The sequence below is a fragment of the Paenibacillus wenxiniae genome (assembly GCF_039822605.1).
Taxonomy (GTDB): Bacteria; Bacillota; Bacilli; order Paenibacillales; family Paenibacillaceae; genus Saccharibacillus; species Saccharibacillus wenxiniae.
In genome coordinates, this window is record NZ_JBCGUH010000005.1 from 57,672 (window position 1) to 173,014 (window position 115,343).

The following is a 115,343-nucleotide window of genomic DNA, read 5'->3' on the forward strand; positions in this document are numbered from 1 at the left end:
GTGCAGGCATATCGTTGTATAACGTTTCCTTCACACGTTCCAGAATTTCGATCTCTTGCGCGTACTGCTTGTTGCCGCCCTTCATGTTCTTCTTCGCACGATCAATACGCTTTTCTACACTGTCCAGATCGGCAAGTACGAGTTCCAGATTAATCGTCTGGATATCGCTGATCGGATCGATTTTACCATCAACGTGGGTGATGTTTTCATCTTCAAAACAACGAACAACGTGTACGATCGCATCCACTTCACGAATGTGCGCAAGGAACTTGTTACCCAGACCTTCGCCTTTACTTGCGCCACGTACCAGACCAGCAATATCAACAAATTCGAATGCGGTTGGAACGGTTTTTTTCGGTTCAACGAGTTCAGTTAATTTGTCCAGACGCTCGTCCGGTACTTCAACGATACCGACGTTTGGATCAATCGTACAAAACGGATAGTTAGCGGATTCGGCACCCGCCTGCGTGATTGCATTAAAAAGTGTGGATTTACCGACGTTTGGCAATCCAACAATACCAGCTTTCAAAGCCATTTATGCTGACAACTCCTATATTTGAATTGGTGACAGACTCTTCTGAATTTCCACACTATTATATATGACAACCTCAGGCGTGGCAAACGATTAAACGATAAATTGTTCCGCCTGTTTTTTCAGATCCACCGCAAGACGGTTTAGATCGCCCGAAATATCCGACAATTCAGCTACCGATTGCTGCTGTTCCGTTGCGCTTGCGGACACTTCTTCCGTCATCGCGGATGTCTCTTCAGTCGTTGCAGCGATATGGGTCAGATGCTCCTCCACCTCATGACGGATATGCTGCATCCGCTCGGTGTTGTTGGACAGATCACGTGCCAGACGCTCTACATCTTCCGATACACGGCTAACCTGTTCAAATGACTCCATACAATCCGTAATGCGATGTTCCTGCTGCTCCGCAGCGCTCAAGCTTTGCTCAAACTCGGTATGAATGAGACGAATCTGCTCTACAAAATGTCCTAAAATCCGATCAATCTCGCGAATCGATTCCCCGGATTGCTGTGCAAGCTGCCCCATCTCATGGGCAACGACGGCAAAACCTTTGCCCGCATCACCTGCACGCGAAGCTTCAATCGAAGCGTTCAACGCCAGAATCTGTGTTTGTTTTACGATCCCCTGCACCTGTCCACTAATACCAGCCGCTTCACGCGATTTCTCCGCCAGTGTGCTGGACAATTGTTGTAGTTGTTGTACGCTAGCTACACTTTCTTTGCCCTGTGCTAACAACAATTCATGCTCATGTAAAACGGTATTACGAACATTGGTCAATTGCTCTGCTGTCGCGCTAAACTGATGCACATAGGTGCCGATCTCGTCCATAATGTCACCAAGACGTGCCGATTGATCGACCGAATGCTCCGTTTGCTCTGCCTGTTGTCCGGCTCCACTGGCAATTTCTTGAATCGCTCGTGACAATTCTTCGGTCTGACGTAATGTGCCACCTGCCACTTCTTCAATATAGCCGGATGATTGCTGAAGCGTCTTGGAGCTGTGCTGAATGCTCGCGATCATACCGGTAATATGCTGAATCATCGCATTGTTCAGATCACTAATTTCGCCCAGCTGGTCACCTGTTAGACGCTCGGAAGGAACGGTTAGATCGCCTGCTGTTACTTTTTCCATACTATGCTTGATTTCTCTCACCTGTCGTAACATCCGGCGAATGAACAGCATCGCCGCTACAACGGCAAGAATGAATACACCGGCAAAAATCGGAATGACCAGCTTGTACGCTTCCTTGATCGTTACCGCGTAAACCGAATTGACCGTGTTCGCTGAAATATCGATCCCGAGATAACCGATTACTTTACCGGCATCATCACGAATCGGCATAAAGGTGGAAAATAACTCGCCCCACTCCGGATCGTTGGACACATCCGTGGTGATCGCCTTTCCTGCCAGCAATGCGGATGTACGATCGGCGCCGAGCTGGAGTTCGGTATCGTATGGGCTGTAATTTTTATCATCCCATGCAGCACCATCGACGGTGTAAAGCCAGTGGTCATCCACCCGTTTGAACATATACACGTATAGCGTCCCGGTTTCCATACGCACATTGTTTAGCCGCTCACGCAGCTCTTTGTATGGCGCGCTCTGCTCAGGATTCGCACTGGTGTACATTTGCTCAATCGCATTTTTATCAAGTTGCGCGATCGTATTGGTCGCCAGCATTTGATTGTTTTGCTGCAATGTGGATAAAGCTGATTTCTGGATCAGTAGCTGTGTCGTCCACATCGTTAGTCCACAAATTAACAGTAGCGGCACTAAAATAATTAAGTATAGTTTAGGGCGCAGTCCCAATTTTATAAATGAATGCTTCTTCACTTGTTGTCCTCCTTATGATGTATATACCTGTGATATAGGCTAATAGTTCAAAGTACCCATTTATTATCGACGATAAGCAGTTTATTTTGTATAGCAATCTATTCATTTTGTTGATTTTTGTCGTAAAATTTCAGAAAATTCGGGTAATAATCATTTGATGCAGCAGAATATAGTCAAAATGTACTGCAATATCGATTTAACTTGATGTGTCCGTTTAGTGAAAATAGTTTGAGACTATCGTAAAAGCTACGATGACCTGTTGATGCATCAATGGAATAAGAGTGGAGCTGCGACAACGCAAAAAAAGAGACCTTGCTTATGGCGAGGTCTTTTTGCATGATTTATTAGAAATGAATGAGTATTAAACGAACATACGCTATGATTCAATAACGCTCGTTTTGTTTTGTTTTTTTGTTTCTCTTAGTCACCGTAATTGTTGGCTCCATCACAATTAGAAAACCAGCTTCGCTACACGCTATTCTTATCCATCAATTCGATATAGCCGCTGTGTCTGTTGAAGCTGTTCGATCGAAGCCGCGCCAACGCCAAACATCGCTGCGGACAGTTCAAATTCTACACGTTCCAACACTTGATCCAGCGCATCCTCCGATTCGACCGCTGCACCTAGCAAAGAACGTCCAAAACCGACTAGATCTGCGCCAAGCGCAATCGCTTTGGCTGCATCTACACCTGTGTATAGACCGCCACTGCCGATTAACGGCATATTGGGCACATGGCTTCGTACATCACGAATGCAATCTGCGGTTGGATAACCCCAGCCTGCAAACGCTTCGGCGGCTGCACGCCGTACCGGATCATGGCTACGGAACTTCTCTACCTGACTCCACGATGTGCCGCCTGCACCTGCTACATCGATAAATGCCATGCCTGCATTGGCAAGACGCTGCGCGGTTTCACCATCAATGCCCCAGCCTACTTCTTTGACACCGACAGGTACATCAAGCATCGTGGCCACCTGCTCCATACGTTTCAATAGACTAGCAAAATTCACATTGCCTTCAGGTTGAAACACTTCCTGTAAACTGTTCAAATGCAGAACGAGTGCACTCGCTTCCGCCAGCTCAACCGCACGCCGACATTCGTCTACGCCAAATCCGTAATTGAGCTGCACCGCGCCCAGGTTCGCAATGATCGGAATATCGGGCGCATCGCTACGTACATTAAATGTGGCAGCTAACTCGTCATGCTCAATTGCAGCACGTACCGAGCCAAGCCCCATCGCCCAGCCGCGACGCTGGGCTACGCGTGCAAGCCTGCGATTAATCTCTCCTGTCGCTTCACTGCCCCCTGTCATGGAGCTGATCAGCAACGGCGCTTTTAGATTAATACCAAACATCGAAGTCGTCAGATCGATACGGGCAAAATCAAGTTCCGGTAACGCCTGATGGCGAAACCGATATCGTTCAAAGCCGGACGTAATGCCTTCACCAGCTACATTTTCTTCAAGGCACAATCGGACATGTGCGCTTTTGCGATCTGAAATATGTCCTTCTTGAGATGGATGAGTCATATCCGCTTCCTTTCTTTATGTGGCGTACCGCCTGCAATTGTGTATGGCATCCATTCACCTCGAACGCCAGGCAGCGAAACCGAAGCGATAAGGTAGGTCGGGAAGGGTGATTAAACGATGTACTCCTATGTGGAACAGTGTGCTGAGAGTTGCACCATTTCTAGTAAAGAACAAGGGAACACCCCTTTATGCACATTCATTTATTCATACATATTACAGATAACCGTTCAGGGCAAATGTACCCTGTTGTTATGTTTACTCTTTTCCATTACATGTTCCAGCTTGCCCTATGCTTATCCTATAATCGATCACCAAACGACTCGAATCTAGCATAACCAGTCCATTTTAACCCTAATTCTTCCCCGTTCCTACCTGTTACCTTGATCCACTTAAATTTAGCTTCTGCTTTATTTTATCTTATGAAGACCCGATCTGTATCACAACTTAAACTCCGCTCTGTGGTGACCTATTATACTTTACTTTTAACACGGTCAAAGCGCTAACTCTGACTGGCAATATGCTTCGCTACCAGTTGACCGGATAAGGTAACAATTGGGGTGCCGCCGCCGGGGTGAGTAGTACCGCCGACGTACCATAGGCCCTGAATATCAGGGCTGCGGTTGCCCGGGCGGAAGAAGGTTTGCTTGGAGCCGTTGGACGAGATGCCGTAAATCGCTCCGCGGTGGGCGTAGGTGTCGCGCTGGATGTCGGCTGGTGTGTAATGTTGCCAGACAGGGCCGCTGCGGATGCCCGTTAAGCCGTAGCTTTCCAACATGGAAGCGATGCGTTCGCCATAGGCGGCTTGTTGTTCTTGCCAGTTCCATTGCTGGGATGTGTACGGTGCGTTGGCAAGGATAAACAGGTTGCTGGCGCCCTCTGGTGCCATGCCAGGCTCGGAATAACCGGAATGACAGATGTACAACGTTGGGTCGGCTGGCGCTGTTTTTTGGGTGAAGATCGATTGGAATTCCGGTTCATAATACTCCGGAAAAAATACAGTATGGTGCAATAGCCCATCATAGCGCTTCGGTACACCAGCGAGTGTGACAAAGCCGGATAAGGACGGCTCATACGCATCAATGCGGCGATCCGACAGTGAAGGGCGCTCCTGCTCCGATAGCAGCATGCGACTGGCACTGAGCACATCGCCGTTTACGATCACCAGTGGCGCTTCGTAATCGCCTTGATTTGTTTCTACACCGCTCACTCGTCCGGAATGGACGTTAATGCGGGTGACTTCAGTATTCGTTTGGATCGTGACGCCCAGCTCTCCTGCAAGGCGAGCCATACCATGAACGATTTGACTAGTACCGCCGCGCACGCCATATACGCCATCGACTGCTTCTACATGTGCCAGCATGGCAAAGATTGCAGGTGCTTGATACGGGGATGCGCCAACGTATGTCGCATAGCGACCGAGCAGCATTAGCGTATGCGGATGGCGAAAATATCGTTTGAGCAAACTTTGCAGTGTCGTGAGTGGACGTACACGCAGTAGACTGCGTCCCATCGACGGCTTTATTTTATCGCGCCAGGATAGCAGAAGTGTATTTAGAAACTGCCCGTCAGCTTCGCGATACATCGCGCTTGCTTCCTGCAAAAAGCGTCCATAATTTCGCGCATCCTCCGGGCTATAGACCGCAATCTGTTCAGCGGTATATTCTGCACTACGACTCAAATCTACCACATGTCCATCCGCAAATACATTACGTGTACGCGGCTCTAGCTCATACAGCTGTACGTAATCTTCCATCTGACGCCCGGCACGTTCAAACACATTGCGAAATACATGCGGCATCGTAATCGTACTCGGTCCGCGGTCAAAATGGTACCCTTCCAATTCCAGTGCTTGCAGTTTGCCACCGATCGTCGGCTGCTTTTCCAATATCGTTACGTCATAGCCTTCTGTAGCAAGCCCAATAGCGCAAGATAAGCCGCCAAATCCGGCACCGATAATAATGGCCCGACGTGATCCGAGTTGTCCGTTACTATTCATCCATACGTCCTGCCTTTCCACCGGTATCCTTTTCCGTTCAGACTGGCGATCCATGAATCAAGCAAAATCAGGATCAAACAGGCTGCACTGATCGGCATAAGCAACCCCAGCCAGAATGATTTGCCGCTAAATCGATCAATGATGCCTTTCGTGATCATCCCAATCAACACAGCCGCCCCTGCCCATGCAGCAAGTACAGGCTGCGCTGTGACCAGGCTCCAGATCAGCATCACCAGCGGTAACAGAAACAATAACGCATAAAAGATACTCACACCGAACACAAGCAACGGATTACGACCTGTGCCGGCGAAAATATTTTTCTTATACCCTTCCCATACCTCGGCTGCATTACGGTACATGCGTGCTGACGTATGGCGATGCACATCCGCCAGTGTCACCGGGTCACCTGCCTGCTTCACAGCACGTGCCAGCTCCATATCTTCCACGATATGATTGTAGATATGGGCATGCCCTCCGCTACGCTTGTAGCTATCCCGATGGATCATCAACAATGCCCCGGTCACTGCCAGAAAGACCGGACGCGGACTGCGCCGAATCATCATAATCGGCAAATGATATCCAATAATAAACGCCATCATCGGCACGACGATATGCTCCAACCATGTGCCTGTCTCCATCCGTGGAAAGCCGCTGATCAATCCGGTACGCTGAGAACGCGCCGTTACCATCGCCGCTTCCAGCGCTTCCGGCTCTAATCTCACATCCGCATCGACAAATAACCACCATTCGCCACGTGCATGCAGGGACAATTGATGACACGCATACGATTTGCCCATCCAGCCCTGGGGCAACGTCGTACCGTGAAAAAGACGAATCCGATCATCATTCGCCATCGTCTGACGAATCTCAGCCTCGGTATCGTCCTCAGAGTGATCATTCATTACGAGAATTTCTAGCTTCATCGTATCAGTGCGACAGGCACTAATCGATTCCAGACATTCGCGAATATTCCGTTCTTCATTACGCGCCGGAATAAGCACAGATAGAAGCGGTTTATCGCCATCTGTACAAGCGGTAACTTGATCTGGAAAATCATACTCCTGCTCCCACGCCTGACGCTGTACCGGCTTGCCCAACTTCGGCATCCGGCTCAAATTCCAAATTGTAAACGCAAGCTGAAGCAGTAGCCAGCAGGTAATGACCATTAACAGCAGTTCCATTGGCTCACCTTTTTCTCCATTTGCGGTATTGGTCATACTTTTCATCTGTCGAGCGGCGATGCGGAATCAGATCACGTCCCTGCGGCAGTTGTCCTTTCGCCTCGATCATGTTAGCGCGCTGCTCATCCAATTGAACGGTCAACCGCTGCTCCAGCAATTGACTGCAAGCGTCAGCCGATAATGCACGCCAATCCTCAGTAATCGGCTGACCAATCATCAGTCCGGCTTGTAGACGGGAATGTTGAAACAGCCCATAATAGAGCGTCACCGGAATAACCGGAATATGTAGCGAAGATTGACGCAGCAACAAGCTAATACCTGAGCGAAAGGCAAGCGGACGCGTCTCCACATGGCGAATTTCCCCCTGCGGAAAAATCCATACCCGCTGCCCTTGCTCTAACAATTGTCCGGCATAACGCATCGACTGCCGAATATCAGCCGGACTATTTTTATTAATCGAAAAAGCACCCATTTTGCTAAAAAAACGATATCGTTCCAGCTGTCGCTCTTCCATCATCATATAGTGGCTGGCAGACGAGGTGCGCTTAAACGCATGATACACTAGCAGCCCATCCCACCAGGAGCTATGATTCATCATATAGACCGCCGGTTGTCCAGCAGGCACTGTATCCAGCTCACCGCTCATCATAAACGAATGAAACTGCCGTCGCAGCAAATACCAATCATTATACAATACAAAGATACGCTCAAATGCGGCTGACTTGTTGGCGGCGATCATACCGATAGCTCCCTTCTGCCAGTACAATACCGATCACACCCGCAATAACCGAACCGATCAACCCCTGTTGCCAGGCAAGCAATCCAAACATCAGCAAAATCCCCTGATACAAAAATACCGCCTGCCGCGCAACGGATGGACTAAGCCGAATGATCGGAATCGTTAACGATAGCATACCACCTACGATAAACCAGGCGATAAAGTTACTCCACGGCACCCCGTAAAATCCGCTATCGCTTCCCCAGCTCCAGAAGCCCCGTGCATCCGCAACCGGATCAAGCACCAGATCGAGAATAATAATCCATACCCCAACCTGTAGCGCACGTAACAGACGCGCACGCATCGAATCGGCACGCTGACTTCCACTCGCCAGTAAAATACCGCTTGATACGACCGCGATCCACGCAAAACCGAGCGTCCACGGTACACCAAAAACGAGACTGCCCAGAATAGAACTGTATTCGTATTCACCAAACGGCCAGCCTGTATGTACACCGATCCATTCCAGCGCCATGCCGCCAAGCCACATTAGCGCCGCCGCAGTCAGTAAACGGGGTAATGTAATGCTGTCCCGGTTACTGACTGACCAGTCGGACATTGAATACTGGGGTTGACTGCGCCGTACAAGAGACATAGCATACAGCGCATAGAAGACAAGAAACAGCCCATTCGAGAAATCCAATACTTGCGGCACGCCAATCGTTAACAGGAGCACGGCTCCAATTCCATACCATATCCAAAAGATCCAGCCCATCCTAAGATACCGCCGGACGACTTAACATGTCCTTACTCACACCATGCCGCTGTGCAATCTCCATTAGCATATACAGCTTGCGCTCATCGCTAACAATCGCACGCTGTGTGAATACATCATATTCATTTTCGCGAATAACATCCATAATGCCTGCATAAAATGTTGCTGCCAGTTCTACGGTAAAAGCGCTGCGCTCTGGATACGCGTCCAGATCACCGAGACCAGTCGCAAACCATTGCTCAGCCAGTAAACGCAGTTCTTCCATCATCGCTGTAAAGCGCTCGTTCACGACACCCTCTTCCAATTCCTGTTCGGTATAGCCATGACGTGCCATCAGCTCCAGCGGTACATAACGACGACCACGACGATGGTCTTCGCCAATATCGCGCATAATATTGACAATTTGCATCCCTTTGCCGAGTGCGATACCGGAATGACGAATATGCTCGCTATGCTGACCTTTTAGCACAGGCAGCAACATCTCGCCAACCGTACCTGCGACCAGATAACAATAATGCTCCAGCTCGCGCATCGTAGAATAGCGTGTAAACGTCAAATCATACGTCTGCCCATCCATCTGACGCTTGAACGGTTCTTTGGATAAGCCCGGAAATTCATGAAACAACCAGCGCAGCGCCGGCCAGATAAAATGACCTTCAGCACGCTCCAAATTCGTAAACAAAGCTTGCAGCTGTTGAATCGTATAGGGCGAGCGTTCCGGCTCATCCACACTGTCATCAATCATACGACAAAAGGCATAAATGACATGCACGGCTTCCTTTTGCGGACTGGATAACCAGCTAAATGCGTAATAAAAGGACGATGAACCATGTCGGATCATCTCTTCACAGCTTTTCAGGTCCATTTCGGTCGCGTATTTCAAAGTCCCAACTCCTTTAACATTTGCTGTGCGGCCATTCGCGCTCCCTGCATGACGATCGGTACACCGCCACCGGGATGAACAGAGGCTCCTGCCGCATATAAACGGCGAATCGACGGAAACGGACGAGGCTGTGGACGATAAGCACCGGATTGACGAATGATCGGAGCGATGCCGAAGCTGCCTCCGCCGTACAATCCGCTACGTTTGGCATCTGCCGGTGTACGCACTTTTTTCCATGTGATCGACGAACGCAAGCCTTCCCAGCCTCGCTCCTCTACCATAGACAGAGCACGTTCAACCAGCTCGTCAGTCTGTTGTTCCCAGGCAATCCCTTGCTCATCGGTCACCGGAATTAGAAAATATAATGCACTTTGTCCATCTGGTGCAGCTTCGGGATCAAGGGCTACCGGATTAAAGACATATACCGACGGATGCAGAGGCAATTTTCGTTCGCCAAATGTTTGACGCAGACTGGCATTCAGATCGTCTGGCAAAAAGAACTGATGCACAAGTCGATCAGACCAGCGACGGTTTGTGCCGGCATAGATCAATACACAGCCACTGGACGGCTGATACGGACGGCGCTGTAGCTTCAGTGGTGGCTGCGAATCGGTTAACAGCTCGCGAATCAATGGAAAATCGCCATTGTACAATACCGCATCAAACGGCATTTTCTCGCCATCCGCCTGAATACCAAGACATACACCATTGCGCACCTCGATATGGTTCACCTTACAGTTCAGACGGATGTTCACTCCGCGATTGTGCAGCTCCTCACCGATTATACGCGGCAATGCCGCATAGCCACCCTTGAGCATCCAGACGCCAAACGCATGCTCTGCATACGGTAACATCGTGTATAGACCCGGTGTTTTCTCCGGAATCCCACCGATATACAAACTTTGCAGCGAATACGCTTCGCGCAGTTGCTGATGGCGGAAATAGATGCCTGCGGCATTGCTCAGATTGCGATAGGCACGCAGACTGCGCATAAGTGCCAGATTACTACGCGAGAAAAACGCACTGGCATTCGGGAAATCACGCTCTAAAAAGGAAGCCTGTCCCCGTGTAAACAACGGATTCATGTCCTGCATAAAACGGCGAAAATCTGCACCTGAGCCGGGAAATAAACGTTCAATCTCCTCTGCCTGCTGCTCTGTACCGCGATGTTTGGTCATTACACGACCATCCGCGTAATGAATCCGATACAACGGATCGCATTCGATCAATGGCAGACGATCACGAGAAATACCGCCTTCCTCCATAATGCTATGCAGCATTTCGGGCAGCAGTACAATCGTTGGGCCTTGATCGATCATCATCCCGTCCTGCTCTTCAAAGGCGATACGTCCACCAACACGATCACTCTTTTCAAAAATAGTCACTTCCACGTTGCGCTGGCTCAATAGCAACGCGGCAGTTAAGCCGCCGATTCCGCCGCCGACGATGGCGATTCGTTTACGTCTCATGGTTGCTCCGCCCCTGCCAGTACGGTACCCGCATCTGCGGAATGCGTATGTGATACACCATCCTGCTTGAAGATCAGCGCCGTGCTAATGCGTGCCGATTCAAAGATCGTTGGCAAACCGCTGCCTGGATGTGTACCGCCGCCAACAAGCCATACATTGTCCACTTCTTCAAACTGATTATGCGGACGGAAGGCCATCATTTGTCCCAGATTATGCGTCAGATTGAACACGGCACCTTGATACACATCGAGCTGACGTTCCCAATCCAGCGGTGTGAAAAATTGCATTTCCTCGATCCGATCACGCAGCCCACGCAGCTGCGGAATTTGCTCGGCGCGATCCAGCATCTGCTGTTTGACTTCTTCGCGCTTCGCTTCCCAATCCGTCTCGCCGGTCAGATTGGGTGTCGGCATCAACAGATACAGCGCTGACTTGCCTGCTGGCGCCATCGTTTTATCGAGTCGTGATGGGTTGTGTACGTAGAGGGACGGATCATTCGACAACGTTTTGAAGCGTGTCACCTCATCGACATAACGATGATAATCTTCGGAAAAATGGACCGAATGGTGATCCAGATCAATTTCGCCATCCACACCGAGATACAGCATGGCAGCCGAGCAGGAATACGTTTTGGCTGCAACACGTTCCGGTGCATATTTGCGCAATACGCCCGGTTCAAACAACCGGTTCATCGCGGTAGCAAAATCAGCATTAATGACCACTCGGTCAGCCATAAGGTGCTCGCCATCCTCGAGCAACACGCCTGTAGCCTTTCCGTTCTCTGTCAGTATCCGTTGTACGCCTCTGGAAGTATGTACGCGTCCACCGTGTTCAGAGATCACTTTTGCCATCGCTTCAAATACGGCATGAATGCCACCTGTTGGATGAAACAAACCATAGCGGTGCTCAAGGTAAGATAAAATCGTAAATGTGCCCGGACAATCCCAAGCGGACATGCCCAGATATTTAGATTGAAACGTAAATGCCTGCTTCAATCGTTCATCATCAAAATATTTAGATAAACGTCCATAGACGGTATCATTCAGATGCAGTTTAGGCAGTGCACGAATCACATCACTGCGTACATAATCAAGCAGATTGGAAAATGGACGACGCAGCAGTGGCATCACTTTATCCAGCTTCACGTCTTCTTCTTCCAGATAACGATAGTAGCCAGCTTCATTGCCTGGAAACAGTCGTGCGATCTGTGCCGCCGTATCTTCGCGATTACGCGATGGCTTGAAGACGGTGTCGCCAAAATGCAAACTGTACAGCGGAGTCAGTTCCTTCATCTCCACATAATCGTGCAGCGAACGCCCGGCTAGCGTGAACAGCTCCTCGATCAGATGGGGCATCATCAAAAATGTCGCTCCCCGATCAAAGCGGTAATTTCCAACTTCTAAGCGACCGGATCGGCCGCCAACAACCGGCTGCTTCTCGAACACATCCACCTCGTACCCGTGGCTCGCCAGCAGCATTGCCGCCGCCAGTCCACCCGGTCCTGCTCCAACGATAACTGCTTTGCGGGCAGATTGAGTCGCTTTCATAACATTCCCCTTTTTTTGAACTGAAATGAGTGCTGGGATAGCATCACCTGGGAAAACTGACGACTGCGCAATAACGATCCCCTATGCTGCGTAATAACGATTCCCCTATATTGAAACGATCAACTTTGCTGGTGCAGCGGTTGTATCGATATTCAGCATATAGAGTTTCCGTATATTGCATAGAAACAGCATATTGCACAGAAAAAGTTATTTTTTCCCTAAATGAAGCGCTCCCGCACGTATTACACATGTAACCAATACCCGTAAACTATATATAAACAAATAACACCCGATTTGCACCTCACCCGAACCCATTTTATAAAATTAAATTGGGTTATTTTTGAACAAAATTTGAACGATTGAAAGCAAACGATTGCTATACATTGCGTCAAAAATAAAGCTTTGTTGGTATATGGTTAGAGAGGTCCAGCGTGCAAGCTAGCAGATCATGCTTGCTGTCCGTCTAAAGCCGCGTCTGGATCGAATGGAAAGGAGCTACCGCTCATGAAAGCATTCCCTGAAAATTCCTCACCTATTCACACTTCCCGCTCCAGCAAACATAAGCGTCAAAAGGGCTGGCGGCTACCTCTTATTCGGATTGCGCTCAGTCTGTTAGTCGTATGGCTGATCGCTGTGATGATCTATCAAACACACAAACCGCTTCCAGCTGGCGTATCGTATGAGAGTCCGCTCTATACGGTCGATCATGTGAATTTTTATTATGATCTCACGTATCCAGCACCGGGTTCAGGCGATCGCTTTACCCAAAAACGGCATATTTATGATCGAATCTTGCAAATGGTCGATGAAGCCGATCGTTTTATCGTGATCGATATGTTTTTGTTCAATAACTATGTACATAAAGGTCAGGAGTATCCGAAGCTCAGCGAAGGGCTGGCTGACCGCCTGATTCAGCGCAAACAAAAGCAGCCGGACTTACAAATTGTGTTCATTACCGATGAGGTGAATACGAATTACAATTCCAGTCCAAATCCACTATTGGAAAAAATGAGACAGGCAGGCATTAGCATCATTATGACCGATGTCGATCCGCTACGTGACTCCACCCCTGTTTATTCGGCGGTGTGGCGCACCTTTTTCCAGTGGTTTGGTCAGGCAGGGAACGGTACGATTCCAAATGCAATGGCAACCGGTGGGCCGGATGTGACGTTACGCTCCTACTTAAAGCTAATCAATGTCAAAGCGAATCATCGTAAAGCGGTCATTACTGATCATAGCGCGCTGGTGTCTACAGGTAATGTGCACGACGCGAGCGCATATCATTCCAATGTGGCATTTGAAGTGCAAGGCCCGATTATCGGTGATCTGCTCAAAGCAGAGCAGGCGGTGGTGGATCTGTCCGGCTATTCGGTAAAGCTGCCTGCTTATACAGCGACTGCATCCGGCACAGACCAGACGAACGCAGCAGCGTCCAAATCGGCTGCCTCTTCTACACCGGCACCCGTTACAACGGGGGATGATACAGCGCCGACCCATGATATGAACGTAGCGCAAACGTCAGCTGGAACTGCTAATGACAATGCTGCTAATTATGGAGCTGACAGCACCGCATCAACTTCAGAATCTGCTCCATCCCAGGCTGGCGCACAATCTACGAACAATAACGATACGAACAGTGTAACAAATAACAGTACGACAAATAATGGAACCGATCGTAAGAACGATGCCACTACCAACGGTGCGGATAGCAACACCGGCACGACCGTCTCCGATCCGATCCAGCTTCGTTATATGACCGAGGGCAAAGTATATAACCGTGTATTGGAAGCGATCAACGATACGAAAAAGGGCGACACATTATGGATGGGGATGTTCTATCTGGCAGACCCGGAAGTGATCAAAGCGCTACTTGCTGCCGATCAGCGTGGCGCGACGATGCGCCTAATTATGGACCCGAACCAGAATGCGTTTGGACAGGATAAGATCGGGATTCCTAACCGTCCAGTCGCTGCCGAGCTGAATGAGAATTCCGGTGGGCGAATCGGGATTCGCTGGTACAACACGACCGATGAGCAGTATCATACGAAGCTAATGTACATTCACAAAGCGAGCGGCAACGACCTGATTATCGGCGGTTCATCCAATTTTACCCCACGTAATCTGGATGACTATAATCTGGAAAATGATCTGTGGATAAGCGCATCGAATCAAAATCCGTTAATGCTTGAATTGAACAGCTACTTCAATATGCTGTGGAACAATGATGGCGAGCAGTACACATTGCCGCTGAGCATGTATCAGGAGCAAACGACATGGCTTAAAGATATCGCTTATCGCTTACAGCTCATTCTCGGGTTTACGACATTTTAAGGTGATAGTTTTAAAATAGTCGGGTGCTGGATGAACGGGTGATCTAAAAATCATGATGCAAATGAAAGGCTCATTATTCCACCATAAAGTCATAACAAGGATCACTATTCCTATTAGCTAGACAGCTAGACAGCTAGACAGCTAGACAGCTAGACAGCTAGACAGCTAGACAGCTAGACAGCTAGACAGCTAGACAGCTAGACAGCTAGACAGCTAGACAGCTAGACAAACAATTATAGCTGGATCGCTAGGACTACAACTATAATTTATTAAAATTCACCATCATTCATTACAAATTCCTATCCCAAAAGAGAGGCCGAGATCCGCAGACCTCTCTTTTGTCATGTTAAACGAAATGCTGCTTACCTTCATCCACCTCTGTATGGAGATTACACGCAAATCGATTTCGAGCATATTCAACCAGACATAAACGAAGACAACATCAATCAAGCAAACATAATACATTAAGAAAGTATACATATAAGAAAGCAGCAATCAAGAACATGCATGATGAACATCATCCCTATCTATTTCTATGTCTATTTCTATGTTTATGTTTATGTTTATGTTTATGTTTATGTTTATGTTTATATCAACATCCATATCCGTATCCACATCCGCCACCCATACAAGGGGTTGACTTTAAAATTTAATTATCTTATGATTTACCTAACGACCGTTAGGTAGGTGATTTTATTGAGCATTAAACAGCAATTGCTAGTGATCGGACGCTCCCATTTTGCTCGTGATGGCTATGAAGGGGCTTCACTTGCGAAAATTGCGACGGAAGCAGGCATCAAAAAGCCTTCGATCTATGCGCATTTTAACAGTAAGGCAGATCTGTTCTTGCAAGTACTTCATCGCGCTGCACGTGTACAACAGCATTCGCTCAGGCGCTATATGCTGAAGCACCATCATCAGACGCTGGAAGATAAATTGCATGGACTGCTGGAACATATGCAAGAGCTATATCGTTCGGACGATACGATTAAATTCGTTATGCGCATGTCCTTCTTCCCGCCCCAAGAGCTGGAAGATGAAGTGATGCCGCTCATCTATGGCATGCTGGATACGATGGAAAATCAACTGGTACGGCTATTTGAGCATAATTTGCACAAGGAGAATTTGAACTGTTCTGTGTCTGCTACGCAGGCGGCACGAGCCTATATGACATGTGCGGATGGAATTTTGCTGGAGGTATTGTACGGTCAGGAACATCGCTCTATTCAGCGACTGGATGCGACCTGGCCGATCTATTGGAATGGCATTATTGGAAAGGAGCAACACCTATCATGAATCGCAACTGGCTTTATGTATTGATTGGCGGATTGATTGAAGTCGTCTGGGTATCCGGCTTAAAACATGCCGCTACACCCGGACAATGGACATTGACTGCGATTGGAATTGCGCTTAGCTTTTATCTTATTATTCAGGCGGCACGGCGTCTGCCTGTTGGTACCGTATATGCTGTGTTTACTGGACTCGGTACAGGAGGTACCGTAGCGGCAGAGATGTTTATTTTTGGCGAGCCTGTACAATGGACGAAGATTGCACTTATTTTATTACTGCTCGCAGGCGTGATTGGTTTGAAGCTTGTTACAGATAAAGAGCAGGGGACGGAAGCAAAGGCAGGTGAAGCATCATGTACTGGTTGAGTCTTGTAATTGCTGGCGCTTTTGAAGTGTTCGGTGTGATCTCGATGAATCGAATTATTCGGCAGCGTTCGTTGATAAATGTGCTGATGATGATCATTGCGTTTGTAGGTAGCTTTTCATTTTTGACGATAGCTATGAATGGAATTTCGATGGGAACTGCTTATGCGGTATGGACAGGAATCGGGACAGTCGGTGGCGCACTTGTCGGCATGCTCATGTATAATGAAGCAAGAAGCGGATTGCGCATCCTGTTCATCGCGATGATTATTACGTCCGCAGTTGGCTTAAAGCTGATTGCCTGACGATCAGTCTGCTCGTTTCCATACGAACAGTAGCATCGCTGACGTGACGCCAATCCGGCAATGACTTTCGAATGTTGAAGGAGTAGTTGGCATGATTACGACAGTTACACTCAATACGGCACTTGATGTTATTTATCAGGTGCCTTCCCTACGTCCTAATACCGTTCATCGGATTGAGGATGCGATCACGCTGCCGGGTGGCAAAGGTGTTAATGCAGCGCGCATCATCCAACAGCTAGGCGAGCCGGTAACGGCTGCCGGGCTAATCGCCGGACATAATGGGCGCAAACTCGTCTCGCTATTGCGACAGGAGCAAGTAGGTTGCCGATTTACCGAAGCGGATGGGGAGACACGGCTGGCAATTACGATCCTTGAGGAAAGTCGCCGTACCCAGACCGAACTGATTGAGCAAGGAGCCGCTGTTACCGCTGCCCAGCTCGATATGCTGGAACAAACGGTAGCTGAGTTAGCTGCATGTTCAAGCTGGGTACTGTTCTCCGGCAGTCTGCCGCAGCATTGTCCACCAGATGTGTATGTACGTCTGATCGAGATCGCTCGTCGCAATGGAGCAGGCACCGCACTCGATAGTAGTGGTGAAGCGCTGATGCACGGGATGAAGGCAGCGCCGTATATGGTAAAGCCGAATGAACAGGAAGCATGTGAATGGGCAGGCATCGCGCCGGACAGTAGTGATCGGCAGGAACGATTGCATCAGGCGTTAACCGCTATGATGGATCATGGGATCGAGTTGCCGGTGATTTCGCTTGGAGCGGAAGGCGCGATTGCGGCTGAACGTTCAACCGGTTCCTTTTATCGGATACGAGTGCCGCGTGTGTCTGTTCGCAGTGCACTCGGTAGTGGGGATGCGATGATGGCGGGTATGATCGTTTCAGCCAGTCGCGGTGGTTCTACACGCGCAATGTTGCGGCTTGGCGCGGCATGTGGCAGTGCCTGTGCATTACAACCTGCCGCTGGATGGATCGACGCGGATGATGTGATGCACATCGGTAACGAGATCCAGATTGAACAATCCCCTGTAGCTTAAGGCTCAGGGGATTGTTGTCGTTGTTCGTGCTGCAAAGCGTACATCCATAAATATCTCACCGGTTTGCTGATCGCTAACGACAAAATTAATTTCCTGCGGGACCAGTTCCTTTAGCGCATACTGTCTTGCCCAATCGAGCGAGGGAAATTCCCTCATCCGATCACATGATCTGACGATGATCTTTGGCAGTAGTTCCCTGTAGTGGCTCAAGGTACAAACCTCCTTTATTACTCCATTAGACTATTTTTATCATTTTGAATCCGCTTACAAATAATTTTGTATATATTTGTATGTTTATTTATATCATTATACTGAATTCGATGCTTGGCTTACTTTTGATGTGGCTTGAGTGCCTTTTTGATGTTGCTCTGTTGCCTTTTTTGCTTACATAGGTTCACGTATTATAGTGTAGTTGGCGCGGTATCTACTCAGGCAACGACTGAATAAACATAGAAAAGCGCTCAATGCACATATTGTCACAAGCGAGCGCTTTTTAATCACACCGATAACTTTTGTCTATGCAAAACGACTCTTAAAGCAGGTCATACTATACGATTCGATTACGCATGCTGATGAAGCTGACCAGCATACTGCCGCAGATCGTTCACATCGTGGCGCAAGTAATCATGCAGCATATTGCCCCATTGCTCATAAAGCGAACCCGGCGCAGTCTTAGCGAGCCACGCGCTCATTTTATCGGTCCAGACAAGCAGATAATGCTCAATAAAATCAAGCTGTGCCTGAATAACCGCCATCTGTTCTAGCGGACGCTCCTCACTCTCAGCGAGACGTTCCGCAAGCAAAGACATGAATTCCAGCTCAATCCCGATATGATCGTCCGACTCATGTTCCATCTTTTTAAAAGCAATCCCGGCACGCGCATAGACCGAGTTCAGTATCGCCTCATATCCGCATCGTTCCTGCGTGCTGCACACATAATGAGCAGCACGCAGATGATTCTCGCTGTGATCCTCATCCAGGAGGCGCTCATACGCTTCAGCGTGCCCGGCAGCAGACTGAATAATTGTGGCGAGCGGAGTCTGCTCCAGTTCAGACAGCAGGGAATACGAACGAGCATGCAGCTGCCCAATACGTCCAGCGTCGCGTCGCCATTCAATCAATTTGGACAGGGTGGGCTTGCGCTGTAACATTTCACTTAATAAACGATATGTGATTACCCGACTGTACAACCAATCGATGCTCATTTTCACTTCCGTATTCACTGCCATCTGAAATACACTCCTTGTGATTTTATTCACTACTATAATGCTGGTCGTGCGTTATGATTATAATTAGCTCGATAAATTATACTTATCATACTGCTCCATCCAACTTTATTTCGTAGTTATGTTTTTGCTTAACTATATTGTAACCGATATCACAAGCGATAGGGGCGTTTTGCTCATACGTTCATAAAATGGTCATAATACCCGGCAGATGGCTTAATTGCCGGGCATTTCTTTTAAAATATACATACGTCTTGCTTGTTCATACGCTTCTGGATCGTTCATATTGTACAGACACCAGGGTGTGATATCGTAGGATTCGGGGAACTCACCTTCACGGCGTGGAAGTTGTCCTTCCAGCGGTACATCTACCAGATTATGCTCATCCACCCACTCCATCACTTTGAGCTGTTTATGTTCTAATGCCTCTCGAAGTGACGGCAACACTGTACGATGATAGACTGCATACAGTGGATGCATACGTTCCCCATACGAAGGTATGATCGCCTGCCCGAGCGGAATCCCGACTCCATCTCCCGCAGCTTCAATAGCCATTTTCAGTAAATTCCGCATTAAATCTACACTGGTAAAGGGCATATCACATGCTGCAACGAGATACCAATCTGCTTCGATCTGCTTCATTCCGGCATATATGCCTGCCAGCGGTCCGTATCCCGGGTACTCATCAGCCGCTACTGGCAAATGTAGAAACCGATAGTCATCTTCATTCGCTGCCGCCAGACAGACGTCAGGTGTGCATTGCAGTAATGTATCGGCTACACGCTGAATGACCGGTTTGCCACCGATATCCAGCATCGCTTTATCCCTCCCCATCCGGCTAGACTGTCCGCCAGCTAGCAAAATACCTGCCACCTTGTGATTCATATTCGTTCCTCCTATTGGGATATGCTGCTCATACCCTATCGGTCATGTTGTATGTACACTTCTCTACCTACACTCTGTATCCATTTCTATCACTCGATTGCATTTATCTGTTGATATTTTTATACATCAAAGGGGGATGGCTTATTGAGTTGACGGCATTACGATACTTGCCTACTATCATATAGGCTTATTTTTATAGCTTCAAGTGTACCTCTTTGTAGAAGGTGCAATCATCGTGCAATTATACATGTATGTGTATATACATATATAGGTGGGGAGTGGGATTCATCGTGCACGTATACAACATCATTTGTTCTGAATGAGTTATTGACCTAAATTACGTATTAGTCTGAATCGCTTAATGATCAGAAATTTAATATTGACATGCCCACGATCACAGTACCACGCTATTTCACCATTACTCTAATCCATAGTTAGGTGCATTTGGTTCAAAATGGTTTGTATCCCCTTTCAACAAATGATAAAGTGAACTAAATGTTGCCTTGAAAGGATTGTCGTATCTTGAATTCCCAACCTTCTAAATCTCCTTTTCTTACCCTTCGCTGGTATACGTTCTTTATTTATGGAACGATGGTCATCTTCACCAGCTTCTTTCAGCTGTATTTGCAAGATATCGGCATGAGCCAGAGCGAGATTGGCGCACTGATGGCGATTGGACCATTTGTGTCTTTGTTTGCGAATCCATTCTGGGGTTATCTCGGCGATCGGATGCAAAATATACGTTTTGTGCTGCTTGCGATGATGATCGGCACACTTGTACTTGTGCAAATTGTCTTTAATGTAGAAAATTATACGTTGATTTATATCGTCATGACGTGCTTTTTCTTTTTTCAAACACCGATGTTTGCGCAGTCCAGTACGTTAATTCTGAACTATATTGACGGAACACCGTACAAATTTGGCGGTTTCCGGTTATATGGGTCACTGGGATGGGCGTTGACCGCCGTCGTTGCTGGTCCTGTCATTGATCAGCTAGGTGTACCACGGATCGGAATTGTATTTACTGCACTACTGATGGTCGCTATTTTGCTGATGATCGTATTACCACCTCAGGAACGTATCGCAGGCGGTGCGGCTCCGATCAATTGGAAAACATTAAAGCAGATCGGCAGCAATTTGTATTTTATCGGATTTATTATACTCGGTGTGCTGGTCGCGATTCCAAATATGATGAACAGTACCTTTCTGTCCTTATATGTGATTGAACTCGGTGGATCGAAAAGTATGGTAGGATGGGCGGTATTTGCTTCGTCGATTTTTGAAGCGGTATTGTTCCTGTTATTCGATCGCTTTCTCCGTAAAAAGGTCTCGTTTATGATCGGGTGGCTGGCGCTGGTAAGCTTATTGTTCACTTTCCGCTGGTTGCTGATGGCCGAAGCGGTGAGTCCGATGCAAGTTATTTTCATTCAATTGCTGCATGCGGTGACGTTTGGCGGTTACTTTTATGTCGGTACGCAGCTGACGATGATGTTTGTACCCAATGCGTTTCGTAGCACGGGGCAGGCACTTTATACGATGACATGGAGCGGCGTATCTGGCGTGATCGCTGGATTTCTCGGTGGATGGCTGTTTCAAAATTTCGGATCAGAGCAGATGTATCTAGCTGGCGTGGCGTTGTCGCTGGCTGGATCGATTGGGTTTGGATTGATGTGGCTGAATGTTAGGAGAACGGGGTATCAGTTGCCTGATGAAGAAGGGTAGCTTGCTGGTTAGCTGGTGAGAGTGGTGGGGCTTATGTTTTTGGGAGGTTAGATGTGAAGCAGACATCACTTCCGGTAAGAAATAAGGGGACGGGTTGGGATGTTGTCAACATAATTGTGGCTATTGTGAAATACAGATGGCGTTAGCATGGGATCGGTTCAGGCATTTGTTGGTGGGAATGTCGTGGATTTTTTTATTACGTCTGTAGGGTATGGCAGTGGTAGGGCACTTTGTTGTTAGTTGGGGGTTTTGGCGGTTAGGAGTTGGAAGGTTATACGATATCGCTACAGTGATGTCGATCATGAAAGATCATGTTGTTAGATGAAGTTCCTTTGTAAAAGATAAAAGGCGCTATCCCTTGTCTGGGATAACGCCTTTTTATTTGTGATGAGCGGTCGAATACTTTGCTCGTTACTCATGACATGATGCGTAAATACTGACTCTCTATATCTTAAGCCATTAAGCCCTTCAGTTCCTCAGCTCTTAGGTTCTTAAGCCCTTAAGCCCTTAAGCCCTTAAGCCCTTAAGCCCTTAAGCCTTTGGCAATTTAAACGAGCTTTTCATCGATACGACCAGGTTGAACACAGGGTCGCCTGGCATGGTGTATTTAGGATCGGCGCTGAAATAGCCGTGGCGGAAAAATTGGTAGCGATCGAAAGCGGCGGTGTCTTTCAAGCCCGGCTCTACGAAACCGTGCACGATTTCGAGCGAGTTTGGATTGATGGAATCCAGAAATGTTTTTTCTGGAATTTCGTCGTTACCGCCAGCAGTTTCTTCTACCAGTTCTTCGTCTTCTGCTTTGATCAAAGGCTCATACAGGCGGAATTCGGCTGGAACGGCTTGAGAAGCTTCGACCCAGTGAATCGTACCTTTAACTTTACGCGCGTTAAAGTCGCTGCCGCTCTTCGTTTCGATATCGTATGTGCAATGAATTTCGACGATGTTGCCGTCTTCATCCTTGATAAAGTCATTGCATTTGATAAAGTACGCATGTTTCAAACGAACTTCATTGCCTGGATACAAACGATGGTATTTCGGTGGTGGCACTTCCATGAAGTCGTCTTGCTCGATATAGATTTCACGCGAAAATGGAATTTGGCGAATGCCCATCTCTTCGTTTTCTGGATTGTTTTCTGCATCCAGCATCTCCACCTGTCCTTCTGGATAGTTGGTGATCACAACTTTGAGCGGACGCAGTACCCCCATTGTGCGCGGTACTTTCAGCTTCAAGTCTTCGCGGACAAAGTGATCTAGCATTTGCAGATCGATAATACCCTGACTTTTGGAAATCCCTGTCTCATATACAAACGAGCGCAGTGCTTCCGGTGTATACCCGCGACGTCTCAAACCAGAGATTGTCGGCATACGTGGATCATCCCAGCCATCGACGATGTTCTCATCGACGAGCAGCTTCAGCTTACGTTTACTTGTCAGCGTCTGTGCTACGTTCAGGCGACCGTATTCGTATTGATGCGGCTCGGCATCCACTTCACACTCACGGATCACCCAGTCATAAAATGGACGCTGATCTTCAAACTCCACCGTACAGAGCGAATGCGTAATGTTCTCATACGCATCTTCAAGTGGATGCGCATACGTGTACATCGGATAGATGCACCATTTGTCGCCTGTATTATGATGCTCCAGATGAGCAATACGATAAATAACCGGATCACGCATGTTGATGTTCGGGGAACCCATATCTACTTTGGCGCGCAGCACCTTTTCCCCGTTACCGAATTTGCCGTCACGCATCTGGCGGAACAGCTCCAGGTTTTCCTCTACACTGCGATCACGATACGGGCTATTTGTACCCGGCTCGGTCAGCGTACCGCGAGTTTCACGGATTTGCTCAGCGGTCTGATCGTCTACATACGCCAGACCTTTGTTGATCAGCAGCTCTGCTTTTTCATACATAAAGTCAAAATAGTCGGATGCAAAATATTTGCCTTCCCACTCATAGCCGAGCCATTTCACATCTTCTTCAATGGCGCGTACATATTCGTCGTCTTCTTTTGCCGGGTTCGTATCGTCAAAACGCAGATGCGTCTTACCGCCAAACTCGTCTGCCAATGCAAAGTTCACCCAGATCGCTTTCGCATGACCGATATGAAGATAACCATTCGGTTCCGGCGGGAAACGAGTTACCACTTTATTGACCTTACCGGACTTTAGGTCGTCGGTAATGATTGTTTTAATAAAATTAGAAGGAGTCAAATTCGAGTTCTCCACACCTATCAACCTTTCATCGTTCAGTTTCTGTTGCGAATATATCTATTATAACGGTTATACAGGCATAGGCAAGGCAGTTCGCCTCTTCATCTCCATATGATACCGTATACAAGTCGATCATGACGGGACTTGCGACTTTTGACGACTAATCCCGAATACGATAGCATAGACAATAATATACAGGAAGGAGCGTGCCACATGAAGCCGATGAAGCTACCGCGTGAGACGCGCGAAGCGATGATTGCCCATATTCAGCAATTTTTTGAAATGGAGCGTGGTGAACCGATTGGAGAACTGGCCGCCGATCAGGTACTGGATTTTATGATGACTACAATTGGGCCGCATATGTACAATCAGGCACTGGCAGATTGCCGTACGCTGGTGAATGAACGGATGGCTGGCATTGAGGAAGATATTTATGCACTGGAACAGCGTCCTCCACTGCGACCACGTTAATGATCGCATATACATTCGGATACTGAACGACCTTCATTCTCAGCATTGCTGCACAAGCCCATACCATGACGGAAAGAGAGGACATGTTGCATGTTCACCTACATATTGGATGAAGAAACCGAACTGCGTCCGCTGGAGCCAGCGCATGCCAGGCATATTTATCAATTGATCGATCAATCACGTGCCCATCTGCGGCAGTGGTTACCGTGGGTTGACGCCACGACTTCGCTTCACGCAAGCGAAGACTTTGTACGCGCCAGTCTCACCCAGGCGATGGAAAATGGCGGCTGGAATGCAGGCATCTGGTACAAAGGTCAGTTCGCCGGCATTATCGGTTTTCATGAAATTAACTGGAACCATCGTTCCGTCGGCATTGGCTACTGGCTTGGCGAGCGATTTGAGGGCAATGGGCTGATCACATCTGCACTGCGAGCGATGCTCGATTATGCGTTAATTGAGCTGAATTTGCATCGGGTGGAAATCCGCTGTGCAACTAGCAATAAGCGCAGTCGGGCAGTGCCGGAGCGACTTGGTTTTATTTTGGAAGGAATTATTCGTGAAGCAGAGCTACTGCCACCCGGTTATGCGGATCATGCGGTGTATGGCATGTTACAGCAAGAGTGGAAGCTGAAACGGTAGTTTACGCTACGGTATGATGATAGAAAATGATGATAGAAAACACCACGTTCAGGCTATTACTCGCTGGAACGTGGTGTTTTTGTAATGTTTTTTAGTGTTCGATTTTACAAAAAAGTCAGCTTTTAGAACATCTTATTTTAAAAAAGAGAGACCACTCGTTCACAGTAGACACATGATGATGAATGGGTTTCTGTTTATATCATTTACAGTCATGATAATACGTATGCTGTTCAAGTTGATTACTTTTTAAACATCCAATGCAATGCCCTATTACTCGTCTGGAAAGTCTAAACTTTTGGCAACTTTCAGCAGCAGTTTTTCATTTTGATCGAAAAATGGTTGTGGTACTTTGGCGTAGAAATGATACTCTACATCGTTTGTGGATACATACACCATATCGTACAAAATTTGATCGTCCTCTTTACCAATCACGAGTGTACCCTCTTTCCCACTATCCAAAGCAACCCGCTGTCGCTGAACACTCTGATCGTCATGATGATACGGATCGGACACATCCTCCATATCATTGGCAGCATACACGCGAATATCGATATCCGGATTACCAACATATAGCATCTTGCCATCGCCATTGTCTGACTCCTCCCCAGCTGTCCATGTAGCAGGATAAGCGATCGAATAGCCATACCGACTATTTACATAATGATACAATGCCGTCTTCTGATCGTCTGTTGCTGGGCTTGCTTTTGCATCAGATGGAGTAGAATGGGTAGATTTAGCTGTTGATGTTGGTGTTGAGGTCGCTTCCTCACTTGTCGACGTTTCTAGTCTATCTGAACCCTCTTCTGACAGATCGGAAGTCGGTTCTTTGCCAATTGCTGCACTCTCGTTCTCTGTATTCGTGCTTTCTGTAGTAACAGATTGAGCTGACGATGCGCTTGTGTTCGACTCGTCTACATTTGCGGTATTGGAGCAGGCAGCACAGAGTGCTATAGTAGCGATTGCTGTACAGGTTAATACGATTTTCTTCATAAATGCTTCCCCTTTCTACTATGTATGTTAGACTGTTCATTTATTGCCTGTTGCAGTCTAGCTTCGAGTGATCATAGATTGTTTAGCTCAACTAGTTAATACTTCTATAGTATAGGTAATAAAAGACATTTTTGCATGTTTAGCATGTTTAGCTTGAATCGAAATTAACTTGAAGTTGTTGCGTTGTGCATATACTTTGTTCAAACCTTTATCCAAACAGGAACGTTTTCAATGTCGCAACACAAAGGGCTAGATTAATCATTCGTGTATAGCTTCGGCCCAGATGTCGTATCCATTTTCAATGCGGCAGATTCGCTTCATCCGTTCGAAACAATTTATGTGACGAGAGGATCGACTTCGTACAGTCTCCTATTGCGAAAATAATTTCTGAACATTGGGCAGTGTCTCGTTTGGTGTTGTCATGATCGTGATACCTAGCTGCTCTTATATACGTGCAAAAGCTCGACATCAAATGCCGAGCTTGGAATGATTTCTGTTTATTTCTATTGTGGCTTGTGGCAAGCCTAATCTTCATCCAGCTTGATCACATCCCATTTCGCAAACAGCGAGAATCCCGAAGCTTCCGCTAAGCGAGCGGACGATATATTATCCGGTTGGCATCGGTATTGTGACTCCAAGCCCTGCTTTAACGCTTGAGCAACAATCGCTCGCACGGTCTGACGTCCGAAGCCTCGGCCACGGAACTGTGGCAGCGTGATTATGCCTAGATCGGCAAACGAAGTACCGTTCCACACATACATGCTCGCTACCGATACTAACCGCTCATCGACAAAGTAACCAAATACCAACCAGTGATCCAGCTCGACGAAAGCTTCGTCCAAATCGACTTCTGGCGCAGTCAGGACGAATGCTTCGAAAACGGCAGCATCTTTCGGTGTTAATTGCCGAACTGTTGCCGGAAAATTTTCAACAAGCAGAAGTTTTTGTTCGGCGAGCGGCACATAAAATAAATAATCCGCGCCGTTCAGCTCTACTCCAGCAAGCCGTAGCTTTTCGAACAACGTACTGGCAGCTATCTCACTGTCCGCTTCCAATCCAGCTCGCTGAGCGATAGCTGGCACTAAGGAGAGAAATCCGCCACAGCCTAACGGATCAAGCAGCATAACACTTCGCGTCACAGGTAGCTTAGCATCAATAATTACACGATATGTGCCGGACGATGGGCAATCGCTGCTCGGTTGCCAGTAGTCATAAACCTGATCTGTAAAAATCGAACGAGAAGAAGGGGGTTCGGTCATAAGAATCGCTCCTTTCGGTGTAAAGAGGCGTATGTATAACGGTCATAATTTTACGCTATCGAATTTCTTACGCATCTTCAGACGATATCGTTGGAAGTCAAAAATTTTTCAGCTTAGACGTATCGGCAGCTAAGGCACACTTGAAAACTAAATTCTCGAAAAAATGCCCGCATACTGTGACTGTGCTCTTTCACCATGTATCGTCCAGGTGCTCATAGCTTTTTCCTTACGTAATGCCGATGAACGCCGTCTTCCAGCTTTGTGTCGCCAAGAGATTCGAAGCCACATTTTTGCAGCACAAGATTGGAAGCGATATTGTCAGGCCTGGCGAGGCCGTGAACGATTTGCGTATCGGTATGGGCAAACAGCCACTCGCTCAAAGTTTGGACGGCTTGCGTCATATATCCTTTTCCGCGCTGGAAAGCAGAAATACCATAAACGATCTCCCGATTAGGCTGGGGAAGCTCATCTTTAGTACCTGTACAGCACCAGCCTATGAAATGTCCAGTCGAGCGTTCAATCACAGCGAGCCGCAATATCCTGTCTTCAATCTGTCCGTTGCGTGCTGCCGCTGCGAGAAATTCACGATTATCGGGAATCTCATAGTGGCTTAGCCATAGCCGCCTTGTCTCCTTGTCGACATACCAGTCGGGCAGAAACTCACGGATATGCAACTGCGCCGTAATATCGCAAAATTCATCCAGATCTTCCAGAACGAATTCACGTAATACAATATCTCGGCTTTTCAGTAGAAATGGCGCAGATTCGCCATAAATCGAAACATTATTCATCTTAAATTGTCCTTTCGCACAGACTCGAATCCATATTATAGTTCTGCTCCATAACGATGTTCCTCCGTCACAATCTCAAAGCCAGCTGCGCGGTACACTTTTAAAGCGTCTTCGTTGCGGACTTCAACGTCCAGTTCCGCATCGATGCAGCCCCGGCTATGAATCTCGTAGAGCGCACGAGTTAGTAGCGCTGAAGCCAGACCACATCGGCGATGAACTTTGCGAGTCAGCACTTCTTCAATCTCGCCTGCCTTGCCATCGGATATCCAGTACATTAAACTGGCGGCTGGTTCGCCATCCGCGTAAATCTGAAGCATCCGCCAGCCGTCACGCGATACGATGTCAGCCAGACGTTCCGCTCCGATCGGCGTTTCCGGCCAGATCTCCATATCCAGTGCCAGATACTGATCTGCTAGTTCCCTGCTCATCGCGTCGAATTCTCGCCAGGCGTAACCTTCAGGCAGAGCGAAAGCATCAGTGGGCACGTTCACCTCGGTTGTTTGAGCGGAGTCTAGCGCCGACCGGTCTGTGAATGTATGGCACATTCGATACTGCTGCTTCTGCCGCAAGAACTCAGGGCGTGCGGTAAAATAGCTGGTGTTGACTGCTTCCTCCACGTAATTACCAAAACAGAGCAGCGTACCATGCGTATTAGGAAGTGCCGTCTGGATTTCCAGCGCACGAGTTCGTAACGTCTCGTACATCGCACCTAGCAGCTCCGTATCATTTTCACGTTCAGGTAGTGTTTTCAGATTGAAGAAAATACGGTGTTTGTTTGATGGAGCGGCTGTCGGCGGCATAATGCTGAACACATCGACCTGACCTTTGGCGATCATCCTGTCACCTTCAAATGCACAGTAGACGTTCGACCAGTTTTCCGGTTCGCCTACCCACCAGAAGATCATACGTCGTCCTTCTACCGCTTGATTGTGAAAGGCACTAAGTGCCGGAAAGTCGCTTTCGCGAAAATGTCGGATACAATAAATAGAAGTTGTAAGTTGCATCAAAATCGAGTCCTCCTTATGAACATCGGAATTCGTAGAATGGTATTCCAGCAAATGGAATCTTGCTTTCCAGCAGGTAACCGCTTGCTTCCAGTATGCTCTAAAAAAAAGGGGAGAAATGAACCGTTCTTGCGCAGATTGAAATAAATGTAGTTATTTTATCGGTGACTTGTCTCGAATCAAAACTGATTTGCGCCAGCCTGCATTTTACCCGATTAAAAAGCTCATTGAATGGCTGAAATGGACAGGAGATCGCTCAAACTACCGCAGCTGACGCTTCTGACGTTTTTTGGTAGGATAATAGGAAAGATTGGACAGGAGAAAGGAACGTCAGCAAGTCGGACGCAGGGAATGAGCATGAATGAAAAAAAACAGCATCATCTGCAATCAAACAAAGAAACGAACAGGCGAAGTGACACGGATTCGTCTAAGAAATACGGGACAGTCGAGACGATCGATCAAGTGCTTCAAGAGGTGGAACGACGACTCGCAGAGAAAATTGTGCTCGACGAATTAGCAGAACATGTACATCTGTCAAAATTCCATCTCCACCGCCTAATACGTGCTGCCACAGGATTGCCGCTTATGGAATATATACGTGCGCGCCGATTGTCAGCCAGCGTAAAGGACCTGCTCGCCTCCAGCGGAGAACAAACGATATTGAATCTAGCATTATCCTACGGATTTGATCACGAGCAATCGTATATCCGCTCGTTCAAACGGCAGTTTGGCGTGACACCGGCTCAGTTTCGTCGCGGACGTCGGGAGATTACACTGGTCGAACGGTACGATACGTCAGCGCTAAAAGAAATCCGGCGCGGCGTAGTATTTGAACCGACATTTGTGATGAAGCCACAAAGTCTGTATGCCGGACGAAAGGCGACCATCAATGAGCAAGACAATTGGGAAAATCTAACGGCGAATATACAGGGAGCTTCGTTCTTTTACAACGAATACCCGAATATTCCCCATAAACTCAATCCCGGTGTGTATATCGGGCTGACACTTTATACGCCCGAACATCTGCCGGATGCGACGGATTATCTGACTTCAGCAGAAGTTTCTTCTTTAGATGGGATGGAAGGAAAATGGGATACAGCGGTCATGCCCGGTTGTAAATACGCCGTATTCAAATACATCGGGGATTTTCATGCGGAAAATCTAAATATTCATGATCTTAACGATATTTGGAACTATATAGACGATTGGCTGGTACGATCCCCTTACATACAATCTCATCCTCATCATTTCGAATATATCGATATTGCGAATACGCGCGAAGATTATTGCGAAGCGGATTTGTATTTGCCTATCGGGGATCGGAATGTTTAATGAACATGGAAGATGAACTTTTTCATCGATTTCTTATACGTGAGTCCGTAATCTCAATGCTTCCGACCGAGCGAGTAGGTAACGTCAACTTGCTAATTGAAATGTTATGCACACCCATTTGTCGCTATTCTGCCTTTCTTACTGCTTACAACGTCAAAACTTTTATCTTCCCTTTACGTCAATTTAAGTTTGATTTAAGCCACTACGGTTACAATAGCTATGCAACAACTAATTACGAAAGCATAGCAAAGTGAGGTATCCGTATGAAACGCACGACCATCAATCACCGTGCTCGCAAGGGCAAAGGGATGATCAGTACACTGCTGCTTGGCATCGCGATCAGCAGTTTGTTGCTCGGAGATCAAGCCAATGCACAGGCAGCCGTTAAAACGTCCACTGGCTCCGCCGTTGTCCGTCAACAGCAAGACCCGTTCTTGAGTACACTCGGCGCTGATTCAGATGAGGATGTCTATGATGAACTGTACGAAGGCAGCAGCCTGGCAGACACGGCGCGCCGCAACAACAAAAGCCCACAGGCCATTATTGACCTGCAGGTAGCACAAATGAACGATCTGCTTACACAGCGATTGATTGACGGAAGTATCACGCCTGATACATACCGGGCGCAAAAGGAAGAGCTGACCGAACTCATTACCAAAAGCGTATACGGACAGCACCCTTATAACCTGTAGACTACAGCCAATACGTCATTAAAATGTCATCCACATATCGTCCATGAATATAAAATTGTTCCTGAAGCCGTCCATTTTCGACGAATCCGTATTTGTCGTAAAATTGGACGGCTTCTGTATTGGTTGACAGCACCCGCAAGGTCAGCTTGCGAATATGCCGTGCGCGCGCATACTCGCATAACGCATCCAGCAGCCGCATAGCGATACCGTGACGACGATAATCCGGATGAACCGCGATATGAATATCGTACACATGCTGACTTACGGCAAATGATTGCGGATAGCCAAAGCCGACATAGCCGCACACTTGATCGCCATGCAGAGCCAGCAACTGACTTCCCGGCGGACAAGCTTGCAAATATTGACGACGAGACGAGCAATAAAAAACGGACGGTGTATTTAAATGATTCCAGACAAGCTGATCAAGCTGCATTAGCTGCCGGGCATCCTTCATCGTAGAGGGGCGAATCACGGTTTCAGAAGTCAACGAAAACGACATTACAGGACTCCTTTCGGAAAACGCATAGGTACGATATTTTGCTGCGCTAAAAATCACTTTTTATTGCACTCCGTGTTAGAAGATCGCTAACACTGCATCGATAAGATATTTTGCTGCACAAAAATCACTTTTTATTGCACCCCGTGTTAGAAGATCGCTAACACTGTATCAAGCTGGATTGTATCCAGCAGAATAGGCATTTGGAGAACATACAGACTCAGTGTATAGCAAACGTCGGATCAGCACACTAACCTGTGTGACTTATTATAGCATTGCTCTATCGATACGTAACATGATCCAGTCGAAGTTTTACATACACCTGCTCCTATTTTACGAAATCCCCCGTTAACTGCTCTCCTTCTACTCCCTATCATCCGTATACTTAGCTGCTATCGTTCAATCCATGATCGCTCAGTCGGTGGGCTGCCTGTACTGATCAACTTCCTTTATTGCCGTGGTTGAAGCTGTGCTGGATGCCGCTGCGCCGCACTATGCACCATATAAAACAGCAACGACATCACCGCAGCCACAACCGCCACCCATGTCACCGGCAGCAGTCCACCCTGATCATAAAACACACCCATCACATACGGCCCGATCACACGTCCAACTGCACCAATCCCTCCAGCTACGCCCAGATAAAAGGGCGCATACGCCCCTGTACGCTCCGATACAAATGACGGAATCGCCGGAGAAATTAGCATCTCTCCAAATGTAGTCAGTACCATTGCAATTACAAATGCAGCATACCCCGGATACACCAGAATAACGATATACCCGAGCAGGTAAAATACCGCACTCGCTGTCATCTGTGCCTGTGCCGTGCGCGCGAATAGACGCCGCACCAGATTAACAAACGGCTGTCCGGCAAAAATAAGCACTCCATTCAGCGTCCAGAGCAGACTATAATAACTAATCAGCAGACCGGAGCTTACGATATGCGGCGATACACCGGTATTCCAGATCGAATTTCCTAGCCACAGAAACATCGTCGCAATGCCCATAAACAGATACACACGCACCTGCCGCAGCAGCAAGCCTGTCCGTTCAACCGGCGCCGATTTCGGTCGCCCTGGATTATGGTCATCGATATGCGCTGGATCAGCCGTACCAATTTTGCCAAGATAAACGAAGAAAAAGATCGCAAAGCCAACGCAACTGATTCCGTTAATAACAAACGACAAATAATACGAAATATCCGCCAGCACGCCGCATAATGCCGTTCCCAGCGCCACACCGATATTGTTCGCCACATAGACGATATTAAATAACTCTCCGCGCCGATCGGCAAAACGAAACCCGATAAACGCCTGAATTGCCGGCATCGACATCGAGTTAAACAGACCGATAAATACCATTGCACCCATGAATAATGGAAAATGACTACTAACCGCTGGTAACGTGAACAGAAACAATCCGTTAAGCAGCAGCGAGCCTACGATCAAGCGGCGTACACCCAATCGATGATAGAGCGCACCACCTAGCAGTTGCCCGATAATACCGCCAAGCGATTGCAACAGCACAACCAGCCCGGCATCCTGCATCGGACGCCCCAGCTCCTGATAAACAAACAATGTGACCAGTGGCCACATTAAAGATCCCCCTGCTGCATTAAGCAGACTGGCGAGCAGAAATACTTGAATTTCCCGTGGATAGGTTTTGAGCCAGCGCATGATGAATTCCTTTCTATAGGCCTGCTAATCGCAAGAAAATGCTTTTATGCTGTACAGACGCATATAGCGATAATCGCTTATATGATGTCATGATCATTATGTATTAAACACATAATCTTTAGTATGCTTGATTGCAGCTATAACAGGCAAGCATATCCATTGCCGCTTTACACGGATAAGGAGCTGAACTTCTATGTACTCATTACCATCCCGAGATCTGGAACAGTTATATACGCAGTATTATGCGCTGTTAAAGGCGATTGCCTACCAGATGATAGGATCACATAGCGATGCGGAAGATATTGTACACGATGTATTTGAGCAACTTGCAAACAAGCCGCTGGCAGAGATCGAGCATGTAAAAGCATACTTGATTCGTGCCGTCACCAATCGAAGCTTGAACATCCTGCAATCCGCACGCAAACAGCGTGAGCTGTATCCTGGTCCGTGGTTACCAGAACCCGTAGTAAGTCAGATCGCTCGCCCTACTCGCAAAGCTTCCAGTCATACTGAGGATACTGGCGGAAACGAACATGGCACCGAGCGCGCTGGCACTTCCTCATCTTCCTTACTACCACTGGCTGGAACACGCGCGACCGATTTACACTTTACCTCCATCTATGAATATGATGCAGAGCAATCGCTATTGCAGCAGGAACAGATTGGTTATGCCGTTATGGTCATGTTGGAGCAATTGAACCCTGTAGAACGTGCTGTGTTTGTATTGCGCGAATCATTTCAGCTTGATTATGCAGAGATTGCAGACTATGTGAATAAAACCGAAGTCGCCTGCCGGAAAATGCTCAGTCGCATCCATGCACGTCTGCAACCGATCCATAAACTACAGCCTGTCGACAATAGTTCGACGCTCGCCTTTACCGAAGCCTTTCTGGAAGCTGCACGCAGCGGCAATTTTGCTCCGTTATTACATCAGCTACGCGAGGATATACAGCTGTACACAGATGGCGGCGGCAAAGTGCGCGCAGCATTGCATCCGATTAGAAGTCGCTATCGGGTGACGACATTTTTGCAGGGCATTGCGGGAAAAGGTGCATTTGCAGGAGAATGGTCGCTTATTTCGGTCAATGGCACACCAGGTCTACAATTGCAGCGTGATAGAGCCATCGTTTATGTATTGACCTTTGCATGGGATACAGATGGACAAGTGCAACATGTGTATATGATCTCGAATCCTGATAAGCTGGCGCATATTGATGCTACAACGTCTGTTTAGAGCAGTGCTATGCTGACATTTATGGTTACAACGTCTAGTTAGACCGATGCTGTATCGCTAGTTACTGCTACACGATCTGTTTGATCTGATAATTTATGGATTTTTGCTGCTATTGTGTCTGTGTAGAGCGATGTACTATCATTTTTTGCTGCTACCGTGTCTGTGTAGAGTGATGTACTATCATTCTTTGCTGCTAACGTGTCTGTGTAGAGTGATGTACTATCGTTCTTTGCTGCTACCGTGTCTGTGTAGAGTGATGCTGTATAGATCTTTGCTGCTGTAGCGTCTTTTAAAAGCTGCATCTTAAAGCGATGCTGTACACGTCATTGCTAACTGAACGCGATCACAACTGAATGAACCTAATTTATTTTTTCAAAAAGTTTAAAATAGGCGGATTATTGGTCACAGAACATAGCATGAAGTTGTCTAAGAGGATGAAGGCTGGTTGTAAATGAACTGCAAGCAAGCCTATCTACCATCGATCAGGTATTGCTACCAGATCCATCGGCATAATCTAAAGGAGATGACCATCATGCAATTACGTCTTGACCATTACAAAGCCAATCCCGGTGTATACCGACTCATGCTCACGATGGAAACGTTTATTAAAGAGCAGCAACTGGATCCCGTGCTGTACGAGCTGATCAAAATCCGTGCCTCTCAGCTGAATCGTTGTGCATATTGCATCGATATGCATATTCGTGATTTGCGCAAAATGGGCGAAACCGAAGAACGTATTGCCCTACTCAGCGTGTGGCGCGAAGTTCCGTATTACACGGCTGCGGAGCGTGCAGTATTGCATCTGACCGAAGTGGTGACCGAACTATCTCAGCAAGGGGTTCCTCAGGCTGTATATGACGAGATGCTGGAGCATTATAGCGAGCAACAATTTATGACGATCCTGACAGCGATCAATACGATTAATTGCTGGAATCGAATCGGAGTCGCGACCGGAATGTTTCCCGGTTGCCGCGATAAATAAGTCGCGGTTCGTCAGACTTATGTCTGTTTGAGTGCATGTTTGAAATGCTGACCGAACCTGCTGGAATCCAAGACCGGTTGGTCTGCTGAAATTTTTTTGTCATTTTAAATTCAGTTATGTTTCAATCTGTGAGCGTCCGTTTAACAATAAGTAACGGCATTTGGCGAGAGTGATGTCCCCTTCATTCTCACCCTCTGTCATATCATGGACCACTCCCGGAATCCGCCATATCACGGTTTCGTTCCCCCGAACCGCGACATGGCGGATTTCATTTTGTCTTTTGCACATAAATATTTTATTTTTCACATAAATATGTAAATTTAATACATATTTATACATTACGTTGTCATACAAACAATCATTTAGGACGCAGATCATTTTTAACTTTATTACATAAATTTCTTAACTTTTACCATCACTATCTATGCAGTTTATACTGTAGACACATCGATATCTCATCCAAAGAAAAATGACCCGCCGTCAGGCAGGTCATTTTTGATGTCGTCGTGTGCTTCGTTTGGTATTTAGTTAGGACGGATATGCAAACTCATATTCCTTGCCACAGTAGTTGATCCCTAACCAAACAGGTTGCGTACACACCTGGTTCGATACTTCATTTGTTCAGTATTTCGTTTGGTATTTAATTAGGACATATATGCAGGCTCATATTCCTTGCCGCAGTAGTTGATCCCTAACCAAACAGGTTGCGTACACGACCCTGATTCGATACTTTATTCGTTCAATATTTCGTTTGGCACTTCGTGCGGTGCTTCGCTTGATGCTCATTGCTGCTATTTACAAGATATTCATATCCGCTATCGATGTCCTTGCTGCAAAGCCAAAATACTGTTCAGCAGATGGATTTTACGAATCGGTTTCGTGATCACCGTCTCGAATGTATCGCGGAATTCGCCCTCTACCTTTTCACCGAGCGGTGCAAGCAGGAATAGCTGCTGCTTCTGAATCTTCGTTCGCTCACGTATCCAGCGCTCGCGATCAAGCATGTTCAGATCGACCAGTACTAGATCATAATCATGATGATACAGCTCGTCAAAGAAGCGCTCATCCATATCGTCCACAATCGTCACCTGTGCTCCCCATTCACTCAGCATATCATGAATAAGACCACGACAGATCGCATTACGCTCTAACAGCATAATCCGCAAATCATGCAGTACATTGTCTTTAAACGGAATCGACGGCAGATCTGTATACCGTTCAAAATGCAGCGCAATACTTACAGATGTGCCTACACCATGCAGGCTTTCGGCTTGAATCGTGCCACCCATAAGCTCAGTAAGTTGCTTGCAAATAGCCAATCCAAGTCCAGTTCCCTGGTGCATATGCTGGCTTTGCTCATGCATTTGCTCATACATGCTAAATATATCATTCAGTCGCTCGGACGGAATACCGATGCCTGTATCCTCAACTGATACCTTTACCGTCAGCCGCTCTGGATCTTCATTGGGTAGCATAAACAGCGATACGCTAATATCGCCTTTTTCCGTAAACTTAATCGCATTTTGCAGCAGATTCATGATGATCTGACGCACTTTAAGTGCATCGCCAATGACGAATAGTGGAATGTCTGAATGCACATTCAAATGAACCTGCACGCCCTTTTCAAACGCGCGCGGTGCCAGTGCATACGTTAAATCTTCCATCGTATTGATCAGATCAAACGGATCGCGTGCCAGCTTCATTTTACCAGCTTCAATCTTGCCCATATCAAGCAAATTGTTCACAAGCGCCATTAGTGCTTCGCTGCTCGTATGTAACACATGAAGATAGCCTTGCTGCTCTTCATCCAGACTTGTCGTGCGCAGCAGGTCGCTCATGGATAAAATTCCATTCATCGGTGTACGAATCTCATGGCTTAGCATAGCGATGAAGCGCGTTTTACTTTCGGCAATCTGTTCAGCCTGTGTACGAGCCTGCTGTTCGGCAGCAAGCTGTTGCCCCAGCTGCTGTAGCTCCTGCTCCATCTGTTTTTGCTTTTCGATCATTTCATTCCATTTATGTTCACTCTGCTTTTCCATACTGCACCTCTTGATTCGTTCTGCAACATATCAATCTATTTATTACCCGGTCATTATTTTTTGAAACGAAAGGGGGATGTCGTGTTAACGTTCAGGGATAGAGGAAGTCATCAGTACGTTGACCGATATTAATTTGGATATTGAAAATGGCTTACGTCTTGAAATATAGACATTTCAATATACAATCAAAACTAAAATGTAACTTGGTCAACGGATTAGGACATGTATACAAACTATTTTACTAGGACATACTCCAATCTTATATAGGAATGTACGGAGTGGGAGATTACTAACACTACAGATCGTCCTTTGTCCTTATTTCCTTTCCGCAGTGAAGTGCTACTTATACGTATCCCGGTTTACTTACACGCCCTATTTACTTACACGTCCTAGTATCAATGGCTATTACAGTTAGATCAGTTACAGTTGCTCTTGCTCTTGCTCTTGCTCTTGCTCTTGCTCTTGCTCTTGCTCTTGCTCTTGCTCTTGCTCTTGCTCTTGCTCTTGCTCTTGCTCTTGCTCTTGCTCTCAAGCATTATGATGTGGATGAGCACCAAAATGCTACCCTTTAATCAATATACTTCCGGTCTCAAGATATAAAAAGCACCTTCTTCTGCACCTTAGTTGACTGAGTAGCCTAATGTGCAGTGAAAAAGGTGCTATTTTGCTGCTTATATGAATTGATCATCCTCATAGCTACAGGCAGGTTATACACAAATTCAAGTGATAACATATCCAGCGCTTTGAGAAAATCATTGTCTAAAATTCAGTCTCATCCAACAATCTACAGCGTAAGATTGGATTGCTGTGCTGGGAAGTAGTCAAGAGCTAAGTTTGCGTCAAACGGTCTCTCCTTGCACCGGGTGCTGCAAGATCGCTATTACGATACATTATCAGATCATTACTGCGATATATCATCAGATCATTGTTACCATATATCGTCCTTTTCCCTTATTTCACTTTCACAGCGAAGTATGGCTCAACTACATACAACTGGCATCCCCCTGAACTCTATCCCTTTATTATCCACGATCGCTAATGATCCCCTACCTGGCTCAACCATGCGCCTGCTCGCTATGCTGTAACGGTAGCGCCACAGCGACACCTGCCCCGTTTCCAGTCGTCGCGTCCGGTTTTGCCATCTGGCTTGTACTGTCCACCGGTGAGGCAGGAACCGCGCCCACTCCAGTTGGACGAATATAAGCTACAAAATAAGCGCAGGCAACAAATAGCGCACCACCTGTCAAATTACCAAGCCATACCGGTACAAAATTCATTGCATACTGTCCCCATGAATAATAGCCAGCAAAGATCGCAGCCGGAATCAAAAACATATTGGCTACAACGTGCTGGAATCCGATCGCAACAAACGCCATCGTCGGAAACCAGATGCCTAACACTTTACCGCTAATATTATCCGCACTATACGATAACCATACCGCCAACGCCACGAGCCAGTTACAACCAATACCAGATACAAACATTTGCAGGAAGTTCCCCTCCAGCTTATGTCCTGCCATCTCTACCGTCTTGGCAAGATAAGGCCCAGTCTCCGTCATACCGACCACATGTCCAAAAAAATAAGCAACGAATAACGCACCGAGCAGGTTTGCCAGCGTAATTGCGAACAAATTACGTATCACTTCAAGCGTGCGAATGCGTCCAGCCATACGTGCTAGCGGCACCGCCATCATATTACCGGTTAACAGCTCGCCACCTGCAACGAGCACCAGAATTAGCCCCACCGGGAACAACGAAGCGCCTACAAAATTCGCAAAGCTGCCCCATTCCTCCGGCATGCTCGCAATCACCCGAATATCCAATAAAAAACCAAGTGCGATAAAAGCACCTGCCAAAAAGCCCAGTACTAGCATCTGCGTCCAGCTGGAACGCGCCTTCGTCACACCGGTCTCGATGGTGTTGAGCGCGATCTGCTGTGGTTTGTAATAAGCCATAGTAAGGTTCTCTCCTTTGAGGAATTCATTGCCGGATGGATGAGATCAGGATAGGAGAATATCTATATGCCACATACCACGTCTGTCCATACAGTAAGAATTCACTTTATTGTCGCCTGCAATCAGCGTTTATTTTCATATTTCAATTTTAATAGATTGACTTTGTGAAAAAAGTAACAAATATCACGTTAATGAGTTTATGGAGCGAATTATTTTAAATATTTGAATTTAAAATGGGTGACAGTCTATACTTTGCCCATCCTCTAATGAATATCTCTAATTTAAACCTTCACAATTATTTTTGGCTTACGGATGATAACTAAATGTACAATTGAGACGATATAAAACATTTAAAACCGCTTCCGTACAGTCCCGAATGGTGCTATAACAATCCTGAAATTGCATATTATTTGTACAATAAAAAGCCTACTTGCGTCCAAACCGCAAGCAGGCTTTCATTTATATTAAACACGCTGAACACATATATCGCTCTCCATCCAGCATGTGTAACACAGATTCAAATACAGCAACGTCATACACTCCAAGCATTTTATTTCTTGTATACTCATCCACTGCCAAACAACTGCAACCTTCATTTTCTACGTCATCTACATCATTACGATCCGTACAGCTATTATCCTTACATCTACTATCCATACACGTGCTATCTTTATACGTTCACCGGTTCCTTCACAGCTACCGCAGGCAATGCTTGCAAACCTACACTATTCAGGTAGTTCCACGGTTTGTTGTAATGTGGCTGGAAGAAAAAGTCGACAAAGGCCAGTTGATCGACGGTCATGCCAGCTTGAATGAACACCGAGATTGTATTAATCGATTGGGTTAGATCGGCATGCGACATGATCTGTGCGCCCAGAATACGGCGGCTATTTTTCTCATACACGACTTTCAGTGTAACTTTCTCATGCGTCGGCATAAATTCCGGACGATAGTTATCTTCGATCGTCGATGTTTCCACATCCAGTCCTGCCAGACGTGCAGCGGTTTCGGTCATACCGGTTGCGGCGATGTTGTCTTCATAAATTTTGATACCGGATGTGCCCTGTGTGCCCATATATTCGGTTGTCGGTTGCACCAGATTGCGTGCGACCAGTGTACCCATCCGTACTGCGTTGGTTGCGAGTGGGATGTACGCATGCTGTCCGGTTGGGTTGTAGTAGATCGCACAGCTATCGCCGGCAGCGTAGACGTCCCGTTTGCTTGTTTGCATATAGTTATCGACGATAATTGCGCCGTTAGGTAGCATATCGACCTGTCCGGCAAGCAGCTCGGTTTGTGGACGGAAGCCGATGCACAGAATGACCATATCGGCGGTATGCTCACCACGGTCAGTTACAACCGTACTCACCTTACCATGCTCACCTTCAAAACGTAAGACTTTCTCATTCAATGCCAGCTTGATTCCCTGCTCGGTCAACGTTTGTTCGGTACGTGCGGTAAATTCAGGGTCCAGATATTTGCTCAAAATGCGATCTTCCGCATCGATCAGCGTCACCTGTTTGCCGTTCATCTGGAACGCTTCAACCAGCTCGACACCGATATAGCCTGCGCCGACAACGACGATATTGCGCGCGGTTTTCGCTTTTTCGATGATCGTGTTAGAGTGGTTAAAGTTTTTCGATAAAACGATATTGTTCAGCTCAATGCCTTCGAATTTCGGAATGATCGGCCACGAACCCGTCGTTACGATTAATTTATCAAATGTATCGGTTAGCACTTCACCTGTGTTCAGGTTGCGTGCAGTTAATGTTTTGGCATCGGTATCGACGGAGGTCACTTCATGCAGCATTTTGGTCGTTACACCTAGCTCGGCCAGTTGCTGCGGCGAGGAATAGAACAGTCCCTGTGCATCCTCAACGACTCCACCTACATACAAGGCAATACCGCACGACAGAAACGAAATATTATCGTTACGCTCATACACGGTAATCTCAGCATCCGGGTACAGCTTTGCGGTGTTGACGATGGCGGCGGTTCCTGCGTGTGTACATCCAATAACAGCTACTTTCATGATTTCTTCCTCCTGTGTAATTCTGTATTTGTGCAAAGCTTGTCATCCATTCCGACAGGTGCAATAGGTCAGTTGCTCCATCGCGTATCTGAAAGAAATAAGGAAATAACTTAGTGAATACATTCACATTATAAGACGAGTAAAATGATTACTTTTAAAATAATAACCTTTGATGATCGCAGATCTTGCTACTCCATAGTGCAAGCTGCTGTTGTATAGCTAATGATGCAGCTAGTCGGTATTATTCTTTTTCACACTCTGCTTTCTGTGTTCTGTGTTCTGTGTTCTGTGTTCTGTGTTCTGTGTTCTGTACTCGTCATGCATGTGAGCTAGTCGATCTTTTATTTATGATCGCCCGGCTTGTTTGTTAACCGACTCGATTCGCTAGTCGTTTCGCAATGGCTACGTCATGGGAAGAGAATGATGAAATGATCCTCTCCCCTAACTACAGCCTTTGCTGATTGGGGTATGGTGGAAACGATTGGCTTGTGAATGTTTTCACCTTATGATGTAATTATATTGTGATTTTTGTCACAATGCAATAGGTTTGGAGGATGTTCATACTTTGTTCATACTTTCACAAATATAGTATGAGGAAACGCATAGTTTGGATTTTTGCTTCGTATATAGCGAATATTTGAGCGCCATTCCTCCTATTTATATAGGTATGACAAAAGGAGATAGCCAGAAGCATAACAAAAAAGGATAACAAAAAGCCACAGTCCGATTGACCGTGGCTTGGATGTAAAATGAGATCATGTCACTCAGCAAAATGTACTGTAGCAGACACCATTGTGTTTTACTATTTTATTTTTACTGTTTTACATAGAATTAGTTCCGAACAGCTTGCAACATCGGTGCTTGCTGACGCACTTGTTGTACTTGCTGCTCCGCCTGTACCGCTTCATGTGTATGACCTTCCAGTGCATACGGCAGACACAGTGGCACACCGCTGCGTGGATCAACGATAATATCCGCTTCGATGCCGAATACATCACGCAGTACATCACACGTCATCACTTCAGTTGGTGCGCCTTCAGCGATTGCTTTGCCTTTCTTGATCGCGATCATATGATGAGCATAACGGGAAGCATGGTTCAGATCGTGTACAACCATAATGATCGTACGACCGGATGTAGCATTCAGCTTCTCCAACAATTGCAATACTTCCAACTGATGCGCCATATCCAGATACGTCGTCGGCTCATCCAGAAATAGAATATCTGTATCCTGTGCCAGCGACATCGCAATCCATGCGCGCTGACGCTGACCACCTGACAGTTGATCGATTGGACGATCGTGGAAATCGAGCATACCGGTTGCTTCCATCGCCCACGCGATCTTTTCCTTATCTTCTGCCTTCATCGAGCCAAACCCTTTTTGATACGGGAAACGACCATACGATACCAATTCAGTAACGGTCAAGCCTTCTGGCGCGGTTGGCGTTTGCGGTAAAATGGCGAGCTGCTTGGCAACCTCGCGTGTCGATTGCTTATGAATCGATTTGCCGTCAAGCAGCACTGAACCATTTTTCGGCTGCATAATACGTGCCATCGTTTTTAAAATCGTTGACTTACCGGAGCCATTGGCACCAACCAGCGCCGTAATACGTCCCTGTGGAATCTGAATGTTCAGATCCTCTACAATCAAACGATCCTCATAAGCAATATCCAGTTTGGATGTCATCAAACGCACCATTTTTACCCATCCCTTTCAGGCAGCCGATCCGTATCGGTAACTGCCTCTCATAATTAGCGGCGTGATTCGCCAGACTTATCAACGTTGTTAGTGTGTACTGCTCGCGATTGTTGCTTTCCGCTTACGAATTGTTGTTATTGTTGTAGCTTGATTACGGTGTACTGTTCATGTATTATTCAGTCCCTATCGTGACTAGCAATAGCTAGTGACACGGACAACGATATACTTTTTTACTCATTGCGCTGCTATTCGGATGAGTGCTCCTTTGAGCTTACGCCCATTTGCCAGCCCAGCTCCTGAAAGTAACTCAAGCACGGGAACGAGCGAGCAGATACAGGAAGTACGGCCCGCCGATGATGGCAACCATCACCCCTGCTGGAATTTCTGAATTATCCATTAATGTACGCCCAATCAGATCGGATACAAGTAGCAATACCGCGCCAATCAAAGCACTGACCGGAATAACATGCTCATACCGCGGCCCGACAAGCCGTCTTGCGATATGGGGTCCAAGTAGTCCGACAAAACCGATACCTCCGCTGACCGCAACACAGGCTGCACTCAGCGCTACCGCAATGACGAGCAACAATAGCCGCTGGCGATTCAGATAAGCGCCCAGTCCAGCCGCTGTTTCATCGCCGAGGGAGAACACGTTCATTTGCCGTGCCTTCCATAATGCGGCTGGCAACAATACGATCATCCAGGGGAGCAAGGCCAGAACGAATTTCCAGTTGCTTCCCCAGATGCTTCCTGCCTGCCAGGTAGCGATAAAGTTAAACTCGTTCGGATCCAGTTGCAGCGTCAATACGATCATCAATGCATTGATGCCGGTTGCCATCGCAATACCGGAAAGCACCAGACGTGAGGACGAGATGCCTTTGTTCTTTTTATAAGCCATCAGGTAAATGCCTGTCGCTGCGGCAAATGCCCCGATCAGCGCCAGTACAGGCAGCAGCATGGGAGACGCTGATTCGCGCATCGGATTCGTTACGACGAACAGGACAACGGCAAGGCCAGCTCCTGAGTTAATACCGAGAATACCGGGATCAGCCAGCGCATTACGTGATACACCCTGTAAAATAGCCCCGGCTACCGCTAGTCCCATACCGACCAGTAACGCGATCACGATACGCGGCAACCGGAACTGGAACAAGACCAGCTCATCGCGTGGTGTGCCGCCACCAAACAGTGTACGTAGCACTTCCAGCGGTGACATTTTCGTAAAGCCGGTGTTCATACTAATGAGCAGCACCGCAAAGGCGATGATCACCAGTATGATGAGCGTAATCATCGTACGCAGTGTGCGTTTACGGTGAAAGATCGCTTCGTTCACAGATTATCCCCCACTTTCTTCCGAATGACATAGAAGAAGTAAGGAACCCCGATCAGTGCAATGAGTGCACTTACAGGCTGCTCATGCGGCGGATTCAGCAAGCGGCCAAACGTATCTGCAAACACGAGCAGCAGCGCACCGAGAATCGCAGAGGTGGGAATAATCCATTTGTAGTCGACACCGACCAGCGCACGCGCTGCATGTGGCACCATTAATCCGACAAAGCCAATCGCACCGACAGTAGATACCGAAGCACCTGCCAGCACCATTACGGCGAGTACAGCGCCAAGTCGGATAAGCGCCGTCCGTTGTCCCAATCCGGCAGCCACATCATCACCGAGACTGAGAATCGTTATCGATCGAGACAATAACAATGCCCCAATAAGCGCCGCGACAATCCACGGCCACAAAATATCCACCTGACTCCAGGTTACTCCTGCCACACCACCTGCATACCAGAATGCGAGATCCTGTGAAATGCGGAAGTACAGCGCAATACCTTCCGATAGCGCGACCAGCATCGCTGCTACAGCTGCTCCGGCGAGCGCCAATCTGACCGGTGTCAGACCACCACGCGCGAGTGAGCCGATACCATATACCAGCACTACACTAAGCGCCGCGCCGATAAAGGAAAATAATATTAGCTTGTTAAATGCCAGCCCCGGAAAGAAAGCAAAGCATACGGCAAGCACAAAGCCTGCTCCGGCGTTGATCCCAAGTAGCCCTGGATCAGCTAGCGGATTACGTGTCATTCCTTGCATGAGTGCCCCGGCGACAGCGAATGAAGCACCAACCAGTGCGCCTGCAATCGCACGCGGCAAGCGCAGCTCCCATATAATCTGATGCAGCTGATTGCTCGCATCAAAATGTACAAGCGCCTGCCAGACCACATGTAGTGGAATTTCACGACTTCCTTTAGCTACGGAAAAAGCAAGCCCGAATGCAAGGAGCACCAATCCGCCAACAATAATGAGAAGCGCTGCGTAAGGCCGCGACCAGATTTCTTCTTTAGGTGAGGTCTGTTGACCTTTCACAACCGTCTTGCGAGTCATAACCAAGCCTCTTTCCACATAGCTTGACCTGTCATCCTTACACAAGCATCGTCGCGAAGTACATTTGCACTTCGGCTGATCGATGGGATGATGATCTATACTGCTGTATCCGAAATAAATAACGTATGTGCTATATTCATCATAACTTCATCTTTTGTTGCATATCATTTAAGATACTGATAATCATTATCACTTGTCAACCGTAATTACAAAAAAGCCATCAGAATGTACATTATTTGTACAGATTCCGATGGCTTTGGATATTTATTTCACCTATTCAGTAAGATCAACTGCTTATTAGTCTGCATGATTGCTCCACGCAAGCCTTGTATGTTATCCATTTTCAATCCAAATGATACGCTTTAGCATTAAGCTTTATGCACGATACAGCTTTACGTCTGGATTCACGCAATTAGGCTGCTCCCCTTAAAACAAACTCCAATCAAACTCCTTTGACAACCGTTCCAGCAAATGCACACCAGCGATGCTATTGCCCTTGTTATTAAGCGATGGCCCAACAACACCGATACCATACTGACCAGGCACGAGTGCCATAATGCCGCCAGACACGCCACTTTTTGCTGGTAAACCGACATCGATCGCAAATTCGCCGGATGCATTATACATGCCACAGGTGACCATAAACGTCTTGGCAATCTGGATATAGCGACGTGGAATAAGCATCTCTCCACTATGCGGATCAACACCGTCAAACGCCAGCACAAGCGCCATACGCGACAGATCAGAGCAATCCACCTCAATCGAACAGTGGCGGAAATAGACGGACAGCACATCTTCGACTGGATCTTTGAGCACGCCATTTTGCTTCAGAAAATACGCCAGCGAGCGATTCAAATCGCCTGTTTCCAGCTCGGAATGGTACACATCCATATTGTAGTCCAGTCGCTCATTGCTAGCGAGCTTGCGGAAAAAATGTAAAATCCGCGCAGACTTCTCCTCTGGACTATCGCCAGCAATTAGCGACGATACCGTGATCGCGCCTGCATTAATAAGCGGATTAAACGGAATCCCCGGCTCGACTAGCTCCAGCTTGATCATCGAATTAAAATCATCGCCTGTCGGTTCTTTGCCTACATTGTAAAAGACCGCTTCCTCGCCATGATCCATCAGCGCTAAAATTAGCGTGAACACCTTCGAAATACTTTGCATCGTAAACGGTACTCCACAATCACCGGCCGACACCGTCTGTCCTTGCGAATCGGCAATATGGATGCCAAGCGTATCCCGTGATGCTTTTGCCAGTTCAGGAATATAGGCTGCCACATCACCCTGACCGGTGCGCAGGCGGCTCGTTTCCAGCCACTCGGGTAGTTTGGTTTTTAATTTTTCCATTTGTTCGAAACTCATCTATGCATCACTCCTACGCGATTGGTTTTGATTGGTTTTTTTATTTATAGTACAGGGCAGCTTGCTCCAATAATGTTATTCGTGCTATCTGTACGTATGGTCAAAGCTCCTTTATCGTAGCTCCTAGTATTGAAGCTGATACATCACAAAGCTCATGCAAAATGAAAAAAATACACGAACGCAGCTATGAACAAGGTATCGCTGACAATTTTATCACTGCAAACAAACAGGTTTTACTGTATCCAATATACCTCTAGCCCGCTCAATAACCTCTACATGCCATTTTCGTACACGTACAACTGCAATTGAAGCTTATAGCATAATGGAGAAAACTACATGTAATTAGCTATTAGCAAGATATAGCTAGTCATTCTATCCCTGCCAGCAAACCGGTTTGAACGTATCCACTACAACCTCTAATTCGTATATTAGCCCTTATATCCCATTTTCGTACACGTACAACTATGTTCTACTATAGCAGAGAAGGCAATTCGGTTGGTATGTCGAATGTATAACTCAAGCGCAAAATGAGCTTTTTGCGTAAAAAACGGTATAATGTTCCTAACGGCGTACATGCCTCAGGCATTGGCTCTGTACCCGTACTCCATTTAACAGAAAGTGGTGATCCGATGAACGGTAAATTCAGAGCAGCAATCGCGACAGTTCCGATTGAACAGTATGCATTTCAGGGACAACTCCCCCTCTGTCTGGCTCATAGCGCACTTCCTGCGCTCGAAGCACTCAAGCCGCAGGCGGATGAAGTATGGAGCGACGGGCAACATGAGGTGTTAACCTTTCATTATGCTGGGCATGCGGTCAATGTGACATTTCGCTGCTCCGGTACGTATCTGTTTGATAGTATCGATGTATGGGCAGATTGTTCCGACTGCGGTGAGATCGCCATTCGCACACCCGAAGGATTATTTTTACACGCTACAGGCGCTGGCGCCAAGCTGGAACCGTTCGAGCTAACCGATGAACTGGTGTATCTTTTGCCTAATGCTGTGACCGTACATTATCATAAACACGAGCAGCAATGGATGCTGACCAAAATTGCAGGATCGTTCCGTAATTATGAGGATACACGCGCTAGCTTGCAAATGATTATGAGTGCAGGTTAAAGCTGAGATTAAGCGCTTTTGAGCTTTTGAGCTTTTGAGCTTTTGAGCTTTTGAGCTTTTAAGCTTTTGCGCAAACAGGTAAGTTTAACTGTTACCCTATAACGCCAGCTAATCCGTGTACAATTTCTATGATGATTCTCTATTCTTTTCATATCGATTCGTTTAAATAGAACCGAGATGCTCGAGCATCGATCGGTAGGATCTCAGATGGATCATCCGCACGATCTCGTGTATACATTTGATCTAATACAAACAGGCAGACGGTAGATACCTCCCGTCTGCCTTTATTTTTACAATGATACGTTGATCATGATGCGTTGATGCTATTACCTTTACAAGTTTACGCCTATAATATTGCTCTTATGTTACGATGTTGCTCGAATGCTACTGGACTGGCTCCAACGCCTATCATTGCCCTAATGTATGCGATGTGGCAGGCTTTTTGTTACGCGATGCTTTACCCACCCAGCGATCGCCGAATTTGTATACGATAATGCCTACAACAATAACGAGCACACCGATCAATTTTCCGGGGGTGAGGGCGATTTTCTGCGCGACCAGCCAGCCTGTCGTATCGAACACTAACGCGGTACTCAGCTGCGCGATCAGCACGATCGATGTGGCAAAAGTCGGACCCAGACGTTTAATCCCCTGCACCAGACAAAATACAACCCCAACGCCGATCGCGCCACTAATCCAATACCACGGCTTCATATGCTGTAGCGAAAATGTCCCGCTGCCTTCAAAGATCAGGCTCGCGATAAACGAAGCGATAAAACCCATCCCGAGCACGAGTGTCGTTGTCGCCCATGAACCGGCTCTTGCATTCACCTGATTGTTAAAAATCGTCTGCAAGCTGACCAATGCGCCTGCCACCATAGCGAGCAATATGCCCATAATCATATGTTGTTCCTCCTATAGCTTTAATATAAGCACGCCTGCAATCATCAATCCTACGCCGATACATTGTGGCACGGTAATCTTCCGGCGCAATACGCCAAACCAGCCTCTGCTATCAATCACAAACGTCATACATAGCTGCGCAATGAGCAGCATCGCAATCGTGAACGTCACGCCAATATATTGAATCGCTGTCACTTCACTGAAAATAATGACCGAGGCAAATGCCCCACCAAACCAGTATAGCGCAGGCACCTGACGCATATCTTTCCAGCTACCATCCCTTACAAATGCCAGTACAATTGCCGCCAAAATAAAGCCGGTCAGCTGCGTAATCGTCGCTGCCTGCCATGTACCGATATCATAGCTGATGCGATTGTTCGCTACGCCTTGCAGTGTAATACAGGCACCGCCTAGCAAGGCGAACAGAATTCCTTTCAGCACATTGTGTTCCTCCCTTTTCCGATCTGCTTGTCTATATGAATAGTCTATCTGTTTGCTTATAAATTCGACTCTGTTGCTTTGATTTGTATAGATTGAATCCGATATGCTGGAGATGGATGTGATGCACATGAAGATCGTGCTTCACGTTGTATGTGTAGGTCATACTTGTATGTGTAGGTCATACTTGTATGTGCATTCGTATCTTTATATCGTATCGTTATGCCGTATGTTGCTGTTGACTGTTTTGCTGCCAAACGTTTGATCGTTTTATACCGTTGGAGCATTTTGCATAGTTGACCCTTTCCATTAAAAAGCATACGAGCATCGCCGAAAAGGACATATGTCCCATCGATAGTAAATTTGATACATGGAGACGATGATATCACCCAGGGCATGTACGCAATCGGTTTTTGCTGGGGCAGAACCCATTCCGGCAAGGAATAAGAGGGCAAACCCCGGTCTCGCACAGGAATGTATGGAATAGAAGTTCATGGTAGATTCCTGTACTTACAGGTCATCCTTATCCCTGATTTCCTTTCCACAGTGAAATGCTTCTTAATACGTATACGAGTTATGTACACACCCTAGTTTTTATTGATGCGTTTGAAGGAAAACGATACAAAAAGGATGCTCCACCGGAGCACCCTTAATATCTAAATCCTAAGCTCGACTCGCCTTAGCTTGAGCGGCACTGTTGATACACCTTCATTAGATCTAGCAACATTTTGATTAGCTCCAGCAACATCGTCCACCTGCTGGATCATTCCAGCATATAGCGACCTTGTGCCTTGAACTATAAGCTACCTACACCATCCAAACGTCATTACTAACACAAGCACAAAGAACTCTGCCTTGACCTACAGGCTACCTACACGGTTCGATTAACGACGGCCGCGTCTGTTGCCACCATCGGAACTACCGCGTGTGGAACGGTTGCTGCTCTGACGGCTGCTTGGTCCATATTCACGGCTGCGTCCGCCACCGGATTTGCTTCCGTTTCCTTTGGAGGAATCACGACGGAAGTTGCCCTGCTCATCTGTACGACGGGACATCGCTGTGCCATTACCGCCGTAGCTTGCTGGCTTGTCGCTACGTTGACCGGAGCCAGAGCGTGGCTGACTGGAGCCTGTACGCTGCTGGCTGGAACCCGTGCGCTGTTGACCGGAACCTGCACGCTGCTGGCTGGAACCCGTGCGCTGCTGGCTGGAGCCTGTACGTGGTTGACCGGAACCTGTACGCTTCGGTGCATCTGCATCGTAGCTGGATACTACACTTTGCTCACTCACGCTTGCACGAGCAGATTTCGCTGGACGTTTATTTTTACCTGTACGTTTTGGTGCATCTGAGCTATACGGAGATGCACCTCCGCGCTCGCTGCCAGCACGCGCACCACGTCTGCCACCAGCGCCGCCGGAGCGACCGCCGCCACTGCTCTGTGCGCGTTCGGAACGACCGGACTCGCCACGTTTGCCTCGACTGCTACCACTGCCGCTGCTCGTTTTGGAACCTGTGCGTGGCTTTGGCGAACGTACATTGGATAACAATTCGCCCGAATCCTCGGATTGTGCGGACGTATTGGAAATTTCACGCGGTAGATTTTGACTGGTTTCGCGTTCGATCTGCTCCAGTTCACGACGATCATGTGGAGTCACAAATGTAATCGCGCGACCTTTGCCGCCTGCACGACCGGTACGGCCGATACGGTGGATATAATATTCGACATCCTGCGGAATATCATAGTTAAATACATGGGTTACACCTTCAACGTCAATACCGCGTGCTGCCACATCGGTAGCGACGAGCAATTGCAATTTCGCATCACGAAACGCCTTCATGACCTGCTCGCGTTTGTTCTGAGACAGATCGCCATGCAGCTCATCTGACGCATAGCCCATTTCCTGCAACTCTTCATTCAATTTGGCTGCACGACGTTTTGTACGGCAGAAAATTACAGCCAGATACGGACGTTCACGTTCGATATATTCGTTCAACGCAGCCAGTTTGCCGCGTGGTGTGCACTCTACTACAAGCTGACGGATCAAGTTCAGCGGAACCGTTTCTTCTGTACCGACACGAATATCGTGCGGCTTGCGCATATATTGAGCGGACAGACGACGAATGCCATCCGGAATCGTCGCGGAGAACAGCATCGTCTGACGGGAAGGCGAAGTTGCCAGAATGATCTGCTCTACTTCTTTTAAAAAGCCCATATGCAGCATTTGATCCGCTTCATCCAATACAAGTGTACGGATCTTCGTCATATCGAGCGTGCCACGACCCATATGGTCAAGCAAACGCCCCGGTGTACCTACAACGAGGTGACAGCCGCCTTCCAGTTTGCGCAGCTGACGTTCTACATCCTGACCGCCATAAGCTGCCAGAATGCGTACACCTTCATAGGCATCTGCGAGCTTACGTGCTTCGGTCGCAATTTGCAGAGCCAGTTCGCGCGTTGGTGCAACGATCAGCGCTTGCGGCGCACCAGTCACGTTTAGGTTTAACTTTTCAAAAATCGGGAGCAAAAACGCCAGCGTCTTACCGGTACCGGTCTTCGCCTGTACGATTGCATCTTCACCATTTAGCAATAAAGGGATCGATGCTTGCTGCACTTCAGTCGGCTGGGCGATGCCGTTCGCTGCCAGCAATTCAACGGCGGCAGACGAAATGTCAAAGGAATTAAAGTTGGTTGTCAATGATTTCACCTATTCTCATAAAATTTGGGCAGCCCGTCCGCACATTGCTGTGCAGCCGTACAGAGGTACGACTCAGGCCAGTTGGAGCGCAATCGCTGCTCGTAAAAAGAAGCATCGGTTCATCCCGATGCTTCAGCGTCTATATCGTCAGATACACTATGCTCATTCGAAAATAAAACATGCTATTGCGGTTCCATTTTGCTCATCCTAGCGTCATGCCAGAACAAGCGAAGACTGTGCAAAAGACATAATCTCCTAGCGTCAATATAACGTGTATTCGGCTTCCCGTCAATGCCCGGATGAAATTGTACCATGATTTAGACGATCATATAGCTCACGGCTTTCTTCATTCAGACCGCGAATATGAATAATTTTGCCTGCCGCTGTATATTTATCACGCAGCTTGCTAATGCCAATGACCGCTGAATGATCCCAAATATGCGAGCGTGCAAAATCAATCGTCACCTCATCCGAATCATCCTGTGGCTTGAAATGATCGATAAATTGGCTCATCGTTCCGAAAAACATTTGTCCCCGCACCTGATACACCCGATGTGTAGTGGATGAATCGTTCGCTTCCGTAATATGAAGCTGTGACATTTTCCAGCCAAAGCGCAGCGCGCTCATCACGACACCGACCCCAACACCAATCGATAGATTATCTGTCAGCACGACGATCACAACAACGGTAACCATAATAATCGCTTCCGCCAGCGGCACTTTATGAATCGTGCGGAGCGAGTTCCAGCTAAACGTACCGATCGAGACCATAATCATTACGCCGACGAGCGCTGCCATCGGCACCTCGCGTACAATCGTGCCCAGCACGACGAGCAACACAAGCAAAAATGCACCTGCGATAAAAGTAGACAATCGCCCGCGTCCGCCGGACTTTACGTTAATGACCGACTGCCCGATCATCGCGCAACCTGCCATACCGCCAAACAGACCACTCACAATGTTGGCAATCCCTTGCCCTTTCGCTTCACGGTTTTTATCGCTCTTCGTATCGGTCATCTCATCGACAATCGTCGCGGTAAGCAGCGATTCCAGCAAACCGACAAAGGCGATCGAGATCGAATACGGCAAAACCGTCACGAACAAATCCCAGCCAAGCGGTACAACCGGTAAATGGAAAAAGGGTAACTCATTGCTCAGATTACCCATATCGCCCACCGTCTTCACATCCAGATGCAGAAAAAACGCCAGCAACGATACGATAATAATCGCTACCAGTGGGGCAGGTACAGCTTTTGTGAATAGTGGCAATACATAAATAATGACGAGCGTCAGCCCAACAAGCGCATACATCATCCAGTTCGCACCGACAAACTGCGGCAGCTGCGCTGAAAAAATGACGATCGCGAGCGCATTAACAAAGCCCGTCAAGACCGACTGCGGAATAAACGTAATAAAGCGTCCAATCCGCAGCCAGCCCAGTATAATCTGGAACACACCTGCCAGAATCGTAGCCGCAAACAGATATTCAACGCCATGCTGCGCGACCAGTGTACCGACGAGCACGGCAATTGCGCCTGTTGCGGCTGAAATCATACCCGGGCGTCCACCAGCGAGCGAAATGACAATTGCAATACAGATGGAAGCGTACAGACCAACCATCGGGTCCACGCCTGCAATAATCGAAAACCCAATCGCTTCCGGAATGAGCGCCAGCGCTACCGTTATTCCTGCCAGTACGTCAGCACGAATATTACCAAACCATTGTTGTTTGTAAGTCATAATCCTCCTCTTGGAGGCATAACGCAGCAATCCGATTGCATAGATGTATGTGCCGGACAGGACTGATCGAATGAAGCATTATGCCATGCTTGTTTGTAACATAAATTGGTTTCCTCTCGCAGGACAACCGGGACCGTAGATGTACATAGAAGTTTATTATACCCAATTCAATTAGGTACGGCTAGATGTTTTGTAGATGTAAGCGTTATAACGTGAAATTATACAGTTTGGGTAGACGCTACTCTGGTAAAGAATCAGGGAATGAATGACAGGGAAGCTGCAAGCATCTTTTAGATTAGAAGTAAAGGTAAGTCCCCTCTCCAAAGTCGTCCTTTTCCCTTATTTCCCTGTCTCCGTTCTAGTATGTAGCGCAACATTCACCATTTTGTACTATTTATAAACAATATGTAGTTACAATTTTTCATTTCCGTTTCAAAAACAGATCTTGAAGTTGTCGTTTTTAGATAACTCACTAGCTGTTGTTCATTTCTTCTTTAATTGTATCCACATGTATAGATGGATCTTTACTAGTTCGCTTTTTGATGTCTTGTTGATTATATGCAATCCACACTCGTATCGATAAATGAGCAATGATAGAATATACCATTACCCCAATGCTAACAAAAGATGTATTCATTACGTTCTACTCTCAAGCCATTCAAAACGTATACATGTTAATAACAATACAAAAAAGAACGAGTAGAATACCCGTTCTTCCATAAATCACATTTCTAAAATCACATTCCTATTTTGTATACCCTATATTTCATGCACGGATCGCCATCCATCATCGCTTACATACGAGCGTCTTGCCATCTAGCTGTGTGATCTATCCATATATCCCGACTCAACACCCCAGCTCAAAACCGTCCCGACTTGAAGATCGCGAACAACAACCACAGTACCATCAACGTGGCGATGCTGAAGCCGATTTCGACGACAGGCAGGCCCCATAGGATCGGGCTTTGATCGCGTAGGGATGAGCCGATGATCAAGCCGACCATAATAATGCAGAAAGCTAATAGTACGATACTAAAAGCAAGTCGGTTGACGATCTGATCCATTTTGTGGAGCAGTTCGCCAAGCTCTGGTACATTGACTTCGACCTTGAGTTTGCCGGAGCGAATCACGCGTGACAGTTCGGATGTCTGACGCGGGAGGTCGGTAAGTACCTCAATCGCCTGTAGTGCGCCATCGGTAATGCGCTCGCGCAGACGCTTAGGACTGTAGCGTTCACCGAGCAGGCGGCGACCGAAAGGTTCTGCCATTTTGACGATGCTCAGGTTCGGGTCAAGTCGTCCGATTACCCCTTCGAGTGTGATCAGCGCTTTGCCAAGCAGGGCGAGATCGGATGGGATATCGATGCGAAAGGTGCGGATGATCGCGAACATTTCATTTAGTGCCTGCCCCAGATTGATCTGTGAGAAAGGAACTTCATAATATTGATCACGTAATCGTTCCAGTTCACCGCGCAGGGAGGCAATATCGATATCATCTGGCACAAAGCCGAGCCTGAGAATGGCACGAACCATACTATCTGTATTTTTACGCAGCATAGCGATCACGAAGCTCGCCAGCCCATTTTTCGTATCGCTATTCAGGCGGCCCATCATGCCAAAATCGAGATAGGCTACACGTCCATCGCGCAATGCCAGCAGATTGCCTGGATGTGGATCAGCATGGAAAAAGCCATCGATAAAAATCTGCTGTAGCATCGAATCGACCAGACGCTGTGCCACATCCGGTAGTTGCAGCCCCTGCTCGACAATCTCTTCTGGCTTGCCCATATGAATGCCATCGACAAACTCCATCGTTAGTACACGTGCGGACGTATAATTCCAGAACGTTTTCGGAATATGGATACGTCGGTTATCGGCAAAGTTCTGCCCCAACCGTTCCATATTGCGTCCTTCCACATTATAATCCAGCTCAGCACGCATCGATTTGGAAAATTCTTCGATAATCTCGCTAATATTGTACTGCGATACCCAATCCATATGACGCTTGGCAATACCGATCAGATCTTGCAAAATTTCCAGATCACGCTGCACCATTCGGGCTACACCAGGACGCTGTACTTTGATCGCTACAAGTTCACCAGAATGAAGTTTGCCCAGATGCACCTGACCGATCGACGCGGCAGCAACCGGCGTCTCCTGAAAACTTTCCAGCATCTGTTCAATCGGCAAACCTAGCTCCAGCTCAATAATCTGGCGCGCTTCTTCTCCAGGAAAGGGCGGCACCTGATCCTGCAACTTCACAAGCTCATCAATTACATTTTCCGGCAACAAATCGGAGCGGGTACTCGCCAGTTGACCGAGCTTAATAAAAGTAGGCCCTAGCTCTTCCAGCACCAGTCGGATTCGTTCGCCTACTGTACGAATCCCGTGTACGTCGCGGCGTGCCAGTTTAAGCGGAATCGACAGCATCCGATTTAAACCCATTTCTTCGACCATAAAACCAAAGCCATGACGCATCAGCGCCATGGCGATTTCTCTATACCTCCCGGCATGCCGGATATGAAGAGACATCTCAGGCTAGTGGCGGCTGCGGCTGATCTTGTTCCTTTTCAGCCAGTCGCTGTTCCAGAACTGTAATGCGTTGCTGCAATTGGTCGATCGTCGCTTTAGTCGGCACATCCAGCTCGGTCAGGGCTTTTTGCACTTGTTGACGAACCCAATCTTTGATCTGGTTTTGCTCGTCTGCACCACGATCCATTAGACGATCCACCAGTGCACGGGATTCCGATGGAGCCAGTTCACCGCGTTTTACCATATCATTCACTGCTTTTTCCACTTTTTCTTTACTTACTACCGTCATGCCAAGTCCAAGAGACAATGCTTTTTTGAACAAATCGCTCATTTCCGTTCCTCCTGACATCAATTAAGTACAGTCTTACGTTTCGTCTACTTCCATTTTGCATATTGGCATATGCCGGTACGATCACAGACAGCAACATCCGCCACCTCTGACTCCGACCGACTCATGCCAATATGACCATGCGTCATTGATCTGTTCTTAGTATAACGGTTCTCGGTCCATATGCCTAATCCTGCCTATACATATGAAATTGTAGTGTAATAATCGGTACATTTTACGCTTACTCACCCGCTGCCCATATCATGCTTTGAGCAATCAAGCGCAGCAGTTCAGGTTTTTGAAAAGAAGGCGCATGATGACCCGGCATCACATAAACGGTACGTCCCAGCGCATATTCAGAGCACCACGCAGCCGGCCACATTTCACCATCCATCACATATTCCATTAAGATCGTTCGCTCTGCTCCTGGCAATAGCGTGAACTCATACGGCTCTTCCTCCATCACAAAGCTAGAAATGCCTTTCATAATCGGATGGGCGTGCGAGGATACATGCATTTCTAATTCCTGGTAATCGGTATGTCCGCGGTACTGTGCTCCCATTAGTTGCTTTAACTCGTAGCGCGTTTCCTGAAGCGAGACACCGCAGTGCAAGATCAATAAGCCCCCTCCATTCGCCACATATGTAATAATACCTGCGGCATGCCGTGGATTGATTTTCTTGTTAAATGCGTCAGTATAGACAATACATAGGTCGTATGCTTCCAGACGCTCCATTTCAAACAGATCGTAATCATCACTAACATGCAGTTCCCAGCCCTCAGGCATGAGCTGATCGATGTGAGACTGAATCTGATCCAGCGGGTGATACGGTGCATCGTCTCCGTAATCCCCAATCAACAATGCCTGTCTAATATGTTGCTTGGAATTGGAGGTTGTACTCATATAATCGATTCCCCTTTCGCATTAGAAAAATAAGATAGTATAGCAAAGGGAGGCGAGCAGCGAGCAGAAGCCGGGCTTAGCACACCTCACCGTCAATGACACGTATACAGCAAATCAGAGCAGAAATGCCTTACACCATCCCCTACTCTACAAGCCTCAATATGTCCTTACCCGTATTTCAGTTTTATTTGACATATAATTCAAATTTTATGCATTATAGTATAGATCATCGTAGCTAGCTGCTGAAGTTATATAGTGAGCATTGCGTGCATGGATTGGATGCTTATTATTTATTTGTCGTCTAGTTTGATTCGTTCATCGGTAGGATGTTCATGAATCCGTCCGGGTTTGGGGTTACTCTAACACGACCTCAAAGATAGCAATCCTACTTCGCCCGCTCGAGATAAGCTAATCATGATCCCATTTCCTACACATTGGATTACATCCTCTGTCTTTGTTACGATCCAACCTTCTTTTTTAGCCAGTTGCATCCAATCATCGATCCCCCAACTATCGATCTCTCCGATCGCTACCATTTCCGTTCTGTTACTATGAAAGTCTATATTTATAGCGATGACATATCCATTTTCAGATAATACATTCACATTACCATATAGATGATGGAGCACTTTTGATTTTTTACTGAGTTTCGTTGCTGGTAATTGTGCCGCGCCCATTATTTCCAGTACAACAGATTCTGGCGAACCAACTTGTACTCCTTTAATACTATGTGTATTGATAACATCTATTAGATCTAAATTGGTGGATGGAATCCATTTGTCATTCATTATTAACCACTCATTTTAGTATTATAATTTCGACATTTCCACTTGTATCCTGAAACTCTCCAGACCACCCATTGGCTAAATTATGTAAAGTGCCAGTTTCAGTTTTAGCATGACCTAAAACTGAATGAACACCTTTATTGGCTTTATTCAAATTATCGTTTTCAACGCTAACATCACTCTCAAATGGAGTCTAAACTGGATGTATAGTTCGTGCTCCTTTTTGTGAGCCAGGTAAAACCCTCTATCTGACGACATCCACCGGAGCTGCTATACTCGTAGCTCCGGTGGATGTCGTCTCGCTCATCGGTCACGTTTAGCGGCACACCGTTGAAATCGGTATTCAGCCACAACGTCTTGCCCCGTCGCTTTGCGTCATCTGATCCATGCGCGCCGCCAGCGGATTCTAAGTTGCGTTCGGTTCGTTGCCTATCGATTATGCAATCGATGGTACAGCTTACTGTATTCACACCATACGTTTATATAGGGAGAGTTTAGCTACTTTTCTTGACCGCTTTTTTGCGACTGCTTTTCTTCGCTTGCGCTTGCTCTTCTGCCACACGAACGGCTTCTTCTTCAGCTTCACGCTTCTCAATCACTTGTTGCTCGGCGTGCTGTTTGACCTTCGCCTCATATGCCTGCTGCAAAGCAGCTTGAAGATCCGCTTTGTCTATTTTGAGATGACTGCTGAACACATCAGGGAAAACGAAGCTTTTGCGTCCTACACTTTGATCAAACATGACTGTAATACGATCGTTATCATGTTCTACTACTTGCCCTGTACCAAATGTTTCGTGAATGACCTGTTCGTTGGTTAAGTTCATCATTTGACCTCCTGTGGCTGTTGTATGGCTAGGTGAAGAAATATACAGTAGCAAAAAATGCAGGGTGCCTGTTAAAAATCGAAGTGATGTTAACAAGTACACTGCATTTTCTCAAAATCTGTCTTTTAAGTATAACATATAATGAGGCACATACGTAGATGACATGATGGTGGATATGATTAAGGGTATGAAAAGCAATAAGTTAAAGTGAGCGTTGTATCATTTTCTAGCCAATGACATCTGCTGATCCCCTGCCTTCAACATGCAATACAAATACCTCCAACATGTAATACGAATACCCCAACATGTAATACACGGATCAGACGATGTTATTCTCCCGCTTCGTTCGATGCTACCTTACGTTGCTTGATCCCTTCGCTTAAAGCAAGTTCTCCCAGATCGGTAGCTTCTTTTTCCAAATGGACATCATCGTTTACAGCAACGTTCTCTGCCAATTGCATCGTCGGCTGCACACGGCCTTGTTTTTGCTGAACGACATGCCATGCTTCATGTGGCAAGTGTTTATCCTGCCCTGGAGCAAGATGAATATCGCTTCCTTGAGCATAGGCATGAGCATTTACTTTCTGAGGCTGGGCCGAATTATAATGGACACGAACATCCGACATATCCATTCCTGACAGGCTCTCAACTCCACTTTTTAATGCGTCTGGCATTCCGGTCTGATTGCTGCTCGTTCCGCCACTGCTAGAGTCGGTTACAGCAGATGAAGCGTTTGTGGATCGCTGAACAGGCGCGTGTGTAGATGACAACGCTCCATACTTGCTGATCGGCACCTGCTGTCCAGCACGAACCTGCTGCATCGTATGTTGATTACCAAGTGTCTGCTGTAAGGTCATGAATGGGGCGGTTCCCTGTCTATGCGGTACTCCAGCAATGAACGGGGCATGTTCTGCCAGTGGCATCGCTTCTTTACGTTGCATCGGCGTAGTACGCAATGGAGCATTTTCCTTCCGGGATGGTTCGGATTGGTACATGCTGCTTCCTCCTGTTCCTATCACTGGGCTGGATCAACATCCTGCTTCATGATGATATACGTTAACTCTATCCACGTTTACCTGGGACTACATACGGCAAATCTATCTTATATTCTATAGTAGAGCATTATTTATACAGAACACGACTGTTTTTTTCGTCGTATGCCCATTTTTATGCAAAACCGGTCTTACGGCTACATCCACTTCGAGAGCGGTATTCCTCTTTTCCACACATCGATTATGAAATTTTCAACTGCCCTTTCCAATCGTCGTCTGCGCCACGACTGTAATACTCATCGCTAAGGTAAAAATACATCCGTGCCGCCTGATCGCTGCCATTTTGCCGAACGATTTGCAAAAATAGCCCGCGTGCCTCCAAAAAGCGTCCATCCCGAAACAACTGAATCCCCTGCTCAAATGAAGCGGCTGTCCGCTGCTTCAATAGACGCTGATGTTCGGGATCGCCATCGTATAGCTCGTATAAATGCATCACATGATCATCGTCCGGACCAGACTGAATATGTCCCAGATCGCGAATGCCATGCTCATGTGGATGTTCCAGCGCGCGGTACACTTCATCTGTCAGCAAAATGTTAATGCCCAGCTGCTCGCTAATATGTTCCAGCTCGAACACCACATTCACATCTTCTGAAATGACCGCATTGGACATGCGCTCCTCCTCCCCAACGACACCGAGCAATAGACTGCCGCGATGAATGACTACACCTACATCCAGCAGGCGCTCACCGCGCTCGGCATAGTCGATATTGACCTCGTTCACACGCTGCCGAATCGATAATGCCGCTGCCAGTGCGTCCTCTGTCCAGCGTGGAAACAAGCTGAACAGGCTCGCATCGGCATAATCGTTTACGATACCGCCAGCATGACGAATACGCGGCCCGGCGCTACCGAGAAATAGATTGATCAGGTTGAATATTTGCGAAGGGTCCATGCCTTTTGTATAGCGGTAAAAGGAACGAATGCTGCAAATCATCATGCTCATTTCCTTTTGCACCTGATTGCCCAGCTGCACCTCGGTCAGATCTTTTTTATCGAGAAAATCCAGAAAGGAGCGCGGGACAAAACGATAGTACGACTGGCTGAGCAGCTTCATACTGCTAATCTGCTGTTCGATCTGCGCAGCCATCGTATTAAATTGATCGCCCAGCTCGCTCACCTCATCACGGATACCCCCAATATGAACGCGGGTTCCCCAATTGCCGGATGCCATTTCGATCGCTCCGGCTCGTAGTTTGCGAATCGATGACAAAATGAGTGCGGTAAGTATAGAGAACAGCAGTGCCGTCAGCGGAGCGCTAATCGTAATGAGCCAAAACATTTTGTTGTATAGTGCATCCTTTTCTTTGTTCAAGTATTCTTCGGACATGCCCACCTCATGCAGCCCAATGATCTTACCTTTACCGTCATAAACGGGACCGACTACAGATAGCCATGATCCCTGTGAATCGGTATCGTCATTGCGAACGGTGTTGCCCTGCAATGCTTCACGAAATTCCTCATCCAGCGGCTCTGGAAAATATGGACCAACCGGATCGCCATAATCGGTCATCACATACAATCTGCCTTCCCAATACATGTACAGCTCACTGTATAATGCCGTCTCACTTGCGGGCAACAGCTTCCGATTCATCTGCGCCAATCTGTTAAATACGGGAGCACCGTAATCTTCAGGTGAATTGATTTCCAGCAGCATATCTCCATCGATATTGCCACGACTGATCTCGACAGCACTTTTTAGTTGTTGCTCGATCTGGTATTTAAGCTGCATCACCGACCGTTCCATAATCGTATGCGAAAAAATGGCGAGCAGGCATGTTAACACTAGTAAAAAGGCGGCCATCTGTTTGATCATAATCGATACATGGCGCTTCATCACATGGATATAAATATGATGCAGCAATAGCGCAAACACAATCGGGATTAGCAATGTGCAGATCCAGATCATGCTAATTTGGAACACAAGCCAGCCGGACATCTCTGGACGATTAATCATTTTGAACGATTTCAGATCAGGATCAGCCTGAATCATCGTATCGTCGACACCGATCGTAATTCGATTCGCCTGACCGATGGCCATCGCACTAATATGATCCAGATGCAGCGGATAACCCCGTTGTGCCAGCATTTTGTCATCCAGCCAGATGGTTGGCTTCAGCTGATCTACAGGTTCGCTTGTAGCTCCATCATAACGAACGATGCGCTCCGTGCCGATATCAGTCACATACAGTTTGTCATCCGGCGACAAAAACAGTCGATAATTATAATTGAACTCTGCCGATTTACCGGACGACTGGGGCACAGTAAGCAAAGGTAGCTGTTGTAACAGCGATGTTTCGGTGGCCGTATCGCCGAGTGTGCCTGCACGGTATACAAGTCCATTTTTACCGGTAAAAAAGACTTTGCCATTTTCCCAACCAGTGACATTTTGTACGCCGATGTTAGGTGGGATCACAACCTGGAGCAGATCACGATTAGTATGGGTGGACAGATTGATTTCATGCAGCGTCAATCCGCTATCCGTCATAATGGCAAAACGCAATACGCCATTTTTAATCAGCATCGAGGTAAGTTTGCTGTAGGCATGAAGCAGCGGTGGATTGTACGTATTGGTGTAGAGCGTATCCGCAGGCGTGCCATTTGGTGTATAACGCACAATTTCTTCTTTACGAAGCTCGGTACGATCACGCGAGTAATAATTACGTGCAATGTACATATTGCCCTCGTTATCGACTTTGATCATGCTGAGCTGCACAAATTCATCGCTTGTGTTGGGCAATAAACTCCGTTTAAGCCAGTTTTCGTGCGCATCCACAATCAGCGTGACGTTCCCCTCACTGTTCAGCTTGATCACGCGTTGCTGCTTGTCCAGTACATAGGTATTGCCTTGATCATCAGTTGCCGCATTGTTCACGTCCGCCAGCGCTACCGTTCTGGTCGGTAACGATTCTCCGAGCAGATGGATATTATGGTAGCTGAAAGTAATACACACGCACAGAACGACAAACAGCAGCACCATGATTCCCCATCTACGCCATACCTTCATAGGTTCTCATTCCTCCACGTATCCAAAATCGAGCATTTCGGCGATTCAGCAAGCAACTTATCGTTGCCGTGTACAAGCGCCGTATAGTACCATAGAAAAAGGTAAAATTTACACATTCCATACACTTCACCACGTATCCATCATCTTCGTCCTACGATGCTCCCTGCCGTCCGGCACAGGAGTCGACTATCCACTAAGGAGGATGTGACATTGGGCTTTCAAGTATGCCAGGGAGCCGGATTGCAGTGCAGCTTCGGCGCCGCTCCCTCTGTTTTGAATGTACTTCCTCTCAACCGCGTACTGGTTGGAGGCGTTCCTGCCGCCAATATTATGGATCATCAGCCTTTCGTTAATATCGCTCCATTCGGAACCTGTATGTCACTAGCGAATCCGCTCGTTGCTGCTGCTACGGCGGCGGCACTCGGTGTACTTACTCCTCAGCCCTGCATACCAGTCACAACGGCTCCCTGGATGCCTGGTGCGCCTACCGTACTCATCGCCAACATGCCTGCTTTAAACAACGACTCTAAATGCTTATGCACCTGGGGCGGTGTTATTTCCATCATTCAACCCGGACAAATGAATACGATGATTCCATGAACAGGAGGAAACCCGTTGGAAAGCGCATGGAAACCGCTTAAAAAGCTATCCAAGCAAGCAGCTGGCAAAACGAGTGAATGGCTTAAAAGTTCCCTTTCCACTCAGCCGCGTAGCCTGAAGCAATACGTGCGGATCGGCAATTATTTTATTAGCAAAAAGTGGTTATGGATCATTTCGATCGTGCTTCTGTTGCTGATCGTGCTCGCTATCTTTTTCCCGTATCACTGGTTTGGTCGCTGGACTACTTTGTATGAGGGCACTCCTAAAGCCCAAACGTATAGCGGGCAAGCGATGCTGTATGATTCTCCGCAGAGCAAGCAGCTCGTCTACAAAGGCACTTTCAAAGATGGCCAGTATGACGGCAGCGGCCAGCTCTACAGAGAAGGTGGTCTGCGCTATGAAGGCGGCTTCGCCGCAGGACGCATGCAGGGCGATGGCACCGCATATAATGCTGCTGGACAACGTGTGTACAGCGGTCAGTTTGCAGATGGTATGTACAATGGCGCAGGGACGCAATATCAGTCAGATGGTACGATCCAATATCAAGGCAGCTTTGCCAGTCAGCTTCGCAGTGGAACAGGCAAGCTGTACAATGCTCGCTCTCAACTAGTGTATGAAGGCGGATTCGCGCTGGATAAGTATGATGGCGCAGGAACGTTATATCGTGATGATGGTACGCTTCGCTACAAAGGTAATTTTCAAAATGGCTTGTTTAGTGGACAGGGTACAACATTTGATGCCAAAGGACAGCCACTATACGTCGGCAACTTTGTCGCCGGCCAGCGTCAGGGGCAAGGTGTGCTCAGCAATGCCAGCGGCATCAAGCTGTATGAAGGTGATTTTCTAGCTGGTAAATATGACGGTCAGGGCAAAGTGTACGACACGAGCGGCAATGCGCTGTATGAAGGACAGCTTCGCGCTGGAGCATATGATGGTATCGGGACGCTTTACGGTGCAGATAAGCTGATCCGGTACAAAGGCTTTTTTAGCAAAGGCACGATTGATCCGGCTCGTTTCCTCGGTTTATCCCGTAAAGAAGTGCAAAATATTTTGGGCGATCCGGCAACGGTGCGACCGATGTCTGTATCGGCTGGTGCAGCGACAGGTACAGCGGCTACCGCAAATACGGCTGCTGGCGTATCATCCGTTTCGGCAACAGGCGGTACAACAAGTAGCCCGGCTGCGACAGGATCGAACGTTTCAACCAGCCCAGCGAGTGCAGGTAAAAATTCATCTGCTGGAACTAATTCTGTCAGCGCTGCTTCTGATGCTGCTTCAAGCAGTACAGCTTCGGCTGGAGTCGCTTCCGGTAGTACTTCAGCTACAACAGGCTCGGGCAAAGCCGCGACAGATGCAGGTGCAGGAACAGCCACGCCTTTACCTGCTGCTCCGACACAGCCGACTGTGCCGGAAGGCTTGCAACCCGCTTATCTGGACTATCCCGACCTGCATCTCATTTTCGAGATTACGATCAAAGGCACCAATGCACTCGTCTCGCGTGTGACCGTGACCGATGCCGGGCTGGCTGGAGAGCTATACGACGCTCAGGTCAGCGATGAGAATCAGAAGAAAACCGATGAAGAACGTACCGCCAATCCCGGCAAAAGCAAATATTTCTTTATCGATGATGATGTGATCTACGGCTTTGAATTTGGACGTAAGGAAAAGGAGCAAAGTGGCCTGCAATCAGTTGATGTGATCGATGTGGCTGATCAGATGAAGCAACCGTAGACCGATCATCGACGACGCGTTATAACGATCCGAGCTGTATTCTAGCTGCCGACAGCCGGAAGTGGGCATGATTATTGCTCCCTTCCGGCTTTTTTATGTGGATTCGTTCATATCTTCATTTGCCGCCCGTGTTGCCCACCAGCGCACATGTAGTGTGGACGGCCCTGAGGATGAGAATACTCTGGCACCGATACGGAACGTACCTTTGTCTGGATATTGAACCGTGCCCAGCTTCACCTGTGGCAAATTCGATTCATACGGCGTATGGTCAAACACATCCTGATTCCCGCCGAAAATGCGTGAATCTTCCTGCTCGCATAGCCCCAGCGTAAGATGTACACTGCCTGTCCCGAATCCATGCTGGATTTCCTCAGAAACGATATTTTCCCCTTTCGCAAACAGGCCATTATGACCGCGTCCGCCAGACAGTGACAGCGCGATCGTACCCGTGCGTACACCGCTGACCGGCAGTGGTGCAGGCGCAGTCTCCTCTGCATGCTCTTCCTGTTCCAATAAGCCCAGCATCCAGTCGGATTCGAGTGGAGCCGCCTGCGCTTCGACTGTGCGCATTTGCTGCTGTCCGGTCATTGTGCCATTGAAAAGTCCAAGCCGCTGTAGCTCTGATAGGTTACGCACATAATCTCCAAATGGCACACGCTGTACATCTTCGATCGCATAGGTGGAGCGAATGCGAGTCAGACTGATTCGTGCCAGACAGACGGAAGAAGGGCGTTCAGACAGCGCCTCATCCAGTGGACGTTCCACATAATCCTGCCAGATGCGCTCCTGAGGATCAGCAGTCACTTCAAGCGGGAATACAATTTCCTCCCGTACCGGAATGGTGCGCCCGTCCACACGAACCGTAGCGGTCACGATACGTATGACGGCTTTGCCATCCTTTTCCCCTGCTACAAATTGGCTATCGATTCGGTATTCGGAAACCGCCTCTTCACCGGAATCATTGTAGGTCACACGATGCTCGCCCCCACTCAGCTCCACGCCTTCACTTTCCAGCGTGCAGTCCAGAATGACCTGTGCCTCGCGTCTGGCTTTGACCACATGCATATGCAGCGCGAATGGTTCACCTGGTGCGACATAACGTGGCCCTTTGATCAGAATGCGCACCGAATCATCTTTGTAAAAGGAAACCGTGCGCTCCTTCAAACTCGTAATACCATACTGATCCAGATCGTCTGCATATTCGCGTAAAACTAGCTTATACGTCTCCTGCACCCGATTATGCTCACTCAGATCATCTGTCGATGCCTGCTCCTGCCCGCGCTCCAGCGCATGCACCGGCTCACGTCCGCGCTCGCTGTATACGATACATAGGTACAGGTCGCGAATATATTCATTACTGCCAAAGCCTTCGATTAACGATAACTTGGTCGTGATCGGGGACGGCACGATAATTTCACGCCCCAGACTGTCCAGTGCTGCACCAGATTGGATCGATAACGTTTTATCATCGACCATTACGACCGTCAGACCGGTAATAATACCTGGCCCATACAACAGTCGGTTTAATAGCCGCCTTTTATTCACCGTATACTGCTGCTCAGCTTCAAAATCTCTGACCGTTAGCAGCTTGCCGTAAAAGTAACGGTTACGCTCAAACGGATAATAGCGAGAATTGCTCATACCGTGGACTCCTTTTATATGGTCATATCAGTGCCTGCCTTTTATTCTGATTCATGTACTTCTGTACTTTAATGTTCTAACTTGATCGCCTCATCCAGACGAAATGGGAACGTCATTGCTGCCGTATCGCCGCCATCAGTCAGCACCGTATCGTACGAGACGACCGACTGCTCATCAATAGACATACGCGATGGACGGGACAGTACCGAATTGATCTCCAGATACGTATGCCCACCAAGACGCATACGCGGTTCCAATACAATCAGCTCTGCCTCGGTCATGACGGGCTTCTCCTCATGCAGCATGCGCTGAAGCATTTCCTTCTGTCGTTCGGAATGAACGGTATCCGGCGGTATAATGACGAGAAAGCTATACGGCATATCGTTGTATAGCGGCTTTAGCGCCTCGCTCCATTCCGGATCATATAGCAAATGCTTGTATTGGAAATGCTCCAGCACATACGGCCTTTTGCCTGTCATCAGCTCCATCGTGAGCACCATCGCTTCACGTGTGCCGCGCATCCGATACAATCGTGGCATCATCTGTAAATAGCGCCGTAGCAGCGCATCGTCCCAGCTTTCATCTGCGGCAATGCCGACCCAGCCTGCCAGCCAGCGTAGAAACTCTCCTTCATTCAGCTTCGGATCAAGCCGGTAGGGCATCTCATCAATCTGCTGATGTAGCTCACGGAAAAAGTGACCAAACAACGCCAGAAATCGTCCTAGAAAAGATTGCTCCCCCTGCTCCTGATACAGCTCTGGCAAATAATGCAGCAGCGATGAACGTGGATAAAACAGTTCCAGTTCACGCACGATTGGCGCCTGTGTCCAGCTTCCTGACAGCTCCAATGCAATCCATAAATAACGTCCACGCGCTTCGGGGAAAAGAGCATTCAGTGGATTGAGCGGCAATGATTGCCAGTGTTCATGAATATAATGAAGCCGCTGTCTGTCGCCAATCTGCGGTGCATGCAGCCATTCATCCAGCGTATACACCCGATTGCGCCACTGGATCTGCGTATGATCAGCCGCATAATAATGCACAATCAGTCGCGTCTCTGGCGGCACTTCCGCATCAATTCGCAAATTATGCCACATATTGTCTTCTGCACCGCTGTCTGCGGATGGCAGTAGCAGATGACCACGCGGCAAGCTGTCCGTTTCCAGCGGTGAACGAATCATACGATTGCGTCTAAAAACAGTCATCGCCGCCGCAGACGTATCATACACAAGCAACTGTTCACCACTGCGCAACAGTTCATCCACCCGCCCGGTATAACCCGGAACTCGCTCCCATTCTCCATACGAGCGAATGGCAATCAGATAGGCAGCTGATTCGCTATCATTGCGCAGATCATACACCCCTGCATAGAGCACACCGTCTGGCCCTTCGATCAGATTGCCTTCCAGCCGACATCCCGGCAAGGAAAAACCGCTCAATTCCCCTGTCTCGCTCCAGCTCCAAATGGTACTGCTATGAGGAGCAGCGATATAAAAATGGTCGCCGTGCAGGGCTATTTTCCAGCGATCATGATTATGAACAGAATGCGCGATATTTTCACGATCATCTGCCAGTTGTTCCGGTAATGAGCGACTTCGGAGCAAGCGTCCATTCCAGTCATAGCTATGCAGCTCATAGCTCCATACCGCCTGTTGGATCTGCTCTGTCTCGCTCTCTTCTAGTATCGAAAGTGTCTGTTTACGCTGTAATATGTGCAGCCCATTCGCATCATGTTCGGCGGCGAGTGTCTCGATCTTTTCGCCAGCTACGATGGCTGGGCTAGCTTGCCAGAGGCATTGTCCGTTAACTGCTGCATACACGCTAATCATCGTTTCTGTCGGTTCCAAAGGAAGGATCGCCCATCGTCCCGTTGTTCCAAGCAATAGCGATGGGGACATAGGCTGCCCGGGGGATGCAGACAGCAGCAACTCCGGTGCCGGATACGCGGGATCAAGCAAATATACCGCTCCATTCCAATCAAGCATGTACAGTTTCCCTGTGTGATCGGTAGCTACAGCGCTAATGGATGCTCCTGCCGTAACCACAGAAAAGCGTCCAGAAGCGCTGTATTTTAGCTCACGGCGTAATGTGATGCCTTGCTCGCTAATGTCCAGATTGATCGCGCGACCGGTTGACCAATCCGAAGGTTTGTTGAAGGCGATGCCGGGGATTCTCATTGTGCTGTCCTCCTTTCTTGTGAGCGATGATTGTATCGTTCGGCTATAGGCGTTGACGCTGTGCAGCTTGTGTACAACGAGCTTGTTTACAATGTTCTGGATGCGTGGATGAGCCTGATCGTTGTGAACTGAAGGTTACCTACGGTTGCGTCCCTATTCAGTTTGTTAGATGCCGCGAGTTCATCTTACTGGCTGTTCCTGTATTTGTTAAATCTGTTACAGATATGGAAGCCCTGCTATCAACGTACTTCGGATACGGTAAACAACTGAACTTCATGATTACCAGCATACGTTAACGCATGCGGTGGGATACGGATGTTACCGCTCTCGTCCCGTATCGCACCGCTGCCCTCGGTTGTGATCCATAGATCGGCGACATAAAGTACACCTGGAATGCGTGCCAGCCAGTTATGCAGGCTACCACTGCGGATCGTTTTGCCAAATTCGCGTTCACGACCGAGCGGATCGAAGTATTCGTCTAGCGCGTTCAGAAATAGCGACTCTCTCCCTTTGAGATGCGGCTCAACAACGATATGTGCCTGCACATCTGCCTGTACATATTGGGGACCGATCACATGCAGCTCAGTACCGAGCATACGATAACGATCCATATATCGCCGTACCGCCTGCAAGAAGAGCGGAGATGGCTCTGGCTTGCGATGCTCGGTGTAGGGTACAACAACCAGTGTCATTTGCCCGGGCGCTTTGCGTTGCGGGTATCCAGCCAATCCACTCACATATAGCGGCAACGCTTTGACCCGACCTACACGCAGTCCAGGGGTACGCATCGCAATCGTTTCATAATCGTCCGCGGTAATGGCGCGTTCAACATCATGCAAGCTATCCGCCAGTCTGCGTTTCGCTGATATGAGCGTCTCTGCCCCTTGACCGCCATGACCATGTGTGTAGTTCGTTGCGCGTAGCGCGTGATCATAGGATGGCGCATCATCCAATCTCAGCACGCCGCTGCGTACATTGCCACGTTCTCCACCACCTGACGTTCGTGCGATCATAACGATATTCGGACGACTGGCGCGCTCCGGTGCTCTACCATGACGATTATCACCGAACACGATTTCGCCCGTTCGTTCATCATAATGAAAGTGCCGATCGTCCGGTCCTGAGCTATCGAAATTAGCAACCTGTGTCCATTCATGCCAGTTGACGAATGAATCTTTGGTATCCAGGCTGGCCGTCTGAATGCGCAACAGACAGAGCGATTCCTCCGGTGTAGCGATCAGATAGCGCTGATCCGGCATACCGGTTCCCGTGCCTGCATAACGGCGATGTTGCCAACCATCTTCCCATGCTACTAACAAAATATGATGTTCACCCTCAGGAAGCCGATAACCATGCTGTCCATCTCCAAAATAAATATACAGTTGTGCCAGCTCCGGGTCCTCCGTCAGTACGCAGCAGCGATCGTGCGGCCCACACAATTGAAGATCGTCGACCGCCTTCCATACGTGCCAGCCATCATGCTCATGCACACGTACTTCCACATTGTCGGGATGCGCAAGTTGATGCGACCATACAAGTACCGGACGACCCCTGCCATCCCAGCCCGTCTGCTTGCATACGATGTTACCGATCCCTTCACGCGCATGCACGGTATTGATCAGTAAATGTCGTAACACAGGCGGCGTTTCATAGCCGGATTCGATCAGCGTACAGCGCAGCCAATAGCGTGGTCGATCTGTTGCCGGATATAATGCATATGGAGTCATCAGACCTGAAACGGTAATATGTAAATCCCCATCAAATGTCAATTCAAATGTGGTGTCTCCCCGCAGTTCAAGCGGCTGCCATTGCCCATCGCCATAAAATTCCCACCGCAGTACAGCAAGCGGAGAATGCTTGCTCTCTGCATCGATCGGATTACGCGGAACACGACGATTGCCTGCCAGATCAAACGTCAGATGGAGCGGCTGATTGACTGGAAGTGCCCCATCCAATCCGATGCAAAAGCTGTTGCCTGGTTTGCCGTCTGTACCAAATAGGGCAAATTCCGGTGAACGCAGTCCCTCCCACGCATGCATCACCGCCGTGTTGTCATACTGTACTACAACGCGCTCAATCTGATGCGGCAGTAGCCAGAGTGGAGATTCGGTTTCAAACACAATCGTATCTGCGCGCAGCCGCGTGCCAGCAGGCAGTAAGCGCTCCTCTTTTACGCCGGTAAACTGTACTTCCGTTTCAGCTGAAATCGCTGCCTGCGGCTCCATACCGAGCAACTGAAGAAACTTCAGCTCATTGCGCGCGGTGACACGGTTAATGTAATATTGCTGTGCCTCTGTAAGCCAGGAGAACATTTCCAGCAACGTCATACCGGGATCATGTGCATTTTCATCCGTCCATTCTGGACTATGACGGTGAATCGCCTGTCTGGCGCGCTCCATAATTTGCGCATACGTGCGATCATCCAGATTTAGATTGGGCAGCATGGTTGTTGTCTCCTTTCACGGGGATCAGATGCGCTGTATTCATCGGCTTAATCCCAATCTGTACGTATCTGTAATGATTGTTTGCCACCGCTAACTATACAATGACGAAGACCTGCTGCCTGTTCAGGAGTCAGCTCTCGTCGTCCATTCTGTTCCTTTTGAAAAATCTCCATTGTGAGCTTCTGGATATAACGCACACCGGGAACCGATTGTAGGAGCGGGTAGAACATCTCTGCTAGCGGCTGCTCTCCGATCTGCCAGCCTTTTCCGTCTGCCTTACCATATACTGGATCAAGAAAACGGCTCAGCCGTTCCTGACACTGCTCTTCGACGGGTACCAAATCCTCCAACGCCCGCACGATAATCGTTGCCGCCATATCTACCTCTAGCCGCACCGGTTCAATCACATATAGCTGTTCCGGGAAAATCATGCCTGACATACGTGGATGCAAATAGTGCCGAATACGTAGCGACAGCTCCGGGAAATACCGTTTGCCTGCTCCCTCATCCCGTGCCATGACGACCAGTGTTACACTGCCTGCTTCACGCTCCATCTGACCGTTATAGCCGGAGAAGCAGCGCACACGAGCAACATGCGCATCCGCTGCACGTGCTAGATATTCATAATCTTCTGCGGTTACCGCGCGCTCACGGTGGCGAAGCTGCCTCGGTCCACGTACAGCGGCTTCCGCCTCTGTCTCACGATCATGTCCACCTAAAGCAGGCACTGGATTGAATACGTCCTGAATAAAGGCGCGCGCATAACGCGGCTGTGTGATCTTGTATTCGTCTACATTGCCTTGCTCCCCATCGGATAAACGATAATTGACTCGTACACGCCCGATCCCCGTTGCGGAAGGAATACGCCCATTGCGTCCATCTCCGAAGCGAACGATTCCTTGTTGCCGATCGATCTGGTAATGATAATCATCGGGATCAGCGTTATCCAGATTGGCAATCGGCTCCCATTTTCTCCATAATCGCTCTATACCTGTCGGTAATGTCTCACGTCGTAATCGCTCCGGGTATTGTTGTTGCTCCTGCAACCATTTGACCGGATCAGCCTGCTCTGTTTCATCCACCCAGACCGCCTCATTTTGTATCGGTGCACGCAATAGTCGAAAATATAACCCCTGTCGATCACGTAGCACATCAGGCTTTTCCTCCTGTACGCTTTGCTGCTGCACGGCAGGGACCGTATTCCAATGCAGCTTGCGCACGAGCGGATAGGGCAAGCCGTCCCTGCCAAAGCGCCGATGGCGATCCACCAGCCGAATCCAGTACGCTTCCCGGCCCAACCGGCGTACACGTCCAAAGTCCGGCGGTCCAGCCCACTGCACATGACCGCTCACCGTCATATTTTCGGTAAAATCGTACACTTCCAGAGCTGCCCAGCCGCCACCATGATGATCATCACGCCAGTATTCCCAATCGATGCGTGCAGGATCGGCAAGACCACTCAGGGGCTGGTATTCTAATTCGGCATACATACATAACGGCCCACCTGTCGGCGGCTGATCAAATGCCAGATAACAGACGCTTCCGCCACTTTCAAGTGCAATAAATGGAGGCTGTGCCTGGCGTGCGTAGTGGGAGCCGTAGCCTGTATATTCCCCGTTATTGAGCGCCATCCAGCCACTAGCAGCAATCGGTTGCCGATATTCATACGACAGCATCACATCTTCTAACCACGGTGAACGGTAGATTACATAAGGTGCATAAGCATTGTCCAGCTCAATAATGCGCGCCCGAATCCAGTGTCCCTCCATTCCGTTGACTGGATAAGCACTCAGATCATCCGGACAGTAAAAGCTCCATGTGTGCCGCTGACCATCCGTTTCAGTTAACTCTACTTTGGTCGCTGTATCCGCTACCGCTGTAGCCGCACGGTTCATCACCGTCCGTTCTGCCGCAGATGGCGCAAACTGCATCGTGTGGGAATCGGCGGACACCAGTCTAACCCATGCCTGCCCATTCCAGTATTCCCAGCTCACCTGCCGGATATAAGCATAATCCTGCCGCTTCGGATCAAACTCAGACGCACGCATTACCGGACGCCAGCGCGGTTCATGGTCTGGCCCTGCCATTAGCTGATGCTCGCTATATCCAATGCGGCAACTAAGCGTAATCACACTGCCTTTACGACTGAATATTTCGGACGAATGGAGGTAAAAACAACCATACGGATAAAACACCGTGCCAAACGGATACTGCCGTCCCGATTCCAGCTCCAGATCATCCTGCAACAACCGCTCCGGTACAATGCCTATATCCGTTTCTTTTTGTTTCGATGTAGCCGTTGATACGACTTGCCCTGGCTGATCAGCGTGAGGTGTCGCCGATATGGCAGGCAAAATCGAGACATGGCTCATGCGCACCGTCGACAACAGCTCGATCAGCTGCTCTTTTTCACGATCCGGCTCCTCTACCGTAAGTGGAAATACCAGCACACAGCGAAGCCATACTCCTTCTCGTTCATTAATAATGGATGATTGCGGTACATATCCTGCCGCCTTAAACAAATACAGTCGCCGTGTGCCCGCACGAACATAATCGAATTCGCGCCATTGCCCATTTGCCCGATATGACCAGCGTGCATACTGCGGATTGCTCAGCAAGCGAATCCATGACTGAGCAAGATGCGCTGGCTCCAGCTCCGGTATCCACTCCAGCCTTGTCTCTCCTTCCAGATACTCCAACTCCGGGCAATTCGTATACAGCACATGCTGTTGAAAAGAAGGCCGTTGTCCGGCATCGAACAGACGATTGTGCCGTGGCTTCATTATATCTGCTGTTGACGCAGTTAACCTTTGCATATCTGTAGTACGATCTGCCTGCCCTATATCAAATGCAGTCGTGCTTGTGCTTACATCACTTGCATTGCCTCCAGTGTTTGCACCATCTGCCTCCGTCGCATCCGCATCCACCAGTCGAATCAACTGATCCGTACGTCCATCCGCAATGTACATATCGATCATACGTGCCGGCGTAACGAGCATCGCCCCGATCGTTTCAAACACGACCTCGCCTGTTTCCGTAGCCGCCGATACCGGTGTACTTGCCGGAATAAGCACCGGACGTGTCGCCCCTTCACTCAGCCGAAAAGTTAGCGCCGTCGACGCAGCACGCGCAGGCATCGGCTCGACTCCGATCAGATTTAGAAATGACAAATAATTGTTTAGCGGTGCCTGATTCAACCGCCGCCAATTTTCCAAAAGCATATCGGCTACGATATAAAATAAAGCCGTTCCCGCATCCGGGTCTTCCGGTGTAAACCGCCATTCTGGTGTGTAATAGGGCACAAGCGCCGACATTTCATGGACCATATCCCCCAGCTGACGCGTATCCAGCGGTGGAGAAGCAAGGCGGGCAATCTGCTCCCAATTCAGCGGGGTCATCGTTCATTCTCCTCTCTGCTGCTTTATGCCGATACCTGCTTAATGTACCGCTACCGCTCAGCCGCCATACAGATAAAACGGATACACCTGATTGGACACATGATTCGTCGCTCGTTCACGATAACGAACCTCAATGCGAACCGTGCCCTGCTCCGGGTCATCCTGATGCACACGAACTTCCACCTCGGTCACTCTCGGTTCCCAGCGCGCAATTGCTTCACGCACGCTTTTAGCCATCAGATTCATCGTCGTCACATCAAGCGTATCGAATTGATACTGTCGAATCCGGCAACCAAACTCAGGATTCATTACTCGCTCGCCTGGCATCGTGCCAATCAAAATCCGAATCGCTTCACGAATATCGTCGCCATACTCCGACATACCAATACGCCCTGTTGCTGGATCCACCTGCACCGGAAAGCTCCATCCTCTACCTAGAAAAGAACGCTGCGCCACTACACTCGTCCTCCTTTGTTGTATAGTCACTTAGGATCGTTAAAATTACTACCTGCGTCAGCGTATATTTTCCATATCTCATACTGCCAGTTGCCAACTTTTCTGTCGTCTCTGCCTGCTTCCCCCTGCTGGCACAAACGGCAGACTCCAAGCGCTCTCGCTCGGAGCATCAGTTGATTTTGACCATCGTTCCTTTGAGTGTAACGATCGCATCCGATTGAATGGACAGCGGGCCGCTCGATTTCAAATCCAATGTACCCTTCGCCTGGATCGAGATTTGTGTCGATTCGATCGAAACCGATTTGTTACTCGTCAGCGTAATATCTCCCTGATCATTCAGCACAATTTTGGTGCTGCCGCTCGTCACGGTGACCGAACCGGAACTGCCTCCGGTCAGCAATACACTATGCGTACCACCGGAATCTTTGAATTCGACTTTGTCTCCGCCATCATCCATCGTCAGCGAATGGCCTTTCGCGCTTTGGAACGTCATTTTGGCGGCGTTATCGGTCTCATCAAAAATAATCTGGTGACCTGCGGTCGTTTTCATCTTTTTGAGTGTATTTTTCTCAGGTGGTGGTTCGGGCTTCGCCCCATTGCTCCACAGCAACCCGATCACATACGGACGCGTAATATCGCCCAGGTGAAAAGCGACCAGCACCTCATCATCCACTTCTGGCACGAACAGACTACCACGGGCACTACCTGCCATCGACGAAGTTACACGCACCCAGTCGGTCTCATATTCGCCCTGCTGCATTTGCAGCATCAGTTTCACACGTGCCAGATTGTCTGGGTCCTGATTGCTCGTTACTTTGCCAATCGCTACACCCGCGATACGTGTATCTGGTCGTCTGCGTGCATCATAGTATGAATCCGGCAGCATCATATCGCATTCCCCTTTACTTCAAATTGGATCATATAGCCCTGCTCGTCCAGTACATGCACCGCTCCGGTCAAATAACAGGTGCGTCCAACCGGCGTGCCGAGTCCGGTAAAAGCGACATAAACGCCTGCACGCAGCTCTGGTATGCCCACACATTCACCACTACCGCTAACGAGATCCATCGAGCGTGCCTGCATCAGGGAATCGGCAGCATTTTGCACATCCTGTACCGTTTCTCCATCCAGATCGTGATACGCTTCATACGTGCCAAGCGCTCCAATCAATGCGCTACCTGTCTTCGTACCATCACCGATTTTGACGACAGTCGGGGTGGATGAGGATAATAGCTCGCGATTGAGTGGGTCCCAGCTCTGCACCTTAATACCACTCCACTGTGAAGCGATGTTATGCTCCAGTCGTAACGAGATTAAACCTGCCCCCCAGCCTAGCTTCAAGTACGGTGTAGTCGAAGCGGCGACTTTGCGAAAATAGACCGATTTGCCAACGACGAGCAGCTCCCGATTGCTACGAAATGCCAGCTCCTGTAAAAAGTGATAATCATCCTGACGGTACTGCGCGATATTTTCAATCGTTTCGCTCGTTGCATCGACAGTCAAACTGCCTGCATACGAAGACGCAATTTCGCGTGCGACATCGCTGTATTTCTTTTTTTGCCATACTTTTTCGCCATACGTTTTCATCATCAGCACCGTCATATCCATACAGCCAATCGTCACATAAGCCGCTTCATCCTCATGTGCTTCATAACCGAGTGACGTAATATAACCGGTAAATACCGCTTTAAGCTCGGTTCCATAGCCTAGCTCGATATCAATCGTGCCGCCGAGTGTCATGCCATCCGGTACGATAAACTCCTTCGTCTGCGGATCGAACGCTTCCTTGATCTGAAATGAAGCATATTCCGCCATCGGCTCAACCGTCGTATGTACAGTCAATTGTCGTAGCGATAGTGTGTCCGGTGTGTAAGATTGACCGCTACAGCTAATTTTAAATACCGGAGCGGCAAAATCATTATAGGTGCTGCTCAAACTGGTATAGTCCGCGCTGGAAGTTGGTAACGAAATGTCTGCCATCGCCTCTTCAACCCTTTCCCGGTACAGTCAACAACGAGGCAGGTCCCGGATTAAGCGGATCATCGATGCCACTGGCATTAGCGATCTGTCGCCATTTGGACGCATCACCGTAAAATTTTTGCGCGGTTTCGGGTAATGACTCTCCCTGCTGTGAAGTGACCTGACGATCGGTATCGCTTAATGTTTGCGCCGTTACTGTCTGATCAAGTGACTTTTCCCGATAGAGCGTAATATTCATCCGTAAGCGGAGCGGCACACCATTTTCCATAAACAGCGTATACTTCTGCTCCTTGATCTCCATGCGCCCTTCATACTCAAATGTTCCCCAGGCAAATGTATAGGTGCGCGGCTTGGCACTGCTCATATCTTCCTGCACCATCGATAATAACTTGCCCGCATATTCACGCACATCGCTTCCCTGCATCGATGTATCGAAAAATAAACTAAGGCTCAGACTGCCAGACACATTGCCTGCGGTTTGTAGCGGCTTCGATTCGTTACTGCCTGCGTTCCAGTTCCCCTGCTGCACGACCGTATATTCGGATGGATTGAACATCACGGTAAAAATATCGCCGGTATTGTTTTTCGTTTTCCCCTGTGGAATGATCAGTGCCTTGCTTGTTGTCAATCGCGCTTCCCCCTTTGTGCCCGTACACCTTCGCCATATACTTGGTAAGTTTACATTCCGCGCCGCTGATAATCCGATTTCAGGCGCCGTTGCAGCTCACGATAGACGCGCTGAACAATCTGCTCCATCTCATTCGGTCCAAGACGCACCGGCGGCCTTGCTGTCAGTAACGAGTTCGAATCCGACATGGCTGCGTTAATACTGCCCGTCATACTTGCAGCCGAGCCACTGCCAGCTTCACCTCGCGTATCCTGCCCATTCGAAGCTGGGAATGTAGCTTGTTTTATGCGTCTCCATTCCGGTACAAACGGCTCGGCACGCGGTGGTTCAACAGCACGAGCTAGCTCCATTTGTGCCTGCTCACCGGTCAGCATCGATGCGGGCAATTGCCGGATGCGGCGGCGTAGCAGTTCCAACATCGCTGGCTCAGCTGGTCCGCTCAGCGGCAAGCCTGTACCAATCGTAGGCGATACGTTGCTCCTGCCAGCGCTACCATTATGTACTGCATATGCAGAAGCAGCATTCAGACTAGCATCACGACCGATCTCCGGATGGCTGCCCCTAAATGCAAGCAGTAGACGCTCTGGCAATCGCCCACCTTCTGTTCGAAGCGGCACACTTGAGCTGAGCTGCTCACTTTGCACTGCCTGCATAAGCCAGCGACTTGCTTCCCGTTGCACCTCGCTGATTCCTCGATCTCCTGTTACCCTACGCTGATCGGTAGCTATAGCCGTCTGCTGGATCAGACGAGTCGCCAGTTCGCTACCGAAGGAACGTGTACGTAGCAACTCGCTGGATAGCTCGCGTCCGTTAATGCGCTGCACAAGCGTACTTACGATAGCACCTGCACCTGAGCTTGCTTGCAGCCGCCCCATCGTGGCTGAGCCTGTAGATAACAGGGAGGGCATCGTTAGCGTTGGATGATTCCATATCATTTGCTGCGATGTACGCTCGCGTGCCAGTTGTCGTAGAGAAGTCCGTTGCGATTGGCCAGGCAAAGCAGCGGCCAGCGGTAACAGCATCATAAAGCGTTCTGGCGATAAGCGCAGCGTTTCACGCTCAATGTAGCGGCCCAGCGTCTCGTAAATATTGCCCTGTAGCCACCTTGTATCGGTCCCCGAACTAGCTCCGTTTGCCTCTTCCTCGCTCAAATAACGACGAAGCAGCAGCGGATGATACAGTTCCCTTCGCAGAGATTCATCTCCGCTATCCGGCTGCAACCACGGTAAATTCAGCCACGGCCACCATTCCCTCAATCGCTGGCTTGCTTGTTTCCATTGCGGCCCACCTGCCAGTGCCGCCTGATTCCACAGCCAGCGATTGCCCTGACGTCGAATGAGCTGCTCTGGCAAACCGGTTACCGGCGCTCCTGCTGGACTTTGTCGCCGCCATTCCTGACGCACCGCCGTCATCACCATTCGGCTCCATCGTCCTGCCTGCTGGTGAAAAGATCGCTCTGCCGCGCGCTGATACAGACGGCGAATATTGTGCTCAATCACCGCTCGCCGCTCATGCGGATTAAACAAGCGCACAATATGGTACAGCCAGTCCTCCGAATCACGAGCTGGTTCTTGCCGTAACGGTTGCCAGGACGGATACGGTAGTGCCGCCGCTGTCTGCTCCGGCGATGGCCAGACATTTAACAATTGCACCGTATACGTACCACCCAGTACGCCGTCCAGCTCGCTCAGACGTGACACGTGGAACAAATCAGACAAGCGGCGAATGTTACGTTCCCCGTCCTGTGGACGATCACTGGACGAACGACGAAGCGGAATTGTAAGTCGTACAGGCGGTAACCAGCGCAGTTTAGGCACGATGATACCACCTGAGCCTGAAATCGTGCCCGAACTCGAACGTGTCTCATTTCTGCGCAAGCCGCTTCGTTCCAGCAATGGAACAAGGCGCGATAATGCTCGTAGATTACGATGGTTCCATGAGCCGGAAGCGGATGGTTGCGCCAGCGTGCTCGTATCCAGCGTCCATTCATACGGCTGAATCATCGCGGTATCGCCGGATAGGCTCCCCTTTAGTATGCCGCTCGTTAACATACTTCCCAGCCCGCCAGACATTTGACGGAAAATGAGCTGTGGTAAACTACCTAGCATACGCAGCGATAACGGTGATCCTTGCTCGTCCATACCATCCGACTCCAGGTGCGCTTCCAGCCACATCTGGGGCGGCAACTGTCCAGTTCGATCTCCTTGCATGAGCATCCGCAAGATGGCTGGATGCATCATACTGGCATTTCCACCCATACGAAGGGGATCACTGCCTGTCCCTAATGTATTGGAAAAGCCAGCATCCGATTCACTCCACGGTAACGAAGCCGATGAAGCAGACTGACCTCGCCCATCCATCGCAAGCAACCGCCAAAAATAATAATTTCGGATCAGTAGCGGCTGAGTGATCGATACATTCGTTAGCGGCTTCCATTCGATGCGTTGATGATGGTGATGATGAATCGCTCCATACGGTATTGCCGCTTCTCGCGCCATAAGGCGGCGATGGATTAGCGCTGTGCCCGCCATACCGGGTAAAGCGACTCCCAGCGTATGCTTTTCCGCTAACCGACGAGCAAAGTCTGTTGCTGCTGGCATGGCGGCAACCGGAGTAAATGGACGACGCAAAAGCCAGTATTTCATTGATGAATCGCCCCTTTACCTGTGCTTGTCCTCCATTTGCTAGCGGCTCGTATTACTACGGCGACTTAATGATAGCCCCTGATGCACCAGTTCAAGCGACTCTACCGCCAGACTGCCCTGCCCGGCATTCAGTTGTGGCCCGATCCATTTGACCGGATACGCCTGAATAAAATTCCAGATCAGCAGCTGACTGTAGTCATCGCTTGCCATCATAATTGAGCCGTCACGTGGCGTCATTTTTCCTATCGTAAAACTGTTGTACCAATCCCATAGACCGAGCGATAGCAGCACGCCACGTTTTAGCACAAGCGGTGGATACTCGCGCCGGGTCGGAAAGCGATGTACAAATCCATTTTGCCCGCCTTCCTCGTAGGTCTCGTACTTCGTTTCCGCCTGCAAGCCGCTAATCTCGGAGAAGCCGCCGACCTGAAGCTGATCGATCTGCACAAGAAAACGAAACCCGCCCAGCGGATCGACTTGGTTCATATTTTGGTTGCTTGAAGAAGCTGCCAGCGTACTCACCCCTTTCCAAATACATCAAACAGATTCTCAGGTTGCTCTGAGCCATCGTCATTAAGACGCCGATTGATCCGATTGATCTCTTCACACCAGCGCTGACGCTCACGGTGCTCCATCTGCATAAGCGCTTCATGCGACCAGTGAAAATAGTACGCGATAAAGCCCATTTCCTCGTACAGCTTGTCTACCGGGTATTGCAGACTCAAACCCGACTTGGATCCAAAAAATTCATCGTCACCTCATGCTCATGTCCGCAGCGTGGACATACAGTAGGAATCGTCGTCAGCTCCATCTCGTTAATACTGCGATAAAATTCCTGCAAGTACGCCAGATCGGCCGTAAACAATCCTTCGATCGTATGCGTATCGATCATCGGCATATCACCCAGCTTCGTAATGACACGAGCGAGCAAAATAATCGTCAGGTAGCTCGGATTCTGCTGCACACGCGGATCACGCATCGGCAAAATCTCATCGCTGGCAGTCGCCAGACGCATCACACCACGACGATGCAAATTCCCTTCCCGATCGATATAACCTCGTGGCAATTCAAATGCATGTTCTGTTGTTAACATCTGCTGTTCCCCCATTCCGGCACGTTGCCGCCGAATGAACCGACCTATGCTTTATTTACTATAAAGCACGCCTGTTCATCCGGCTGACATCAAGCCGCTGTGTAGTTGAAATGTGTAAGTTGAAAATAGATTATGTCGTTGCCGGATGTTCATACGTGGACAGACACATTCCACATCTATCCAATCTCATCACGATCCGTATCCACCGATGACATGAGCATACGCCGCACTCCCATGCTTATTTCGTGCGCTTCATACCCTCATGCGCCAGCTCAATCGTTTCAATCGCAACCTCTTTACCAGAACCGTTAAAACTCGGTGCGGTGTACTTGGTTGGCCACGCCTGCATAATTTGCCATGCCGCCTTGTCCGCGCCCGTTTCATCGATCGCGGTAATCGTTACATTTTGACGGGTGATCGTACCGTTCGTGCAATCCTCCAGCCATTTATACAGATCCGTCGAATCGGTCACGCCCCATTTGAGTGTAATATTGCCGTACTTGGTCAAGCCGGGTAGCTTACGCGGTGTGGTCGCTTCATTACCTTCACGATATTCCACAACCTCCACTGTTGCATCATAGCCGGACACCTCGGTAAATCCGGCTTGCGTAATATTGCCAACTTCCATTTTGAACCTAAAATTACGGTATGGGTCCTTGCGCTCACTCATACATGTATCCCCTCTCCCGAAATGAAATCATATTCGCCGTACATGCGGTCTGCGCTGCCGCTTACTCGGTTGCCGTCTTCTGCGTAATGCGGAAAATAACAAACTCCGCTGGTTTTACCGCTGCAATCCCGATCACACAGATCAGTCGTCCATTGTCGATATCGTCCTGCGTCATCGTATTCGGGCCAATATCGACATAAAATGCTTCACTGGGACTGGAACCTTGCAATGCGCCATCACGCCATACAGTTGTCAGGAACGAATCAATCGTGCGCTGTACACGCGCCCATAACGGTGCATCATTCGGCTCAAATACAACCCAGTTTGTATTGCGGCGAATCGATTCCTCAACGAAAATGAACAGACGCCGGACGTTAATATATTTCCATAGTCCGTTCGAAGAACATGTACGTGCACCCCAGACACGAATGCCCTGTCCGGTAAACTGACGAATCAGATTGATACCGCGCGGATTGAGAATATCCTGCTCACCGGTGTTGTACTGGCAATACAGCCCAGTCACACCGCGTACCACTTCATTCGCTGGTGCTTTGTGCACGCCGCGTGTATTGTCAGAGCGCGCATAGATGCCTGCCATCGAGCCGGAAGGTGGAATCGCTACACTGCGCTTTTCGAATGGATCAAAGACGAGCAGCCACGGCGAGTATAATGCCGCATAAGACGTATCAAAATAATTCCGATGCGCCGTAATATCCGGTACCTTCGTGCTATCACGTGGTGCATCAAGAATCGCAAAGCGATTGGTCGCATTTTCACAATGCGCTACCAGTGCCAGCTGTACATTCGGATCGGTAATGCCGGGCACCGCCATCAGGCTGACCTCATCATTATCGATAAATGCTTGAATACCTGTCCGTTTGCCTGGTCCCAGATCTTTGCCCATAAAATCAGCCGGTGTGATGCTATCCACACTGCCATCGCTACCACCGGATAGTGTCAGCTGATAGCGTCCGGTCTCTTCCGCTGCACCACTGATCGTTTCAAATGGAGAGATTACCTTATCCGCAGCAGCTGTATCCGGTTCGCCTTCATTCCAGTTCACATTAATGAGCGCCGAGCGGGAAGCTACGATGCCGATATAGTTCGGTGCCGCCGCATTAAGCGAAGCATTTTCAAACAATTCAGCTTCGGAACCATACGCTACTTCCAGATTGAATTCACGTGTAGTCAGCGTTTTGGTCGGCACGAGATTGGTATCCTCTGGATCGCCATCAATCGCGCTATCTAACTCCAATACATTGTCCAGCGCTGACACAACACGGTGATACGAACGCTTCGGCTCCTCCTCAGCATTCGATTCGTCGGTAAAACCGATCACATCGCCTGCACGGAAACCGGCGGTGCTTTTCACTCGATATTTGTTACCGTCCAGCGTTTCTAAAATTTGCGTTTTCGCTTTACTTGTCGGACGCAATGTGACGATAATGCGATTTCCCCACTGACCTGGATTACGTGCAACGATACGCAGTCCCGGCTTTTTATCATCCGCTTCATCCGGCTGTACATTGGCAGCAGGCAATGCGCCTTCTGGTGCGACACGCATTACATAACAACGCGAACCGCCATTTCCAAAGAAATGCTCAACCGCATACGCCAGATAGCGATACACACCAAACGCATTTTCGGACAAATATCCACCAAAGTTACGCTGGAAATCCGCCATCCCAGTAATTAGTAAAGGCAAACCTTCTACAGGCCCGCGTTCTGCCAATCCAAGAAAACCAGCGGTACTGGTACTAACTCCCTGCATCGGTACTGGACCACTGTCAAACTCCTCCACATATACTCCGGGAGATAAATATTCAGGCATGGTGCTTTTCCCCTCTCATCATTGAACTTGGACGATCCCATCAGCCGAATCCGGCAAACGGCTTACTGCATAATGCGGCGATCCATGCGACGATTACTACCTGTTCCGAATGCGAGCCTGTCCACTTGCCATATTCAGCTCCACCCGCAGTGCCTCACCTTCTTTCAAAGTTAAATGAGCTTGCAACGATGCAGTCCCTTCACCTGTCGACAGCTCATAGTCTGTCGCACCGCCTGGCAGTGTAGGCAATACGAGCAGTGCTTCCCCGCGTGCGTCACTTTGCCCATAGATAAGATGTAATAGCGGTGTGCCTGCCGGATAGCGCTGCTGTAATGGCTCGGTCAGCTTCCAACAGCGCTCGCCAGCACTCTGTACTTGCATAACGCCATCCTCCCTATCCTCTTCCGCAGCAGCGATCTGAATTCGCTCCAGTGATGCAGATGTTGCTGTCTCCTCATCTACCTGCTGCTGAGATAGCAACACCATCTGCTCGCCAGCTACAGGTGTAGTTCCCGTCGCTCGTACATACAGTTCGGTTGCTCCCACCTCGGCAGCTTGCCGCAGTCTTGCGCGTGCTGCCGCAGACTGGCTACCACGCAGAAACAGGTCAACACCGGAAACGGGCTGTTCATCCTCACCGATACAGCGACATCGCACTCTCGTTAATCGCTCAGCATACAGATAAGCAGACGAAGGCAGTAACCGCAAATTGGCTTCAAATGGCTTTGCTGCCTGAGATTCCAGTGTCCATTGCAGCTGCATCGGCATATAATCCGGTGAATGCACCGTTAACACATAATGGCCGGGTTCCAGCTCACTTGCGGCATAATAACCGCCACCTTTAGGTTGCAATGCTCGACCACGAAGTGGAGGCAGTACACGAGCGGGAGCTGTTTGATCCGGCTGATCCAGCAAGCCCAGATGCAGCTTCAGCGCTCGTGCTGCTGGAGCGCCACCCGTGACTGAATCAATAAGACGCAGAACGACCGAGCAGCGATAACGGATGGAACGGGATGAGTTCATGGTTGCCCTCCATTTCGCTGTTCTGCCGACAGACTCGCATCCAGTACACGCGTCACCTTTTTCGTGCGCTGCGATTCCAGTAGGATCGGTCCAGCTCGACACGCCACTGACAACCGATACGGTTTTTGCGAGAAAATCTGACTGAGACGTTCTGACGGTAAATCTTCCAGTATTAATCGCAGCTCTTCATTATTATCCTTAAGCGTACCGACCAGATCAGCACCGCCCACACTTCCGTAATCATGGAGCGTCTGCATCACACCGCCTATTATGCGATTGCTGTCCAACGCACGCACAGGCAGGTCAGCTCGTGAATGCACCGTAATGAGGTAATACAGCTCCAAACAGAGCGGCGGATAGCGTAATGTGCCGCGATTTTGCACAATCATTTCATTCGTTTGATAATCCCGACTCTGCCGAATATCGAACAGATATACACTGATTGATAGCTCCCCTTCCTCCAGCGGTGAAGCCAGTCCAATGCTTTCCGGGTGAGCTACCGTATCTGGCACCAATTGCTGCCGCAGCAATCCAACGATCGTTAGCCCTGTATCGGCGATCACATTTGCATTTCCGATCGTCCATTCCCCCTTTCAAGCGATAAGCCACATCTAGCTACTGCTATGCTAACCGCTAGCTAGCTCACCATAGATCCGCATACATGCCGAGCGTCTCCGGTGATATCAGCAGACCACCCTTTTCCAATTCCAACCGCACAGCGGTCAAAAGCATATCCATCGATAACGTTCGCTCCTGTGCTGCCGCGATAAAAGCAGCAGCTACGACGATATTTTTAATCTGTCCACCAGATAGTTCGAATGTGCGGGCGAGAAAGTCCAGATCAAGTCCAGGTTCCAATGGAAGCTGCTCCGGTAACATCGATAACCAGATTTGCTTTCGGCTCACCGCATCGGGAAACGGAAAACGCACGATAAAGCTAATTCGTCTCATAAAAGCATCGTCCAGATTTTGGCGATAGTTCGTTGCCAGCACCGTAATGCCTTCATACGACTCCATCTGTTGCAGCAGGAACGACGTTTCCATATTGGCAAAACGATCATGCGAATCGCTCACCTCTGACCGTTTGCCAAACAGCGCATCCGCTTCATCAAAAAACAAAATGCTGCTGCTATAACGCGCCTCGTCAAACACCGCTTGCAGGTGCTTCTCCGTCTCGCCAATGTACTTGCTCACCACCTGCGACAGATTGATCTGATACAACTCCATCTGTAGCTCAGCCGCGATAATACGCGCAGACATCGTTTTACCTGTACCCGGCGGTCCCGTGAATAGTAGACTTAACCCTTTGCCATATGGTAACCGCTTGCCAAGACCCCATTCGTCATATACCTTGCTACGATGCTTCACCTGATCACACGCATAGCGCAGCTGACGCTTCTGTGCTTCCGGCAAAATAAGCTGCTCCCACGTCCATCCACCGGCGAGTCGTGTAGCCTGATCTTCCAGTCGGGTATGAATCTGCCGATAGCATGCTTCATGCAGCAACTCTCGCAACTGCTCTGGCGACGGCTCCTGTAGCTCGCTATAGGCGGATGCAAGCCATTCGAGCGCCTGCCGAATCTGTCCAGGTGTCATTTGAAAAGTAGCCGCCAGATGATCATCATCCAGTTTCAGCGTCTCCGGCAATAACTGACGGGCATAATGCTGCCAGAGCTGCTTCGTCTGCTCATGATCAGGTAGCGGAATCGTTACCTCATCTCGGAGTGGCCATAATTCGCGGTTGGATATGTCCGCACGCCCAGCCCCATCTTCACCGATAAGCCAGATGATGCCGGTATAGTCGCGTAATGCACCACGTACAAGTTGTAGTTCGCGTTCACGGTGCACCGCCCAGCTTTCCCAGCCGTGAAACACAAGATCTGCTCCACGTAGCCGTGCTTCACGAACAACTGCATAGATTGCTTCCTCCACTCCAGTCGTGTCGATCCGATTCAGATCGGTGATAACCAGCTCCCGTTCCAGACGACCGTACACATAATAGAGTTGATGCCGACGTCCGCTGCCGGTACGCCCATGTAGCGCATAATAGCGTATCGTATGTAGACCGCTACTTTTTGTGTTCACGATGCGTCTTAATTGTTCCTGTATATGTCCCTGTACAATGGGTCGCTCGGGTGCATCAACTGGACGTTGAATGTCCAACCAGCCCTGCACAGGATCGTATCGCTCCGCATCTCCAAGCAGGAAGCGCAGTACCTGGGGTTCCAGCCATAATGGCCGACTGAGAAAATGCTGCTGCTCGTTGACTGCACCGCGCTTTAACAACAAGCGACTCACTGTCGCAGCCGGATGAAGCGCCTGTAACCATTTCATTTCCGAATCGGCATCCGTTGCCGCCAGTTTAAGCATCAGATCAGGTGTTACATATTTGCACGTAATATCGTCCTGTAAATACGCATATAGCTTCTCATATCGTCGCTCCAGCTCGATCGCCAGTAGCACAATGACACATATGTATTCTTCGCGATTTAAGTGTAGACGTTCACGCAGCAATGCCAGCGGAAGCTGTCTAATATCGCTATGAGCAAGACGTTGCGACAGCTCTTGCTCCAGCGCAGCCTGCTCGGCATAAAGCTGCTGCAACCGGTCATGATCCTCAGCCGGCCGATGCTGAGCCAGTAGCAACTCCACTTCCTCATCGCTAATAAACAGCCCTTTATACTGCTCGATCTCTGCTGCAAGTTGCGGCGGATAACGAAGCATCGCTATTCGCACAAGCAGCTCGGCACGTCTTAGTTCCCGCCCGATATGCTCTAATCCGTTATGAAACCCTGCTCTGGCATCGGTGTCTGGCATCATTGACGAATTTCGTTCGTAATCCGTTACATCCATAGGCACCACTGGCCTCCTATTCTAATGTGTCTGCCTACGTGAGACTGCCATTTTTCGTCTACATAACAACCAAGCTAGCAAGCAATGAGTCAGCTAGCTAATATTTAGCTTTTGGTGAAATTAACTTCGTTTGGAACCAGCTTTTTTGTTTTGAAAAATAATCGCCTGCCCGCCCCAAATTCAATACACGCATGAACGTTACCGACTCCTCATAAGCAACGTTATAACTGCTAAACAAAGACGGAGACATTTCATCCATTGACTGGTCATTTAGACCTGTCTGGGAATCGCGGACTACATATATCGGATACAACCGTATCGGTTCAATATTCATTTAAAAATAATCTTTTATTCGAGAAAGTGAACATCCCATATTCAGAGTGGTAGAGCATTATGTAAAATGCCTTGATGTAACCAGCGATGCTGGCAGAAGTAGCGAAAAGCTTGCTATATAGCTGTTCTTTATCGCCCATGTAGCTTGTTGGAGTGTGCTACATGTAAATGGGATCATCATGATGGAGAGATGAAGAAATCAGGAATCAATAAAGTGGAATTACAAATTATGTTAATACAACTCTATTCAATTTTCAATAACAAAAAGCCAGTCACCTGGGGTAACTGGCCTATTTTTACATTATCTTCATCTATGAACCGACTAAAGACGTAATTACGCCCAGTAGTCCGTTGGCATATAGCGGATTTGCGAATCTGCTTCGATCGTCAAACGTCCCTGCTCGGCATCAAACTGCACTCGATCCGGGTTCACATAATACCAGTGCTTAATCTGTGGCTCATTGTCAGGAAGCTCAAACCGGAACATATTCAATTCCTGACGAAAACGCACGATATCATGAGCGATTTCAGGCTCAACACCTTGAAATTCCAACCGATATCGTCCCTCCGGCAATTCCGAAAACTGATAATTCAGCGATTGCCGATTATTATTCAAAAATTCGCGACCTGTTACCGCATGCTTCACCATTACCGTTTCCTTCATATTCATCCCCCTTGTGCTCAAGGCAAATCAATCAACATCCAGAATACCGGCTGCTCGGCAGTCACTTCCAGACGGCTTTCCTGCTCGATACGTGCGGAATCGCGTGCAGATAATACCTGCCCATCGTTCAAACGCAGCGCACCGTTAATGACAAACACATACATACGGCGGTTCGGTTGCTGTACAAACTCTACCTGCTCACCCTTTTCCAGGCGACTCAAATAGATCGTCAAATCCTGATGAATCGTTGCCTGATGTTCTCCACCCTGACGACTCACAACCGGAACAAGTTTGCCGCTCAACGATGCCGGATTAAAAGAAGCTGTCATATACGATGGTGTCAGTCCACGCACCTCCGGTTCAAACCAGAGCTGTAACAGATTGCAATCCGTTTCGTTGGACGCATTATGCTCGGTATGAATCACACCTGTACCTGCCGACATACGCTGAATACCACCAAATGAACTCACTGCTACATTACCGATATTGTCTTCATGCCGTAGCTGACCCTGTAAAATAATCGATACAATCTCCATATCACTATGCGGATGCGCACCAAAGCCATGCGACGGTGCAATGATATCATCATTAAACACACGGAGCGGCCCAAAGCTCATATTGTTCGGGTCCTGATATTCACCAAAGGAGAAGCTGTGACTGCCACGCAGCCATTCACGGTCAAAATGAAACCGTTCGCTTGCAGGATATACCTGAATCATATACGGATTGCCTCCTCAAAATTAACAAATTGACCTTACCTTTAAACGGGCAAATAGGGCATACTTTTGAGCGTACTTTTAATACGGCTAGTACTTCTAATACGAGTAGTACTTCTAGTATGAGTAGTACCTCTAGTACGAGTAGTACCTCTAGTACGAGTAATACAACTAATATAGATTGTATATCGAATGTAACAATCCCCACTGAATAATTGTAACAAACTAACGAATATAATGTATTATACCTGTTCGCTTATGCTTCTGGCAAACATCTCGTTCCGAACATCTGCTATAGATGATCCAAATATAGATGATATGCAAATTCATGCTTCGTACCGTTCTGCTACGCCATATGATTTACTATTCACTATGACTGTAAACGAACGATGGGATCATACCAAAAACCGCTGCCCCATTACATATATGGAGCAGCGGCTTGCCGTTCAAACATATTTAAACAAATCGAGCAGAATCTTTGATCAAACCACTGCAACCTAATCCTGAGATCGCGCTTCATATATAGCCATATTCATCGCCATTTAGAGTATCCAGTCCAGTCAATGATCCGGTTTAACGATTAGCTTTGATCGTAGGCTAGCACGTTATAGCTCGGAATTGGCATCGGATGTAAAGTAAAGTTAACCTTCATCTCGGTCGATATACGGGCATACGAACTTCTAATGCTTAGCCTGACTCTATTTTATAACTTAATTCCCTCGCCTTATCCTTACAGACGGAAACGTGCTACTAACTCTTGCAGCTGTTCTGCCAGACGGGTCAGATCGGTTGCTGCACTGGACACTTCCTGCATCGAAGCAAGCTGTTCTTCTGCTGCGGCAGAGATCGTTTCCGTATTGCCTGCTGCCTGATCCGAAATGCTGGCGATATTTTCAATTTCAGCCACCACAGCATCTGCATCGCCTGTCAATTGTCCGGTGACTCCGTTCATATCGTCCATTTTGCGAGCGACCGCTTTAATTGAGCGATTGATTTTCGAGAACGAACGGCCTGATGTATCGACCGCTATAATACCGCCCTCGACATTTTGCTTCGCTTGGTCCATAACTTCAAGCGACTGGGTAACGACCCCTTGCATCCCTACGATCAGGTCACCGATCCGCTGCGCCGAATCTGACGATTCGGAAGCCAGCTTACGCACTTCATCCGCCACTACAGCAAAGCCTTTACCATGCTCGCCTGCACGCGCAGCTTCGATCGACGCATTCAGCGCCAGCAAATTCGTTTGCTTGGCGATGTTACGGATCAGCACGACGATCCCATCGATCTCAGACGAATGCTCACTCATCTGATTGATGATCGTACTCAAATGCTCAACCGTTATCTGAATATCGTAAATTTTCTGTACCACATCGATAACTGAATCGTTACCGCGAGCCGCTGCCTTAGACGCTTCTTGCAGCGTATTGGTCACATCGCCTACATGCGTCGACATCTCCGTTACACGCTCCGACATACGATGAATCGCGGTAGCGCCTTCGTTTACACTGTTCACCTGACGTTCACTGCCTGCGGCAACTTCCTGAATCGCCATCGTCACATGCTCGACCGAGCGACTGGTCTCTTCCGCTCCGGCGGACAGTTCCTCCGACGCAGCTGACACATTATCCGTCGTATCGCGCACACGCTCGATCATATCGCGTAGATTGTTCACCATCACGGCAAAGTCACGTGCCAAATCACCAATTTCATTATTTTTACTCTGATCAATCGTAACGCTCAGATCGCCCTGACTGATCTGCTGGGTCGTCTGACGAAGCGCGCTAATCGGCTTCATAATCATACGGATACTGAACAATACAATACCGGCAGCAATTACAAGCGCGATAGCGACAATGATCGTTGCCGTATGGCGGATCGGTGCTACAGCATCATCAATTTCACTTGTATACATCGTGCCTGCAATTTTCCAACCTGTCAGCTTATCGGTTTGGAAAACCATTTTTTTGGCGCGATTTTCAAACACATAATCAATCTGGCCGCTATCTTTGGCATACATCTCTTCCAGATAGTTACCTGTCGCTGTCTCACCTGGTGTTCCACTACGGCTAACGATATATTTACGATCTTGATCCAGTACGATCACATAACCTTCACGACCAACCGGAATATCGACCAGCTTTGCAATATTTTGCAAATTAAGCGATACGCCCAGTACACCGGAATTATCTGGCAATGTGCGCGCAATCACGACAACGGGCAGCTTTTCGGAATTGATCACAACGCTCGTCATGATCGTTGTACCTGGCGCTGCGATCGCCTTTTTGTACCAGTCACGTTCACGTGGATCATAGCCATTCTCATTTGCTTTTGGAATCGCACGAATCATCGTTCCATCCGGTGTACCGATAAAAGCATCCACGGCATCTGGATGCAATCCTTTGTACTGAGCCAGTCGTGGTACAATTTGCGGACTAAAGCTCCCATCGATCATAGAACTATTGAACAATTTCGATAAATATTCAACATCATAAAACTTTGTCTGCAACGAGTTTTGTACAAAGTTGTCTGCTGTCCGCACGCTTTGCGTTGCACTTGTAATTAATTGCGACTGTACTTGATTTTTGGCCGTATCATACAACGTCAGACTAATCGCAAGACTTGGCCCAAGCAAAATAATAATAAAAGCCGTAATCAGCTGATTTCGAATCGTCCAGCGAAATGTCCGATTTGCCTTCGGTTTTTTCACCTGCTTTATCTTCGGTGCCTTCACCGTTTTCGCCATTCTAACCACACTCTTTCCCCTTTAGACATGCAATAATGGATGGTACATGAGTGTTAACTCATACCTAATATTGTATATATCGCCTTTACACACTCATTTATTTAGAGATATCTGACATGGAATGCGAAATTTGCAGAAATATGAATGTTGGTGCGCGGTACCAACCTTTTCGAATACGATATCAATCGATCAACGGTACAATTTAGATTGCATTTCGACAACATTCACCTATGTTGCAATCATCAATTACTAGTCGTTTCGCTTATTCATTCTCTTTAAAAGCTTGTCGTTATGTTCCATCAATTTCTTTGTTTACACCTCATCTAGTCCCCTTCAAAAAAGCTTCAATGAAATGGTTATGCCTCTATCTCTAGGTTTATCTCTATGTCTATCTAAAAAACTACAACGTAAGTGCAAGTGCTATACCTTCCCCTCCATACAAAAAAGCGGAATATCGACTATACAGCCATATCCCGCTTTTTCATATGATCTACTATACCGTTGTGTAGGCACGATGATGTCTTTATTGGATGGTAGTGACGCCCTGATCAAGTTCACGCCTACAACTATACGATGAGCGAATAAACGTACACTAAGCGTCAATTTTCCGCCAGTCGTCTATTTTCACCACGTGTCTTTTTACCGAAAATAACGCTATCCAGCGACAGCAATGCACTACCTGCCAGAGCCATTTGCAAGCTGGCGAACAGCACCAGATAATCGAACTCTGTACCCATCATGAACGGCTGTCCCATTTTGGCAGTCAGCAGTGCTCCCACGATAACGATAGCGAGTACAATGCCAGCAATACGTGTGAACAGACCGAGAATGAGCGCGATCCCGCCGACGATTTCCAGCCCCCCAACGATCGGCGCGAGGAAAGTTGGAATGCCTACACTTTGGAAAAAGCCCTGTGTACCCGCAATACCACCCTGGAATTTGGAAATACCATGTACGAGGAAAATAATACCCGTTAACACTCGGACGATCAGCAGACCTAACTCCACATTTCTTTTAAGCACATTCATTATAAATTCCTCCTTTGTCGATACACTACAGGTTGTAGTTTTATTTTATGAAAAGCCGCCCTCCGTTTAGATGAGCGACCATAACACCAATACGCTAAGTACGATCAAGATCGGCAGCGAAATGATAACTGACCACAGCGCAAGCCGTGGGGAGTGACCACTATCAGGCTCGATAATCCGGTGAATCCGGTAGTTGAGCGATGTCTCCGCGAATGAAGAATAGATCATTCGCGCTGGCAGTTGCATACGTGCTCGTGAGCTTTTGACCAGTTTGAGCAGTGCACCGCCAATTCCTGCGGGTGTTCCTAGCTGTTCGATCGCAGCATGATCGGCAAGCACCTCACGTGAGATTTTGTAATGTATAGCTATGTTACGCAGTACAGGTAAAAACCATAGGGCAAATGAAGCCTGCGATAGCATAAAGGTACGCAGCGGATCACGTTGTTCGTAATGAAACCGTTCATGATGCACGACCGCTTCCAGCTCCTGCTCATCTAGCAGCTGTAGCAATCCTTCGGACAGGATAATACGCCGCTTCCATGTCCCCATCGTTAATGCAAGCGGTTCGGCATGGCGCACAATGATAAAGATCGGCTCACCTTGCGGGTAATAGCGCCGATTAAAACGCTCCGACAGTGCATGATTCTCCAGCTGACGGCAACGCTGTGCCGCCCGGTACGAACCATAGCATTGATCCATAGCATAACCTGTGAACAGCACAAACGTACAAATTACAAGCGTGCCCAGCAAGTGACTCACTGACAACCAGCCATGTTCCTGCATCCACATATTGCAAATACGCAGTACATCAAACGGAATATTCCAGCCAAACAGCATATGCATCGCGTACATGCCCATCAGCACAAATGTAAATAGCGCAATGCCTAACCCTGTGCTTAGCAGACGATCAGAGCGACGTTTCCACCATTCTACCCGTTGTTTTTCCATTGTCTGATTTTGTCCTCCAAGGCTTGAATAAGTTTGGGGTCAACCTCTTCCAACACATCCACCATGTGGTTGACAGCAAGCGAGCCGAATTCCTCCATCAGTTCATGGGTTAATTCTCTGGATTGATGATCGAGAAAGTCCTCGCGGCTTTCCAGCGGCACATAATGAAAGCTTTTCCCTTCCATCTGCTTGTGGAGCGCGCCTTTCTCAACAAGTCGATTCATTACCGTCATGACCGTGTTGAAGCTAAGCGACTTGACCTGATCCAGCGCCTGCTGGACCTCTTTAATCGTTAAAGGGTGCTCCGCATCCCAGAGCACATTCATAATTTTGGCTTCCAATGGGCCGAAAAAACGATCCAGTCCTGTTGTACCGACATTAAATTTTTTAATTTTCATTCTGCTCGCCACCTCACACTACTTATTGTAGTGCTCATCTTTAGAGCAAGTCAAACTCATATAGTTAATTGTATATTAACACATTTTGCGTATCAGTCTATACTTTTTGTTAGTTTCTTAATTATTCTTTTGGAAATAAATTGGGTGGGGGTGGGGGCAAACTTGGGTTATGGTGAGTTCACCCACTCCGGCAAGGAATAAGGGGGCGGACTTCCGTCTCGCACAGGAATCTACGGAGCAGGAGGGTATTGTAGATTCCCGTGCTCAAAAGCAGTATGATATTTTGCTTCGCAAAAATCACTTTTCATCGAACCACGTGTTAGGAGATCGCTAACACTATGAGTACGTCCGTCCCCCTTATTTCCTTGCCTCCGTTACGTGGGTGTTGCACCATATGAGTTTGCGTACACCCCAAGTTGGGTGGCAGGGTAGTTATTTTACGAGCATTTCACGAGCATTGCAAAACCATAAATAATTATAAACAATCATTACAAATATATACTTTCCAAAAGGGAGATCCTATTCGTATTCTAGTGCTCTGATCAGGATGAATAATTATACAAGTTGAATATGATATTTGATCGTGCGCTGGCATTTTGTAGATCCGAATTTGAATCGCAGTTAAAGCTAAAATGAATTTCGGTTAAATCACTAATACATTGATCAGCCTCAATTGACAGTCTAATCGACTTCACTTTATAAAAAACATCCTTGTATCATAATGAGAAATATACTTGTATTATGCCATGAACTCATTTTTACTAGCTCATAGCAAACTGCTATCCAATTTCATATTTAATGCGGTCAAGGTATGAGTTCTGCCTTAGAGTTCTGCCTTAGAGTTCTGCCTTATGTACGGTGCTCTTTAAACGTTGTTCTATCCGAACGTCTTTCTGATTGTATTCATTTTACAATAGGCAGACGTTCGGCAGAACAGTATAACCATGTAATAGATAGATGTTTTTCATACTACATTGATCGTCTATCGTGTATAGATCTTTCAAAGTGTATTGATCCTTTATACTACATCGATCTTTCATGCTGTATTGATCCTTTATATTACATCGATGTTTCATACTGTTTTGATCTTTTATATTGCATCGTTCTTCTACAGTATTTCTACGATCGCAACTTACCATTACCGGGCATCGTTCCAGATTAGGGTCATCTGTACCTGTCCGTTGTTCACGTTCGGATCGACGGGATTGGCTATTAAAATCCAGCTTTCGCCGGTTTGTGCATTATCGCCTTGAATGAGTAGACCTTCTTCACTCACTTTCTTGAGTGCATCCGGCATATCGATGCTGCGGAAATATTCACTATATGTTTTGGCAAGTAGCTCCATACTCAGCATCGTGCGCAGTGTTACACGTACAAAATGCTCGTCACCGTTATCATTGCGTGTGGATGTGACTACGGTTGCATCATCTGGAATCGGAAAATCGGATGGTACGCCGCCGCCATTTTTATGTTCGACCACACGCTGTGCAGCCAAACTTGCTGCGCCAGCCGTCGCAGGCTGAACAGCAACCGCCCCTATGAGACATACAGCCGCCAGCAAACTAACCATACTTCGAACTGTCCATTTATTCATGGCCCATCTCTCCTCTACTGTTCGATCGTGAATCAAAAGCCTGCATTCCTGTTAAAGCTGCATCGGCATTGAACGACTAACAGACCTGACGGTAAGAGAAACAAACAGGGAGAAGCGCAAACTCATGCTGCCACGCTTCCCCCTGCCAGTACATCTATATGATGGCCATATGGCCTTGTCCGCTGCGGCTTACGGGTTCAGGCGGTAACCGAATGATCCATCCATAACGTTGTCTCATTCATACTCCGCAATACCCGGCTTACTGCGCCGCAGACAGTTTTGCTGTAGGCTTGTCGAACAGCTCCGTATCCTCTGCTTCTATTAGGCTGCACTTCCTTACCAGAGCGATTCAACAGGCTGTATATAAAAGCATCCCACTCCAACCGTATACAGTCTACCCCTTGCATGGTCAAAGAGTCGGATACTGGAGCACACCAATCCGCGCGAAGCGGACCTTACCGGAAGAAGAACATACCTGCTCTTTTGCAAGCACGACCTTCTACCTTGATATACGCAAGATGTGCATCAATAGTTTACCACTTAGGAGTGCAGCTGGGACATAAATTCGTTAATATCTACGCCAAGTCCTTGAGCCAGACGCATTCCGTATTCACGGTCTGCACGGATAAAGTTGCAAATGGCGCGCAACTGAATATCCTTTTTCACTCCCTGTAAATCATTAACCAGATTGGAGAGCAAATTATCCTTCTGCGCCGAATTATATGAACGATATTGTTCACCAGCCTGGGTAAAATCGTCTGTTTTTTCAATTTTTTGACGGGTGACCTGTCCGTGCAGCTCCACTTCAGTTTCTGAATAAGCCGGATCTTCAACCGGACCGTCAGTATAGCTGTTCGGCTCATAATTGTAACGGCTCGTATCCTGGTTCACATTCATCAATCCATCGCGCTGATGATTACGAACGGGCGCATACGGGCAGTTGACCGGAATTTGCAAATAATTCGGTCCCAGACGGTGACGCTGTGTATCCGGGTAGGAGAACAGGCGACCTTGCAACAATTTGTCTTCAGACGGCTCAATGCCGGGTACAACTGCACTTGGCGAGAATGCGGATTGCTCCACCTCAGCAAAGAAGTTGTCCGGGTTTTTGTTCAATGTCATCGTACCTACAACATGGAATGGGAACTGCTCTTCCGGCCATACTTTCGTTGGATCGAGTGGATCGAACGAATAGTTGTCAATGTCAGCAGGCTCGATAAATTGCACTTTAAGCTGCCACTGCGGGAACTCGCCTTTTTCGATATGGTCAAACAGATCACGGGTCGCATGGTTGAAATCTTTGCCCTGCTGTTGCTCTACTTCGCTAGCAGACAACGTGCGTACACCCTGCAACGATTCCCATTTATATTTTACATACGTGACTTTGCCTTCGGCATTAATCCATTTGAACGAATGCACCCCAAAACCATCCATTTCACGATAATTCGCTGGTGTTCCATGATCGGAGAACAACCATGTCATCATATGTGTCGATTCCGGCGTCAATGTCATGAAGTCCCAGTAGCGGCCTGGATTCTGAATATTCGTTTGTGGGTCAGGTTTGAGTGAATGCACCATATCGGGAAATTTAATCGCATCACGGATAAAAAATACCGGCAGATGGTTGCCGACCAGATCATAGTTGCCTTCCTGTGTGTAGAACTTAGTCGCAAAGCCGCGCGGATCGCGTGCTGTCTCTGGTGAACCTACACCATGAATAACAGTCGAGAAGCGAACAAAGACGGGTGTCTCTGCGCCTACTTCTTGTAGAAAAGCAGCCTTTGTATACTCTTTCATGCTGTTTTCTACGCGGAATACGCCGTGTGCACCTGCACCTCTTGCATGCACAACACGCTCAGGAATACGTTCACGGTCAAAATGAGCAATTTTCTCAAGCAGATGGTAATCTTCCAGCAGCGTGGGTCCTCGGCGTCCGGCAGTACGGGAATTCTGGTTATCTCCTACTGGAGCACCCTGGTTGGTCGTTAAACGGTTATCCATCGTTACAATCATCCTTTCGAAGCGGAAATCATGACCTGCTCGATCTACTTTATACTGCCTATACTCGAAATATACTGGAATCAATATAAGAGTAAAATGCTGGGTATAAATTAGACTTGCATTTAGACTGATTTCAAAATTTGAATGTAACGTTAGTGTAGCATCGAAAACGGTCGAGGTTCATGAGCGAAGGATGAGCGTTAGGTGAGTCTTTTATGAGGCTTGGATGAAGAAGAAATGAAGGAAAATTCTTCTTGTAATAACTGTTTGTAATCACTAGGTAGTTTGAAAAATATATTTACTGCTGAACCAACGGCTGAATAAAATAAAATCGCTCTATCTCGGAAGTGAATCCCCTTCTGAGACAGAGCGATACCGAATACTTATTTAGAAGCACTGTTTTAGAAACAATACGATGGGCAGTCCATATCCTGCCAACACGATAAACCCTGTAGGCTTACACGTCTGGACTTACACATTCGGTGTGCTGGTGTGCTGGTGTGCTGGTGTGCTGGTGTGCTGGTGTGCTGGTGTGCTGGTGTGCTGGTGTGCTGGTGTGCTGGTGTGCTGGTGTGCTGGTGTGCTGGTGTGCTAAATAATTTTATATTTCTCAAACTATCTTTTGCTAATCGAAAAAGGATACAGCGATCAGTCAGCCAAACGATAGCCTACACCGCGTACTGTAGCGATATATTGCGGCGCTGAAGCATTATCGCCGATCTTTTTACGCAAACTTTTGACGTGTACATCGACTACATTGCTGCCGCCGAAAAATTGAGTGCCCCAGATTTCACTCATCAATTGCTCACGTGACAATACGCCACCTTCGCTTTCAACGAGCATTTGCAGCAGATCATACTCCGTTTTGGTCAGATCGATGCGGCGTTGACCCCGATAAACGGTCATCTTTTTGCGATCGATCCACAGATCTTTAAACACGATGCGGTGCTGTGCATCATCCGCTGCTGGAGCAACCGGACGGCTTGCGCTGGAACGAATAACACGTTCCACATGATACAATCCTTCTTGCGGACGCATCGGCCAAACGAGCAATTCTTCCTCGGTCCATTCCTTCATGCCCAGCGCCAGCATTTCCTCACGTACAAGGAAGATCGCAGGCACATGAGAATTATTCTCATTTATGCGCGACTTAGCCTGTTCAATATCGCTACTGCCTGCCGAAGCAATCATATCGAAAATGTACAGATCCGCACTGATCGCGCCTGAACCGCTATTTTCCCAGCGATGGAATACCATCACATCAAAGCAACTATCCGATAATGTACGTGTTAACTCATGCACACGACTTGGAGTTGGACTAATAATCACAACGCGGCGTGTAACCGGACAAGCAAGTGCCATCGATTGTGCATCCATTTCATCGGCTACTACTCCCCAGCTTAATGCAGCACGGGAACTAGAAAGATAATCATTCTCAATTATTTTTTCGATTTGTTTTTGCATTCAGTACACACTCCTTTAAATACAACATGTGCATGATGAACATCGTACCCGGTCTCCTCCGCTACATCTGCATACCATTGAAGCGGTGCACCTGTCATAACCTCGTCTACACGACCACAGGATTCACATACAATATGCTGGTGATCATCCATTTTGCCATCATAGCGGCTGGCGGCTTCACCAAGCTTAAGCTCGCGAATTAATCCATTGTCAGTCAGGTAGCGAAGCGAATTATATACCGTTCCATAAGCGAAATTATGACCACGCTCTACCAACCGATTCATGACGTCAGCGGCAGTCGGGTGATCCTCAGCATGATAGACGATATCATATACAGCTTTACGCTGTGTCGTCAGATTGATGGTTTTCACATGGATCATTCCCTTAATTTGATTTTAGAATAAGTATAAATCCATTTCAAATCCGGGTCAATAGCTTTACAAATTAAAGTGATAATGGTTCTCATGGTTTCCTGGGTGGGGATGGAAAAATGTTACTGGGGTGGGGGATGCAGGCTTGGTTTGGGGATGCTTCCATCACTCCGACAAGGAATAAGGGGACGGACTCAGGTGGAGCCGCGGGAATCTACGGATTAGGAATGACTTGTAGATTCCCGCCCCTCCAAAGTCGTCCTTTCCCCTTATTTCCTTGTCTCCGTTACGTGCTGATTGCATCATATTAATAAATATTAAGCGTGCTTGCGCAGCAAGCGTAACATTGTTTTCATCTTTAGGGGGTGTAGCAGTTTTTAAAATAAAAGGAGTGCTGGTTGCACTCCTTTTGGGGTTGTGTATTTAGTTTTATTTAACCTGTATTGGTGGTGGGTGAACATTTAGTTTAAGGAAGCATATGTTATATAGAGTAGTTATAGAGCGGAATGATCAAAATAAACTTGAACTCGTAACTTTGCTTTTATTTTTACTTGTATCTGCTTTGTTTTGCTTTGAGGTTTTACTTTGAGGTTTTATTTCAAGTATGCGAGCTATTTTATTTATCTTTAAAATAAAGCATGAGAATGTGTACTTCATAATTTATAGCTGAACAGCAGGCTTTGTAATATTCGTAGCTGGCTTTGCATTTAACTTTATACATACAATTGAATTTATTTATCATGCATACAGTTGAATTTATTTATCGTCTGGTTCATTTTATAGCTTGGCTTATCTTTTCGCTGCTAATCTACTATAACTTCAGGGGCATGCAGTGTTCATATACTGAACACTGTTACCTCATGTCGATGCAGATGCGCTACGTATTACAGAATATATAACAAACTAAATATATAACAAACTAACATGATTCCCTTATCGTTAATTTTTAATCGTCCTGCACATCATACAGCACTCTTGCCAGCAAATTTTGGCCGTAGTTGCCGAAGTTTTTGCCGAAGATCGTTAGACCGCGCTTGTTGGCTGGGCCGTCGGTTACGGCGATGCGGAAATGGATGTTACTTTTGTAGTCCAGTTCGATATCGCTGAGTGTCACGTCAGAAATGCGGCAGCCGTCGATGTAGCTGCCATCCTGGGTGATGCGGATTAGTTTGAGCATGCCATACTGGTTCAGGTGCGGTGGCCACCAGTCGGGGTTAAATGTTCCACGCGTATCACCGAAATCACCGGGGCTTGTCCAGCAACCGATTTGTTTTCCATTAATATAAAAGAAAATGTCGGATGGGTAGTTGTCGCAGAAACCGGGCGCTTCTGAGCCTAGTTCCATCGAGAGCTGAATTTCGTTAAACGTCTGGTTCGGTTTTAGATAGTTTGGGATACGGTATTCCAGATAACCATCGTTCAGCCAGATCATTTCGGCATCGATGCGCAAAGGATCAGCAAAATAGCGTGGATCATCGAATTCACCGATAATACTGTCGCGTGTAGCCAATCCGCATGTAGGCACGGCTTGATAATCACTGTAGTGACCGACCTGAATCTCGACTTCATAGCGGTTATGGATTTCTTTGGAACGCAGGTCGACCATGAGCTTTTCCTCATTCAGATAACATATTTTCTGAATGCCGTGCTTGCCTACTGCGGTGTTGATCTCAATGAGACCGCTTTCTTCTAACTTTTTAATATGCATAGTGATGGCACCGTTGCTCAGTCCGAGTTTGGTTGCCAGATCATTCAGATTAAGACTTTGATTTTGTGCAAGCAACTCGATAATTTGAATACGAATTTCCGAACTCAGCGCCTTGAAAATATTAACACCTGACATCAGGTCTTTAATATAAATCATAGATGGATGTCCTTTCCCCGTTCTGAACAAAGTCTATATGGATAGACGATGCACATGTATGTTTTATTTCACACAATTATAAATCATTACAAACAGGAAAGAAAGACATACTCAAAAAGCTTAAAATCCTTTTAAAATGCCTACTTTTCGGACGTTTATGTCTTTTTTCATTTGTAAACCCTCAATATATCAACTTAAATTGATTGATATATATTTAAAATATACCATTGAAATATCATGTAAACGCTTTTATAATATGGTTATACCTAAATTGATTTAGTCTTTTATAAACCAAATCATGATCATCCCCAGAGAGGTGGCGTTCCGTTTGGAGAAAATCCGCAAGACAAAAGGATTTAAGGTTGTACGCTTAGCTTTGCCGCTATTCCTTGTTGTCATGATGTTGCTGGCAGGTCAGTCACGTGCGATTGCAGCATTTTGGAATTTGTCGGGTGATATCGCTGTACATGATCCATCGATCATTAAAGAAGGCAATTCATGGTATACGTTCTCTACAGGTCCAGGTCTGCAAGTGTTGAAGTCAGACAATGGAACATCATGGTATCGTGTACCGCAGATTTTCCTATCCGAGCCGTCTTGGTGGAAAACGGCTGTCCCGAATCATAAGCAAATGGATGTGTGGGCACCGGATATTCAGCAGTACAACGGTAAAGTATGGCTGTACTACTCGATTTCTGCATTTGGCGAAAATCGCTCAGCGATCGGTCTGGCAAGTGCAAGCAGCATCGGTGCTGGACAGTGGAAAGATGAAGGCATCGTGCTTCAATCGACAAGCGCGAACAACTACAACGCCATCGATCCGAATCTGGTCATTGATACAGCAGGTAACCCGTGGCTCGCTTTTGGTTCGTTCTGGAGCGGACTGAAGATTGTGAAGCTCGATAAGAACACGATGAAGCCAACTGGCAGCATCAGCTCGATCGCCGCTCGTCCGAATAACAATGGGGCAATCGAAGCACCTAGCATTACGTATCATGGAGGCTACTACTATCTGTTTGCTTCGATCGATTCATGCTGTAAAGGTGTGAATAGCACGTACAAAATGGTGTACGGACGTTCGACTAGCATTACCGGCCCTTACGTTGATAAAAATGGCGTGAATATGCTGAACGGTGGCGGTACAATCCTCGATGCCGGCAATGATCATTGGAAAGGTCCAGGTGGTCAGGATATCTACAATGGCAATATTATTGCACGTCATGCTTACGATGCAACCGATAACGGCAATCCAAAGCTGCTAATTAACGATCTACTCTGGGATTCTAGCGGCTGGCCCACGTACTAAATGAACAGGGGATCAACATCAACTGATGCATTCATGTGAAAGCCAACATGTAAGCCTGAGAAATACGGATACATCATCATGATGCTTCTAATAACGAATTGTCGCCGACTTACTCAACTATTTACTTGGTATCTCTTCGTTACTATCGTTCTTCGTCCATGTTGATCTTCATTCATCTTGATCATCGTTGATGTTGATCCCTTGCTCAATACGAATCGCAACTGATCGCAGCTATCTTTCTCTATTTTGTATACGGTTACATATTTAGATCAGGAGGTATCATTATGTTCAAGAAAAAATTATGGGTGACGAGCATGCTTATTATGCTCGTAAGCGCCCTTGTACTGGCAGGCTGCGGTGGCAATAGCGGCTCCAGCAGTGGCAAAAAAGAATTGACGTTTATGTTCCGTGGTGGCACGGATGAGCAGAAAGCGTATCAAGCTGTTGTGAAGAAGTTTGAAGAGAAGCATCCGGACGTAAAAGTCAAAATCATCGTTACTGCTGCCGATCAGTACGCAACCAAGCTGAGAGCAGCGATTACAGGTAACAGCATGCCTGACGTCTTTTACTTCGCTCCCGGCGATTTGAAAGCATATGTGAACAGTAAAGTATTGATGAACCTGACTCCATATGTAGAGAACAACAAAGATGTCGACCTCAACAACATCTGGAAATACGGTGTCGATCTGTATCGCTATGACGGCCAGATGGCAGGCAAAGGCGATATTTACGGAATGCCCAAAGATCTTGGTCCATTCGCACTCGGCTACAACAAAACATTATTTGAAAAAGAAGGCATTCCTTTACCTGACCCTAAAAAACCATACACATGGGAACAATTTATTAAAGTGAACCAGCAGGTTACGAAAGATACGAACGGAGACGGCAAACCAGATGTATTCGGTACAGGCTTTAACGTACAGTGGGCACTGCAATCGTTTGTATGGAGTAATGGTGGAGACTGGCTGGATGCCAGCAAAACAAAAGTTACGATCGATGATCCAAAGTTCGCAGAAGCGCTGCAATTTTTCGCCGACATGCAGAACAAATACAAAATCACACCTTCCATTGAAGAATCCCAAACACTGGACACGTATCAGCGCTGGATGAAAGGCGAAATGGCCTTCTTCCCTGTTGGTCCGTGGGATATGAGTACATTTGAGAAGCTGCCATTCGACTATGATCTGATTCCATATCCGGTAGGCTCGACAGGCAAACCAGCAACATGGATCGGTTCGCTCGGTATCGGTGTATCTTCCAAAACGAAGTATCCAAAAGAAGCCGCTGAGCTGGTGAATTACCTGACTGCTTCCAAAGAAGGTATGCAACAACTAGTCGACGCAAAAGTTCAAATTCCAAACTTGCTCGATATGGCGAAAACATGGGCAAGCGACAAGTCCACCAAGCCTGCTAACAAACAGGAATTCATTAACATTATTGACGACTATGGCCGTGCACTTCCAGCCAACTATACGTACAACTCCGAGTGGTACGATCTGTTCTTCACCGACATTCAGCCTGTACTGGACGGTAAAATGACAGCGGCAGACTATGTGAAGCAGCAACAACCGAAGATGCAAAAGCTGCTCGACAAAGCTGTAGAACAGGAAAATCGTTCGAAAAAGTAATCGTCACTAACGCACAAGCATGTATAACAGAACGTCATGCCAGCAGCCTGCATCTGTGCTGCTGGCACCTATTTTGCCATCGTCCATACGAGCATTGGAAAGATCTACACATCCCACCTGCTCATACTAGAAACAGGGGTGACCGTCATGAATGTCAAATCCAGTTTGTATCGTAAAGAAATGATTTTCGGGTATTTGTTTATTTTGCCTCCGCTGATCGGCTTCTTGATCTTTGTGCTGTTTCCGTTCCTCTACTCCCTCTACGGTTCGTTTACCGATTGGGATGGACTTGGTCAGATGAACTTTATCGGTCTGGACAATTATAAGGATCTATTAACAGATGATCTGTTTTACAAAGCGATGTTTAATACCTTCTTCCTGATGCTTGGCATCCCGATCGGCTTGCTGCTCGCCCTACTGCTGGCGCTTGGTCTGAATCGGAAAATTCCGGGTACGACTACATTTCGCGTTATTTATTATATTCCGGTCATCTCCTCCCTTGCCGCGGTATCGATCATGTGGAACTGGGCATACAACGGAGACTATGGACTGGTCAATCAGTTTCTAGCACTGTTCGGCATTGAAGGCCCGAACTGGCTCGCGAATAAAGATACCGTTAAACCTGCGCTGATCATTATGACCGTCTGGAAAGGTCTTGGCTATACGATGCTGCTCTATTTGGCAGCACTGCAAAGCATCTCGCGCACGTATTATGAAGCTGCCGAGCTGGATGGTGCGAATAGCTGGCAAATTTTCCGTAATATTACGTGGCCGATGGTACAGCCGGTTACATTTTTCCTTGTCGTCACGAATATCATTGGCGGCTCGCAGATTTTTACCGAGATGAACATTATGACACCTACGGGCGGTCCCGAGTATTCTTCGGCATCGATTGTCTTCTATATCTGGCAAAAAGCGTTTGGTAACCTGCAAATGGGCTATGCCTCCGCAATGGCGATGATTCTTGGTATCTTCATCTTTATCATTACTCTGGTGCAATTCAAAATGAATGAACGTTCGGCCTACGATGGAGATTGATGAACCAGGAAAGGAGCAAACCCAGCATGTCTTACAGTCAAAAACGCAAATTAACGAATTCGATTATTTTTATCGTCCTTTTGATCGGTGCGGTGGCAATGATCGCACCACTCATCTGGATGTTGTCTACCTCGCTTAAGGAGAAGCAGGATGTATTCGCCCTGCCGCCGATCTGGATTCCGGAAGTGTTTCAATTTAGCAATTATGCAGCTATTTGGGAAGCAGGGCCTCTGCTTAGCGGGATTCAGAACAGTTTGATCGTAGCGGTTAGCGTAACGATTGTCGGTACGTTCACATCCAGTATCGCTGCTTTCGCATTCGCTAAGCTCAGATTCCCACACAAAGGCAAATTCTTTCTCGCTTTGCTCACGTCCATCATGATTCCATATCCAACGCTGATGATTCCGCAGTTTATGATGTTCTCCAAGCTGGGTTGGGTCGATACGCTGTTGCCACTGATCATACCGGGCTTGTTCGGTAATGTGTTTATGATCTTCTTCCTGCGTCAGTATCTGCTGAGCGTGCCGGATGCGATCATCGAAGCCGCCAAAATCGACGGTAGCTCGTACTTCCGTCTCTATTCCAGCATCACCTTCCCACTGATCAAGCCGGCGGTAGCTGCGCAGCTGATCCTCTGGTTTATGGGCATCTGGAACGATTATCTGGCGCCGATCATCTATTTGAACTCACCGGAAAATCAGACGTTGCAGCTCGTAATTGCGAACTTTAACGCCACGTATGCGATTCAGACGGACTATCCGCTCATTATGGCGGCATCGATCGTCGCCTTGCTGCCGGTACTGATCGTATTCCTTATTTTCCAAAAACAAATTATTGAGTCCGTCGCAATCTCTGGCGTCAAAGGATAATGGAAAGGGATGATCCGTATGAAATCATACAAAAGCGTGGCGGCATTAATGCTGCTATTCGTTGTCGGTGTGACAGGTTGCAATGGAGAAGAAGAAGCTACGCCACCTCCGACATTCCCCGAAGCGCCAAAAGATACGAAATTGTATGATACGTCCATCCTGAATGATGAGTCCAGATGGACAGTGAATAACGCCCATGATCCGGCAATTATTAAAACGGATCAGGGCTACTACGTCTACTCGACCGATGTGCGTGTCGCTGGCGAACCCAAACCCGGTGTGATGGTACGCAAATCGACCGACCTGATCAACTGGACATGGGTCGGTCAGGCATTGCCTGGCATTCCTGAAGAAGCACTTCACTGGACAGGTGCTACCAATCTATGGGCACCCGATGTGATCCAAGTTGGCGATACATATCGAATGTATTACTCCGCTTCAAGCTTTGGCAGTACCCAGTCAGCAATCGGCTTGCAAACGTCCAAGTCGCCAGAAGGTCCCTGGACAGATGAAGGCATTGTGGTGAAAACCGCCGCTCAGGAAAAAGACCGTCTCAATGCGATCGACGCCAATCCGATCGTCGATGCGGACGGTAAGATGTGGATGGTATACGGCTCCTTTTTCGACGGTATTTATATCGCTGAGCTTGATCCAGCAACAGGTAAACTCAAGCAAGACGGCTACGGTACACGTATTGCCGCCAGAGATTGCGCCACCGCAGATGGTGCTGTAGAAGGGCCTTATATCGTCTACAATCCGACATTTAAAAAGTATTATCTGTTCGTGTCCTATGATTCACTGTTCGAGGATTATAATGTGCGCGTCGCTCGCTCTGATTCGATTACCGGCCCTTACACCGATGTGAACGACATGGATCTACTCGATACCGCTCATTTACCACAATATGAGGTTGGTACGAAGCTGCTCGGCGGCTATCGGTTCTCAGAAGGCGAAGGCTGGATTGCGCCGGGTCATAACTCGGTGCTGAAAGACGGCGACGACTATTATATCGTCCACCATGCACGCGGCGAGACCGATAAACACTGGCCTTATCTGCATGTACGCAAAATGCTCTGGACGAGCGACGGCTGGCCTGTTGTATCGCCCGAACGCTATGCTGGCGAACGGGAACAAAATATTCCCCGGTCGATGTTAGCCGGTACATGGGAAGGCATAGCGATGGACCCGTCTGTAAACGGACAGGTGCAATCTGTACCGTACACGCTCACAGACAGCGGCAACATCGAAGCCGAGACTGGCGGCGGTACTTGGACATTTGACGGTAAACAAACGCTCACGCTGACATGGACAGAAAGTCCGTGGGGCGGCGCGTCCACAGAGGAAATGAAGCTACTGCCTGCATGGGACTGGGAGCGCAATCAGTCTGCGCTTGTGATGACCGGAATGAATGATCACGGTATCGCGGTCTGGGGCAAGCAAATCGAGGCTGCGAGCAAGTAAAACTGCCTGTCATACCCTTTTATTCTCTTTCATGCTATCTAATGCTATCTCATTTTATTTCATGCTCTGTTATTCTCTATCATGCCCTGTTATGCATAGAAGGCAATACGTATCGTATCCTCAAATGACTGCGAGCCAATACGGTTCATCCGACTACGTCGGTCCACTATGATGTAGATGCTCTGTCGCAACATCTATGCATAGCAAATAAAGTGCACAGATTGAAATTAGAACCTAACCGCTCAATCCTCCAAACCAGCAGACTGACAACAGAAACGATTTGCAACTATTTTTGCTTATGATGTTGTTTCCATTGAAGGCTGGGCACAATGGAATACTGTGTACAATGGAATGCTTGCGAACACGATGTACCGGAACAACTGAAATCCATCCATTTTGAAAGGGGACTACTATCATGACCCATTCCACTTCACTTACGTTTACTAATCCGATTCTGGAGCAACGCGCAGATCCGTGGGTGTACCGCCATACAGACGGCTACTACTACTTCTCCGCATCCGTTCCTGCCTACGACCTGATCGAAATTCGCCGCGCGAAGACGCTGGAACAACTGCGCGAAGCTACACCGGTGGTCGCATGGAGAAAACCAGCGAATCGCGCCAACATCTGGGCACCGGAAATTCATTATATCGATGGCAAATGGTACATCTACTACGCTGCTGCACGCACAACCGAAACGAACGATGGCTTATTCGATCATCGCATGTATGTACTCGAAAATGAGTCCGCTAACCCACTGGAAGGCACATGGGTAGAAAAAGGCCAGATTCGCACCAAATGGGAAACGTTCGCGCTCGATGCGACCACGTTCGAACATAAAGGCATCCGCTACCTCGTGTGGGCGCAAAAAGACCCGGATATCGTCGGTAACTCCAATCTGTACATTGCCCAAATGGAAAACCCGTGGACACTGCGCGGTGAACAGGTGATGATCGCGACACCGGAGTACGATTGGGAAATTATCGGCTTCAAGGTAAACGAAGGTGCGGCTGTGCTGCATCGTAATGGTCGATTGTTCATTAGCTACTCCGCCAGCGCAACGGATTATAATTACTGCATGGGTTTGCTGACTGCGGATGAAAACGCCGATTTGCTTAATCCAGCTAGCTGGACCAAATCGCCAGAGCCGGTATTCCAGACCAATGAAGAGAATGGACAATATGGACCGGGGCATAACAGCTTTACCGTATCGCCTGATGGGGAAACTGATATTATGGTGTATCATGCGCGGAATTATAAGGAGATTGAAGGCGATCCGCTGTATGATCCGAACCGTCATGCTCGTGCGCAGGTGGTGAATTGGAAGGCGGATGGGACGCCGGATTTCGGGGTGCCGGTGCCGGATGGACGGGGTTAAGTTGAAATAACAGCGAAAATTCGGAAGCATTAGTGATCCAATTTATAAACGTATAGCTTTCGCAAACTATTTTGTTGAATATAATCATAAGTAGCTGTTCTAAATAATATAAGTCCCCATGTGAGTGTGAATTGCTCGCATGGGGACTTATTCGAGTGTCTATTTATAAACTTTGTTTTTTGAACTCGTTTTTAACCATCTCTAACAACTCAGCCTTATTCAATCGTATAGAATCAGTATACTCCCAACGGAAATAGTAACTAAGTGATTGGGCAACTTCTTCCCAAGTTTCGCCTTGAATATCTGATAAAATTCGGTTGATTTCTTCAGTGATTACTTCAAAATCTAACGTATTCATTATAAATTTATTCGTACCAAGAATTACATTTTTCTTTTCTTCTCTTAACTCTCTTTCTAATGCTTTTGGACTTATGATACCAAAATCAAAATTATCCTCACCCTCAATTCCTTCCATTCCAATACATGCTATTCCTGATAAATAAAAATCATCACCAATATCTTCGGTTTCTGTGAATTGTAGTTTCCCATAGATATTAGGATTTCCCGTAATAATAAGATCTTTTAATATCGGTTTGATCAAGATCTTCATCTCCCTGTATTTAGAATGTGATATGAATCAAGGCCATTTGCCTGCTATCCTTTAATATCATTGTCAATGTCATATCACATGACTGAACACCGCACTACACGACCTCTGTACCCTGCCCATTAACTACAAAATGCTGCTGCTCTGTCCTCATTAACAAACGCCACAGCTCTGCATCAGACGTTTCATGGATGAACGATTCAAACTGATACCCATTTGAAAAAGTTATCGTAAACCCACCATAATGATCAGCCATCATTCGCTCTACTGTCCGTTTCATCGCATTCAAATGAACGTGTATTCTCACCTTCTCATCTAATGCGCTCATCCCCGCTACATCCCATTCCAAAAGATCGGGATCTCCGCTATAATCTGAACGCGGTCTATACACATCGGCTGATCCCATCACAATTTTCTGCTCATACGTGATCCGCCAGGGGCACTGCATATGTAGTGCATAGCTCGCCACGGGTTCAGGCTGTTGCGATTCGACAACTCCAAACTGAAACCATACCAGATCGGCTGCTCTGCCTATGTCCAAAATCGAAAGCTGCTGTAACAGGCTTAAATGTTTATGTATTTCGCTTTGCATCATATATGACCTCCATATCTTACTTTCATCAGAACTAGGATGACCTTCTTTTTAATACATGTTAGCTTTTCATTCCTTCACCTTAAAATTCTTTTTAATTTCAGGCAGTATGGTATAGGAAAAATCCTCCCTATTCGTAAATCCTACATAGTGATCATAATCATCTTCTTCATTAATCAAATGATTTTAGGCCTTTGATTTCCTTCATCCCAGTACGATATCGTTTCTGCCCAGGGTAAAACCCAGTTGGAATTGACGAATAAACATCTGTCTACAATAAACTTCTGCGTATCTGCATCATACAAATGCAGATTTCTCTCATAAAAGGAAAAGAGCAATAGCGAATGATCTGCTACGAATAAATGGAGTAATAGCGCAAGCTTCTCGTCTGTTTCATGATGTTTGATCACACCATAGGATGGCTTAAAAATAATTTTTAAAAGGATCACCTATATAATTAAAGTGGAAATACGTGGACAATTTTTTGAATCTGATCAGAAAATATACATTCGTAGTAAAACGAAGCATCACCCTATTCATTTTTAATGTATTCATTCAACTCATGTAGCACCGAATTAATAACAACTTAAATCGTTTACGTATAAAAGAACGTAAGCTGCCAATTCAACTTCGGTTGGCACCATGTTTGCTTCACAACTTAATTACCGTTGGAATTGCTTTATAGCCTTTAAGTTGATTGTTCCTCCATAACGCTTCCACCTCAGAACCGCCTACATTTATACCCAAAAACGAAGGATCAAAAAATAGTTCCTGCTTATTCAGTAATACTAATTTGAAAACATCACAGATTACGCGTGCTTCGTGTTCCTCCATATTAAACAAGACTATTTCTGAAACGATGTTATCTGATAATGGATTATGAAATACAACATTACTAATTCTTGATTTGGCCGGAATAAAATTTTCAACATCAATGTCAATGTGAATATCATCAACTACAGTAAGTGAAAGTTTAGAAAACTGTTCCATTTCCTCCACTTTAATAATTTTATTTCCGAACTCGAGAAATAGACATCTCATACTGGCAATGAACTCAGTAAGTTCGTTTTCTTCTGCGTAGACAAATCCTACCAGACATATATCATCGAACACATGAGTCTTCATCATATTTTTGATTTGTTCTAATGACATGTATGACCTCACTTATAGGTTATGCTGCATTTCCTTTCAAAATATATTGACGATGCAACTACAATTAGAGTTGCATTGAAGAATCCACTTAGCTTTTCAATACATCATTTCTCCTGTAATTACACCTAATTTGTAACCGTTCCAAACGAACTCATCCCAACCCATTCCATGATAAACACACATCATCCTCCCGCTACATTTTTTGCAACTACGATAATAGATATGCTATGGTGTAATAAACATTTTTTTACATTAATTATATGTTATTCATACCTATATTTGATGAGACCAGCTTCTTCCATCAAATCATCATTTCATTCCAATATCTTTCACGATTCAAATCCCAATGAAAAAGGGTGCATAAGTCAGGAGGATATTCATGCTTATTACCTTAATGCTAATTGGGCAAGTTGCTTATATGTCTCAAGCCCCTCTATTTTTAAAATCTCAGAAATTATATGAATACGGCTATCTTGCACTGGATCTACTGTTTATACTGTTGATTGTACTTGGTTCTATGGGGAAAGTTGCGATTAGCGATAGTACGCTTATCATTATCGGGATTTTATTATATCTACCTATATTTATTAAAATTTTAAAACAGACGAATAATCGGCGTTCATCTTCTAATCGATAACGTGCGGCTATACATAATTTTCAAATATCCTTTATTTTTATGTTTGTTGTTGCTGTTGTACTTATAACAGTTGTTCCTGATATACCTATAGTAAAAGAAAAGAAGCTCCCCTTATCCGGGTAGCTTCTTTTTCGTATCGTTGAGGAACATCTCTACATTCATCTATTTAAGCTAAACTTACTATGCCATGTTTAAAAGGCAGTGTAGCTCTTCTTACTCCCCACCCAGCACTTGCTGCACCGCATCCACCACATCACCACTCAATTTAACCCCCGAAGCCCCTGCATTCTGCTCCACCTGCTCCGGACGGCTCGCGCCTACAAGTGCACTCGACACATTATTCTGACGCAAAATCCATGCCAGTGCCAGATGGGTCAATGACAGGCCAGCTTCATCAGCAATTGCCTGTAGCTTACGTACCTGCTCCAATCGATCTTCGGTGATCCGTTTATCATCCCAGCCTAGCTTGGCAGCGCGGCTATCGGCTGGAATATCGGTTGTAGACGTATATTTCCCTGTCAGCAAACCTTGAGCGAGCGGCGAATATACAACCTGACCGATGCCATATTTTTCGCCAAGTGGAATCACTTCTTCTTCAATATAACGATTGAACATATTATACACGGGCTGGTTGACGACGATGCGATCCAGCAGATAACGATCTGCAACGCCTACAGCTGCCTGCATTTGAGCAGCTGTCCACTGGCTGACACCTACATACAGCACTTTGCCCTGACGCACCAGATCATCCAGTGCACGTAGCGTTTCTTCGATCGGACTTTCTGGGGAAAAGCGATGGCAATAGTACAGATCGATATAGTCATGTCCGAGACGCTTTAGACTGGCATGACATTGTTCCATAATATGCTTGCGAGACAGGCCATGATCGTTCGGTCCATCGCCCATATTGCCAAACACTTTCGTCGCCAGCACATACGATTCACGTGGATATTCCTTCAGCGTCGCACCGACGACCTTTTCGGCTTCACCGCGCTCATACACATTGGCTGTATCGAAAAAGTTAATACCTAACTCATACGCTTTACGGATCGACTGCACTGCATTTTCGCGTTCTACATAGCCGCCGTATGTAAGCCAGCTACCGAGGCTAATCTCACTCACTTTGAGTCCACTGCCACCGAGTCTTCTGTAGTTCATTGTCATTGCTTTTCCCTCCCATATATGTAATTAGATTAGTTGCAGATGTAAGCGTCAACCCCATTGCTGATGCAAGCCATCTTCATTTTGCTCTGTACATCGCTTTTACCAGCACCACGTATACGCTTACAGCAACGTTCCTTACTTATTGTAGTAGTGTCGATGCCGATTAGGCAAGCTGCGCTTGTGTTTATATGTATATAGGCCTATTTTACTGGAGCATCGAGCAGATCATCGATTAGCATGTAAACTTCGCTTGAATCTTTCCGTCTGCTGGCTGCGTAATATAACAGACAATTGTTGCAGCCCTTCTTTATTCCAGCAAACTTAAAAGGGACTTTCTATTTAACGATGCTGTATTGCTACTGTCGCATACGATCATTGGGATGGAATACGTCGGTTTGAGCAAATCAGGGTTCTGGGACATGGCAGTATACATATAGCCTATTCTCATGCTCATTGCCGATTCAGTCTTATGTTACCTCTCCATCCGTCTCGACTGCCGTTGTTCTAACCTTGATCATTCCAGTTGCCAGTATCTACAGCAGTATCATTACACATTTGTACATTCACTATTTGCTCTATTCGCACTTCATACCTACACTACATTTTATTCAAGGGGGATACTCTACATGCTGCAAAACCGCTTTTTCCGCCTCGGTGCGGGCGTTGCACTCATCTTACTCATTATTTATCTCGGTACGCTGGTCGACTTTATTTTCGTACCGATCCGCTCACTCATTAGTTTAACGATTGTACCTTTATTAATTACAGCCTTTCTGTACTATCCGCTGCGTCCGCTGGTGAATTATTTAGAAAAGAAAAAGCTGCGACGCTCCTGGTCGATTTTACTGCTGTATCTGCTAGTCGTTGTTATTCTGGTCGTATTCAGCATCATTGGCTGGCCGACACTGCGTGACCAGGTGAAAAGTTTCATTACGAGCGCGCCTGACTTTACACGAAGCATTATCGCGCAGGTGCAAATGTTGGAGAAGCAACC

93 protein-coding genes (2 of these 93 cut by a window edge) are annotated in these 115,343 nt (G+C 47.6%); 23 read left to right on the forward strand and 70 right to left on the reverse strand.

Annotation, left to right across the window (positions count from 1 at the left end; translation table 11 throughout):
• The 10 genes from ychF to AAHF22_RS11085 all read right to left on the reverse strand — a co-directional run.
• On the reverse strand, positions 1-535 hold the 5' portion of the coding sequence (gene ychF / locus AAHF22_RS11040) for a redox-regulated ATPase YchF (protein WP_347325061.1). Its footprint begins 566 nt before the window's first position; the window shows 535 of its 1,101 coding nt (coding positions 1-535); the start codon lies at positions 533-535; its stop codon lies off the left edge, out of view.
• Positions 536-625: 90 nt separating this feature from the next.
• Positions 626-2,365, reverse strand: a complete 1,740-nt coding sequence (locus AAHF22_RS11045; RefSeq protein WP_347325062.1) for a methyl-accepting chemotaxis protein — start codon at positions 2,363-2,365, stop codon at positions 626-628.
• A 481-nt stretch (positions 2,366-2,846) separates the two neighbouring features.
• Positions 2,847-3,896, reverse strand: coding sequence for a type 2 isopentenyl-diphosphate Delta-isomerase (fni, locus tag AAHF22_RS11050; RefSeq protein WP_347325063.1), 1,050 nt, complete (start codon positions 3,894-3,896; stop codon positions 2,847-2,849).
• 499 nt (positions 3,897-4,395) lie between these two features.
• Entirely contained in the window at positions 4,396-5,892 is a 1,497-nt protein-coding gene (locus AAHF22_RS11055) for a phytoene desaturase family protein (protein ID WP_347325064.1), read from the reverse strand.
• Entirely contained in the window at positions 5,889-7,109 is a 1,221-nt protein-coding gene (locus AAHF22_RS11060) for a glycosyltransferase family 2 protein (protein ID WP_347325065.1), read from the reverse strand. The genes AAHF22_RS11055 and AAHF22_RS11060 overlap by 4 nt, the downstream gene beginning before the upstream one ends.
• Entirely contained in the window at positions 7,078-7,812 is a 735-nt protein-coding gene (locus AAHF22_RS11065) for a lysophospholipid acyltransferase family protein (RefSeq protein WP_347325066.1), read from the reverse strand. The genes AAHF22_RS11060 and AAHF22_RS11065 overlap by 32 nt, the downstream gene beginning before the upstream one ends.
• Positions 7,781-8,566 (reverse strand): carotenoid biosynthesis protein, encoded by a 786-nt coding sequence (locus AAHF22_RS11070; RefSeq protein WP_347325067.1) that lies wholly within the window; start codon positions 8,564-8,566, stop codon positions 7,781-7,783. Before AAHF22_RS11070 ends, AAHF22_RS11065 begins: the two co-directional genes overlap by 32 nt.
• A gap of 1 nt (position 8,567) precedes the next feature.
• Entirely contained in the window at positions 8,568-9,449 is an 882-nt protein-coding gene (locus AAHF22_RS11075) for a phytoene/squalene synthase family protein (RefSeq protein ID WP_347325068.1), read from the reverse strand.
• Positions 9,446-10,918, reverse strand: a complete 1,473-nt coding sequence (locus AAHF22_RS11080) for a phytoene desaturase family protein (RefSeq protein ID WP_347325069.1) — start codon at positions 10,916-10,918, stop codon at positions 9,446-9,448. Before AAHF22_RS11080 ends, AAHF22_RS11075 begins: the two co-directional genes overlap by 4 nt.
• A complete protein-coding gene (locus tag AAHF22_RS11085; RefSeq protein ID WP_347325070.1) occupies positions 10,915-12,465 on the reverse strand; it encodes a phytoene desaturase family protein in 1,551 nt (516 codons plus the stop codon). The genes AAHF22_RS11080 and AAHF22_RS11085 overlap by 4 nt, the downstream gene beginning before the upstream one ends.
• Positions 12,466-12,969: 504 nt before the next feature.
• Between AAHF22_RS11085 and AAHF22_RS11090 the strand changes: the two genes are divergently transcribed.
• From AAHF22_RS11090 to AAHF22_RS11110, 5 genes are all read left to right on the forward strand, one after another.
• Positions 12,970-14,796 carry a phospholipase D family protein gene (locus AAHF22_RS11090; protein WP_347325071.1) on the forward strand — a complete coding sequence of 609 codons (1,827 nt, stop codon included), beginning with the start codon at positions 12,970-12,972 and terminating at the stop codon, positions 14,794-14,796.
• 696 nt (positions 14,797-15,492) lie between these two features.
• Entirely contained in the window at positions 15,493-16,092 is a 600-nt protein-coding gene (locus tag AAHF22_RS11095; RefSeq protein ID WP_347325072.1) for a TetR/AcrR family transcriptional regulator, read from the forward strand.
• Positions 16,089-16,451 (forward strand): DMT family transporter, encoded by a 363-nt coding sequence (locus AAHF22_RS11100; protein WP_347325073.1) that lies wholly within the window; start codon positions 16,089-16,091, stop codon positions 16,449-16,451. Before AAHF22_RS11095 ends, AAHF22_RS11100 begins: the two co-directional genes overlap by 4 nt.
• A complete protein-coding gene (locus tag AAHF22_RS11105; RefSeq protein WP_347325074.1) occupies positions 16,439-16,753 on the forward strand; it encodes a DMT family transporter in 315 nt (104 codons plus the stop codon). Before AAHF22_RS11100 ends, AAHF22_RS11105 begins: the two co-directional genes overlap by 13 nt.
• A gap of 91 nt (positions 16,754-16,844) precedes the next feature.
• Positions 16,845-17,798, forward strand: coding sequence for a 1-phosphofructokinase family hexose kinase (locus AAHF22_RS11110; RefSeq protein ID WP_347325075.1), 954 nt, complete (start codon positions 16,845-16,847; stop codon positions 17,796-17,798).
• 3 nt (positions 17,799-17,801) lie between these two features.
• On the opposite strand, the gene AAHF22_RS11115 is transcribed toward AAHF22_RS11110, so the two are convergent.
• The 3 genes from AAHF22_RS11115 to mobA all read right to left on the reverse strand — a co-directional run bounded on the left by AAHF22_RS11115 (position 17,802) and on the right by mobA (position 19,909).
• A complete protein-coding gene (locus AAHF22_RS11115; protein WP_347325076.1) occupies positions 17,802-18,008 on the reverse strand; it encodes a hypothetical protein in 207 nt (68 codons plus the stop codon).
• 350 nt (positions 18,009-18,358) lie between these two features.
• Positions 18,359-19,027 carry a TorD/DmsD family molecular chaperone gene (locus AAHF22_RS11120; protein WP_347325077.1) on the reverse strand — a complete coding sequence of 223 codons (669 nt, stop codon included), beginning with the start codon at positions 19,025-19,027 and terminating at the stop codon, positions 18,359-18,361.
• Positions 19,028-19,240: 213 nt separating this feature from the next.
• A complete protein-coding gene (gene mobA, locus AAHF22_RS11125; RefSeq protein ID WP_347325078.1) occupies positions 19,241-19,909 on the reverse strand; it encodes a molybdenum cofactor guanylyltransferase in 669 nt (222 codons plus the stop codon).
• A 519-nt stretch (positions 19,910-20,428) separates the two neighbouring features.
• Here mobA and AAHF22_RS11130 point away from each other — a divergent pair.
• A complete protein-coding gene (locus tag AAHF22_RS11130; protein WP_371834058.1) occupies positions 20,429-21,631 on the forward strand; it encodes an MFS transporter in 1,203 nt (400 codons plus the stop codon).
• Positions 21,632-22,162: 531 nt separating this feature from the next.
• Here AAHF22_RS11130 and AAHF22_RS11135 read toward each other — a convergent pair.
• The gene (locus tag AAHF22_RS11135; RefSeq protein ID WP_347325080.1) at positions 22,163-23,872 is read right to left on the reverse strand and encodes a glutamine--tRNA ligase/YqeY domain fusion protein; all 1,710 of its coding nucleotides are present in this window, start codon (positions 23,870-23,872) and stop codon (positions 22,163-22,165) included.
• Positions 23,873-24,061: 189 nt separating this feature from the next.
• On the opposite strand from AAHF22_RS11135, the gene AAHF22_RS11140 reads away from it, so the two are divergent.
• Both AAHF22_RS11140 and AAHF22_RS11145 read left to right on the forward strand, forming a co-directional pair.
• Positions 24,062-24,319 (forward strand): DUF2164 domain-containing protein, encoded by a 258-nt coding sequence (locus tag AAHF22_RS11140; RefSeq protein WP_347325081.1) that lies wholly within the window; start codon positions 24,062-24,064, stop codon positions 24,317-24,319.
• Positions 24,320-24,409: 90 nt separating this feature from the next.
• Positions 24,410-24,958, forward strand: coding sequence for a GNAT family N-acetyltransferase (locus tag AAHF22_RS11145; protein WP_347325082.1), 549 nt, complete (start codon positions 24,410-24,412; stop codon positions 24,956-24,958).
• A gap of 270 nt (positions 24,959-25,228) precedes the next feature.
• Here AAHF22_RS11145 and AAHF22_RS11150 read toward each other — a convergent pair whose 3' ends face one another.
• The 4 genes from AAHF22_RS11150 to AAHF22_RS11165 form a co-directional block, all read right to left on the reverse strand.
• Complete coding sequence (locus AAHF22_RS11150; RefSeq protein WP_347325083.1) at positions 25,229-25,948, reverse strand: hypothetical protein; 720 nt, start codon at positions 25,946-25,948, stop codon at positions 25,229-25,231.
• 524 nt (positions 25,949-26,472) lie between these two features.
• Positions 26,473-27,207, reverse strand: a complete 735-nt coding sequence (locus tag AAHF22_RS11155) for a GNAT family N-acetyltransferase (RefSeq protein WP_347325084.1) — start codon at positions 27,205-27,207, stop codon at positions 26,473-26,475.
• 212 nt (positions 27,208-27,419) lie between these two features.
• On the reverse strand, positions 27,420-27,998 hold the full coding sequence (locus tag AAHF22_RS11160) for a GNAT family N-acetyltransferase (protein ID WP_347325085.1): 579 nt from the start codon (positions 27,996-27,998) through the stop codon (positions 27,420-27,422).
• A 35-nt stretch (positions 27,999-28,033) separates the two neighbouring features.
• Positions 28,034-29,002, reverse strand: a complete 969-nt coding sequence (locus tag AAHF22_RS11165) for a GNAT family N-acetyltransferase (RefSeq protein WP_347325329.1) — start codon at positions 29,000-29,002, stop codon at positions 28,034-28,036.
• A gap of 357 nt (positions 29,003-29,359) precedes the next feature.
• Between AAHF22_RS11165 and AAHF22_RS11170 the strand changes: the two genes are divergently transcribed.
• A complete protein-coding gene (locus tag AAHF22_RS11170; RefSeq protein ID WP_347325086.1) occupies positions 29,360-30,334 on the forward strand; it encodes an AraC family transcriptional regulator in 975 nt (324 codons plus the stop codon).
• 263 nt (positions 30,335-30,597) lie between these two features.
• Entirely contained in the window at positions 30,598-31,026 is a 429-nt protein-coding gene (locus AAHF22_RS11175; protein ID WP_347325087.1) for a hypothetical protein, read from the forward strand.
• 1 nt (position 31,027) lies between these two features.
• On the opposite strand, the gene AAHF22_RS11180 is transcribed toward AAHF22_RS11175, so the two are convergent.
• Positions 31,028-31,525 (reverse strand): GNAT family N-acetyltransferase, encoded by a 498-nt coding sequence (locus AAHF22_RS11180; protein WP_347325088.1) that lies wholly within the window; start codon positions 31,523-31,525, stop codon positions 31,028-31,030.
• A 446-nt stretch (positions 31,526-31,971) separates the two neighbouring features.
• Positions 31,972-33,198 (reverse strand): MFS transporter, encoded by a 1,227-nt coding sequence (locus tag AAHF22_RS11185; RefSeq protein ID WP_347325089.1) that lies wholly within the window; start codon positions 33,196-33,198, stop codon positions 31,972-31,974.
• 193 nt (positions 33,199-33,391) lie between these two features.
• On the opposite strand from AAHF22_RS11185, the gene AAHF22_RS11190 reads away from it, so the two are divergent.
• Both AAHF22_RS11190 and AAHF22_RS11195 read left to right on the forward strand, forming a co-directional pair.
• The gene (locus AAHF22_RS11190) at positions 33,392-34,432 is read left to right on the forward strand and encodes a sigma-70 family RNA polymerase sigma factor (protein WP_347325090.1); all 1,041 of its coding nucleotides are present in this window, start codon (positions 33,392-33,394) and stop codon (positions 34,430-34,432) included.
• 532 nt (positions 34,433-34,964) lie between these two features.
• Positions 34,965-35,414, forward strand: a complete 450-nt coding sequence (locus AAHF22_RS11195) for a carboxymuconolactone decarboxylase family protein (RefSeq protein WP_347325091.1) — start codon at positions 34,965-34,967, stop codon at positions 35,412-35,414.
• A gap of 815 nt (positions 35,415-36,229) precedes the next feature.
• Here AAHF22_RS11195 and AAHF22_RS11200 read toward each other — a convergent pair.
• From AAHF22_RS11200 to glsA, 7 genes are all read right to left on the reverse strand, one after another.
• The gene (locus AAHF22_RS11200) at positions 36,230-37,453 is read right to left on the reverse strand and encodes an ATP-binding protein (protein ID WP_347325092.1); all 1,224 of its coding nucleotides are present in this window, start codon (positions 37,451-37,453) and stop codon (positions 36,230-36,232) included.
• Positions 37,454-38,508: 1,055 nt separating this feature from the next.
• The gene (locus AAHF22_RS11205) at positions 38,509-39,408 is read right to left on the reverse strand and encodes a formate/nitrite transporter family protein (protein WP_347325093.1); all 900 of its coding nucleotides are present in this window, start codon (positions 39,406-39,408) and stop codon (positions 38,509-38,511) included.
• Between the two features lie 670 nt (positions 39,409-40,078).
• Positions 40,079-41,440 carry an FAD-dependent oxidoreductase gene (locus tag AAHF22_RS11210; protein ID WP_347325094.1) on the reverse strand — a complete coding sequence of 454 codons (1,362 nt, stop codon included), beginning with the start codon at positions 41,438-41,440 and terminating at the stop codon, positions 40,079-40,081.
• Positions 41,441-42,271: 831 nt separating this feature from the next.
• Positions 42,272-43,138, reverse strand: a complete 867-nt coding sequence (locus tag AAHF22_RS11215; protein ID WP_347325095.1) for an ABC transporter ATP-binding protein — start codon at positions 43,136-43,138, stop codon at positions 42,272-42,274.
• A gap of 307 nt (positions 43,139-43,445) precedes the next feature.
• Positions 43,446-44,429 carry a FecCD family ABC transporter permease gene (locus AAHF22_RS11220; protein ID WP_347325330.1) on the reverse strand — a complete coding sequence of 328 codons (984 nt, stop codon included), beginning with the start codon at positions 44,427-44,429 and terminating at the stop codon, positions 43,446-43,448.
• A gap of 38 nt (positions 44,430-44,467) precedes the next feature.
• Positions 44,468-45,523: a FecCD family ABC transporter permease gene (locus AAHF22_RS11225; RefSeq protein WP_347325096.1), complete on the reverse strand. Its 1,056-nt coding sequence runs from the start codon at positions 45,521-45,523 to the stop codon at positions 44,468-44,470.
• 426 nt (positions 45,524-45,949) lie between these two features.
• On the reverse strand, positions 45,950-46,891 hold the full coding sequence (gene glsA, locus AAHF22_RS11230; RefSeq protein ID WP_347325097.1) for a glutaminase A: 942 nt from the start codon (positions 46,889-46,891) through the stop codon (positions 45,950-45,952).
• 629 nt (positions 46,892-47,520) lie between these two features.
• Between glsA and AAHF22_RS11235 the strand changes: the two genes are divergently transcribed.
• A complete protein-coding gene (locus AAHF22_RS11235; protein ID WP_347325098.1) occupies positions 47,521-48,012 on the forward strand; it encodes a hypothetical protein in 492 nt (163 codons plus the stop codon).
• Between the two features lie 408 nt (positions 48,013-48,420).
• On the opposite strand, the gene AAHF22_RS11240 is transcribed toward AAHF22_RS11235, so the two are convergent.
• The 11 genes from AAHF22_RS11240 to AAHF22_RS11290 all read right to left on the reverse strand — a co-directional run bounded on the left by AAHF22_RS11240 (position 48,421) and on the right by AAHF22_RS11290 (position 63,220).
• The gene (locus AAHF22_RS11240; protein ID WP_347325099.1) at positions 48,421-48,915 is read right to left on the reverse strand and encodes a DMT family transporter; all 495 of its coding nucleotides are present in this window, start codon (positions 48,913-48,915) and stop codon (positions 48,421-48,423) included.
• Positions 48,916-48,927: 12 nt separating this feature from the next.
• Positions 48,928-49,353, reverse strand: a complete 426-nt coding sequence (locus AAHF22_RS11245; protein ID WP_347325331.1) for a DMT family transporter — start codon at positions 49,351-49,353, stop codon at positions 48,928-48,930.
• Positions 49,354-50,237: 884 nt separating this feature from the next.
• Positions 50,238-52,049 (reverse strand): DEAD/DEAH box helicase, encoded by a 1,812-nt coding sequence (locus AAHF22_RS11250; protein WP_371834055.1) that lies wholly within the window; start codon positions 52,047-52,049, stop codon positions 50,238-50,240.
• A gap of 288 nt (positions 52,050-52,337) precedes the next feature.
• Positions 52,338-53,789, reverse strand: coding sequence for a SulP family inorganic anion transporter (locus AAHF22_RS11255; RefSeq protein ID WP_347325100.1), 1,452 nt, complete (start codon positions 53,787-53,789; stop codon positions 52,338-52,340).
• An 860-nt stretch (positions 53,790-54,649) separates the two neighbouring features.
• On the reverse strand, positions 54,650-56,320 hold the full coding sequence (locus AAHF22_RS11260) for an ABC1 kinase family protein (RefSeq protein ID WP_347325101.1): 1,671 nt from the start codon (positions 56,318-56,320) through the stop codon (positions 54,650-54,652).
• Between the two features lies 1 nt (position 56,321).
• Entirely contained in the window at positions 56,322-56,651 is a 330-nt protein-coding gene (locus AAHF22_RS11265) for a phasin family protein (protein ID WP_347325102.1), read from the reverse strand.
• 238 nt (positions 56,652-56,889) lie between these two features.
• Positions 56,890-57,552, reverse strand: coding sequence for a ThuA domain-containing protein (locus AAHF22_RS11270; RefSeq protein WP_347325103.1), 663 nt, complete (start codon positions 57,550-57,552; stop codon positions 56,890-56,892).
• A 359-nt stretch (positions 57,553-57,911) separates the two neighbouring features.
• Entirely contained in the window at positions 57,912-58,340 is a 429-nt protein-coding gene (locus AAHF22_RS11275) for a hypothetical protein (RefSeq protein ID WP_347325104.1), read from the reverse strand.
• A 491-nt stretch (positions 58,341-58,831) separates the two neighbouring features.
• Positions 58,832-59,161 carry a hypothetical protein gene (locus AAHF22_RS11280; RefSeq protein ID WP_347325106.1) on the reverse strand — a complete coding sequence of 110 codons (330 nt, stop codon included), beginning with the start codon at positions 59,159-59,161 and terminating at the stop codon, positions 58,832-58,834.
• A 329-nt stretch (positions 59,162-59,490) separates the two neighbouring features.
• On the reverse strand, positions 59,491-60,156 hold the full coding sequence (locus AAHF22_RS11285) for an eCIS core domain-containing protein (protein WP_347325107.1): 666 nt from the start codon (positions 60,154-60,156) through the stop codon (positions 59,491-59,493).
• A gap of 238 nt (positions 60,157-60,394) precedes the next feature.
• The gene (locus tag AAHF22_RS11290; RefSeq protein ID WP_347325108.1) at positions 60,395-63,220 is read right to left on the reverse strand and encodes a HAMP domain-containing protein; all 2,826 of its coding nucleotides are present in this window, start codon (positions 63,218-63,220) and stop codon (positions 60,395-60,397) included.
• 204 nt (positions 63,221-63,424) lie between these two features.
• On the opposite strand from AAHF22_RS11290, the gene AAHF22_RS11295 reads away from it, so the two are divergent.
• Both AAHF22_RS11295 and AAHF22_RS11300 read left to right on the forward strand, forming a co-directional pair.
• Complete coding sequence (locus AAHF22_RS11295; RefSeq protein WP_347325109.1) at positions 63,425-63,820, forward strand: DUF4280 domain-containing protein; 396 nt, start codon at positions 63,425-63,427, stop codon at positions 63,818-63,820.
• 15 nt (positions 63,821-63,835) lie between these two features.
• Positions 63,836-65,551, forward strand: coding sequence for an MORN repeat-containing protein (locus AAHF22_RS11300; protein ID WP_347325110.1), 1,716 nt, complete (start codon positions 63,836-63,838; stop codon positions 65,549-65,551).
• Between the two features lie 93 nt (positions 65,552-65,644).
• Here the strand turns inward: AAHF22_RS11300 and AAHF22_RS11305 are convergent, their stop codons facing one another.
• From AAHF22_RS11305 to AAHF22_RS11440, 28 genes are all read right to left on the reverse strand, one after another.
• Complete coding sequence (locus AAHF22_RS11305; RefSeq protein ID WP_347325111.1) at positions 65,645-67,192, reverse strand: hypothetical protein; 1,548 nt, start codon at positions 67,190-67,192, stop codon at positions 65,645-65,647.
• A 68-nt stretch (positions 67,193-67,260) separates the two neighbouring features.
• Positions 67,261-69,369 carry a phage tail protein gene (locus tag AAHF22_RS11310; RefSeq protein WP_347325112.1) on the reverse strand — a complete coding sequence of 703 codons (2,109 nt, stop codon included), beginning with the start codon at positions 69,367-69,369 and terminating at the stop codon, positions 67,261-67,263.
• Positions 69,370-69,608: 239 nt separating this feature from the next.
• Entirely contained in the window at positions 69,609-71,813 is a 2,205-nt protein-coding gene (locus AAHF22_RS11315; protein WP_347325113.1) for a putative baseplate assembly protein, read from the reverse strand.
• 47 nt (positions 71,814-71,860) lie between these two features.
• Positions 71,861-75,211 carry a putative baseplate assembly protein gene (locus AAHF22_RS11320; RefSeq protein ID WP_347325114.1) on the reverse strand — a complete coding sequence of 1,117 codons (3,351 nt, stop codon included), beginning with the start codon at positions 75,209-75,211 and terminating at the stop codon, positions 71,861-71,863.
• Positions 75,212-75,268: 57 nt separating this feature from the next.
• A complete protein-coding gene (locus tag AAHF22_RS11325; RefSeq protein WP_347325115.1) occupies positions 75,269-75,667 on the reverse strand; it encodes a GPW/gp25 family protein in 399 nt (132 codons plus the stop codon).
• Between the two features lie 169 nt (positions 75,668-75,836).
• Positions 75,837-76,556: a phage baseplate assembly protein V gene (locus tag AAHF22_RS11330; protein WP_347325116.1), complete on the reverse strand. Its 720-nt coding sequence runs from the start codon at positions 76,554-76,556 to the stop codon at positions 75,837-75,839.
• A complete protein-coding gene (locus tag AAHF22_RS11335; protein WP_347325117.1) occupies positions 76,553-77,647 on the reverse strand; it encodes a phage late control D family protein in 1,095 nt (364 codons plus the stop codon). The genes AAHF22_RS11330 and AAHF22_RS11335 overlap by 4 nt, the downstream gene beginning before the upstream one ends.
• Before the next feature lie 7 nt (positions 77,648-77,654).
• Positions 77,655-78,275 carry a CIS tube protein gene (locus AAHF22_RS11340; protein ID WP_347325118.1) on the reverse strand — a complete coding sequence of 207 codons (621 nt, stop codon included), beginning with the start codon at positions 78,273-78,275 and terminating at the stop codon, positions 77,655-77,657.
• 50 nt (positions 78,276-78,325) lie between these two features.
• Entirely contained in the window at positions 78,326-80,920 is a 2,595-nt protein-coding gene (locus tag AAHF22_RS11345; protein ID WP_347325119.1) for a hypothetical protein, read from the reverse strand.
• 39 nt (positions 80,921-80,959) lie between these two features.
• Positions 80,960-81,406: a phage tail protein gene (locus AAHF22_RS11350; protein WP_347325120.1), complete on the reverse strand. Its 447-nt coding sequence runs from the start codon at positions 81,404-81,406 to the stop codon at positions 80,960-80,962.
• Between the two features lie 32 nt (positions 81,407-81,438).
• Complete coding sequence (locus AAHF22_RS11355; RefSeq protein WP_347325121.1) at positions 81,439-81,645, reverse strand: DUF6760 family protein; 207 nt, start codon at positions 81,643-81,645, stop codon at positions 81,439-81,441.
• Complete coding sequence (locus AAHF22_RS11360) at positions 81,642-82,013, reverse strand: phage tail assembly protein (protein WP_347325122.1); 372 nt, start codon at positions 82,011-82,013, stop codon at positions 81,642-81,644. The genes AAHF22_RS11355 and AAHF22_RS11360 overlap by 4 nt, the downstream gene beginning before the upstream one ends.
• A 238-nt stretch (positions 82,014-82,251) precedes the next feature.
• Positions 82,252-82,683, reverse strand: a complete 432-nt coding sequence (locus tag AAHF22_RS11365; protein ID WP_347325123.1) for a phage tail protein — start codon at positions 82,681-82,683, stop codon at positions 82,252-82,254.
• A gap of 61 nt (positions 82,684-82,744) precedes the next feature.
• Complete coding sequence (locus AAHF22_RS11370) at positions 82,745-84,514, reverse strand: phage tail sheath family protein (RefSeq protein ID WP_347325124.1); 1,770 nt, start codon at positions 84,512-84,514, stop codon at positions 82,745-82,747.
• Between the two features lie 96 nt (positions 84,515-84,610).
• Positions 84,611-85,537, reverse strand: coding sequence for a hypothetical protein (locus AAHF22_RS11375; protein WP_347325125.1), 927 nt, complete (start codon positions 85,535-85,537; stop codon positions 84,611-84,613).
• Positions 85,534-86,100 (reverse strand): Pvc16 family protein, encoded by a 567-nt coding sequence (locus tag AAHF22_RS11380; protein WP_347325126.1) that lies wholly within the window; start codon positions 86,098-86,100, stop codon positions 85,534-85,536. The genes AAHF22_RS11375 and AAHF22_RS11380 overlap by 4 nt, the downstream gene beginning before the upstream one ends.
• A 79-nt stretch (positions 86,101-86,179) precedes the next feature.
• A complete protein-coding gene (locus tag AAHF22_RS11385; RefSeq protein ID WP_347325333.1) occupies positions 86,180-88,390 on the reverse strand; it encodes an ATP-binding protein in 2,211 nt (736 codons plus the stop codon).
• Between the two features lie 667 nt (positions 88,391-89,057).
• Complete coding sequence (locus AAHF22_RS11390) at positions 89,058-89,387, reverse strand: hypothetical protein (RefSeq protein ID WP_347325127.1); 330 nt, start codon at positions 89,385-89,387, stop codon at positions 89,058-89,060.
• 17 nt (positions 89,388-89,404) lie between these two features.
• Positions 89,405-90,106 carry a pirin family protein gene (locus AAHF22_RS11395; RefSeq protein ID WP_347325128.1) on the reverse strand — a complete coding sequence of 234 codons (702 nt, stop codon included), beginning with the start codon at positions 90,104-90,106 and terminating at the stop codon, positions 89,405-89,407.
• Positions 90,107-90,833: 727 nt separating this feature from the next.
• Positions 90,834-92,849, reverse strand: coding sequence for a methyl-accepting chemotaxis protein (locus AAHF22_RS11400; protein ID WP_347325334.1), 2,016 nt, complete (start codon positions 92,847-92,849; stop codon positions 90,834-90,836).
• Positions 92,850-93,448: 599 nt separating this feature from the next.
• The gene (locus AAHF22_RS11405) at positions 93,449-93,877 is read right to left on the reverse strand and encodes a DoxX family protein (RefSeq protein WP_347325129.1); all 429 of its coding nucleotides are present in this window, start codon (positions 93,875-93,877) and stop codon (positions 93,449-93,451) included.
• A 66-nt stretch (positions 93,878-93,943) separates the two neighbouring features.
• On the reverse strand, positions 93,944-94,825 hold the full coding sequence (locus AAHF22_RS11410; RefSeq protein ID WP_347325130.1) for a M56 family metallopeptidase: 882 nt from the start codon (positions 94,823-94,825) through the stop codon (positions 93,944-93,946).
• Positions 94,807-95,223, reverse strand: a complete 417-nt coding sequence (locus tag AAHF22_RS11415) for a BlaI/MecI/CopY family transcriptional regulator (RefSeq protein WP_347325131.1) — start codon at positions 95,221-95,223, stop codon at positions 94,807-94,809. The genes AAHF22_RS11410 and AAHF22_RS11415 overlap by 19 nt, the downstream gene beginning before the upstream one ends.
• Positions 95,224-96,361: 1,138 nt before the next feature.
• Positions 96,362-96,817 (reverse strand): hypothetical protein, encoded by a 456-nt coding sequence (locus AAHF22_RS11420; RefSeq protein WP_347325132.1) that lies wholly within the window; start codon positions 96,815-96,817, stop codon positions 96,362-96,364.
• Positions 96,818-97,357: 540 nt separating this feature from the next.
• Complete coding sequence (locus AAHF22_RS11425; RefSeq protein WP_347325133.1) at positions 97,358-98,818, reverse strand: catalase; 1,461 nt, start codon at positions 98,816-98,818, stop codon at positions 97,358-97,360.
• A 648-nt stretch (positions 98,819-99,466) separates the two neighbouring features.
• Positions 99,467-100,282, reverse strand: coding sequence for a winged helix-turn-helix transcriptional regulator (locus AAHF22_RS11430; RefSeq protein WP_347325134.1), 816 nt, complete (start codon positions 100,280-100,282; stop codon positions 99,467-99,469).
• The gene (locus AAHF22_RS11435) at positions 100,258-100,653 is read right to left on the reverse strand and encodes a Fur family transcriptional regulator (RefSeq protein WP_347325135.1); all 396 of its coding nucleotides are present in this window, start codon (positions 100,651-100,653) and stop codon (positions 100,258-100,260) included. Before AAHF22_RS11435 ends, AAHF22_RS11430 begins: the two co-directional genes overlap by 25 nt.
• Before the next feature lie 946 nt (positions 100,654-101,599).
• Entirely contained in the window at positions 101,600-102,517 is a 918-nt protein-coding gene (locus AAHF22_RS11440; protein WP_347325136.1) for an ArsR/SmtB family transcription factor, read from the reverse strand.
• Between the two features lie 376 nt (positions 102,518-102,893).
• On the opposite strand from AAHF22_RS11440, the gene abnA reads away from it, so the two are divergent.
• From abnA to AAHF22_RS11470, 6 genes are all read left to right on the forward strand, one after another.
• A complete protein-coding gene (gene abnA, locus AAHF22_RS11445; protein ID WP_503651409.1) occupies positions 102,894-103,823 on the forward strand; it encodes an arabinan endo-1,5-alpha-L-arabinosidase AbnA in 930 nt (309 codons plus the stop codon).
• Positions 103,824-104,107: 284 nt separating this feature from the next.
• Entirely contained in the window at positions 104,108-105,451 is a 1,344-nt protein-coding gene (locus tag AAHF22_RS11450; protein WP_347325137.1) for an ABC transporter substrate-binding protein, read from the forward strand.
• 147 nt (positions 105,452-105,598) lie between these two features.
• A complete protein-coding gene (locus AAHF22_RS11455) occupies positions 105,599-106,489 on the forward strand; it encodes a carbohydrate ABC transporter permease (protein ID WP_347325138.1) in 891 nt (296 codons plus the stop codon).
• A 26-nt stretch (positions 106,490-106,515) separates the two neighbouring features.
• The gene (locus tag AAHF22_RS11460) at positions 106,516-107,358 is read left to right on the forward strand and encodes a carbohydrate ABC transporter permease (protein WP_347325139.1); all 843 of its coding nucleotides are present in this window, start codon (positions 106,516-106,518) and stop codon (positions 107,356-107,358) included.
• An 18-nt stretch (positions 107,359-107,376) separates the two neighbouring features.
• Positions 107,377-108,819, forward strand: a complete 1,443-nt coding sequence (locus tag AAHF22_RS11465) for an arabinan endo-1,5-alpha-L-arabinosidase (protein WP_347325140.1) — start codon at positions 107,377-107,379, stop codon at positions 108,817-108,819.
• 415 nt (positions 108,820-109,234) lie between these two features.
• On the forward strand, positions 109,235-110,197 hold the full coding sequence (locus AAHF22_RS11470; protein ID WP_347325141.1) for a glycoside hydrolase family 43 protein: 963 nt from the start codon (positions 109,235-109,237) through the stop codon (positions 110,195-110,197).
• Positions 110,198-110,360: 163 nt separating this feature from the next.
• On the opposite strand, the gene AAHF22_RS11475 is transcribed toward AAHF22_RS11470, so the two are convergent.
• The 3 genes from AAHF22_RS11475 to AAHF22_RS11485 all read right to left on the reverse strand — a co-directional run bounded on the left by AAHF22_RS11475 (position 110,361) and on the right by AAHF22_RS11485 (position 112,548).
• Positions 110,361-110,798 carry an Imm8 family immunity protein gene (locus AAHF22_RS11475; RefSeq protein WP_347325142.1) on the reverse strand — a complete coding sequence of 146 codons (438 nt, stop codon included), beginning with the start codon at positions 110,796-110,798 and terminating at the stop codon, positions 110,361-110,363.
• 103 nt (positions 110,799-110,901) lie between these two features.
• Positions 110,902-111,396 (reverse strand): hypothetical protein, encoded by a 495-nt coding sequence (locus tag AAHF22_RS11480; RefSeq protein WP_347325143.1) that lies wholly within the window; start codon positions 111,394-111,396, stop codon positions 110,902-110,904.
• Positions 111,397-112,047: 651 nt separating this feature from the next.
• Entirely contained in the window at positions 112,048-112,548 is a 501-nt protein-coding gene (locus AAHF22_RS11485) for a hypothetical protein (protein WP_347325144.1), read from the reverse strand.
• Between the two features lie 379 nt (positions 112,549-112,927).
• Between AAHF22_RS11485 and AAHF22_RS11490 the strand changes: the two genes are divergently transcribed.
• Positions 112,928-113,185 (forward strand): hypothetical protein, encoded by a 258-nt coding sequence (locus AAHF22_RS11490; RefSeq protein WP_347325145.1) that lies wholly within the window; start codon positions 112,928-112,930, stop codon positions 113,183-113,185.
• Positions 113,186-113,398: 213 nt separating this feature from the next.
• Here the strand turns inward: AAHF22_RS11490 and AAHF22_RS11495 are convergent, their stop codons facing one another.
• Entirely contained in the window at positions 113,399-114,343 is a 945-nt protein-coding gene (locus AAHF22_RS11495; RefSeq protein WP_347325336.1) for an aldo/keto reductase family protein, read from the reverse strand.
• 632 nt (positions 114,344-114,975) lie between these two features.
• On the opposite strand from AAHF22_RS11495, the gene AAHF22_RS11500 reads away from it, so the two are divergent.
• Positions 114,976-115,343: the beginning of an AI-2E family transporter gene (locus tag AAHF22_RS11500; protein WP_347325146.1), read on the forward strand. It continues 730 nt past the right edge of the window; 368 of the gene's 1,098 nt are visible here — the first part of the coding sequence; its start codon is at positions 114,976-114,978; its stop codon lies off the right edge, out of view.

What these genes read in the sequence shown, in the direction of transcription:
- fni (WP_347325063.1), bottom strand. Translation starts at nt 3,896, where the DNA reads ATGACTCATCCATCTCAAGAAGGACATATTTCAGATCGCAAAAGCGCA.
- AAHF22_RS11055 (WP_347325064.1), bottom strand. Translation starts at nt 5,892, where the DNA reads ATGAATAGTAACGGACAACTCGGATCACGTCGGGCCATTATTATCGGT.
- AAHF22_RS11060 (WP_347325065.1), bottom strand. Translation starts at nt 7,109, where the DNA reads ATGACCAATACCGCAAATGGAGAAAAAGGTGAGCCAATGGAACTGCTG.
- AAHF22_RS11065 (WP_347325066.1), bottom strand. Translation starts at nt 7,812, where the DNA reads ATGATCGCCGCCAACAAGTCAGCCGCATTTGAGCGTATCTTTGTATTG.
- AAHF22_RS11070 (WP_347325067.1), bottom strand. Translation starts at nt 8,566, where the DNA reads ATGGGCTGGATCTTTTGGATATGGTATGGAATTGGAGCCGTGCTCCTG.
- AAHF22_RS11080 (WP_347325069.1), bottom strand. Translation starts at nt 10,918, where the DNA reads ATGAGACGTAAACGAATCGCCATCGTCGGCGGCGGAATCGGCGGCTTA.
- AAHF22_RS11085 (WP_347325070.1), bottom strand. Translation starts at nt 12,465, where the DNA reads ATGAAAGCGACTCAATCTGCCCGCAAAGCAGTTATCGTTGGAGCAGGA.
- AAHF22_RS11090 (WP_347325071.1), top strand. Translation starts at nt 12,970, where the DNA reads ATGAAAGCATTCCCTGAAAATTCCTCACCTATTCACACTTCCCGCTCC.
- AAHF22_RS11100 (WP_347325073.1), top strand. Translation starts at nt 16,089, where the DNA reads ATGAATCGCAACTGGCTTTATGTATTGATTGGCGGATTGATTGAAGTC.
- AAHF22_RS11105 (WP_347325074.1), top strand. Translation starts at nt 16,439, where the DNA reads ATGTACTGGTTGAGTCTTGTAATTGCTGGCGCTTTTGAAGTGTTCGGT.
- AAHF22_RS11110 (WP_347325075.1), top strand. Translation starts at nt 16,845, where the DNA reads ATGATTACGACAGTTACACTCAATACGGCACTTGATGTTATTTATCAG.
- AAHF22_RS11120 (WP_347325077.1), bottom strand. Translation starts at nt 19,027, where the DNA reads ATGGCAGTGAATACGGAAGTGAAAATGAGCATCGATTGGTTGTACAGT.
- mobA (WP_347325078.1), bottom strand. Translation starts at nt 19,909, where the DNA reads ATGAATCACAAGGTGGCAGGTATTTTGCTAGCTGGCGGACAGTCTAGC.
- AAHF22_RS11140 (WP_347325081.1), top strand. Translation starts at nt 24,062, where the DNA reads ATGAAGCCGATGAAGCTACCGCGTGAGACGCGCGAAGCGATGATTGCC.
- AAHF22_RS11145 (WP_347325082.1), top strand. Translation starts at nt 24,410, where the DNA reads ATGTTCACCTACATATTGGATGAAGAAACCGAACTGCGTCCGCTGGAG.
- AAHF22_RS11150 (WP_347325083.1), bottom strand. Translation starts at nt 25,948, where the DNA reads ATGAAGAAAATCGTATTAACCTGTACAGCAATCGCTACTATAGCACTC.
- AAHF22_RS11155 (WP_347325084.1), bottom strand. Translation starts at nt 27,207, where the DNA reads ATGACCGAACCCCCTTCTTCTCGTTCGATTTTTACAGATCAGGTTTAT.
- AAHF22_RS11160 (WP_347325085.1), bottom strand. Translation starts at nt 27,998, where the DNA reads ATGAATAATGTTTCGATTTATGGCGAATCTGCGCCATTTCTACTGAAA.
- AAHF22_RS11165 (WP_347325329.1), bottom strand. Translation starts at nt 29,002, where the DNA reads ATGCAACTTACAACTTCTATTTATTGTATCCGACATTTTCGCGAAAGC.
- AAHF22_RS11170 (WP_347325086.1), top strand. Translation starts at nt 29,360, where the DNA reads ATGAATGAAAAAAAACAGCATCATCTGCAATCAAACAAAGAAACGAAC.
- AAHF22_RS11175 (WP_347325087.1), top strand. Translation starts at nt 30,598, where the DNA reads ATGAAACGCACGACCATCAATCACCGTGCTCGCAAGGGCAAAGGGATG.
- AAHF22_RS11180 (WP_347325088.1), bottom strand. Translation starts at nt 31,525, where the DNA reads ATGTCGTTTTCGTTGACTTCTGAAACCGTGATTCGCCCCTCTACGATG.
- AAHF22_RS11185 (WP_347325089.1), bottom strand. Translation starts at nt 33,198, where the DNA reads ATGCGCTGGCTCAAAACCTATCCACGGGAAATTCAAGTATTTCTGCTC.
- AAHF22_RS11190 (WP_347325090.1), top strand. Translation starts at nt 33,392, where the DNA reads ATGTACTCATTACCATCCCGAGATCTGGAACAGTTATATACGCAGTAT.
- AAHF22_RS11195 (WP_347325091.1), top strand. Translation starts at nt 34,965, where the DNA reads ATGCAATTACGTCTTGACCATTACAAAGCCAATCCCGGTGTATACCGA.
- AAHF22_RS11200 (WP_347325092.1), bottom strand. Translation starts at nt 37,453, where the DNA reads ATGGAAAAGCAGAGTGAACATAAATGGAATGAAATGATCGAAAAGCAA.
- AAHF22_RS11205 (WP_347325093.1), bottom strand. Translation starts at nt 39,408, where the DNA reads ATGGCTTATTACAAACCACAGCAGATCGCGCTCAACACCATCGAGACC.
- AAHF22_RS11210 (WP_347325094.1), bottom strand. Translation starts at nt 41,440, where the DNA reads ATGAAAGTAGCTGTTATTGGATGTACACACGCAGGAACCGCCGCCATC.
- AAHF22_RS11215 (WP_347325095.1), bottom strand. Translation starts at nt 43,138, where the DNA reads ATGGTGCGTTTGATGACATCCAAACTGGATATTGCTTATGAGGATCGT.
- AAHF22_RS11220 (WP_347325330.1), bottom strand. Translation starts at nt 44,429, where the DNA reads ATGATTACGCTCATCATACTGGTGATCATCGCCTTTGCGGTGCTGCTC.
- AAHF22_RS11225 (WP_347325096.1), bottom strand. Translation starts at nt 45,523, where the DNA reads ATGACTCGCAAGACGGTTGTGAAAGGTCAACAGACCTCACCTAAAGAA.
- glsA (WP_347325097.1), bottom strand. Translation starts at nt 46,891, where the DNA reads ATGAGTTTCGAACAAATGGAAAAATTAAAAACCAAACTACCCGAGTGG.
- AAHF22_RS11235 (WP_347325098.1), top strand. Translation starts at nt 47,521, where the DNA reads ATGAACGGTAAATTCAGAGCAGCAATCGCGACAGTTCCGATTGAACAG.
- AAHF22_RS11240 (WP_347325099.1), bottom strand. Translation starts at nt 48,915, where the DNA reads ATGATTATGGGCATATTGCTCGCTATGGTGGCAGGCGCATTGGTCAGC.
- AAHF22_RS11255 (WP_347325100.1), bottom strand. Translation starts at nt 53,789, where the DNA reads ATGACTTACAAACAACAATGGTTTGGTAATATTCGTGCTGACGTACTG.
- AAHF22_RS11260 (WP_347325101.1), bottom strand. Translation starts at nt 56,320, where the DNA reads ATGTCTCTTCATATCCGGCATGCCGGGAGGTATAGAGAAATCGCCATG.
- AAHF22_RS11265 (WP_347325102.1), bottom strand. Translation starts at nt 56,651, where the DNA reads ATGAGCGATTTGTTCAAAAAAGCATTGTCTCTTGGACTTGGCATGACG.
- AAHF22_RS11270 (WP_347325103.1), bottom strand. Translation starts at nt 57,552, where the DNA reads ATGAGTACAACCTCCAATTCCAAGCAACATATTAGACAGGCATTGTTG.
- AAHF22_RS11275 (WP_347325104.1), bottom strand. Translation starts at nt 58,340, where the DNA reads ATGAATGACAAATGGATTCCATCCACCAATTTAGATCTAATAGATGTT.
- AAHF22_RS11280 (WP_347325106.1), bottom strand. Translation starts at nt 59,161, where the DNA reads ATGAACTTAACCAACGAACAGGTCATTCACGAAACATTTGGTACAGGG.
- AAHF22_RS11285 (WP_347325107.1), bottom strand. Translation starts at nt 60,156, where the DNA reads ATGTACCAATCCGAACCATCCCGGAAGGAAAATGCTCCATTGCGTACT.
- AAHF22_RS11290 (WP_347325108.1), bottom strand. Translation starts at nt 63,220, where the DNA reads ATGAAGGTATGGCGTAGATGGGGAATCATGGTGCTGCTGTTTGTCGTT.
- AAHF22_RS11305 (WP_347325111.1), bottom strand. Translation starts at nt 67,192, where the DNA reads ATGAGCAATTCTCGCTATTATCCGTTTGAGCGTAACCGTTACTTTTAC.
- AAHF22_RS11310 (WP_347325112.1), bottom strand. Translation starts at nt 69,369, where the DNA reads ATGAGAATCCCCGGCATCGCCTTCAACAAACCTTCGGATTGGTCAACC.
- AAHF22_RS11315 (WP_347325113.1), bottom strand. Translation starts at nt 71,813, where the DNA reads ATGCTGCCCAATCTAAATCTGGATGATCGCACGTATGCGCAAATTATG.
- AAHF22_RS11320 (WP_347325114.1), bottom strand. Translation starts at nt 75,211, where the DNA reads ATGACCCCGCTGAATTGGGAGCAGATTGCCCGCCTTGCTTCTCCACCG.
- AAHF22_RS11330 (WP_347325116.1), bottom strand. Translation starts at nt 76,556, where the DNA reads ATGATGCTGCCGGATTCATACTATGATGCACGCAGACGACCAGATACA.
- AAHF22_RS11335 (WP_347325117.1), bottom strand. Translation starts at nt 77,647, where the DNA reads ATGGCAGACATTTCGTTACCAACTTCCAGCGCGGACTATACCAGTTTG.
- AAHF22_RS11345 (WP_347325119.1), bottom strand. Translation starts at nt 80,920, where the DNA reads ATGAAATACTGGCTTTTGCGTCGTCCATTTACTCCGGTTGCCGCCATG.
- AAHF22_RS11350 (WP_347325120.1), bottom strand. Translation starts at nt 81,406, where the DNA reads ATGAACCAAGTCGATCCGCTGGGCGGGTTTCGTTTTCTTGTGCAGATC.
- AAHF22_RS11360 (WP_347325122.1), bottom strand. Translation starts at nt 82,013, where the DNA reads ATGTTAACAACAGAACATGCATTTGAATTGCCACGAGGTTATATCGAT.
- AAHF22_RS11365 (WP_347325123.1), bottom strand. Translation starts at nt 82,683, where the DNA reads ATGAGTGAGCGCAAGGACCCATACCGTAATTTTAGGTTCAAAATGGAA.
- AAHF22_RS11370 (WP_347325124.1), bottom strand. Translation starts at nt 84,514, where the DNA reads ATGCCTGAATATTTATCTCCCGGAGTATATGTGGAGGAGTTTGACAGT.
- AAHF22_RS11375 (WP_347325125.1), bottom strand. Translation starts at nt 85,537, where the DNA reads ATGAACTCATCCCGTTCCATCCGTTATCGCTGCTCGGTCGTTCTGCGT.
- AAHF22_RS11385 (WP_347325333.1), bottom strand. Translation starts at nt 88,390, where the DNA reads ATGGATGTAACGGATTACGAACGAAATTCGTCAATGATGCCAGACACC.
- AAHF22_RS11390 (WP_347325127.1), bottom strand. Translation starts at nt 89,387, where the DNA reads ATGAAGGAAACGGTAATGGTGAAGCATGCGGTAACAGGTCGCGAATTT.
- AAHF22_RS11395 (WP_347325128.1), bottom strand. Translation starts at nt 90,106, where the DNA reads ATGATTCAGGTATATCCTGCAAGCGAACGGTTTCATTTTGACCGTGAA.
- AAHF22_RS11400 (WP_347325334.1), bottom strand. Translation starts at nt 92,849, where the DNA reads ATGGCGAAAACGGTGAAGGCACCGAAGATAAAGCAGGTGAAAAAACCG.
- AAHF22_RS11405 (WP_347325129.1), bottom strand. Translation starts at nt 93,877, where the DNA reads ATGAATGTGCTTAAAAGAAATGTGGAGTTAGGTCTGCTGATCGTCCGA.
- AAHF22_RS11410 (WP_347325130.1), bottom strand. Translation starts at nt 94,825, where the DNA reads ATGGAAAAACAACGGGTAGAATGGTGGAAACGTCGCTCTGATCGTCTG.
- AAHF22_RS11415 (WP_347325131.1), bottom strand. Translation starts at nt 95,223, where the DNA reads ATGAAAATTAAAAAATTTAATGTCGGTACAACAGGACTGGATCGTTTT.
- AAHF22_RS11420 (WP_347325132.1), bottom strand. Translation starts at nt 96,817, where the DNA reads ATGAATAAATGGACAGTTCGAAGTATGGTTAGTTTGCTGGCGGCTGTA.
- AAHF22_RS11425 (WP_347325133.1), bottom strand. Translation starts at nt 98,818, where the DNA reads ATGGATAACCGTTTAACGACCAACCAGGGTGCTCCAGTAGGAGATAAC.
- AAHF22_RS11430 (WP_347325134.1), bottom strand. Translation starts at nt 100,282, where the DNA reads ATGCAAAAACAAATCGAAAAAATAATTGAGAATGATTATCTTTCTAGT.
- AAHF22_RS11440 (WP_347325136.1), bottom strand. Translation starts at nt 102,517, where the DNA reads ATGATTTATATTAAAGACCTGATGTCAGGTGTTAATATTTTCAAGGCG.
- AAHF22_RS11450 (WP_347325137.1), top strand. Translation starts at nt 104,108, where the DNA reads ATGTTCAAGAAAAAATTATGGGTGACGAGCATGCTTATTATGCTCGTA.
- AAHF22_RS11455 (WP_347325138.1), top strand. Translation starts at nt 105,599, where the DNA reads ATGAATGTCAAATCCAGTTTGTATCGTAAAGAAATGATTTTCGGGTAT.
- AAHF22_RS11460 (WP_347325139.1), top strand. Translation starts at nt 106,516, where the DNA reads ATGTCTTACAGTCAAAAACGCAAATTAACGAATTCGATTATTTTTATC.
- AAHF22_RS11465 (WP_347325140.1), top strand. Translation starts at nt 107,377, where the DNA reads ATGAAATCATACAAAAGCGTGGCGGCATTAATGCTGCTATTCGTTGTC.
- AAHF22_RS11470 (WP_347325141.1), top strand. Translation starts at nt 109,235, where the DNA reads ATGACCCATTCCACTTCACTTACGTTTACTAATCCGATTCTGGAGCAA.
- AAHF22_RS11480 (WP_347325143.1), bottom strand. Translation starts at nt 111,396, where the DNA reads ATGCAAAGCGAAATACATAAACATTTAAGCCTGTTACAGCAGCTTTCG.
- AAHF22_RS11485 (WP_347325144.1), bottom strand. Translation starts at nt 112,548, where the DNA reads ATGTCATTAGAACAAATCAAAAATATGATGAAGACTCATGTGTTCGAT.
- AAHF22_RS11490 (WP_347325145.1), top strand. Translation starts at nt 112,928, where the DNA reads ATGCTTATTACCTTAATGCTAATTGGGCAAGTTGCTTATATGTCTCAA.
- AAHF22_RS11495 (WP_347325336.1), bottom strand. Translation starts at nt 114,343, where the DNA reads ATGAACTACAGAAGACTCGGTGGCAGTGGACTCAAAGTGAGTGAGATT.